Below are 92275 nucleotides of genomic sequence, written 5' to 3'. Positions count from 1 at the left end.
CGTTCGCCACTCTTCCCCTCCCGAAGGAGGTTCATCGTTCGACTTGCATGTGTTAAGCACGCCGCCAGCGTTCGTCCTGAGCCAGGATCAAACTCTCCGTGAATGCCTTTCCCCGTACTCGGGGTGTCACATCCGCGCAGAGCGGCACCGGCGGAAAGGAATGATTTCCGCGGTGCGCAGCGTCCTCGCTGTGTGATGTTTCAAAGGAACCTCATTCCCCGGCCGAGCGGCCCGGGAACGGGGTATCAACATATCTGGCGTTGACTTTTGGCACGCTGTTGAGTTCTCAAGGAACGGACGCTTCCTTCGGCACCCCTTCCGGGGCCCCTCCGGGCGCTTCCCTTCGGTGTCTCCGACACTATCAGCCTCTCCTCTGAATTCTGAAATCCGGTCTTCTCTGCGCGCGTGCAGAACCGAACCGGATTCTCGAGGGAGATGAAGGTCGGACGTCACTGGCGCCACTGGCGCCGGACGGAGGTACGAGAGTACAGGCGGGTGGGTACGGAGGCAAATCGCTTCGGCGGCTCCGGACAGGCCGCCACGCGCGCGCTCACCGGAACCGGCGGTTCCCATGTCATACGCTTCAGATCAGCTCGCCGATTCAGGACAACTCAGGACACACGACGACGGTGACCGCTCGGTCCCCGCGCCTGGGAGGCTTTCCATGACCACCGTGACGTCCCCGCTGGCCGGACGTGCCATCGGCCTCGCGGCCGTGCCGGATCCGGTGTTCTCCGGAGTGATGGTGGGACCCGGTACCGCCGTCGACCCGGCCCGTGGGCCGTCCGTCGCCGTGGCCCCGGTCGACGGCATCGTCGTCTCACTGCACGCGCACGCCTTCGTCGTCGTGGACGCTGAGGGACACGGGGTGCTGACGCATCTGGGCATCGACACCGTGCAGCTGAACGGCCAGGGCTTCGAACTGCTGGCCGCCAAGGGCGACACCGTGCGACGCGGTGACCCGATCGTCCGCTGGAACCCGGTCGAGGTGGAAGCCGCGGGGAAGTCTCCGGTGTGTCCGGTTGTCGCGCTGGAGGCCACCCCGGACGCACTCGCCGACGTGGCCGAGAGCATCGACGTACCCTCCGGCGGCACGCTGTTCACCTGGCGGTGACCCACCGCCCTCCCGCCGGCCGCGAGGTCTTCGCGGGCGGCGGGCAGGAGGCGGGCACGTCCCGCCACGAGACGGAACCGGCCGGAGATCCGGAGACGGGTGAGGGTGAGATGGAGACAACGCTTCGAGGGATCGGGGTCAGCCACGGGGTGGTGATCGGCGAGGTGCGGCACATGGGCACCGCCGAGCTGGAGCCGCCGACCCGGCAGACCACCCGGGACGAGGTGCCGCACGAGCGGAGGAGAGCGCGTCAGGCGGTGGAGGCCGTGGCCGCCGATCTGACCGCGCGGGGAAACCTGGCGGGCGGTGAGGCCCAGGCCGTGCTGGAGGCACAGGCCATGATGGCCCGGGATCCGGAGCTGATCGCCGATGTCGAACGGCGCATCGCCGTGGGCAGCACCGCCGAGCGTGCGGTGTACGACGCCCTTGCCGCCTACCGGGCGCTACTCGCGGGGGCCGGCGACTATCTCGCCGGGCGGGTCGCGGACCTGGACGACGTGCGGAATCGGATCGTCGCCCGGCTGCTCGGGGTCCCGATGCCGGGAGTGCCGAACAGCGACAGGCCCTATGTGCTGGTCGCACGTGATCTGGCGCCCGCGGACACCGCGTTGCTGGATCCGTCGCTCGTTCTCGGTTTCGTGACCGAGGAGGGCGGCCCCACCAGCCACAGCGCCATTCTGGCCCGGTCGCTGGGGGTGCCCGCGGTGGTGGCTCTGCGGGGCGCCGTCGAACTGGCCGAGGGGACGGTCGTCGCGGTGGACGGCAGTACGGGTGTGGTCACCGTGGACCCGGACCCGGAGCAGCGGGAGGAGATGCTCAGGATCGCCGAGGAGCGCAGGGCCGCGCTCGCCTCCGCCACCGGCCCGGGCGCGACCTCCGACGGGCACAAGGTGCCGCTGCTGGCGAACATCGGCGGCCCGGCGGATGTGGCGGCCGCGGTGGAGGCGGGCGCGGAGGGAGTCGGCCTGTTCCGTACCGAGTTCCTGTTCCTGGACTCCGGTGGGAAGGCACCGTCGGAGAAGAAGCAGGTCGAGGCGTATCGGCAGGTGCTGGAGGCGTTCCCGGAGGGGCGTGTCGTGGTACGGGTGCTGGACGCGGGCGCGGACAAGCCGCTGGAGTTCCTCACTCCCGCCGAGGAGCCCAACCCCGCGCTGGGCGTGCGCGGGCTGCGTACGCTGCTCGGTCATCCCGAGGTGCTGCGCACCCAGTTGCGGGCGCTTGCCAGGGCCGCCGAGGGGCTGCCGGTGTATCTGGAGGTCATGGCGCCGATGGTCTCCGACCGGGCCGATGCCAGGGCGTTCGCCGACGCCTGCCGGGACGCGGGGCTGCGGGCGAAGTTCGGCGTGATGGTGGAGGTCCCCTCGGCCGCGCTGAGGGCCCGGTCGGTGCTGCAGGAGGTGGAGTTCCTGTCTCTGGGCACCAATGATCTGGCGCAGTACACCTTCGCCGCCGACCGGCAGGTGGGCGCGCTGGCCCGCTACCAGGATCCGTGGCAGCCGGCGCTGCTGGATCTGGTGGCCATGGCCGCGGAGGCGGCCGGCGCCGAGGGCAAGAGCTGCGGTGTCTGCGGTGAGGCCGCCGCCGATCCGCTGCTGGCGTGTGTGCTGGTCGGGCTGGGTGTCACGAGCCTGTCCATGGGGGCGAAGGCCATCCCCTACGTACGTGCGGAGCTGTCCAGGCGGACCATGGCCCAGTGCGAGCGCGCGGCGTCCGCCGCGCGTGCTTCGGACGGCGGTGAGCAGGCGCGGGCGGCCGCGCAGTCGGTGCTCTCCGGAGAGTGAGCGTTGCTGCACGCCGGCGTGTGGGGTTCCGGCCGCCCCGCGGCGGGACGGCCGGAACCGGAGAGCGGGAGTCAGTGGTCGTCCTTCCGCCGCTTGTGCCGTCGGTCCTCCGTCGTGCGCTCCGGCAGCGGGAAACCGGCCCGGTGGACGAGACCGGGCTCCGGTGGGACCGGGTCTCCCGTACGGGCGTCGGTGCAGTAGGCGGAGAAGACCTCCGCCTCGGTGAGGGGGCGGAGGCGGCCGTCGTTCAGGCTCCAGCCGCGCACCTGCTCGTTCCCGTCGCGGATGGTGCGCATCACCACTCCCCCGGGCCGTCCGGTGGCCAGCCCCGTGGCGAGGACCGCGCGGAAGGTCGACTCCTCGGCGGTGGCCGGCTTCTTGCCGCCGCGTGGCGTGCCCCCGGTGTGGAGGACGGCGACCAGGGGCCCGGTGGCACCGGTGACGCTGCACACCAGGTGGTGGGTGCCCGGGCCGGCTCCGGTGGTGAGCCGGTCCAGGATGCCGGCCGCGGTGTCGAGGGCCTCCTGCCCGAGATCCTTTCCGCAGCCGGGGCAGGGGCCGAGACCGGCGAGGGTGTCGGTGGCGCGTTCCCCGGCCTCCCTGCGCTCCCAGCCGTCGAGCAGCAGGGGCAGCAGCCGGTCCAGGGGCTGGCCCCGGTAGCGGACGGTGGCACCGGTAGCGGCGATCTCGGCCACGTAGCGCGCACGGCTGTCGGAGGTGTCGGGGTCGATCCGCTCCTGGGCGCAGAAGTGCGCGTAGTCGTCCGGTTCGAAGAGACCGACACGGGTGTGGACGCCCTGGGCGGTGAGCGAGCGCAGCAGTCCTTCCGTCTGCCGCAGGTAGTGGTGGTGGTCGTCGAAGGTGAACGTGGTGTAGCGGCGCATGGCCGCGAAGCCGGCCGGGTCGGCCACGACGGCGACCGTGCTGGGCGCCTCTCGGCGCAGGGCCCGTCGCGCCGTCTCCGGCCCGCGGCGGTCGCGCCTCTTGTGGTGTGTCATGTCGTCAGCCCCCTCGATTGCGTGTTCGTATGGTGACTCACCGTAATCGAGGGGGCTGACAACAGGCCTCGGGGAGGCTCAGGAGGCGCTGCGTTCCCGGGCCAGGCGTTCGTAGAAGCGCAGGAGTTCGACGTCGTCGACCGAGCCGGGGTTGACCGCCTTGTCGAGTTCGGCGCCCTGGAGGAGGCGCTTGACCGGAACCTCCAGCCGCTTGCCGGTGAGGGTGTGGGGGACGCCCTCGACCTCGATGATCTCGTCGGGGACGTGCCGGGGTGAGAGCTGTTCGCGGATGGCCCGCCTGATCCGGTCTCGCAGGGTGTCGTCGAGGCGGGCGCCCTGGGCGAGGTGGACGAACAGGGGCATCCAGTAGCCGCCGTCGGGCTGTTCCGCGCCGATGACGAGGGACTCGCGGATCTCCGGGAGGCGTTCGACGACCTCGTAGATGTCGGCCGAGCCCATGCGGACGCCCTGCCGGTTGAGGGTGGAGTCGGAGCGGCCGTGGATGACGACGGTGCCGCGCGAGGTGAGGGTGGTCCAGTCTCCGTGCCGCCACACGCCGGGGAACATCTCGAAGTAGCTGTCGCGGTAGCGGGAGCCGTCCGGGTCGTTCCAGAAGCGGATCGGCATGGACGGCATGGGTCGGGTGACGACCAGTTCGCCGACCTCGTCGACCAGCGGCCTGCCGTGCGGGTCCCAGGACTGCAGGTCGGTGCCCAGGCCGGGGGCCTGGAGTTCACCGATGTGGACGGGGAGGGTGGGGACGGCGCCGGCGAAGCAGCTGCACACGTCGGTGCCGCCGCTGACGGAGGCGATCCACATGTCCTGGGCGACCTCGTCGTGGATCCAGCGGAACCCGTCGGGCGGGAGGGGGGAGCCGGTGGTGGCGACGCACCTGACGCGGGAGAGGTCGAGGTCGCGGCCGGGGTGGACGCCGGCCTTGCGGCAGGCCATGACGTAGGCGGCGGAGGTGCCGTAGAAGGTGGCGCCGGTGCGTTCGGCCACGCGCCACTGGGCGTCGGTGCCGGGGTGGCCGGGGCTGCCGTCGTAGAGGACGACGGTGGTGCCGGTGAGCAGGCCGGAGACGAGGAAGTTCCACATCATCCAGCCGGTGGAGGTGTACCAGAAGAAGCGGTCGCCGGGGCCGAGGTCGCAGTGGAGGCCGAGCTGCTTGAGGTGTTCGACCAGGATGCCGCCCTGGGACTGGACGATGGCCTTGGGCAGTCCGGTGGTGCCCGAGGAGTACAGCACCCACAGCGGGTGGTCGAAGGGGACCTGGTCGAAGACCGGTTCGGCCCGCGTGCCGTCGGCGGCGGTCAGGGCGTCCCACTCCAGGGCGCCTTCGGGGGCCGGGGTGCCGAGCAGGGGGATGTGGACGACGGCGCGCAGGGAGGGCAGTTCGCGGCGCAGTTCGGCGACGGTGTCGGTGCGGTCGTGCTGCTTGCCGCCGTAGCGGTAGCCGTCGACGGTGAACAGGACGACCGGTTCGACCTGCTGGAAGCGGTCCAGGACGCTGCGGGCGCCGAAGTCGGGGGCGCAGGAGGTCCACACGCCGCCGACGGCGGCGGTGGCCAGCAGGGCGACGGCGGCCTGGGGGATGTTGGGCAGGTAGCCGCTGACGCGGTCGCCGGGGCGTACCCCGAGGCGGCGCAGTTCGGCGGCGAGCGAGCCGACCTGGCGGCGCAGCTCCGCCCAGGTGACGGGGACCGGATCGTGGGTCTCGTCGACGTACAGCAGAGCGGGGGTGTCGGCGCGGTCCGGGTCCTCGCCGGCGCGCAGGGCGTGCTCGGCGTAGTTGAGGGTGGCTCCGGGGAACCAGCGGGCGCCGGGCATGGCGGGGTCGGCGAGGACGGTCTCGTACGGGGTGGCGAAGCGTACGTCGAACCACTCGGCGACCGCCTGCCAGAAAGCCGCGAGTTCCTCGACCGACCAGCGGTGCAGCGCGGTGTAGCTCGCGGCCGGGTCGCCGGGGGTGGCGGCCGGGGCTCCGAAGCGTTCGGCGGCCCATGCCTGGAAGCGGGTGATCCGGGCGCCCTCGATCCGGTCGGGGCCGGGGCTCCACAGGGGCTCCGGCTGGTCTGCGGTCGTCGGTGCGGCGCTGTGCGCGGCGGTCATGGCGGCTCCCGGGCTGTTTTCACGCTTCGTGTGCGTTCGCCTCCCCGCACCGCTCGGCCCCTGGGATGGTGGCCGGGGGCGTGCGGGTGCGCGGCGGCTGTGCAGGACTGTGCCATGTGATCGGTTTCCGCACCAGGGCCGCTCCCCCATACCGGGGGGCCGGACGGTGTGGTGCAACCACGGGGGGACGTCCGGTGAACGGCGGTTGAACGCGGCACCGGCCGTTCGCCGGTGATGGCACTCTGATCAGCATGGATGCACGTGACCTGGTGCGGTCGGTGAGGTTGGTCGGTGCGGCGCAGGGGTTGCGTGCGGCCCGGGCCGCGTGGCGGGTGCGGCGTACGGACGCCCGGGCACTGCCGCGCGGCGGCCGGGAGCGGGCGCGGGTGCCGGGTCCGGCGCGGGGGGCCGAGCCGCGGCCGGGCGGTGGCGTGGTGCACTTCGAGCGGTCGTCGCTGCGGGTCCGGGTGACGGCGGGCGGGATGGTGTTCTGCGGCTGGGACGGCGCGGCGCCCGAGCCGTCGTACGCGCTGGCGGGCGCGTATCCGCAGGCGGATCCGCGGGCGGTGCTGGAGCCGGACAAGGACGGCGGCTGGCGGGTGGTGTCCGAGCGGGTGCTGGTGACGGTGACCCGGCTGGGTGCGGTGGAGGTGCGCACCCCGGGCGGTGTGGTGCTGCGTCGTGATCTGCCGCCGCGCTGGTGGGAGCCGGTGGACGGCGTGGCGGGGGGTGCGGAGGGCACCGCGGGGAGCCGCTGGACGCAGCGCTCGGAGGTGCCGGCGGACGCGCGGTTCTTCGGACTGGGCGGGCGGACGCCGGGACCGAGGCTGCGCGGCGGCCCGTACCGGTTGTGGAACGCGGGGCCGGTTCCGTTCCGGGCGGGGCGCGGCACGCGGTCGCTGACGATGCCGGTGCTGTGGGTGGTGGCGGACGCGGGCGGCCATCTGGTCTTCCACGACAACTCCTGGGACGGCATGGTGACGCTGCGCGAGGGTCTGGAGGGCGCGGGTTCCGGTCACGACCGGCCGGGCCGGTGCGAGGTGCGGATGTCGGGCGGTCCGCTGCGCTACTGGGTGCTGACGGGCGCGCCCTCTCGGGTGCTGCACGGCTGGCGGGCGCTGACGGGGGCGCCCGTACTGCCGCCCCGGTGGGCGCTGGGCCACCAGGCGGGCCTGTGGGGGACGGGGGGCGAGCGCGAGGTGCGGCGGGTGGTGGCGGGGTACGCCGAGCGGGGGCTGCCGCTGAGCGCCGTACATCTGGGGGCGGGCCATCACCGGGGGCGGCGGGGGTTCACGGTGGACTCCGGGCGGTTTCCGGACCTGCCTGCCCTGGCGGACTCGCTGCGCGGGTCGGAGGGGGGCGGGGTGCGGCTGGTGTCGTGCGTCGACCCCGCGGTGCGGGCGGAGCCGGGGGAGGCGGTGTACGACGGCGGGCTCGGCGAGGACGCCTTCGTCCGGGGGCCGTTGGGCGGGCCGGTGCGCGGGCTGGGCCCGGCGGGTGAGGCGGTGTACCCGGACTTCACCGATCCGCGGGTGCGCAAGTGGTGGGGAGGTCTGTACTCCGAGCGGCTGGGGCGGGGGTTCGCCGGGTTCTGCCACGAGATGAACGATCCGGTCTCCCTGGCGGCCTTCGGTGACGCGACGCTGCCGCGGTCGGCCGGGCACTGCCTGGAATCGCGTGGCGGCGACCACCGGGAGGCGCACAACGTCTACGCCCTGGCGATGGCCCGTGCGGGCTTCGAGGGGGTGCGGGGTCTGCGGCCCCACGAGCGGCCGCTGCTGCTGTCGCGCTCGGGCTGGGCGGGTCTTCAGCGCTACGGCGGCACCTGGACGGATCAGACGTCGGCCGGCTGGGAGGGGCTGCGGGACGCGCTGGCCCAGGTGATCGGCCTGGGGCTGTGCGGGGTGCCGTACTGCGGTGCGGACGTCGGGGGCCCGGCGGGGTCGCCGCGACCGTCGCCGGAGCTGTATCTGCGCTGGTTCCAGCTGGCCGCGTACCTGCCGCTGTTCCGCACCCCGGCCGTGCCGGGTTCCGGGCGGCGGGAGCCGTGGGAGTTCGGTTCGGAGGTGCTGGAGCACGCGCGGGCGGCGCTGCGCGAGCGGGAGCGGCTGCTGCCGTACTTCGCGACGCTGGCCCGGCTGGCGCACCGCTCGGGGGCTCCGTACGTGCGCCCGCTGTGGTGGGCCGCGCCGAAGGACCGGGCGCTGCGGGAGTGCGAGGACGCGTTCCTGCTGGGGGACGCGCTGCTGGTGGCGCCGGTGCTGGAGCCGGGGGTGGTGCGCCGTACCGTGCGGCTGCCGCGCGGGTGGTGGTACGACACGGCGACGGGGCGTCTGCACAGGGGCCCGGGCCGGGTGGTCGTCGAGGCTCCGCGGGCGCGGATCCCGGTGCTGGCCCGGGCGGGCTCGGTGGTGCCGGTGGCCGGGCCGGAGGGCGGGGTCGAGCTGGAGGTGTGGGCTCCGCCGCCCGGGCGTACGGGCGGCGGGGTGGTGGCCTCGGACCCGGGGGACGGTTTCGGGCGGGTGGAGCTGGAGCGGTTCTCGGTGCGGGTGCTGGGCCGGGAGGTGGTGGTGGCGCGGGAGGGGACTTCGGAAGTGGGGTACCCGGTGCGGGTGCGTGGCTCGGGGGCGTGAGCGCACGGAGGGCGCGGGGCGTGCCCGCGGGGCGCGCGGGCGGTCTTCCGCGACGCACCGGGCACCTGGTAGACGGAGGGGTCATGCCGATCAGGGAACCGATCACTTCGCCGTCCGCGCGGCCGGACGGGAAATCCTTTGGGCGAAGGCCCGGGGCGCGCGTGCCGGTGGCCGCGGTCCTCCTCGCGCTCGCCGTGCTCCTCGCCCCCGCAGTCCTCGTCGCCGCGGCGCCGTCCGCGCGGGCCGAGCCGGAGCCGAAGGCGCCGCCGGAGTTCGTGGCGCTCTCCGAGGTGGATCCGACGATCCTCCAGGAGATCCGCTACACCACGGCGCACAACTTCGTCGGTGATCCCGTGGACGGGTACCGCAAGCCGATGTGCCTGCTGACCCGCGACGCCGCCGAGGCGCTGCGCCGGGCGCAGTGGAAGCTGCTGTGGCGGGGGTACTCGCTGAAGGTCTACGACTGCTACCGCCCGCAGCGGGCCGTGGACCACTTCGTGGCGTGGGCTCAGGACCTCGGCGACCAGCGGATGAAGGAGGAGTTCTACCCACGGGTGGACAAGACGCGGCTGTTCTCGGACGGGTACATCGCCGAACGCTCCGGGCACAGCCGGGGCAGCACCGTCGACCTGACCCTGGTGCGGCTGCCCGCCTGGCCGACCCGGCCGTACACACCGGGCGAGCCGCTGACGCCGTGCTTCGCGCCGCGGGAGGAGCGCTTCCCGGACAACTCGGTGGACATGGGAACGGGCTACGACTGCTTCGACACCCTCTCGCACACGCTGGACCCGCGGATCACCGGTGAGCAGCGGGCCAACCGGCTGCTGCTGAAGGAGTCGCTGGAGGAGGTGGGCTTCGTGAACTACGAGGCCGAGTGGTGGCACTACTCCTTCCTGCGGGAGCCGTTCCCCGACACCTACTTCGACTTCCCCGTGCATCCCAGGTCGCTCACCGGACACTGAGCGGCATCCACCGGCCTCGTGTGCCGCCCGGTGCCGGTGTGCCGGGCGGAGCGGAGCGGCGGTACGGCACCACCCCCGTGGGTCCCGTACCGCCGTCGCCCGGTGATGGGGACGCGGCCCGCCCCACGACGGTTCTGGATTCGGTGCGCTGTCACCCGTTCGCCACGTTTGCCGAGCCTTCCGCCGTCGTCCGGGGCGGCGGGCCCGGGGCGCGGAAATGCTCGTGAACTCTGCGCGAACACCCCCTCCCGGCGCCTTCGGCGGCAGCATGCTGGTGTCGTGCGTGCCTGGACGAGCCAACTCCGATTCGCCTACCAGCCGGTCGTGGACCTCGGGACCGGTTCCGTGACGGCCCTGGAGGTCCTGGCCCGCTGCGGGGGAGGCGATGTCGTGGCCGAGGCGTGCCGCGATCCGGAGCTGGACGCCGAGCTGGCCGCGCTGGCCCTGCGGTCCGCCGCGCGCCGGGAAGGTCTGCTGCCCCTCCACGTCAATGTCTTCGCCGCCACCCTGGCCGGCCTCGGTGACCTCGCCGCGCTGCGCCGGGCCGTGCGGGAGGCCGGCCGCCGGCCGTGGGAGGTGACGCTCGACATCACCCCGCGGCCGGTGTCGGCGTCTCGTGAGGTGTCGGCGCCCCACGAGGCGCTGGTGTCGGCGGTCGGCGCGCTGCGCGAGGACGGCTTCCGGATCTGCGTGGACGGGATCGGCGCCGGGGACCCTCCGCTGCTGCTGCTCGCCGATCTCTCCCCCGATCTGGTCAAGGTGGACGCCGCCGTCGTGGCCGGGCTGCCGCACCGGCCCTCCTACCGTGCGGCGGTCGCCGGGCTGCGGCGGTTCTGCGACGGCGTCGGGGCGCTGCTGGCCGTGGAGGGGGTGGAGACCGAGTTGCAGTACGCGTCCGCGCGGGCCGCCGGCGCGCACCTGGCACAGGGGCATCTGTTCGCCCCGCCCGCGCGCCGTCCGGTCACCGAGGTCCGTGTGCCGGTCTGCCCGCCCGCCGCTCCGCCGGAGGGGAGGGACTCGCAGGGGCCGCCGGTCTCGGAGTTCCTGCACTCTGCGGCCCTGCTGCCGCTGTCGGCCTCCGCCTCCCAGGTGCGGGCGCTGCTGACCGGCTCGCCGGAATTGACCGGGGTGATGCTGGTGGATCCCGACGGGGTGCCGGTGCGCGCGGTGGACCGGGACCGCTTCCTGCTGGCCATGTCGGGCCGGTACGGCCACGCCCTGTACGCCGACCGGCCCGCGGTCCGGCTGGCGGACCGGCCGCGCACGGTCCGGGTGGGCGCCACCGCCTGGGAGGTGCTCGACGTGGTGGCCGCCGGGGACAGCAGCCGTACGGCCGACGACGTGGCGGTCGTGGACGAGGCGGGACGCTGCGTGGGAGTGGTGCGACTGGCCGAGGTGGTCAGGGCGCTGGCCGACAGCCGTCTGGAGGACGCCCCGGAACTGGACCGGCTCACCCGGATGCCCCGTCCGGGCGCGGGCTGAGCCCCGTCCGGGCCGGACGCCGGGCCGTCGGGCCGCCCGGACGGGCCCTGCCGGAAAGGCCGGTGGCCCGCGCCGTCCGCCTCTGAGACGTGCTGCGGGGTGCGGGACGGGAACGGGCCGCCTCGCCCTGCGGGTTGCCTTGACGGTCCTTCTCACCGGGGGAACACTTCCGATTATCAGACGGTATCGCCGCACGTCGGTCTCCATGACCGGATGCTCCCCGGGGCGGTTCCGCTGGACACGCACGCTCGTCGCGGACGCCGGGCGGGGCGCGGCCGCGCCGTGCCGCCGGGTCCGCCCGCACCGCACAACGCACCCCGCAGGGACACCCGGGGCCGCTGCCCGGGGTGAGGGCACGGAGGAGCGGCAATGAACCTTCCCACCAGCGACATCCTCATCGGCGAGATCATCGGAACGGCGCTCCTGATCCTCTTCGGAGCGGGGGTCAACGCCGCCATCACACTCAACCGCTCCAAGGCGCAGAACGCGGGCTGGATCGTCATCGCCTTCGGATGGGGCTTCGGGGTGCTCACGGGCGCCTACACCGCGGCGCCCCTGTCCGGGGGGCACATCAATCCCGCCGTGACCATCGGCATCGCCACCCAGACGGGTGAGAACTGGGACAAGGTCCCGGTCTACATCGCGGGGCAGATCATCGGTGCGTTCCTCGGCGCCGTGCTGGCCTGGCTGGTCTACTACGCACAGTTCGCGCTGAACCGCGACAAGGAGACCGCGATGCCGACCCTCGGCGTCTTCTCGACGATTCCGGAGATCCGCAGCCCGGTGGCCAACCTGGTCACCGAGATCATCGCGACCGTCGCCCTGGTGCTGCCGATCCTGGCCTTCGGCCTGACCGAGGGGCTGGGCGAGTCCGGCACCGCGCTCCTCATCGTCGCGCTGCTGGTCGTCGGGATCGGCCTGTCCCTCGGCGGCCCCACCGGTTACGCCATCAACCCGGCCCGCGACCTGGGCCCCCGCATCGCCCACGCGCTGCTGCCCATCCCCAACAAGGGCACCTCCGACTGGGGGTACTCCTGGGTTCCGGTGGTGGGGCCGGTCATCGGCGGCGTCCTCGGGGCACTCGTCTACAACCTCGCCTTCTGACCCGGGCCACGAGGACCGGGAACAAGGGCGGGAACAAGACCGGAGAAGGACCGGGAAGAGCGGGAAGTACCGAGGACGACCAGCACAAGGGGACCGGAGGAACCGCCATGACGGACACCGCAGCCACCTACGTCGCCGCGATCGACCAGGGCACCACGTCGAGCCGCTGCATCATCTTCGACCACGACGGCGCGATCGTCGCCGTCGACCAGCGCGAGCACCGGCAGATCTTCCCCAAGCCCGGCTGGGTGGAGCACGACGCCACCGAGATCTGGTCCAAGGTCCAGGCCGTGGTCGCGGGAGCGCTCGCCAAGGCGGGACTGCGCGGCCGCGACCTGAGCGCGCTGGGCATCACCAACCAGCGCGAGACGACCGTGCTGTGGGACCGCGCCACCGGCAGGCCGGTCCACAACGCCATCGTCTGGCAGGACACCCGCACCTCCGCGCTCTGCCGGGAGCTGGGCGGCGACGTGGGGCAGGACCGCTTCCGCGACCGGACCGGGCTCCCGCTGGCCAGTTACTTCTCCGGGCCGAAGGCCGCCTGGCTGCTGGAGCACGTGCCCGGGCTGCGCGAGCGCGCCGCCGCGGGCGAGATCGCCTTCGGCACCATGGACTCCTGGCTGATCTGGAACCTCACCGGCGGTACCGAGGGCGGTGTGCACGTCACGGACGTCACCAACGCCAGCCGGACCATGCTGATGAATCTGGAGACCCTCCAGTGGGACTCCTCGATCCTGGAGGCCATGGGCATCCCCGAGGCGGTGCTGCCGGAGATCCGCTCCTCGGCCGAGGTGTACGGAACGACCTCGGTGGGGACGAGCACCGGAGTGCCGGTGGCCTCCGCGCTCGGCGACCAGCAGGCGGCCATCTTCGGCCAGACCTGCTACGAGGTCGGCGACGCCAAGAACACCTACGGCACCGGTTCGTTCCTGCTGCTGAACACCGGCCACCGCCCGGTGGCGTCCAAGAGCGGGCTGGTGACCACGGTGGGCTACCAGCTCGGCGGCGAGCGGCCCGTCTACTGTCTGGAGGGGTCGATCGCCATCACCGGTGCACTGGTGCAGTGGTTCCGCGACCAGCTGGGGATCATCCGGGAGGCCTCCGAGATCGAGCCCCTGGCCGCGAGCGTGGAGGACAACGGCGGCGCGTACATCGTCCCGGCCTTCTCCGGCCTGTTCGCCCCGTACTGGCGCTCGGACGCACGCGGCGTCATCACCGGTCTGACCCGCTACGTCACCAAGGCGCACCTGGCACGGGCCGTGCTGGAGGCGACGAGCTGGCAGACGCGTGAGGTCGTCGACGCGATGTACCAGGACTCCGGGGTGGAGATCACCAGCCTCAAGGTGGACGGCGGCATGACCGCCAACGGACTGCTGATGCAGCACCAGGCCGATGTGCTCGGGGTGCCGGTGATCCGGCCGGTGATCTCCGAGACCACCTGTCTGGGCGCGGCGTACGCGGCCGGTCTGGCCACCGGGGTCTGGTCGGATCTGGAGGAGCTCAAGGCGCACTGGAGGAAGGACGCCGAGTGGACCCCGCGGATGGACGCGGAGGTCCGTGAGCGGGAGCACCGCAACTGGCGCAAGGCCGTCGAGCGCAGCTTCGGCTGGGAGGAGGACGGCGACTGAGCGGCCCTCCGCGGCGGGGGCCCGGCTCCGGGCCGGGCCGGGCCCGCCGTACGCCGGGGCGCGTGAGGTCAGGGGCGCGTGAGGTCAGGGGCGCGTGAGGTCAGGGGCGCTCCCGCGGCGGCCGGGGGCGCCGGCGGCCATGGCGTGCTCGACGACCGAGGCCAGCACCTCGCGCACGGAGCCGCGGTCGCGCACGTCGCACCGCAGGACCGGCACCGCCGCGTCCAGCCCCAGCGCGGCGCGCACCGCCTCCTTCGGAGGCCGGCGGGGGCCGTCGGAGCGGTTCACGGCCACGGCGTACGGAACGGCGTGCCGCTGAAGGCGGTCGAGCGCGCCGAGGCAGTCCCGCGGGCGGCGGGGGTCGGCGAGGAGCACCGCGCCGAGCGCCCCCTGGGCCAGCTCGTCCCACAGTGGCCCGAACCGCTCCTGCCCCGGGGCCGCGAGGAGGCAGAGGGTCAGCCGTCCGCTCAGGGTGATGCGGCCGAAGTCCATGGCGACGGTGGCGGCTTTCCGCTCGTCGGCTTCCTCCGCTTCCGCCGCTCCCCGCCCCTGCCCGGGGCCGCCGGACGGGGGGCGGGCCCCTGCCAGGAACTCCTCGGTGCGCAGCGGCCCGACCTCGCTGGCGGAGCCGACCAGGGTGGTCTTGCCCGCTCCCGGACCGCCCGCCACCAGCACCTTCAGCGCCACCGGTGAGGCGGCGGGAGCGCTTTTCCGGTGCTTCCGGCAGGCGCCGGAGTCCGCGAAGACCATCGGTTCTTCCTCCGCATCTCGCAGTGCGGCCCGCACTGTGCGGTGCCGCCCGTCGGAGCAAGAGATCGTTCCGTACCCGCGCGGTGACGACAAGTCCCCGAAGCGGCCGGGACGTGATCAGGCCAAGTACCGCCCGAGGCCGCCCGGTACATCCCTGTGCCACCTCCGCGGGTCGTTTATGTCCGCCACTGCCAGGGAACTGGGCGGTATGCCTGTTTCTCAGAACGTCCGCACAGCTTTCTCGGCCGCCCGGTCCGCCGCCCGGTCCGCGCTTCCGGATCCCGAGCGTCCGGGGCGGATCCTGACCGCGGTGGAGAGGCTGGAGAGCACTCCGCGTCTCGACGCCGCGCTCGGGCCACTGCGGCGCGCCGTACACGCGCTTCCGCTGGGCGGGGCACGCGACGCCCTGCACGGCCGCTGGCTGGGCCACGCGGTGCACCCGCTGATGGTGCAGGTGCCCATCGGAACCTGGATGTCCGCCGCCGTGCTCGATCTGCTGCCCGGGCAGCGCCGCGGCGCCGACGTCCTGGTGGGAGTCGGCCTGGCGGCCGCCGGGCCGGCCGCCCTGACGGGCTGGGTGGACTGGGCCGAGCTGCGCAAACCGCAGATGCGGGTCGGCCTGGTGCACGCCGCGGCGAACGCCGCGGCCGTCGGCCTGTACTCGGCCTCGCTGGGTGCCCGGCTGCGCGGCAGGCGGGCCCGGGGCCGCCTGCTGGGGTTCGCTGGGCTGGCCGTGGTGAGCGCTGGTGGGGCCCTGGGCGGCCATCTGGCCTACCGGCAGGCCGCCGCCGTCAATCACGCCGAGCAGGTGCCCGCCGTGGTCGGGCCCGGCTGGCACCCCATCGGTGACATGGCGGACCTGCCGGTCGGCGAGCCGGTCCGGCGGTACGTGGGCGAGACGCCGGTGGTCGTCGTCCGCGAGACCGGCGGGCAGGTGCACGCCCTGGCCGACCGGTGCAGCCACATGGCCGGACCGCTGTCGCAGGGTACGGTCGCCGACGGGTGCGTACGGTGCCCCTGGCACGGCAGCGTCTTCCGCCTGGCGGACGGCTGGAACGTACGGGGTCCCGCGACCTCCCCCCAGCCGGTCTTCGAGACCCGGCTGGTGGACGGCCGGGTGGAGGCACGCCTGATCCTGGATCCGGACCGGGCGCACCGCGCCGTGGCCGGATCCGCCGGACCGGCCTGAACGAGCCTCCTGAGGATGATCCAAGATGCCCGAGGCGCCCCGGGACTCCTCCCGGAGCGCCCGAAAGGAGCTCAGAGCGCCCGCAGGCCGTTGATCACATCGCGCAGGATGCGCTCGTCCGGCAGCTCGGCCGGGGGCACGGGACGGGTGACGCGGACCAGCTCGGCCTCGACGAGATCTCCGACCAGGACGCGTACGACGCCCACCGGCAGATCCAGTACGGCCGCCAGTTCGGCGACCGGCTGAGGGGCCCGGCGGCACCGGGCGACGATGTCGAGATGCTCCGGGCCGAGTACGCCGGTGCCGCCCGGGGCACCGGCGGTGCCGGCCCCGCCCGGGGAGGCCGGGAGCCGGGCTTCGGCGCTCCCGGCCGGCCCGGTGGCCGGGAGCGCCTCCGGGGATGCTTCCGCGGGCTCGGCCGGCGTCTCGGCGACCACCAGAGCGACCGGGTCGATACGGCTTCCGGTCGCGCTGCGGGTGCGGCCGCGCGTCATGGCGTACGGCCGTACCACCGGCCCTGCGGCGTCGTCGAACCAACGGTCCGTCATGGCGGACTCACCCCGCACCGGTCGCGTCGTGCCGGAGCGGTCCGGCCGGGCCCACCGAACCGTCCGGGAGCCGGTCCGGCTCACCCGTCGCCTCTATGGCGCCCTCCCCCGTGCCGTGCACTGCGGTCATCGGCCGTCCCCCTCCAGTGTGTCGGTCGCGGGGCCGTGTCGTCCGAACCGGTCCCACCGTCCGAGCCGTTCCCGTCCTCCGGGGCGTCCACACCCGTGCCGCCTGGGGAGTTCACGCTCTGCTGCCGACCGCGCCGCACTCCGTGCTGGAACGAGGCCATCCGGGCGCGCGCCCGGTCGGCGTCCCCTGCCCACTCCCGGCTCTGGCCCCGGCCCCGGTCCTCCTGTTCCCGCTCCCGGCTCCCGTCCGGTGTCCGGTGGGTGCCGGGCCGGAGTTCCCGGACGAGTCCGGCGCCGCCGCTCTCACCGGACGGGCGGTCGGAAGGGGGCCGCGGTGCCGGTTCACCGCGGTGGCCGGCGGCGTGTCCGCGCAGCAGGGTTCCGACGTCCGCGCCGGTCCCCCCGGGCCCTTTGGCGGGTGGTTCCGGTCCGGCCGGACCGGAACCACCCGCTCCGATGGCGGGCCGGGCGCCCCGCAGCGGGAGCCCCGCGGTGGTCCGGGCGCGGTCGTCGGCGCGGTGCTCCGCGGTGTCCGCCTCCTCCCCCGCCGCCACGGCGTTCCGGGAGACCTGGGGGATCTCGGTGAGCAGCGCGCCGGGGACGAGCACGACGGCGGTGGTGCCGCCGTAGGGCGAGGGCTGCAGGGAGACGCGGACGTTCTGGCGCCGGCCGAGCCGGGAGACGACGAACAGGCCGAGCCGGTCGGTGTCGGAGAGCCGGAAGTCGGGCGTCTCGGAGAGCCGGAGGTTGGCCTCCAGCAGCGCGTCGGGGGACATGCCCAGGCCCCGGTCGTGGATCTCCAGGGCGAAACCGCTGGGAACCCGTTCGCCGAGCACCTGGACCGCGGTGTGCGGTGGCGAGAACACCGTCGCGTTCTCCAGGAGTTCGGCGACGAGGTGGGTCAGGTCGGCGATGGCGGCGCCGTCGACCGCGAGCGGGGGCAGCCGCCGCACCTCGATGCGCTCGTAGTCCTCCACCTCGGAGACGGCGGCGCGGACGACGTCCATCAGGGGGATGGGCTTGCGCCACTGGCGGGAGGGCGTGGCGCCGGAGAGGATGACCAGGCCCTCCGCGTGACGGCGCATACGGGTGGTGAGGTGGTCGAGCCGGAAGAGGTCGGCCAGTTCCCCGGGGTCCTCGGTACGCCGCTCCATCGCGTCCAGCAGGGTGAGCTGGCGGTGGAGCAGCACCTGGCTGCGGCGGGCGAGGTTGACGAAGACCTCGGAGACGCCGCGGCGCATGTCCGCCTGTCTGACGGCGGCCTCGACGGCGGCCCGCTGGAGGGTGTTGAGGGCCTGTCCGACCTGCCCGATCTCGTCGCGTCCGTACTCCAGGCGCGGCGCCTCGGTCTCCACGTCGACCTGCTCGCCCGCGGCGAGCCGCCGCATGACCCCGGGCAGCCGTACGCCCGCCGCCTCCCCCGCCTCCCTGCGCAGGGCGCCGAGGTCGCGGACCAGGCCGCGGCCGATGCGCAGGGAGACGGCCACCGAGACGAGGACGGCCGCGAAGCCCAGGATCCCGACGACGGCGGCGCGCAGCAGCACGGAGGCGGCCTCCGGTTCGACTCTCCGGTGGTAGCGCTCCCCGGTCTCCCGGTCCATGCGCCGCAGCTCCTCCAAGGCGGTGCCGGAGGTCTTCCGCCAGCGCTCCGCGTCGAAGGCCTTCACCGCCCCCGCGGCGCCGGCGCCGATGATCTCGTCCTCGGCCGCGCGCAGGGTCCGGCCGTCGGCGCCGGACCAGAACGCCTGGTATCTCTCCCGGTCCTCGGCGGGAAGCACCGACAGGTGCGTGCGGTAGGTGAGTTCGCGTTCGGCCACCCGGTCGGAGACGGCCCGCAACTGGTCCTCGGTCATCCGGCCGGCGGTGAACGCGGCGGCCAGCAGGGCGTCCTGGCGGGAGAGGTACTCGCGGGCGCGGGAGAGGCCGATGAGGGCGCGACCCTCCCTCTCCAGCCGGACGTCGTCGACACCGCGCATACCGGTGAGGAAGGCGTGGCACGGGTCGATGAGGGCGTTGTACGCGTCGTAGGCGTCCTGGCGTTCGGCGGCGTTGTCCGTGACCCGGGCACGCACCTTCTCCAGCCGGTCGAGCGCGGCGAGGAGTTCGTCCAGGCGCCTGCGGGGATCGTCGTCCAGCTCACCGCGGATCTCCTCGCCCCCGGCCCGGGTGCGCAGGGCCGCCACCGCCTCGTCGGTGGCCTGCCGGCCGTCGTGCAGGGCGGTCAGGGAGTCGGAGCGGCGCGGGTCGGCGAGGTGGACGAGGGTGTGGCGGCGCTCGGTCTGGAGGGCGCGGACGGTTTCCTGGACCGGTTCGCCGAGCTCGCCCATGACGGTCGCGGCGTCGAGCAGCCGGTCCGCCTCACGGCCGGTGATCACGGTGGCGAACGCCCAGATCGAGGTGAGCGCCACCAGAGGGACCAGCAGCAGCGCCACGATCTTCCGCCGGATCGACTTGCCGCGAAAGCGCATGGCCTCCCCTGTGTCCGTCCCGTCGAACGGGAGCATGGGTTCCCTCAGCAAACGGCGCGAGCCTACTACTGGTAACGGACCGGCCGTGGTCGCGTTCGGGACATCGGGCGTCCGTACGGGCGCCTGTCGTGCGCTGTTGTGACGCTGTGTTGTGATACGCCGGATGCCGCACGGTGCGCGGGGAAAGCGCGCACGGCAGGGCACGGGGAGACCGCATGGGGCTGAGCAGGGCCGACTGGGGACCGGGTGGATTCGATCAGTTCCGATCGGACCGGGATGAGGACGAGGTGTACGAGGAGAGTGGAGATCCTGTGGCCACCGGTTCGGGGCTGCCCGACCCGGTGCGGGCGGCGGCCGTGCGCGCGGTCGTCCTCGTGGCCGTGACCCTGGTGCTGGTGATGGTCGCCGTCCTGTGCTCCCTGGCACAGGTGTGGCTGGCCCTCCCCATGGTGCTCGCGGCGGTGGCGGGCACGGTGGTCACCACCTGGGGGGTGCTGGACGTGTGGGTCACCCGGCAGATGTGGAACCAGCGCAACGGGGTGGTCTCCACGCCGAGCAGCGTGGCCCGCGAGCGCGGCGCCTTCCGCCGAAGACACGGCTGAGGCCCCCGGCCCGGGGGCCTCAGCCGGAGGCGCCCGGGGCGCTCGCCGTGGTGGTCCCCTCACCGGGGGCGGTCGGCGCCGGGACGGAGGGGGGCACCTCCTGCGTCCGGCCTGCGGCGGCGTCGGGGCGGCGGAACATCCGGGTGGCGGTGATCTCGCCGTGGACCGGTTCGGACTCCGGATCCCGCCTGGGCAGCCCGGGCCGCAGGTGCTCCTCGACGCTGATGTACTTCAGCCCCGCCCTCAGGTCGGCGTCGTTGCGCAGCCGGATCACCAGGGGGAACTCCGCCAGCGCCGTGGTGTCGAACAGACCGGTGGTGTAGAGGAGCTGGACGCCCAGCGCGTCGGCCACCGCACGCTGGAGCTCCAGCAGATAGGTGGCGTTGGCCCGGCCGATGGGGTTGTCGAGGAAGAGCGTGCCCGCGTGCCGGTGCCGGTCGCGGCCCCGGTCGTTGCTGCGCAGCGCGGCCATCGTGCAGTACAGGGCGATGGCCGCGGTCAGCAGCTGGCCGCCGGAGAAGACGTCCCCCATCTGCCCGACCGGCACCCGCTCGGCGCGCAGCACCGCGTCGGGCTTGAGGATCTCCACCGACACCCCGCGGGGCCGGAGAGCGGCGTGGACGCCTCGCAGCAGCAGTGTCATGCCGTCCCGGCGCAGGTCGGAGTTGCGGCGGACGGCCGCCCGGGTGGCCTCGTCGATGACCTCCCCCAGCCACTCGGTGAGGGCGGCCTGGTCGGGGTCGTCGAAGCGGATGCGCAGGAACTCCTGGCCGGACCACTCCCCCAGACCGCCGGGGAGCCTGGACAGGCGCTGCGCGGAGCGGAGGGTGGCCAGTGAGGACTCCACCAGGCCGCGCAGCCGGTCCACGATGCTGTCCCGGTTGCGCTCCAGCTGCTCCAGCTCGTCGGTCAGGACGCGCAGCCGGGGCTCGAAGGCGGCGGCCCAGGAGGCGGCGTGGTCGGGCAGGGCGGCGGCCGGGAGTTCGCGGATCTGCTGGCGGGCGGGGGTGCGCACCTGCTCGTAGCGGGTGGAGTTGGCGTGCCGCACCAGGACGTCGCTCGCCTCGCGCACGGCCGACTCGGCGGCGGTGAGGTCGGCGGCGCAGCCGCGCAGGGAGCGGCGGGCCTCGGCGGCCGCCTGCCGGGCCTGGTCGAGGGCGCCGGCGTACGGCTCGGGCCGCTCCCCGCCCTCCTCCGGGCCCGTGCCGCCCGCGCCGTGCGGATCGCGCAGCAGGTCGCGGAGCATGGCGGCCAGCTCGTCGAAGGCCCCGGCGGCGTCCTCGGCGGCGCGCTGGGCGCGCAGCAGCTCGGCGTGGGCGGCGCGGGCTGCCTCCAGTTCGCCGGTGCGGGCGGCCAGTTCGGTGTTGGCGCCGCGCAGCAGGGTCTGGGCCTGCTCGGCGTCGGCGGGGGCCAGATCCTGCGGCAGGTCGGTGTAGGCGTCCCGCTCCTCGCCGGGGGCCAGTCGTTCGGCCTCGCCGCGCAGCCGGCCGAGCTGCTCGCTGGCGGTCGAGGCACGGGACTCCAGCATCTGGACCAGGGTCTCGGCGCGGGCCGCGGCGGCCTGCCGGGAGGGGCCGTCGGCGCCGTCGGGGCCTTCCAGGAGCTGGGCGGCTCGGGTGCGGACCTTGTTGGTGAGCCGGTCCAGGGCGGCGCGTGCGGCGCTCTCGTCGCCCTCGGCACGCGCCTGTTCGGCGCGCAGGTCGGCGCCGACCCCGACCTTCTCGTAGAGCTGGGAGGCCGCCCGGTACGCCTCGCGCAGGGCGGGCAGGGAGGCAGGAGGACCGGCGGGGGACGCGTCGGTGTCCGAGCCGTCGGCCGTGTCGAGTGTGTCGGGGGCGCCCGCGATCTCGGCGCGCTCGGCGCGCAGCGCGCGGGCGGTACGGCGCGCGTCGTCGGCGGCGCGCTGGGCCGCGCGCCGGTCCTCGTCGGCGGCGCGGGCCCGCTCCAGACAGGCGCCGGCCCGGGCCTCGGCCTCGGCCGCCTCGTCGGCCAACTCCCGCAGCCGGGCCTGCCACTTGGCGCGCTCGCGCAGCCGGAAGGCCAGTCCGGCCAGGGCGTCGGCGGAACGGCGGGCCTGCTGGGCGCGCTCCTGCCTCTCCTCGCGTACGCGGGCGGCCTCGGCGGCGCTCTCCTCGGCCTCGGCGGCGGCGGCGCGGGTCTCCTCCAGGTGCTGCCGGGCGGTCTCGGCGGCCTCGGCCGCGGCCCGGGCCCCGGCGGCCAGCTCGGCCAGGCGGCCGGGCGGGCAGCCGGTGCGCCAGGAGGCGATCCGCGCGGCCAGGGAGCGGTCGGCGGACAGCCGCGCGGCCAGGGAGCGGATCTCCTCGTCACGGGCGGTGGCGCGCTCGCGCAGCCGGCGGCGCTCGTCGTCGGCCGCGTACTCGTCGTGCATGGCCGGGTTGGGCGGCACGAGGAACACGCCGGAGCCGTCCAGGGCTCCGGCGCTCTCGCCGCCGGGTGCGGGGACGGGCGCCAGCAGCGCGGCGGCGGTGCCGACGGCGACGGCCGAGCGGGGCAGCAGGGCCGCGCCCGCCAGGACCTCACGGGCCCGGGCGTGGCTCTCGGGGTCGGTGATGACGACACCGTCGACCAGCTCGGGCCGGGCGGCCAGGACGGCGGCGTGGTCGGCCGGGTCCACGGACTGGGCGAGGTAGCGCCAGCCGGGCAGGGCGGGGATGCCGTGCTCGCCCAGGTACTCGACGGTGGCCAGGACGTCGGGGCCGGGCGGCAGCAGTCCGCCGTCGCCGAGGGCGCCGAGGATGCGGGAGTCGTCGGCGGCGGCCGTGCGCAGGTCGAACAGCTGGCGCTCGGCGGTGGCGACCGACTCCTCCAGCAGCTCGCGCAGGGTCTCGGCGTTGCGGTCCAGCCCCTCGGCGTCCAGCGCGCCGGAGGGGCCGGGGCCGGCGGGACCGTGCTCCGGGGAAGCCGCCGGTCGCTGTCCGCCGGGCAGCCCCAGCAGTTCGGCGAGCCGTTCCTCGGCGCCCAGCGCCTCGGCGGCGCGCCGCTCGGCGGCGTACGCGCTCCCGGCCGCCTCGGCGGCGTCCGCGGCGCGGGCCGCGGCCAGTTCGGCGCGGGAGCGGGCCGCGGCCGTCTCCCGGGCGCGGTCGGCGGCTCGGTGGGCGCTCTCGCGCGCGGTCTCCCAGGCGGCGACGGCTTCCTTCTCGGCGTCGCTGGCGGCCAGGGCGGCGCGGGCCGGGTCGGCGTCGGGCGAGGAGCCGTCCAGCCAGCCGGCGCGTACGGCCTGGGCCGTCTCCTGCTCGACCTCGGCCAGGCGCTGTCGCAGATGCTCGCCCTCGCTGCGGGCGCGCTGGGCCTCGGTGGCGGCGGCGGTGGCGTCGCGGTGGGCAGCCTCGCCCTCGCCCTGCAGGGCGGTGGAGCGCTCCTCCTCCTCGGCCGCGAGGTGCTCGGCCTTCTCCGCGGCGGCGTGCAGGGCGCGCACCAGGTCGGTGGCGGCCCGGGCGCGGGCGGCCAGCGCGGGGGCTGCGTCGCGCTCGGCCTCCCGGATGGCCGCGGCGACCCGGGCGGCGCGGTCGGCCGCGGCGCGGTGCGCCAGCACCGTCTCGGCCGCCTGCCAGGCCGCGTGCAGGGTACGGGCGTCGCTCAGCTCCCGGCGCTGGGCGGCGGCGCTCCTCTCGCCGGCGGCCAGTGCCAGACAGGCGTGGCGGTAGGCGAGTTCGGCCGCGACGAGCCCGGCGCGCTCGCGTTCGCCTTCGGCGGCGGCGGCGGACCGGGCGGCGTGGTCGGCCCGCTCGGCGAGTTCGGCGGCGCGGCCGCGCTCCTCGGTGCCGCGGGCGGACAGCCGCCGGGCCAGGGTGCGGGTGCGCTGCTCGGCTCCGGCGTGGACGGCGCGGGCCTGCTCCCGGTGCCGGGCGGCCTCGTCGATACGGCGCAGCAGGTCCAGCGACCCGGCGGTGAAGTCCTTCTCGGCGGTGAGTTCGGCGCGGCGGCCGAGCTTGTGGGCGAAGCCGTGCACCAGGTCGGCCAGCCCGTCGGTGTCGCGGGTGTCGGTGACGGCGCGCAGCAGCAGATCGGTGAAGTCGGAGTCGTTCTTGACGGCGAACAGGCCGGCGGCCTCTCCCTCGTCGGCGTTCATCTCCCGCTGGTAGCGGAAGAGTTCGGGGTCCAGGCCCAGGTGGCCCAGGTGCTCGTTCCAGCGCTCGTGGACCTCCTCCCAGACCACGTCGAGGTTCGGGTAGGCCTTGCCCGTCTCCACCAGGACGTCCCGGAAGCCCTTCATGGTGCGGCGCCGGCCGCGGGCGGCGGAGGTGCCCTCGGCGACGGGCCGCAGCGCGGTGGACTCGGCCACCGGCAGGGAGTCCAGGTTCATGCCCGGCCCGGGCCGGAAGCTGTACCAGGCCTCGGCGAACTTGCGCGGGTCGCTGGAGACCTGGCGGCCGCGCCACTCGCTGACCTTGCCGACGACGACGGTCTCCCCGGTGAGGGTGTGCTGCCACTCCAGGGCGACGTGCCCGCAGTCGTCGGCCAGCAGGAACTTGCGCAGCACGCCGGAGCTGGCGCCGCCGAGGGTGTTGCGGTGGCCGGGCAGCATCACCGAGAAGATCAGCTTGAGCAGGACGGACTTGCCGCCGCCGTTCTCCAGGAAGAGCACTCCGGCGGGCGCGGGGCGGCGCGGCGGGCCGATCGGCTCGTCCTCGAAGAAGTCCGCCTGGGCGGGGGCGGGGCTGGGCACCGGCTCGCCGACCCCGCGCAGGTCCAGCACGGTGTCGGCGTAGCGCGCACCGGCGGGCCCGATGGAGTAGAGGCGGATCCGGGACAGCTCGTACATGGCGGCGGGGCTCTCGTTGCTCTGGCGTCGCTGGGGACGGGGGTTCAGCTGTGGAAGGGCAGTCCGGCGTCGGCCGCCGGTTCGAGGGCGTCGGGGTCGGGGGGCGGCAGCAGGGTGGCGCTGCCGTCGCCGACGGGCACCACGCCCAGCTCCAGCAGCTCGGTCATGGCGGCGCTGCCCGCCATGTCGCGCACCTGGAGCTGGTAGCGGGCGGTGGTGCGGTAGGTGCCCCCGGCGTCGTCGCCGGTGCGCTGGAGGAAACCGGAGTCGGCGAGGAAGGCGGCGGCCTTGGCGACGATCCCGGTGGTGGAGCCGGCCAGCCGGCGGGAGTCCTTGGTGGCCCCGGTGGCGCTGCGCCGGGTGTACACCCGCCAGGCGGCCTCCAGACCGGGCGCGTCACTGGCCGGGTCGGTGTTCTCGCCCTCCTTCTCGGCGCGCTCCTCCAGTCTCCGGCAGGCCTGGCGGACGAAGGCGTCCACGCCGTTGACGGAGATCCTGCCGACGTAGCCGTCGTCGGCCAGGTCCTCGGGGCGGGGGAAGGACAGGGCGGCGACGGCCAGGTGGGCCAGGCCGTGCAGGAAGCGGTCGGTGGAGTCGGAGGTGGCGCGGCGGGCGTAGTCGCCCATGCGCACGGCGAAGACGGAGTCCTCGGCGGCGGTGACGGCCATCCCCGCGCGCGGGGAGACCTCCAGCACGACCAGACCGAGGCCGGTGGCGACGGCGTCGGCGAGCCGGGCGAAGGCGGGCTCCTCCCGGTAGCGGCGCAGCAGCTGCGCGTACTCGGCGTCGCGGGCGGGCAGCAGCTTGGGCTGGAGGCCGAAGGAGACCAGCCGGGCGGCGTCGGCGGCGTCCGGCGGGGCGAGGGCGGCGGGCCGCTGCGCGGACTCCGGTGCGGTTTCCGTTCCGGGCCCGCCGGGTCCGTCCGGCCTGTCCTGCTCGTCGTAACCGGCGTGACCGCTGTGACCGCTGTGACCGCCGTATGGGCCGTACTCGTTCAAGATGCCACCTCCGTACGGTCGGCCGCCATGCCCGCGGCGTCCAGCAGGGCCGTCCCCACCACGAGGTCGGCGCCGCCGAACTCCGGGTCGTCCAGTTCCGTGCCGTCGTCCACGGCGAACAGCAGGCGCCGCTCGCCCTGCCGGTAGGCGGTGCCGACCGGCGGGCTGGCGGCGTGCACCGCCAGCAGGGCCACCAGATAGGGCAGCTCCGGGTCGCGGCGGCGGGCCTCGGCCAGCAGGCCCGACAGCCGGCGCGGGGCGTCGGCGGGCAGCTCCAGCAGCTCCCGGGCGGCTTCCATCTGCTCCTCGCTGAACCGGCTGTCGTCGGGGGTGGCGACCAGATCCGGCTCGGGCATCTCGGCGCCCAGGTGCTCGCGGGGCGCGGGCGGGGTGAGCAGCATCTCGGTCAGGTCCCCCAACCGTACGGCCGCCGGGGTGCGCAGCCCGGTGCCGCGGGCGAAGAAGGCGTCGGTGACCTTGCCGGCCCGCTCCACCGGCAGCGGCAGCAGGGGCGCCAGCAGCTGCCCGTACAGGTCGAGGCCGATGGCGGCGGCGGGCGGGGCGAACGCCTGCCGGTCCTGCTCGGCGCGGAAGAGCGGTCCGGCCTCCAGCAGCCGTGACTGGAGCTGGGTGTGGCGCCGGATGCAGTCCTTGACGATGTCGACCAGTTCGGCGGCGCGCAGCTTGTGGTCGGGGTTCTTGTCGGCCGGGGCCTCGTCCCGTGCCCTGCGGATGTTGGTGAGGATGGCGTTCTCGTGGCGGTAGCGGTCGGCGACGTGGTCGAGCGCCTCGGCGATCATGTCGGGGACGGCGTTGAGCCAGTCGACCGCGCGGACGTTGCGCCGGGTGGCCTCCAGGGTGCGGCGCAGCGTCTCGGCGTACTGCACGGTGCGGTAGCGGGCCTGCTCGGCGGCGAGCTGGGCGTCGGCCAGGCGGCCCCGGCTGACCAGCACCTCAAGCTTGACCTCGGCGGCGATCTGCGCGCTGGTGACGTCGGTGTCCAGGGCTCCGACCAGGACGTTGACCGCCTCGTCGGTGGTGCGCAGGTACACGCCTCCGCCCGGCCCCGGCACCTCCTCGATCAGCTTGAAGTCGTAGTCGCGCCGTACGTACTCGCCGTCGGGGCCGAAGGTGCCGTAGACGGCGCGGAAGCCCCGGTCGACACTGCCGACGTTGATCAGGTTCTCCAGGACCCAGCGGGCGACGCGCTCGTGCTCGGCGGCGGGCCGCCGCGGGGCCTGGGCCGCGACCCGCGGCAGCAGCCGGGCCACTATCTCCTCGTGGTCGGCGCCGGTGTCGAAATCCATGTGCAGGGTGACCAGGTCGATGGCGGCCAGCGCCACCTCCGCCATCGAGTACGTGCCGTACTCCCCGGCCAGGTTGGCCTTGCGCGCGTCCAGGTCGTGCAGGGGCGCGGTGCAGGCCAGTGCCCGCAGGCGCCGGGCCAGGCCCTCGTCGGCGGCCGGGCCGGGTGCGGGCCGCCCGGCGCCGGGGGACGATGCGGATACTGCTGTGGTCACACGGCACAGATTAGGCGCTGGCACCGACAAAGATCGAAACGGCGGGTATGCGCCCGGCCCGCGCGGGCCTTGTCGGCCGGGGCGGTGCGCCGCGCCCCGGCCGACAAGGCCCGCGCCGCCGGATCAGCGGGCCGCGGCGCCGTCGGAGTCGAGCCGGCCGCGCACCGCGCTCTGCACGCCCTCCTCCTCCGCCGGGTCGGCGGCCAGCCGACGCAGCCGCTCGACGACCCGGGTGTCGCCGGTGGCGGCGTGGCGGGCGGCGATCTCGCGGGTGGACTCCTCGCAGTCCCACAGACACTCGATGGCGAAGCCCGCCGCGAAGGCGGGGTCGGTGGCGGCCAGGGCGCGGGCCGCCCGGCCGCGCAGCTGGGAGGAGGCGGTTTCGCGGTAGACGTGCCGAAGGAGGGGGGCGGCGCGGTGCACGGCCAGCCGGCCGGCGCCGTCGACCAGCGGCCGCAGACCGTCGCAGTCGGGCCCTTCGGCACACACGGCGCGGCGCAGCGCGGCCAGCACCAGGGGGGCGTCCCGCTCCGTGCCGTGGCAGGCCAGCAGCGCGGCGGCCGCCGTGCCCAGGGCGTCCTCGCGCCGCGCCCACCGGCGGGCGCGTTCCAGCGCGGCGGCCCCGCGCATCCGGGCGAGGGCCTCCAGCGCGGCCCGGGCGGCGGTGCCGAAGGGGACGCTCGCGGGGGTGGAGGGGGCCTGCTCCGCCACGGCGGCCTCGATCAGGTCGAGTGCCGCGGGGTCGCCGCGCTCGGCGAGGTGGCGCAGGGCGACGGCGCGCGCGATGTCGGGGCCTGACCGGGCGGCGTCGAGCAGTTCGGGGCGGTCATCGGGCCCGGCGACGGCGGCCAGACACCGGGCCGCGGCGGCCTCGCGGTGCAGCGGGTCGCGGCCCGGAGAGGCTCCGGGCACGGCGGAGAGCGGTCCGCCAACGGGGTCGGCGGAGAGGATCCGGTCGCCTTCCTGTGCCCAGTCGAGCACCGCGCGTACGCTCCAGCCGGGGCGCGGCCCGGCCGGCCTCATCTGGCGCTGCCAGCGGCCGAAGGAGCCCTGCTCACGGGCGCGCCCGAGGCGTTCGCCCTGTTCGGGGCGGGTCGGGTCCTCGGCCCACAGCCGCCAGGGCCTGGGCTCGAAGGCGTCGCGGACGGCCGCCGCGAGTTCGGCGTCGCCCTCGGGGGTGTGCGGGAAGCGCGCCAGGACGGCGGGGCCCAGCGGACGCAGGCCGGCGTCGTCGTCGCGGACGGCCAGTTCGTCCAGGGCCCAGCGCCAGTTGGCGCCGCGCGCGGCGTAGCGGCGCAGCAGCAGCAGCGCGCGGCTGTCGCCGTAGGAGGTCAGGTGCCCGAGGACGGAGAGGGCCAGTCCGGTGCGTTCCTCGCCGGTGTCGGTGAGGTCGTCGGGGCCGAACAGGTGCTCCTCGATGTCGTCGAGCCCGGCGTCCAGCTCCACGTGGAGCCGTGCGTAGTACAGGGAGCGGTGCTCGAGCCGCCAGTCGCGCCGGGGGTCACAGCGCAGGCAGTGACTCAGCGCGGCGAGCGCTTCGGCACGCGGGGCCGCGAGAGCGTGCAGCGTGCCGTCGCCGCGGCCCCTCTGGAGGAGGCCGAGCAGCGTACCGCTGGGCGCTATGTCGGAATCGACGGAATCGGCGAACATAAGGTCAGCATCCGGTGCGGGGCGAGGGACTGGCAACGGGATTTCCGCTCTCCGGCGTTCCGGCCGGTCACCGCGGGTTCGCCCCCCGTTCGTCCGGGGTCCTCCCGCGGGTTCCCGGCGGCGTGCGGAAAGCGGTCACTCCGGCCGCCGAAGGATACCGGGACCGCGGCGCCGCGCCGAGTCCGCGCGCACGGTCGGTGCGCGAAACGGCGGCCGCGGGACGCCCGGGCGTCCCGCGGCCGGAGGGCCGCCGGGCCCCGTCCGCCGCTACACCGCCGCGCCGCCCCCGGCCAGCCGGGGCGCGGGCACGGCGGCCTTCGCGCCGGGGGACCCGGGGGCCGTGGGCAGGGTGAGCGCGATCTCCTCGCGCAGGTCCTCAACCTTCGGATACCCGGCGTACCGTCCGGTGAGCCGGTACATCTCCCGCAGCCGGTCCCAGGTGCGGTGGGAGGAGGTGTTGCCGATGGTGACCAGGGCCAGCCGCGCGTAGCGGTCCGCCTGCTCGGGGTCGTCGGCGATGAAGCAGGCCGAGGCGAGGGAGATGTAGTCCAGGATCTTGGACCGCTCGCGGCCCTTCTCCCGCAGCCGCAGCGCCTCCTTGGCGTGCTTCTCGGCCGTCCTCGCGGCCGGGGGGTCGTGCTCGGCCAGGGTGCGGTACGCCAGCGCCTGCATCCCGTGCAGATCGGCCTCGTCGAACAGCTGCATCCAGCTGGGCGGCGGCACGTCCCCGCGGTCGGAGACGAACAGCTCCTCGGCCCGGCCGAGGGTGCGCCGCATCGCCTGGCCGCGCCCCATCGAGGCCTGGGCCCAGGCCTCGATGGTGTGCAGCATCGCGCGGGTGCGCGGCAGGGTCTCCTCGCCGCAGCCGGCCTTGGCCAGCTTCATCAGGTCCAGGGCCTCGTCGGGTTTGCCCAGGTGCACCATCTGGCGCGCGGCCCGGGAGACGGCCTCCCCGGCGCGGGGCCGGTCGCCGCCCTCACGGGCCGCGTGCGCGGCGATGACGAAGTACTTCTGGGCGGTGGGCTCCAGGCCGACGTCGTGGGACATCCAGCCGGCGAGCACCGCCAGGTTGGCCGCCACCCCCCACAGCCGCCGCTGGATGTGCTGCGGGTGGCGGTAGGTGAGCATGCCGCCCACCTCGTTGAGCTGGCCCACCACCGCCTTGCGCTGGAGGCCGCCGCCGCGGGCCGCGTCCCAGGCGCGGAAGACCTCCACGGAGTGCTCCAGGGACTTGACCTCCTCCGAGCCGACGGGCACGGCCTCGTAGCGGTCGGATGAGGCGGGGACGGCGGGCGGAGGGCCTCCGGGCCGGAGGGCTCCCGCCGGAGCCGGGTCGGTCCGGAGCCAGTCGTACAGAGCGCTGCTGAGCGCCGGTCCTGCGGTGAGCGCGGCGCCCGCGCCCACCAAGCCGCGTCGGTTGAGCATGAGGTCCATTCCCGTGAATTCGGTGAGGACCGCGGCGGTCTGTTCGGGGGCCCACGGCAGTCCGTGGACGGGTTGCCGTCCGCCTGCCTGCCCCGATCGGCCGAACCCGAGGTCCTCGATGGTCACGACACGGCCGAGTCGCTCGGTGAACAGGGTCGCCAGTACCTTCGGCACCGGGTCGCGCGGGGTCTCCCCCATGTCGATCCAGCGCCTCACCCGGGAGGTGTCGGTCGCCAGCTGCGGGTGGCCCATGGCCGCCGCCTGCCGGTTCACGCGCCGGGCGAGTTCGCCCTTGGACCAGCCGGTGAGGCCGAACAGGTCCGCGAGGCGGGTGTTGGGTCCCTTGGTCACGTCGAAGCCCCCAGGTTCTCGGCTGCCTCGACAGTAGCCCTCGCCGATCGCCCCCGAAGGGGCGCGCGGGCATTCGCCAGGGTTCGCCAGGGTCCGCCAGATGGTGTGCCACCCGTGTCCGGGTGTGCTGTAGGAACGCGCCACCCCGTCCGGTCTCACGGGCCTCCGCATTCCCCAGGGTGCGGCACGCCCCGGCCGGCCGGGTGGCGCGGCAATCCGTCGGCGCACGAAGGGATCCGGCTCGTCCATGAATCCAACACCGTCTCCCGTGCCGGCCCCGGTCCGGCAGCGTCCGCGACCGCAGTACGGCATGGTCCGCCCCGAGCCGGTGCGCACACCGCCCGCGGTCGCCGGTCTGCCCCGGCCGCGCCGGGCGCCCGGCGCGGGGGGACCGCCGGCCGCCGGGAGGCCGGCCCCGTCCGGCCCGCAGGACGGGCGGCTGCGCACCGCCATCGCCTCGGTGCACCGGGTCTGCCCGGAGTTCCAGCCGGTGCAGGTGCTGCGCCGCGGCGGGCGTTCGGTGCTGCTGGCGGGCACCGTCGGCCGCGGCACCGCGGTCGCCAAGTGCCTGCTGGACCACTCGCCCGCGCGGGTCGAGCGGTTCCGGCACGAGATAGCGGTCTACCGCACCTTCGTGCGCCACCGGCCGCCGGTACGGGTACCCCGGCTCATCGCCGCCGACCCCGACGGTTGCGTCCTGGTCGCCGAGCGGGCTCCGGGCCGTCCGATGGCGCTCCAGCGGCATCCGCTGGAGCCCCCGTCGCCGGCCGATCTGCGCGCGGTGCTGGGCGCGGTGTGCCGGGTGAACGCCTGGCAGCCGCCCGCGGGCCGTTTCGGGGCTCCGGTCGACTACGGTGTGCGGATCGCCCGCTACCACGGGCTGGGACTGCTGACGGACCGCGACCTGGGCGATCTGGGCAAGCTGCTCCACGGTCTGGCGCGCGGCGGCGGCCGCGCGCAGTTCTGCCACGGTGACGCCCTGCCGGCGAACATGCTGCTCTCCCCGGCCGGCCCGGTGCTGCTGGACTGGGAGCACGCGGGCTGGTACCTGCCGGGCTACGACCTGGCCACCCTGTGGTCGGTGCTGGGCGACAGCCCGATGGCCCGTCGCCGGATCAGCCGGCTCGCCCAGGCCGGGGGCCGCGACGCGCGGGACGCCTTCCTGGTGAATCTGCTGCTCGTCCTCACCCGGGAGGTCCGTGCCTGCGAGACGGCCGTGCAGCGCGCCATGCGGGATCCGGGGCCGGCCCCGGGCTGCGACCGTACCGGTCTGCTGAGTGCCGGCGAGGAGCAGCGGCTGCTGCTGCGCCGTCTGCACGACGACTGCGCGATGGCCCGGCGCGCGGTGCGGGCGGCGGTGGGCACCCGCTGACGGACCGGCCCGCGCGGTGCCGCGCGGGTCGGGGCCGGGGCCGGTCAGGGGAAGTCCGGGGCTGTGAGGTCGCTGTGAGGGGGCGGAGCGTCACCGGGCTGGACCTGTGACGCCGCGCAGGTCCGGGCCCGCCTCAGGGTGAAGACTCCCCCGTATGGCCTCTGACGTGGGGAAACCCGCCAGCGATCGCTTGCCTCGCGGTCGTTGACGGATCGTCGGCCGACCGATACCCCTGTGGGCAGTCCCGTGCCGCTCGGACGCGGCGTACCCCTCAGGAGGCCGTCTTGCCAGGACCCGTCCCCGCCCATCCGCAGGCGCCCTCGCGCGGTTTCGTCCGCCGGCGGCTGCGGGTGCTCACCGCGGCCTCGGTCGCCGCCCTGCTGCTGCCCCTCCTCCCGGCCACCGCCGACGCCGGCGGGCGGGAGCCGGATTCGCTGCAGGAGGCGTTCGCCCGCGCCGCCGACCGCTACCAGGTACCCGAGAGCGTGTTGCTGGGGGTGTCGTACCTGCAGTCCCGCTGGGACGGCCACCGCGGTGCCCCCAGCGTCTCGGGCGGTTACGGTCCCATGCACCTGACCGACGCGCGCACCGCCCTGGCCGAGGATCCCCACCACAGCCACGGCGCGGAGGACGCCCGCGGCGACACCGCCCGCGAAACCAGGCGAGTCGCCGACGCGCTGCCCGATCCCGCCGACCTGCCCGGCCGGCTGCGCACCCTGGAGCGGGCGGCCGAGCTGACCGGGTTGGACGAGGAGGAGCTACGGCGGGATCCGGCGGCCAACGTCGCCGGCGGTGCGGCGCTGCTGGCCGCCGCCCAGCGGGAGCTGGGGCTTCCGCCGAGCGACGACCCCGCCCAGTGGTACGGGGCCGTGGCGCGCTACCCGGGCTCCGGGAACGCGCGGGCGGCCGGGGTCTTCGCCGACGAGGTCTTCGACGTGATCCGTAAGGGCCAGCGGCGCACCACCGACTCCGGACAGCGCGTGGTGCTGGAGGGCGACCCGGACCTGGCCCCGAGGACCGCCCAGCTGGACGGCCCGGGGCTGCGCCCGGCGTCCCCGGCGCGCGACGGGCGTGTGGAGTGCCCGAAGTCCGTCTCGTGCGAGTGGATCCCGGCGCCGTACGAGGAGTACGCCAACCCCGACGGCTCGCCGAACTACGGCAACCACGACAAGGCCGACCGCCCCGCGTCGCAGAAGATCGACTACATCGTGGTGCACGACACCGAGGCGACCTGGGACACCACCCTGAGCCTGGTACAGAACCCGAAGTACGTCTCCTGGCACTACTCGCTGCGCGCCCTTGACGGCCACATCGCCCAGCACGTCCCCACCCAGGACGTGGGCTGGCACGCGGGCAACTGGTACGTCAACGCCAAGTCGGTCGGCCTGGAGCACGAGGGCTTCCTGACCGCCCCCGACGCCTGGTACACCGAGGCGATGTACCGCACCTCGGCGCGGCTGGTGCGGTACCTGGCCCACCGGTACGACATCCCGCTGGACCGGCAGCACATCATCGGGCACGACAACGTGCCGGGCGTGACGTCCGCCCACATCCCCGGGATGCACACCGATCCGGGGCCGTACTGGGACTGGCAGCACTACTTCACGCTGCTGGGCGCGCCCTTCCACCCCACGGCCGGGCCGGGCTCGGAGCTGGTGACCATCCGGCCCGACTACGACGAGCACAAGCCCCTCTACACCCGCTGCGACGCCTCCGGGCAGCCCTGCCCGCCGCACGGTTCGGGCGCGGTGCGGCTGCACACCGGGCCGAGCGCCGACGCGCCGCTGGTGAAGGACGCCGGGCTGCGGCCGGGCGGCGCTGACTCCACCACCGGTGTCAACGACACCGGCGCCCGCGCCTCGACCGGCCAGCGGTACGCGGTGGCCGAGCGCCGGGGCGAGTGGACGGCGATCTGGTACCTCGGGCAGAAGGCGTGGTTCCACAACCCCGCCGGCGCCCCGACCGCGGTACCCTCCCGCGGCCTGGTCGTCACCCCGAAGGAGGGCGCGGGGCCGGTGCCCGTCTACGGCCGCGCCTATCCGGAGGCCTCCGCCTACCCCGAGGGGATCCCGGCCCAGGCGATCTCGCCGCTGCCGTACACGGTGGAGGCGGGCCAGACGTACGCGCTGGGGCTGCGGACGAAGGGCGAGTACTACTACGCCAAGACCTTCGACCCCGCGAACCACGTGGTGGTCCGCGGCGAGGAGGAGTACTACCAGATCCAGCTCGGGCACCGGGTGGCCTTCGTCAAGGCCGCCGACGTCACGGTGCGGCCCGCCCGGCGGTGAGGTGACGCCGGCGAGCGCACGGAAAGGGGAGGGGCGCTTCGCAGCGCCCCTCCCCTTTCCGTGTCCCTCATGCCCCCGGCCGTCCGCGCCGCCGGTGCGTCAGCGCTGGAACAGCTCCGCGGGCAGCGGCTTCAGCAGCTGGTAGAGGTCCTCGGTGATCGGCCGGTCCCAGCTGGCGATGGTGACCAGCACACCGTCGCTGCGGTCGAACTGGACGCAGGAGATCCGGCTCTCCGAGCAGATGATCCGCCGCACGATCAGGAGGTTGTCGTCCAGCATCACCGGACTCTCCTCCGTCCCGGTGACGGTGACCTCCTCGTCGTTCTCCAGCGCCGCGAGCAACTGCGCGACCTCGAACGGGATCTGCCCCTCGGCCGTCTCGCGGGCCGGGGAGCCCTCCGGCAGGTTCCCGATGACCATGGCCGGCCCGCGTCCGCCGAACAGGTCGTAGCGCAGGAAGACGCCCTGGCAGCTTCCGTCCGGCGCGGGCAGCAGCCCGGCCCCGAGGTTGCCCGGCCAGTCCCCCGGGTCCATGGCCAGCACGTCGAAGTCGGGTCCGGCGGGTGTGGCGGCACTGCGGCGGCGGAGAAAGGACATGCGGCCATGGTACGGGCCCGGTACCACGGCAGGGCTTCGGCCCGCGCCCCTCCCGCACGGCGGTGAGGCGGGCCTTCCGCCCCCTCCTCGCCGCCGGCCGCCTCGCCGGAGCCGCCGGAGCCACCGGGGTCCGGCGGACGTCCTACCGCCGTCCGAGGGCCCGCACCGGGGCGGCCCACGGACGGCCGGCGGCAGTGGCGGCGGCGGACCGGGCGGGGAGGGCGGAGCGGCCCAGCTCGTGGAGGACGGCGGCCCTCTCCCTCGGCCCCGGCGGCTCGCGCAGGGCGCGTTCCAGGCATCGCCGGGCCGCCTCGGGCGCTCCGGCGCTCAGGTACTCGGCGGCGGCCTCGCGCAGGGTGGCGACGACGGCCGGGTCGCCCTCGGGGTGGACCTCCAGCAGATGGCGCGCGGCGGCCGTGGGGCCGTACCCCGCGCCCGCGACGACCGCGGCGGCCTGGCCGTGGAGGGCGACGCGCAGGGCGGGCGGGATGGACCGGTGGACGGCGGTGGCGGTCAGCGGGTGGGAGAAGCGCAGCGGCCGCCCCTCCCCACCGCCGGTGAGGACGCGGGCGGCGGCCAGCCGGGCACGGGCCTCGGCCGCCTCCCCCGGCCCCAGGGCGGCGACGTCCGCGGCGAGCGAGGGGGCAGCCTCGGTGTCGAGCACCGCGGCGGCCCAGGCCAGCCGTACGGCGGGGGCTCCCAGGTGTTCCAGGCGTTCCAGGTGTTCCAGGTGTTCGACGAGTCCGCCGTCCCGGCCGGGGCCGGGCCGCGGGACGGCGTGGAAGGGCGCACCCCTGCCCCGCTCGCCGCCGCGCGCCGACGGTACGGTGCGGCCGCGTGCGGCGGCGTCCGCGGCCGGGCCGGCCGGCGCGTCGTCCGGCGTCCCCGGTCCGGCCTCCCTCTCGAACATCGCCCGCTGCATGCGCCCCTGCTCTTCGTCCGCCGCCACGGCTGCCGCTTCACCACTCCCGCGGCAGGTGGTGGAGAGCGTACGCCGGTGTGAACCGGATGCGGTGCTCTTGACCGATTTCCCTTCCGGAGGAGCACCGTTTCGGGTAGTGACGCTCGACGCCACCCGCACGCACTCCCCGTGCCGGGGGAGCACGGAGTGTCCCCGGCGCTCTTGACCGGCAACTGCCTTTGTCCAAGGGCGGGTCGCCCGTTTCCGGGAGCTCGCCGCGCGCCTGCCCGGCCTGCTGGAGGCCGCGGGTGCGCCCGGGGAGACACGGGCTCGTGTGGAGGACTACGTCGACGGCGTGCGCAACGTGATGCGCGGCAACCTCGACTGGTCCCTGGAGAGCCGGCGCCACGACGACGCCGGGGTCGCCGCCGTCAGCGGCGGGCGCCTGCGCCCGTGGACCCGCCCGCCGGGGGCGGCTGCGCCGGAGTGCGGGGCCGGGACGGCGGATACGGTGCGGTCATGACGGATGCGACGGGGCTGACGGACGGCGGGACGACGGTCGGCCTCTGACGCGCGAGCCTGACCCGCGTTCCCGAACAGGTGTGGGAGCGCCGTGAGACACGGGTGCTGATCCTCGCGGACAACGCGCTCACCGACCTCCCGCCGCGAATCGGCCGACTGCGGCGCCTGCGCACCCTCGACCTCGGCCACAACGCGCTCACCTCCCCGCCCGAGGAGGTCGGGGAGCTGACAGGCCTGGACGGCTGCCTCCACCTCCACGACAACCGGCTGCGCACGGTGCCGCCCTGGCTGGGGCGGGAGCTGCCCGCGCTGGAGAAGCTGGATCTGCGCTGGAACGGGACGGTGGTCGATCCGGGGCTGGTGGGGGAGCTGGAGCGGCGCGGCTGCGTGGTGCTCCGTTAGGCGGGCGGCCCGCCCGGAAAGCCCGTCCGCCATGCCGCGGGGGTTGACGGACGGCACGCCCGGGAAGAAGGTTCCAGCGTTCTCCCGATCCGCTGAAAGATTCTTTCCCAAAGGGGCGCGGCATGACAGGTTCGGCACGGGATCGCACACCGGGCCCGGCGCCCGCTTCCGGCCCCGACGCGGGCGGGGGCGGGGCCGGGGGCATCGGCCGACGGCAACTCGGCCTGAGAGCGCTCGCGCTCGGCGGCGGCCTGGTCCTGGCCTCGGCTCCCGTGGCGGCGGCCCGTGCCCGGGGCGGGCGCGCCCTCGCCGCCGGCGGGCACGCGCCCGTCCTGCGCCGCGGCTCCGCGCGGCGTGCCGGACTGCTGGAGCCGCACCTGCGGCATCTGGTGGAGGACGCGCGGGCCTTCCTGGGCCCCTCCCCCGAGCACCCCTGGTACGCGGGCGCGGTCCTGCTGGCCGGACGCGGCGGCACCGTCGCCCTCCACGAGGCCATCGGCCACGCGGTGCGCTACTCGGCCTACGACGAGGCCACCGGCACCGGCGTGGAACTCCCCGCCGGCGAACAGGTCCCCGCCACCCCGGAGACCGTCTACGACCTGGCCTCCGTCTCCAAGCTGTTCACCGCGATCCTGGCCGTGCGGCAGATGGAGCGCGGCGCCCTGGAGCTGGAGGGCAGGGTCGCCTCCTACCTGCCGGAGTTCGGCGCGGCGGGCAAGGACAAGATCACCCTGCTGCATCTGCTCACCCACACCTCCGGGCTGGCCGCCTGGCTCCCGCTGTACGCCGAGCCCACCCGGGAGGACCGGCTGCGGCGGCTGTGGCGGGAGGAGCCCCTGGACCCGCCGGGCACGGTCTACCGCTACTCCGACCTCAATCTGATCACCCTTCAGCTCGTACTGGAGCGGGTCACCGGCAAGGGGCTGGACACGCTGCTGCGCGAGGACGTCACCGAACCGCTGGGCATGCGGTGGACCCGCTACAACCCGCCCGCCTCCTGGAAGCCGCGCATCGCCGCCACCGAGGACGCCCGCCGCCCCTGGTCGGGCCTGGACCGGGGCATGGTGCACGGTGAGGTCCACGACGAGAACGCGTACGCCTTCGGCGGTGTGGCCGGCCACGCCGGGGTCTTCTCCCGCGCCTGGGACCTGGCCGTGCTGTGCCGCGCGCTGCTGAACGGCGGCGCGTACGGCGGCGCCCGCGTCCTGGAGCCGGAGTCGGTGGATCTGCTCTTCCGCGACTTCAACACCGCCTTCCCCGGCGACGAGCACGGTCTGGGTTTCGAGCTGTACCAGCACTGGTTCATGGGCGCCATGGCGACCCCCCGCACCGCCGGGCACACCGGCTTCACGGGCACCTGCCTGGTGCTGGATCCGACCACCGACACCTTCCTGGTGCTGCTGGGCAACTCCGTCCACCCGGTGCGCACCTGGCGCTCCGGCAGCGCGCCGCGCGTGGCGGCGGCCACCTGCCTGGCCCGGGCCGTGCCGGTGCGCCCCGCCGAAGGACGCGCGGCCTGGTTCTCGGGGATGGCGAGCGGCGCCTCGGCCGTGCTCGCCCTGCCCGAGGTGACTCTCGGCGGGAGCGACGGGGGCGGTGGAGCGGAGGACGGCGCGGGCGGCGCGGGCGGCGCTACGGGTGCCCGGCTGAGCTTCTCGGTGTGGTGGGACACCGAGCGCGCCTTCGACGTCCTGCGTCTGGAGGCGTCCGGCGACGGCGGCGGCACATGGGAGCCGGTGCCGTTCACCACCTCCCGCCCCGGCCAGGCCCCGGTGCGGCGTCCGGAAGGGGCGCTGCACGGCTTCTCCGGGCGGGTCTGGCACCGGGCTCTGGCGGACCTGGGCGCCTGGAGCGGCCGGGCGGTGCGGCTGCGCTGGCGGTACACCACCGACGCCCGCTACGTGGGGCGCGGCGCGTACGTCGACGGCGTCCGGATCGAGGACGGCGGGCGCGCGGTGTTCGACGGCTCGCGGCGCCGGGACGCCGGCCGTGTCACGGCCGACGGCTGGTCGCTCTCGGCCGACTGACGCTCCGTCGCCGGCGTACCCGCCGGAACCCGCCCGGCGGGCCGGCGGGCGTCAGGTGATGTGCACGGTGGCCAGGTCGGCGAGCCCCGAGACGGTGAGGACGGGGTCCAGCAGCGGTGGGGCGATCAGTTCCAGGCGGTCGGCGTGGGCGAACAGTGCCGCCAGCCCGGCGCTGTCCAGGTAGTCCACGGCGGTGAGGTCCACCACCAGCCGTCCGCCTCCGGCGGCCCGGTCCACCGCGGCCCGGAACTCGCCGACGTTGCTCATGTCGATCTCGCCCTCGGCCACGAGGACCGGGGTGCCGTCGGGACGCCGCTGGTCGGTGAGTGTCAGGGGGGTGGTCAACGTGTGGTCCTCACATGCATGTCTACGGTGGTTCCGGCCTCGTCGGTGACGATGTCGACCTGGTCCATGAGCGCGTGGATCAGGATCAGGCCTCGGCCGCGGTGGGCGCCGGCCTCGGGTTGCCGGGGCTTCCAGCTCCCGGTGTCGGTGACGGTCAGGCGCAGTGCGTCCGCGCCGACGACGGCCCTCAGGCGCACGGTTCGGCCGGGATTGTGGCGGTGGCCGTGCTCGATGGCGTTGGCGCAGGCCTCCCCCGCCGCGACCAGGACCGCCTGTGTCAGACGTGGTCCGGCGTCCAGTCGCTCCAGCCAGTCGCGCAGGGCGCCGCGGACGCGGGCGAGCTGGGCGGACTCGGCGGGGAAGGCCACCTCCAGGGGCGCGGGGTGGCGGTAGAGCAGCAGCGCCATGTCGTCGTCGTAGCCGCCGGCCGGTTCCATGCCGGTCCGGATGTCGTCGGCCAGCTTCTCCAGATCCGCGTCGCGCCCGCGCCGGGCGGCGGCCGAGGCCTCGGCGATGCCCGCGTGCAGCGGGCGGCTGCGGCGCTCGATCAGGCCGTCGGTGTACAGCAGCAGGACGGAGGCCGGCGGCATGGTGCGCGTTCCCGTGGGCCGTGGAAGGCCCGGCCGCACCGCCAGGGGGATGGAGCGGCCCTGGTCGAGCAGTTCGGTGGTGCCGTCCGGATGGGTCAGGATGCCCGGCGGGTGACCGGCGCTGCTGTAGGCCAGCCGGCCGGTCGCGGGGTCGAGCACGCCGCAGAAGACGGTGGCGCACAGCGCGCCGGGGATCAGGGCCGCGAACCGATCGAGCGCGCTCAGCACCTGGGCGGGGTCGGCGAACTGCAGCAGCAGGGCCCGGCAGGCGCTGCGCAGCTGGCCCATGACGGTGGCGGCATCCAGGCCGCGGCCGACGCAGTCGCCGACGACGATGCCGATACGGCCGTCGGGCAGCTCGACGGTGTCGTACCAGTCCCCGCCGACCTCCAGGGGCCGGGCGGCGGGCTCGTAGCGGACGGCGAACCCCCGCGGGAGGCGGTCGGGTCCGAGAATGGCCCGCTGGAGGGCCAGGGCGGTCTCGCGCTGCTGCTCGAAGGCGTGGACGCGTTGCAGCATCTGCCCGAGGTAGCCGCCCAGCACGGCCAGCAGGGTGTGGTCCTCACCTATGAAGGGCCGCTCCTGGCTGGCCTCGACCCACAGCGCCAGCGGCCCGCCGGGATGCTCCAGGGTGATGCCGATTCCGGCCGGCCCGCAGGTGGCCGCCGGGTGCAGGGGGTTGCGTCCGCGCAGGGACTCGACGGCCTCGCGCACCGGGTCGCCCGGCCGGCCCCACGCGGTGCCGGGCACCGCGGCGACCGGTCGGGGGGCCCGGTCCGCGCCGTCCCAGGTGACGGCCAGCGCGCGGGGGGCCCGCCACACCCCGCGCAGTTCGTCCAGCGCGGCCCGCAGTGCCTCGGGGACGCTCCCGGCCTCGGACAGCCGTACGCTCAGCGCCGCCAGGGCGGTCTCGCGTTGGGCGGTGAGTCGTTCGGCGGTGACGTCCCGGAAGGTGCCGACCACCATGCGCCTGCCGGTGTCGGGGTCGCGGACCTCGTTGAAGGAGGCGTACACCCACAGCCGGTGCCCGTCGCGGTGTTTGACGGGGGTGACGTAACTGCCCTTCCGCTCGCCCACCACCTGGGCGAAGGCCCTCTCGATGGCCCGGTGGGCCTCGGGGTCGGTCTCCTCGTCCGGCCACCAGGGGTGCTTGGGCCGGTAGGGGAGGTCCTCCGGTCCGTAGCCGAGGACGTCGGTGAAGGCGGAGTTGATCTCGACGACGGCGCCCTCCTCGTCGCAGACGAAGAACGCCTCCTGGAGGGAGTCGACCAGTGCGGTGCGCCACTGCGCGTGGTGGTTGCGCAGCCTCGACAGCTTCACCGCCGCCCGCACCCGCGCCAGCAGCTCCGCGGCGGAGAACGGCTTGACCAGGTAGTCGTCGGCGCCCGCCTCCAGCCCCTCGATCGAGGCCTCCTGGCCGGCCCGGGCCGACAGCAGCAGCACCGGCACCCCGGCGGTGCGGGAGTCGGCGCGCAGCGCCGTCACCAGCTCCAGGCCGCTCATCCGGGGCATCATCACATCGCTGACGACCATGTCCGGGGCGTCGGCGCGGACCGACTCCAGGGCCGCCCGCCCGTCGGCGACCGTCGTCACCCGGTAGCCGGGGGTCAGGATCCGCCGCAGGTACTCGCGCATGTCGGCGTTGTCGTCGGCGATCAGCACCCGGGCCCGCGCCGCCCCGGTGGCCGGCGGCACGGGCTCCTCCCGCCCGGCGTCCCCGTCCTCGTCCTCGTCCGGCAGCCACCGCAGCGCCTCCTGCAGGTACGGGTCCGCGGCGGACACCGGGAACGGTTCGGCGCCCCGGTCCGCCGAACCGGCCGGCAGACGGGCCGTCCCGAAGGGCAGGCGGACGGTGAGGACTGTGCCCTCGCCCTCGGTGCTGTCGGCGGTGATGGTGCCGCCGTGCAGACCGACCAACTCCTTCACCAGCGCCAGTCCGATGCCGCTGCCCTCGTTCGAGCGCGCGCGGGCGTTCTCGATGCGGTGGAACCGCTCGAACAGCCGCGGCAGCTCGCCCGGGGGCACCCCGATGCCGGTGTCGGACACCCGCAGCACCGCCTGTCCGCCCTCGGCGCGCAGCGTCACGCCGATGGAGCCGTCGAAGGTGAACTTCAGCGCGTTGCTCAGCAGGTTGAGGACCACCTTCTCCCACATGTCGCGGTCGATGTGGACCGGTTCGGGCAGTGCGGGGCAGTCCACCTCGAAGTCCAGGCCGGCCCGCTCCACCGCGGAGCGGAAGACGCTGGCGAGTTCCGCGGTGACGGCCGCCAGGTCCACCGGCTCGAAGCGGGCCCGCATCCGCCCGGCCTCGATGCGGGAGAAGTCCAGCAGGGTGTTGACGAGCTTGCCCATGCGCAGCGCGTTGCGGCGGATGACCTCCAGTTCCTCGCCGACCCGCTCACCGGCTCCGGCCAGCTGCCCGCGCAGCTCCTCCAGCGGGCCCGTGATCAGGGTCAGCGGGGTGCGGAACTCGTGGCTGATGTTGGAGAAGAACGCGGTCTTGGCGCGGTCCAGCTCGGCGAGCTCCTCGGCCCTGCGCTGCTGGACCTCGTACGCCACGGCTCCGTTGACCAGCGCGGCGGTCTGCCGGGCCACCAGGTCCAGAAAGGCCCGGTAGCCGTCGTCCAGGACGCGCCCGGCACTGGCGGCGAGGACGATCGCCCCGACCGGCCCCGCCCCGGTCTCGCCCGGCAGCGGCAGGACCACCGCCTGGTTGGGCGGCCTCTCCCATCCTCCGGACGGCAGCCGCCCGAACCGGCGCACGACGTCCTCCACGACCACCGGCTCACCGGTGGTCAGCACCTGCTCCAGCGGCCAGTCGCCGTGGCCGTCCGGCAAAGGCCCCGGGGCGGTGCCGGGCGGGCTGACGGCGGCCGGGACCAGCCCGCCGCCAAGGTCCCGCAGATGGACCGCGGCGAACGGCACGTCCCGCTGCGCGCGGCCCAGCACCCGGGCGACCAGCCGGCACGCCTCCCCCACGCTGCGGGCCGTGCCCGCCTGGGCGCCCAGGTCCTGCAGCACGGCGAGCCGCCGCTCGCCCACGACGCGCTCGGTGGTCTCGTTGCACGCGGTGAACACCCCCCGCACCCGGCCCTCGTCGTCGTGCAGGGGACTGTAGGAGTACGTCCAGTACGTCTCCTCCAGGTAGCCGTGCCGCTCCATCCTCAACAGCAGGTCCTCCGACCAGGTGGCCTGTCCGGTCTCCGTCACCGACCGCAGCATCGGGCCGATGACGTCCCAGATCTCGCCCCACACCTGCCGGCCCGGCCGGGCCAGTGCGGGGTGCTTGTTGCCCAGCAGGTGCTGGTAGGCGTCGTTGTACAGCAACCGCAGGTCCTCGCCCCACCACAGGAACATGGGGTAGCGGGAGGTCAGGCAGATGCGGCAGGCCGTGCGCAGACTCGCCGGCCAGCCGGCCGGGTCGCCCATCGGGGTGCCCGCCCAGTCGAAGGCGCGCATCCTGCCGGCCATCTCGCCGTGCCCGGGGAAGAGCAGCTCCGGCGGCCCGGTCCCGTCAGCATCGCCCATCGCCTCTGCCCTCCTCGCCCGCCGCGCGCCCAGCGGTCCCGCCTCACCGGTGCGCATATCCACTGGCACGGCGACGATGCGCCGCGACCGGTCCCGTAGGATAAACGCGGTCGGCCACGGCCTGCGGTGCGGTCGGCCCGCAGGGTTCACCCGCCTCCGGAGCGGGCAGTCGATCAGCGTCCCCGCCGATCCACGCCCCGGGGAAGCCCGCCTCCGGCGCCGCCCCGCCCCTCAGGCCGTGCCGGGGTGAACGACCGGACCGACCAGCGCGTACAGGAGAACGGGTGCCCGACCGAGATCTGACCGTCACGCTGCGATCCCACCCCGCAGGCCCCTGTCTGCTGGAGGTGTCCGGCGAGCTGGACCACCACACGGCCGACCGGATGCGCCAGGCGCTCAACGAGCTGCCCCGCGACCGCGGAACTGCGGTCGTCATCGACCTGTCCGGCCTGGTCTACTGCGACTCCAGCGGCATCACCGTCCTGATCACGGCCTACCACCTCACCCAGGCCGTCGGCGGCAGCCTGGCGCTGGCCGGTCTGGACGAGGACATCATGCGCGTCTTCGGAATCGTCGGGCTGGACCAGATCTTCGACTTCTACGGCGGCGTCGAGGAGGCGGTGGCGGCCCTCACCGGCTGATCCCCGCCCTGCCCGGCGTCGGCTCCGGGGCCGGTCCACGGACCGCTGAGCGCTCCCCGGTGCCCGAAGAGCGGCGAAGGCCCGGAACGCGGCGGCCGGCCGGCGACGGCCATGGCGCCGGCGCCCATGCCGTGGGTCCACACCGGGAGCCGCCCTGGGGATCCCGGCTGCTCCCGGAGCGGGGCCCGCCGCCCGCCGGGGCTTCCCGCACGGCGTGCCTCGGCGGTACGGCGACCGAGCTCCGCCGCGTCCCCGGGCCGCTCGTCCGGGTCCTTGGCCAGCAGGTCGAGGATGATCCGCTCCAGGTCCCCGGGCAGGTCGGGACGGAGTTCGCGCGGCGGCCGGGGGTCGGTCTCGCGGTGGCCGAGCAGGACGCCCCAGGTGTCCCCCAGATCGAAGGGCGGGACGCCGGTGGCTATCTCGTACAGCATGCAGCCGAGGGAGTACAGGTCGCTGCGGTGGTCGAGATGGGCTCCGGCTATCTGCTCGGGCGACATGTAGTGCGGGGTGCCCATCGGGAAGCCGCCGGTGGTTCCGGCGGCCGGGCCCGTACCGCGGTCGGGCCGGGCGATGCCGAAGTCGCAGATCTTCACGGTGCCGTCGGCGGTGCGCATCACGTTGGCGGGTTTGAGGTCGCGGTGGACGATGCCCCGGTCGTGGGTGTAGGCGAGGGCGGCGGCTGTCTGCTCGGCGATGTCGAAGAGGTCGGGCACGGGCAGCGGCCGCCGTCCGCCCAGTTCCAGGAGCCGGCCGAGATCGTGCCCGCTGAGCAGCTCCATCACCAGATAGAGCACTCCGTCGTGCTCCCCGAAGTCGTGGACGACGGTCACGCCGCGGTGCTGGAGTGAGGCCGCGACGCGCGCCTCGCGGCGGAAGCGCTCGCGCAGCGCCCCGATCGCGTGCGGGTCGTCCTGGCCGCCCAGCGGCTTGAGGCACTTGACGGCGACCTCGCGGTCCAGTGACTCGTCGTGCGAGCGCCACACCTGCCCCATGCCGCCGCGCCCGACGAGGTCCAGCAGCCGGTACCGGCCCTGGATCAGTGTGTCCTGCCTCATCGCGCGCCGCCGCCCCCTCTCGCCCGTGCCGCCCCCGGCCCGTCCAGTATGGGCCCTTCCCCGGCCGGGCGGTAAGGCGGTGGCCCGGTGCCGGGGCGGTGGCCCGGTGCCGGGGCGGTGGTCCGGCGCCGGGGTACGCCTGGGCGCTGCCGCGGGGCGCGCCGGGGTTTCGGCACGGACGGTGCGGCAACTGCGGACCGGGACGGTTCGCCCGGAACGTTCCGGCGAGCCGGGCCGGTCCGTCCACCACCAGGAGGCGCCGATGTCCCGACCCGTGCCCCTGCGTGTACGCGGCACCCGGGCGGGTTTCCGGCAGCTCGCCCGGCTGCGTCACGCCCCCGCTTTCCACCCCGACGGCCTGACCTGCGCCGGTGAGCTGGTGATGCCCGGTCCCGCGGGGACCGCCTGGGGCGTCCCCTGGCTGGACGGGCTGGGCCGGTACGAGTGCGTGGTACGGCTCTCCCGGGGCGCCGGCCTGCCGCGGCCGCTGCCCGACTGGCTCGGGCTCGCCGTCCGGGCGCTGGACGCCGGCGGCCCCGGCCGGCCCGTGGACCTGCTGCTGACCAGCAGCGCCCGGCCTCCCGTACTACGCCGGCTGCCCCTGCCGCGCGGCGACGCACTGGGCGGCCCGTACAGCAGTCTGCTCACCTACCGGGTCGGCGGGCGCGGCATGGTGCTGGCCGCCTTCCCGCGCCGCCGGCTGCGCCCGGTCCACGGCAGTCCTCCCGCCCTGCGGCGGGCGCTCGCCGACGGTCCGCTGGTGTTCGATCTGCGGGCGGCCGAGCCGCTGGGCCGGTGGCGGACCTGCGCGGTGCTCACCGTCCGCTCGCCGCTGCGGGAGCCGCCCCGCTCCGCTTTGGGCTTCGACGTCCACCGCAACAGCCTGCCGGAGCTGGCGCCGGGCACGGCCTTCGCGGCGGTGCGGCCCGCCGCGTACGAGGGATCCCGGGAGGGCCGCGCCTGAGGAAGCGTCACCCGTGCCGTTTCCGCCCTGGAGGCGGGGGTACCCCATACCGGCCGTTAACCGACTCCGAGTGGAGATGATGACGATGGCCAGCACAGGTCCGAGGGCGGCGAGCACGGCGCGTCGTGCTCCGGTGAGCACCGCGGCCATGGCGGTGTCGTTGGTCTTCCTGCTGGTGGGGATCCTGGGGTTCATCCCGGGGATCACCACGGACTACGGCGAGATGCAGTTCGCGGGGCACGAGTCGCAGGCCCAGCTGCTCGGCCTCTTCCAGGTGTCGATCCTGCACAACCTGGTGCACCTCGCCTTCGGTGTCGTCGGCCTGGCCATGGCCCGAAGCGTCTCCGGGGCCAAGGCGTTCCTGATCGGCGGCGGTGTGATCTACCTGCTGCTGTGGATCTACGGGCTGATCGTGGACGAGGACAGCGGCGCGAACTTCGTGCCCCTGAACGCGGCCGACGACTGGCTCCACCTCGTGCTGGGCGCGGGCATGATCGTCCTCGGCGCGGTCCTGGGCGGCCGCCGCACCACGACCGGCTGATCCCGCCGCTCACCCGGGTCCCGGCCCACCGGAAACCCGGACACCCGGACACCCGGACACCCGGACACCCGGACACCCGGACACCCGGAAACGATGACGAAGGCGAGGAGGCTCCGTCATGCAGCCCGCGCCGCCCCCGGGAGCCGCCGAGCTCCTCTTCGTCGGCAACGCCACCCTCCTGATCCGTTACGGCGAGCTGACGCTGCTGACCGATCCCAACTTCCTCCACCGCGGCCAGTACGCCTACCTGGGCAAGGGGCTGCTGTCCCGGCGGCTGAGGGAGCCGGCCCTGCGGGCGGAGGACCTCCCGCCGGACCTGGACGCGGTGGTGCTGTCCCATCTGCACGGCGATCACTGGGACCGGGTCGCCCGCCGTACCCTGCCCCGCTCCCTGCCGATCGTCACCACCCCGCACGCCTCGCGGCGGCTGCAGGGGCTGCACGGGTTCAGCCGTGCCACGGGTCTGCCCACCTGGCACGATCACGTCCTGGTGCGCGGCGGCAGCCAGGCGCGGATCACGGCGCTTCCCGGCCGCCACGGCCCCGGCCCGGTGGACTTCCTGCTGCCGCCGGTGATGGGCAGCCTGCTGGAGTTCGGCGACCCGGGAGGGGCGGTACGGCTGCGGCTGTACGTCTCCGGCGACACCCTGATGTTCCCCGGCGTCCACGAGATCGCGCGTCTGTGCCCGGACATCCACCTGGCGGTGGTCCATCTGGGCGGCACCACGTTCCCCGGAGGGCTGCTGGTGACCATGGACGCCCTGCAGGGCGCCGATCTCGTCTCCGCGCTGCGTCCGCGCCGCGTGCTGCCGGTGCACTACGACGACTACACCGTCATGAAATCCCCCCTGTCGGACTTCCTCCGGGAGGCGGAGCGGCCCGGTTTCCCCTCCGGCGTACTGCACTGCCCGCGGGGGGAGCGGGTGACCGTCGACGCCGCCGGCCCGGTCGAGGCCGGCGCGGCGGGGCCGGGGCGGCCCTGAGGCGCCCCGGCCGTGCGGCAGCGGGCGCCGGGAGGACACGCCGGAAGGACCCGGAGGACCGGGAAGACCGGGAAGACCGAGAGGAAGGCCCACAAGGTGCCGAGCACGAACACGATCACAGCCCAGCATGTACGGGAGCTGCTCAGCTCCTCCGACCCCGATCCCCGGCTGCTCCTCCTGGAGGGCCGCCCGCGGGTGGTCCCCGCCGCCGAGGCGGACGCCGACCGCTACCGCGGAGCCGTGGAGGTCGTCTCGCGCGACGATCTCGCCGCCCGGATCGGTCCGGGGACGCCTTCGGAACAGGATCTGAAGGCACTGGCCTCCAGGCTGCAGACCGTGGTCTCCGAGCTGGGCGGCTGAGGAGCCCCGCCCGTGCGCGTCCCGCCCGCCGCTCAGGCGGGCGGGACGCGCACGGCCAGCGCCAGTGTGTCGTCGGGGTGCAGGATGACCGTGTGCATGTCCTCGGCGATGGCGCCGGGAACCTCCGCGATGGGCCTGTCCGCATGGCGGCGGGACGCCTCGACGAGACGCTTCTCACCCTCGCGCGGGTCCTTGCGGCTCTCGGTGAGGCCGTCGGTGTAGAGGATGAGCATGTCCCCGGGCCCCATCCTGGCGTGCAGCAGGCGCTCGCTGCCCGGCAGCGGGTAGCCGATACCCCGGCCGCGTACCTCCAGGTACTCGGGCTCGCCTCCGGCGGGCAGCAGCAGCGCGGGCGGGTGGCTGCCGTTGGCCAGGAACAGGTCGCCGGTGGCCGGGTTGATCCGGGCGAGCAGCACGGTGGACATCAGCTCGCTGTCGAAGGGCATCAGGATCTCGGCGGTCCGGGCGATGATCGACTCCAGCGGGTGCCCCTCCAGCGCCAGGGTCCGTACCGCGTGGGTGACGTTGAGCGCGCCGCGCGTGCTGGTCACACCGTGGCCGAGGGCGTCGACGACGGTGATGTGGACGGTGCCGTCGGGAAGCTGGAGCCAGTCGTACAGGTCTCCGCCTGTGGGCGCGTCGGTGCCGGCCGGTGCGTAGTGGACGTCCATCTCCAGGCCGTCGACCTCGATCGGGGCGGGCCGCAGCGCGTCCTCCAGCTCGCGCAGGGTCTGGCCGTGGGCCTTGCGCAGCTGCTCGTCGCGCTCTTCCAGCTGGACGTAGAGGGCGAGGGTGCCCCGGTTGGTCTCGGCGAGTTCGTGCTTGAGCCGCCGGTGTTCGGCGGTGAGGGCGTCCAGGCGGGCCAGTGTCGCGCGCAGCTCCTGCTCCACCGCGTGGATCTCCGAGGTGGGGCAGCCGCTCCCGGCCTCCGGCCCGCCGCCGTTGCGGGCGGGTGGGACCGTGCCCGCTTCGCCGCCGCTGCCGCCGTCACCGCGCGGCCCGGGCAGCAACATGCGCCAGGTGGCCGAGCCTCCGGAGGCGAACTGGGCGGGGAGGGGGAGGTCGGCGATGCCGTCGCGGTCGGCCGTCAGATCGCCGAGGGTGTCGAGCGTGACGACGAGCTGCCCCGCCGGTCCGCCGCCGGGCGGCTCGGCGTACGCCTTCAGCCGTACCGGCCGTCCCGCCGCGATCTCGGTACGCGCCAGTTCCACCACGGACATCACCAGCCGGGCCCGGGTCTCCACCGGCAGCCGGTGGACGCGCGCGACCCCGCGCACCGCGTGTCGCAGGCTCGGCAGTGTGTGGTGGTGGGAAGTGGTGTTGTCGGTCATGGAACCTCTAGGCCGCTTGGACGGTGAGCACGGTGGCGTCGTCGCGGACGCGCCGGTGCCCGTGGGCCAGGGCCGCCGCCAGCAGGGGCGGCGGAAGCCGCAGCAGAAAGGTGGGCGGGCTGTGCGACCAGCGGGACTCGATGCCGTCGCTGTGCAGGACGACCGCCGCTCCCCGGGCCAGGGGGACGGTGCGTGGCCGGGGGGTGGGGACGTTCCAGCCCACGATGCCGGGCTGGCCGGTCATCCGGTGGGCCACCTCGCCGCCCGAGAGCACCGTGGCGCGGATGTTGCCCGTGCCGCAGTACTCGGCGCGGCCGGGGTGCAGCCGCACCACGCCCGCCGCCGCGCCGCGGGTGTGGCGCAGTGAGCGGTGCAGCGAGGTCAGGATGTCTGCCAGGGGACGGTCGGGGGCGGTGTGGAAGGACCGCAGGGCGGAGCGGGCCGCCTCGGCGGCCGCGGCGCCGTGTCCCAGTCCGTCGACAACGAGGCCGGTGAGGGCGTCGCCGGTGTCGGCCACGGTGCAGGCGTCGCCGCAGTGCTTCTCGCCCTGGGCGGGCAGACACACCGATCCGACGCCGTACCGGGCCTTCGGTTGCTCGCCGGGAGCCGACAGCCGTGCGTTGACCAGGGTGCCCGAGCCCGGCTGGGTGCGGATGGTGAACCCGCTGGCGATCCGGCGGACCGCCCCCAGCCCCGCTCCGAGGGAGCCGGTGGTGGTGTAGCCGTCGGCCATCGAGCGGTCCAGGTCGCGGATGCCGGGGCCGCGGTCGACGGCGGTGATCTCCACTCCGTCGCCCTGGAGCGCCGGCTGTACGTACACCGTTCCGTCGGTGGCGTGCTTGACCTGGTTGCTGGCCAGTTCGCTGGCGAGGACGGCCGCCTGGTCGGGCAAGGCCCCGGGCAGCCCGCACCGCTGTGCGCAGCCGCGCGCGGCCGAGGCCGCCACGTGGATCGCGCTCTCGTGGTCGATGCGGATCTCTTCGGTCAGGCCCTCCGCGGCGGGGGACGGCCGGCTCACTGCGTGTTCCAGCGGGTCACGCTGATGGTGGTGCCCCGGCCCGCTTCGGTGTGCACCTCGAACTCGTGCATGAGGCGGCGCGCGCCTCCCAGGCCGTGCCCCAGGCCGGAGCCGGTGCTGAAGCCGTCGGCCAGCGCCGTCTCCAGATCGGGGATGCCGGGCCCCTCGTCCCTGACGGTCAGCCGCACGCCCCGGCGTCCGGCGTTCCTGGGGAACTCGATGGTCACCGTGCCGCCCCCGCCGTGGATGTAGGCGTTGCGCGCCAGCTCGCTGGCGGCGGTGACGACACGGGTCTGGTCGACGAGTCCGAAGCCGGTCTCGACGGTGGCGGCCCGCACCGCGTGCCGGACCGTGATGAGGTCCTCGTCGGTACGGACCGGATAGGTGGCCCGGGCGCTCGCGGCGCCACCGCTTCTTTCGGCGGGGGCCGTGGGGGCGCCCATCGTCCTTTCACCCGAGAGTTTCACGCCGGGTCACCCCTTCCGGGGGCCGCGGGGCGTGGTGCCAGCCCAGTGCGGTCATCCCCTGCTCCGCGTTGAGTGCGGTCTCCACTCCGGTGAGCTGCAGGCCCAGCTCGACGAGGGTGATCGCCACGGGCGGCCGCATACCGGCCACGATCACCCGGGCGCCCAGCAGCCGGGCCATGGTGCTCAGCTCGGTCAGAGTGCGCGCCACGAACGAGTCGATGATCTCCAGCCGGGAGATGTCGATGAGGACTCCCGTGGCCCGCTCGGCGGCGATGCGCTCGGTCAGCTCGTCGGCGAAGACGGTGGCCGTCTTGTCGTCGAGCTCGTTGATGAGCCCGGTGACCAGTACGTCACCGAGCCTGAGGATGGGGATGTCCATGGACTGGCGGCCGGTCATCGGTTCGTCGTCGTCCCGGTGGCCGGTGAGTCCTGTCCCGTCATGTCGACCGCCGCGGCCAGGGCGTCGGCGAGGGTGGCGCGGGTGAGGATGGTGGACAGGTCGATGCCCAGCTGGGCGATGGTCTGCGCGATGGAGGGCCGCACACCGCTGATGAAGCAGTCGGCGCCCATCAGGCGCACCGCGTTGACGGTCTGCATCAGGTGCTGGGCGACGGCGGTGTCGACCGTGGGCACACCGGTGATGTCGATGATCGCCACCCGGGCGTCGTGGGTCTGGATGGCCTGCAGGAGGTTCTCCATCACCACCTGGGTGCGCGCGGTGTCCAGGGTGCCGATCAGCGGCACGGCCAGGATCCGCTTCCACAGGTGGACCACGGGGGTGGACAGTTCCAGCAGCTGACGGCTCTGCCGCTGGATGATCTCCTCGCGGCGCTCCACGTAGGCGTTGAACGACAGAGCCGCGGCCTCGTCCAGCAGCCGGTTGATCGTCAGGGCCGCCGGGAACAGCTCCCGCGGATCGTGGTTGTCGCGCTCCACGGCCTCCAGCAGGGCGTCCTTGAGCGCCAGGATGGCCAGGGAGGTGGCGGTGGGGGTCGCGCCGCTGCGCTCCCTGCGCAGGGACAGCTCCATCACCGCGTCGCGCAGTTCGTGGTGGGCGTCGACCACGTTCTCCATGCCGTAGTCGCTGTTGAGGGCCCCTCCCAGCAGAACGAGGAGCGCGTCGGCCTCCTCCCGCAGTTCGCCCTCGTCCATCCCGATCGCCGCACGCTCCTGCTGCAACTGCACCCACCGGTCGGCGATCTCGTCGCCGCGCTCGCGGATTGCGGTTGTCAACCGGTCTCGTACGGCTGCGTCGCTGGCGTTCACTGACAAGCCCTCTCACAGTCGTTCGTCGCCGGCCCACGCCCGTGACGTCGGCATCCGGCTGGATGTGCGGGGTGAGAAGACAGCACCGTTCACCCCTTTTGTTGCCGTCCGGCAAATGTTAGCAGCGGCCGCGGAGCCTGTCGGCCCCAACTGACGGTTCATCAGGGCATGGTGGAACCCACCGACCCCCGACGGGACCTTCCCCGAAACCGGCCACTGATGCATCCCCGATCGATTGTTTCCATTTGACAACTGTGTCCGCGGCACAACAATCTTTCCCTGTCGCACCCGCCCCGACCGGCCATCACGCCAGGAGTCCCCCGCGGTGCGGCGCTCCGCGGCGGCCACGAGGTGTGTGATGTATCGGTGAGGCAGAATGGCGATGCACATGCCACCCAGGGCGGCGGCCTCACGCCGATCTCACGCCACCGCCCGCCCCGGCCTCCCGGCGGCTGGGCAACGCTTCGTCCACCGCCGCCCGGAACCCCCGCAGCCCCTCGGCGAGCGCCTTGCGCGCCGCGGGCGACATCGCCGCCATGGCCGTAGCCAGCGCCTCCTCCCGCAGGTCGCGCAGGTCTCGCAGATACGTCCTGCCCCGGCCGGTCAGCCTCAGCTCGAGTTCCCGCCGGCTCGCCGGACTGGGAGCGCGTTCCACGAACCCGACCGCCTGCAGCCGGTCGCACAGCCGGCTGACCGACGACGGGGCGGACCCCAGCGCCTCACTGAGCGTGCGCAGGTTGATGCCCTCATCACGGTCGAGGGTGTACAGGACCCTCAGCTGGGAGGCGGAGACGGGCGCGGGCGACGCGGCCTCCCGGCCCCGCTCCCACAGCACCTCCAGGAGCTCTATCACCTCGGACGCGGCATGGGCCGCCTCTGCGGAGTGGCGCTGGGAGGGTCCGGAATTCACGACCATAACTGTGACACTCCGCGTCTGCGTTGTCAGCCCGAGCTCCGAGCGGCACTTAACTTCCCATATCGGATTTTTCTGCGGAAACAGAAAGTAGTTGTGACACGGTGGACAGATTCACGGCCGTGGAGCGCGCCCTGCGCGATGCCGCTCCCCACGCACTGCTCGACGCGCTCCGCGCCTCACTGGCACGGCACTTCGGGGCGCTCACCGTGGACCTGCTGATGGCCGACTACGGGACGACCATACTCCAGCCGGTCGGTCCTCTTCCTTACCCGACGGAGCCCGTCCCGGTCCACTCCACCGAACCCGGAAGGGCGTTCGCCTCCCAGCAGCCCCGCCTCTTTCCCGACGAGCGCTCCGGCACCGTCACCGCGCACCTGCCGGTCACCGTCCGCGGCGACCGGCTGGGCGTGCTGTCGGTGACCCTCCCCGGCGAGGGGGCCTCACCCGAGGCGCTGGGGGAGCTGCGGCAGTTGTGCGAGGCGCTCGGCCGGGAGATCCTCGTCGCCGACCACAGCACCGACGTCTACCTGAAGGCACGGCGGGCCGAGCGCCTCACCCTCGCCGCCGAGATGCAGTGGCAGCTGCTGCCCGGCCGGTCCTGCTCCGGCCCCGAGTACGAGCTCGGCGCCCAGCTCGAACCCGCCTACGCCGTCTTCGGGGACAACTTCGACTGGTCCGTCTCGGCCGACCACCTCACCGTGACCCTGACCGACGGAATGGGCGAGGGCGTCGACGCCGCGCTCCTGACCAACCTCGCCCTCAGCGCGCTGCGCAACGCCCGCCGGGCCGGGCTGGACCTGGTCGGCCAGGCGGTCCTGGCCGACCAGGCGGTCTACGGGCAGCACCGCGGGTCCGCCCATGTCTCCGTCCTGCTGCTGCGCATCCACCTGGCCACCGGCCGGCTGGAGGCCGTCGACGCCGGGTCGCCGCGCATCTGGCGGCTGCGCGGCGGCGCCGTGGAGCCGGTCGGGCTGGAGGCGCAGCTCCCGCTGGGGATGTTCGAGGACACCCCCTACGCCGTCCAGCACTTCCGGATCGAGGCCGGGGACCGGCTGCTGTTCGCCAGCGACGGGGTCTACGAGGTCGCCTCGCACTCGGGCGAGCGGTTCGGCGAGCGAGCCCTGGCCCGTGCCATGACCAGCACCCGGCTCCTCCCCCCGTCCCAGGTGCCACGGGCGGTCCTCGCCGAGCTCGCCCGGCACCGCGGCGAGCCGCCCGCGGACGACGACGCCATGGTCCTGTGCCTGGACTGGCACGGCAGGAGGAGCTGACCGGCCGGACCTCCGCCACCCCGCCCGGACCGCGCCCGGGAGCCGCCGCACCCTCCCCCGTCCCCGTACGCCCCGTGCCACCGGGAGCCGTCCGCCTCCGCGCGGCGCGTCCGGCCGCGGCCCCGGCGCAGGTCACAAAAGGAGAACGCCGGTGTACGCCGGGCGCCACAGGGCAGACGGGCTCCTGGAGCAGGGCCGAGGACCGAGCGGAGGTGTTCGCCGACGTGCCGATACCGGCACCGGGCCGGTGTGTCCGGCACATCCCCTCCCGGGCTGTCGCCTCGGTGTCCGCCCGCCCGTGCGGGGCCGCGACCGGTTCCCGGCCGCCGGCGCGGGCGGTCGGCCTTCTCCCGCACGTTCCCGTCACGCCAGAGGTGGTCCTTCGGTGACCAGAAGCGAACACGCCCTCGTCGAGCAGAGGAGTTCGGACCCCTTCGTCCATCCCGCGCTGTTCTACCGGAATCCCGGGGAGTACCTCGCCGGGGTGGGCGGGTTCGTCGACGGCGCCCTGGATGCCGGCGATCCCGTACTCGTCGCCGTTCCCGGCCCCCGGCTGGAGATGCTGCGCGAGCACCTGGGGGACGCCGACGCGGAACGCCTCACCCTGGTGGACATGACCGAGTTCGGCCGCAACCCCGGCCGCGTCCTCCCGGGTCTGCGCGACTTCGCCGACCGGCACCCCGGCCGGACCGCCCGTATCGTCGGGGAGCCGGTCTGGGCGCGGCGCTCCCCCGGCGAGCTGGCGGAGGCCACCCGGCACGAGGCGCTGATCAACGCGGCCTTCACCGGCCGCGCCGCGACCGTCCTGTGCCCCTACGACGTCTCCGGGCTCCCCGCGCGGGTATGCGCCGACGCCCGCCGCACCCATCCGGTGCTGTGGGAGGACGGCCGGGAGCGGCCCAGCCCGCACTACACCGATCCCCGCGCCCTCAGCGCCGAGTGCGACGCCCTTCCGCTGACTCCCCCGCCCCCGCACACCCGCGCCCTGGCGTTCACCACCGGCGATCTCGGCGAGGTCCGCCACCACGCGGACACCTGGGCCGGCGCGACCGGGCTCGGCATGCCGCGGCGCGGTGATTTCGTCCTCGCCGTGGCGGAGGCCACGGCCAACTCCATCGCCCACGGCGGCGGGCACGGCACCCTGCGCCTGTGGTCCGACGGCCCCTCCCGCGTGGCCGAGATCCGCGACGGCGGGCACCTCACCGATCTGCTGGCCGGCCGCCGCCGCCCGACGCTGGACTCCGCCGACGGCGGACGCGGGCTGTGGATGATGCACCAGCTGTGCGACCTGGTCGAGACCCGCGCCGCGTCCGCCGGGCTGACCGTACGGCTGCACATGGACCACTCGTAGGGCTACGCGCGGGCGCCCTCCCCTCTCCCCTTCTCCCATCCCCCCCGGCCCCGTGCCGCGCGCGGAACGTGCGCGCCGGTGAGCGCGGACGGCCTCTTCAGGCCGCGACCCGACCCCCGACCCGACCCCCGGCCCGACCACGGCCCGACCCCCGCGCGCTCCCCGCGCCCGCCGCGGCGGACCCGTGCTCCGCCGTACAGGGCCCTCGAAGACCGCTCCGGCGGCTCCCACGGCCCTTCCGGCTGTGATCCACATCACCCCGTATACCCCCCGGGGCATAAGGCGACCCCTGTTACGGTTGACTCCAGACATACCCCCCTGGGTATTTTTCGAAGGCAAGCGAGCAGGAGTCCCCCGCATGGTTCCCGAGATCGACCAGCAGCGGTTCGCCGAGGCGCACGCGGCCGGCGCCCTCGTCCTCGACGTCCGCGACAGCGGCGAGTACCGCACCGGTCACGTCCCCGGCGCCCGACCGGCGCCGCTCAGCCTGCTCCCCCTGAAGCTGGCCGAGCTGCCCAAGGACCGCCCGGTCTACGTGATCTGTCAGAGCGGCGGCCGCAGCGCACAGGCGACCGCACTGCTGCGCGACGTGGGCTACGACGCCCACAGCGTCAGCGGCGGCACCGCGGCCTGGACCGACGCAGGCCGGCCCGTGACCACCGGCGACGAGCCCGGCACCCCCGACGTCACCGCGACCACCGAGGAGACCCGATGATCACCGTTCTGCCCATCGAGACCCCCGGCCTGGGCGACCGCACCTACCTCGCCCACGACGGCTCCACCGCGCTGGTGGTCGACCCGCAGCGCGACTACGACCGCGTCACGGCGCTGGCCGAGGCCGCGGGCGTGCGGATCACCCACGTCTTCGAGACCCACATTCACAACGACTACGTGACCGGCGGTCTGGCCCTGGCCCGGGAGACCGGCGCGCAGTACCTGGTCAACGCCGACGACGAGGTCTCCTACGAGCGCACCGGCGTCCGCGACGGCGACGTCGTCGAGGTCGGCGCCATGCGGGTGAGGGTGATCCACACACCGGGCCACACCCACACCCACCTCTCCTTCGCCCTGGAGGCCGACGGCGAGCAGATCGCGGTGTTCACCGGCGGATCACTGCTGTACGGCTCCACCGGACGCCCCGACCTGCTCGGCCCCGACCACACCGACACCCTGGTGCGGGCCCAGTGGCGCTCGGCGCACCGGCTGGCGAAGGAGCTGCCCGACTCCACCGCCGTCTACCCCACCCACGGTTTCGGCTCGTTCTGCTCCGCGACCCAGTCCGCCGGCCTGTCCAGCACCATCGGCGAGGAGAAGAGGACCAACACCGCCCTGACCGCCGACGAGGAGGCCTACGTCGAGCAGCTCCTGGCGGGCCTGGACGCCTACCCGGCCTACTACGCCCACATGGGTCCGGCCAATTCCGGCGGGCCCGGCAGGCCGGACCTGTCCGCACCCTCCGTCGCCGACCCGGCCGAGCTGCGCCGCCGCATCGAGGCCGGCGAGTGGGTGGTCGACCTGCGCGACCGCACCGCCTTCGCCGCGGGGCACCTGGCCGGCAGCCTCAACTTCGGCCTGGACGGCCAGTTCATCACCTACCTGGGCTGGCTGATCCCGTGGGGCACCCCGGTCACCCTGCTCGGCGAGAGTGCCCAGGACGTGGCCGAGGCCCAGCGCGAGATGGTCCGCATCGGCATCGACCGCCCGGCCGCCATGGCCACCGGCGGACCCGAGGACTGGGCCGGCGGCGAGCCCCTGGCCGCCTACGAGCGCGCCACGTTCGAGGACCTCAAGGCCGCCCTGGACAAGAACCGGGACTGCGGGGAGGAGTTCGTCGTCCTCGATGTGCGCCGCGACCAGGAGCGCGACGAGGCGCACATCCCCGGCTCGGTGCACATCCCCGTCCACGAGGTACCGGGCCGCGTCGGGGAGATCCCCGCGGGCCGGGTCTGGGTGCACTGCGCCGGCGGCTACCGCGCGGGAGTCGTCGCCGCCCTGCTCGACGCCCGCGGCCGCGATGTCGTCGCCATCGACGACAGCTTCGACAACGCCCGCGACCTGGGCCTGTGCTCCGTCCCCACCCGGACCCCCTGACCCCGGCAACACCCCGAACCCCGGAATCCCGGAATCCCGGAGTCCGCAGATCCCACAGGAGAGCAGTACATGACCACCTCCACCACTCCCCGCAGCCTGACCGCCGAGGAACTGCGCGCCAAGCTCGACTCGGAGCACCCGCCGCGACTGCTCGACGTCCGCTCCCCCGCGGAGTTCGAGGCCGCGCACATCCCCGGCTCCTACAACGTCCCGCTGGACACCCTGCGTGAACACCGCGAGGAGCTGACCCGGCACCTGGACACCGACGTGGTGCTGGTGTGCCGCTCCGGGCAGCGGGCCGGCCAGGCCGAGCGCGCCCTCGCCGAGGCCGGGCTGCCCGGGCTGAGCGTCCTGTCGGGCGGCATGACCTCCTGGGAGAAGTCCGGCGCCCTGACCAACTACGGCCAGGAGCGCTGGGACATGGAGCGCCAGGTCCGCCTGGTGGCCGGCTCCCTCGTCCTGGTCGGCGCCCTCGGCAGCTTCGTGGTGCCGGGTCTGCAGGCCCTGTCCGCGTTCGTCGGCGGCGGCCTGGCCTTCGCCGCCATCAGCAACACCTGCGCCATGGGCGTGCTGCTGTCGAGGATGCCGTGGAACCGCACGCCGTCCTTCGACCCGCGCAAGGCCGTCGCGCAGCTCGCCGGCAGCAGGTGACCACCATGACGCTGACGCTCGTCCTGACCCTCGCGCTGCTGGTCGGCGTCTCCCTCGGGCTCCTCGGGGGAGGCGGGTCGATCCTGACCGTGCCGCTGCTGGTCTACGTCGCGGGCATGGACGCCAAGGAGGCCATCGCCACCTCCCTGTTCGTCGTCGGCGTCACCTCCGCCGTGGGCATGATCAACCATGCCCGCGGCGGGCGGGTCCGCTGGCGCACCGGTGTGCTGTTCGGCGCGGCCGGCATGGTCGGCGCCTACGTCGGCGGGCTCATCGGCGGCAACATCCCCGACGTCGTCCTGCTGATCGCCTTCGCGGTCATGATGATCGTCACCGCCGCCGCCATGCTCCGCGGCCGCCGCGACGTCGACCCCGGCAAGACCCACAAGCAGCTCCCGGTGGGACGGGTACTGCTGGACGGAGCGGCCGTCGGTCTGGCCACCGGCCTGGTCGGCGCGGGCGGAGGCTTCCTGGTCGTGCCCGCCCTGGCCCTGCTGGGCGGACTGCCCATGCCGGTGGCCGTCGGCACCTCGCTGCTGGTCATCGCGATGAAGTCCGCCGCCGGGTTCGCCGGCTACCTCTCCACCGTCCAGATCGACTGGGCCCTGACCCTGGCCGTCACCGGCTTCGCGATCGTCGGCAGCCTCGCCGGGGCCAGGCTGGCCGGACGTGTCCCCGCGGCCGTCCTCTCCCGGCTGTTCGCCTGGTTCGTGCTGGCCATGGGCACCTTCGTCCTGGTCCAGCAGGCCCCCGCCGACATACGTCTGCCGGTCCTCGCCGTCGTCGTCTCGCTCGGCGCCGGAGCGGGTGCCTGCTACGGCTTCGTCGACCGCTGCCCGCTGCGGCGGGCCGTGCACGGCACCTGACCACCCCCGGACCCCGGACCCGGTACCCCGGCGCACCGCCCAGCGGTGCGCCGGGGTACCGGTGTACCGGGACACTGGCACAACGGTGTCTCCCGCCACACGGAAGGCACCGGGCACAGGCGGAATACTCCGCCCCATCCCGGCGTTGGCTACCCCAGGGGGTATCAACCGCCACCACCCCGGTGAAACGGAAGGAACCACCATATGAGCACCGTCGCACTCACCGCCGCCGACTTCGAGAAGACCGTCACCGACAACGACATCGTCCTGGTCGACTTCTGGGCCTCCTGGTGCGGTCCGTGCCGGATGTTCGCCCCTGTCTACGACAAGGCCTCCGAGGCCAACCCCGACATCGTCTTCGGCAAGGTCGACACCGAGGCCGAGCAGGCCCTGGCGGCCGCCGCCGACATCACCTCCATCCCCACCCTGATGGCCTTCCGCGAGGGCGTGCTCGTCTTCGCCCAGCCCGGCGCACTGCCGGCCCAGGCCCTGGATCAGGTGATCACCGCCGTCCGCGGGCTCGACATGGACGAGGTGCACGCCTCCGTCGCCGCCCAGAACCCCGGCTCCGGCCAGAGCGACTGAGCCTGTCCGGCGCAGAACGAACGAAAGGATCGACCACCGTGGTCCAGCTTCCTCCCGGGGACGTGCGATCGGCCGTCAACCGCCTCAAGCGCGCCCAGGGCCAGCTCGCCGGCGTCCTTCGCATGCTGGAGGAAGGACGCGACTGCGAGGATGTCGTCACCCAGCTCGCCGCGGTCAACCGCGCGCTGGACCGGGCGGGCTTCTCCATCGTGGCCAGCGGCCTCAAGCAGTGCATGGCACAGGAGGGCGGCGCGGACAGCCTCGACGCCCAGAAGATGGAGAAGCTCTTCCTCTCCCTGTCCTGAACCGTCCCGAGCCGTCCCCGACCGTTCCGAAAGCCCCCTGCCTCACTTTTCCGGGGCGTGTGCCCCGCACGGGGGTGCACGCCCCGGATCCGGTGGGGCAGGGGCCCCTCGGCCGTGAGCCGCTCGTCCGCGCCTACCACGCCCGGTCCCCGGCCGCCCGCGCCCCGGCCCCGTCGGCGCGCCCGCCGGTCACGAGGACCGGCACCGATCCGTCGCGCAGCAGCTCCTGGGCCACGTTGCCCAGCAGCCGCTTGGACAACCCGCGGCCGTGCCTGCCCACGACCACCACGTCGATGTCGTTCTCGCCGGCGAAGCGCGCCAGTGCGGCCGCCGGCGGGCCCGCCAGGACCTCGCACGCGGTCACGTGCCCGCCGGCCTCCTCCGCCACGGCACCGAGCCGGCGCTCGGCCTCCGCGACGCGCCCCTGCCGGTCGAGCTCCGCCGTGTCGTAGTCCACGACCTGGGCGGCCACCAGCGTCTTCGTGTACGGCCCGAGCAGGTCGACCGCGAGCCCGAGCGCCGCCCGGGACTCCGGCGACCCGTCCACCCCGACCAGCACTCGCAGGCCACCGGAGCCGCGGGGCTCCACCTCGGTCCCCGCGATCATCGCCGGGCGGCGCCGGACGCGCTCACCGGCCACCAGAGCCAGGATCGGGCCGAAGACGACCCCCATGAGCAGCCAGCCCGGACCGCCGTGTCCCCTGCGCGCCATCCACCAGACGGCCAGGAGCCCGGCGGTGATCCATACGGCGACGGTGATCAGTACGAGCCAGATGTCGTTCATGAAATCCCCTTGTCAGGCCCAAATCGGTTACCGGAAGGCCGTGCGAACCGGCGCCCTGTGCCCGGGGCTCCGGGAGTTCCGCCGAGGCGACGGCGTCCGCGCCGTCGGCACGACCGGATCGCGGCCGCGGCGGCCCCGCCACCGGATGAGGCCCCCGCTCATACCAGCTGTCGGCGGAGCCGCTTGTCGACGGCGACCGCGAGGGAAGCGAGCAGCGCGATACCGAGGATTCTCAGCCACGCCTCCCCGTCGATCGGAGCGGTGTGGAACAGCCCGTTCATGGCCGGCAGATAGGTGATGGCGAGCTGGCCGGCCATCTGGGCGAGCACTCCCCCGATGATCCACCGGTTGCCGAAGACCCCGGCGCTCCACATGGAGCGGGTCAGCGAACGGCAGCTGAACAGGTAGAACAGCTCGACGGCGACGACCAGGTTGACCGCGGCGGTACGCGCCTCGGCCAGGCTCGCGCCCTCCGCCCGTTCCCAGGTGAACAGCCACCAGGCCCCGCCGACGATCAGCGCGGAGACCAGCAGGACACGCAGGGCCAGCCCTGTCGTCAGCAGGGGCCTGCCGGGGTCACGGGGCCTCCGCCGCATGATCCCCTCCTCCTTCGGCTCGAAGGCGAGCATCAGCCCGAGCGCGACGGCGGTGGTCATGTTGATCCACAGGATCTGGGTGGGCAGGACCGGCAGCGTGGCACCGAACAGGATCGCCACCAGGACGAGCATCCCCTGCCCCAGACTCGTCGGCAGCACCCACACGATGAACTTGACGAGGTTGTCGAAGACGCCGCGGCCCTCCTCGACCGCGGCCTCGATGGTGGCGAAGTCGTCGTCGGTGAGCACCATGTCGGCGGCGTCCTTGGCCACCTCGGTACCGCCCCGTCCCATGGCCACGCCGATGTTCGCCTGCCGCAGCGCCGGGGCGTCGTTGACCCCGTCCCCGGTCATGGCCACCACCTGGCCCCGCGCCTGGAGCGCCTCGACCAGCCGGAGCTTCTGCTCCGGGGACACCCGGGCGAACACCCGGGCCCGCTCCACCGCGTCCGGGTACTCCCGCGCCGGCAGCGCGTCCAGATCGGCCCCGGTGAGCACCTCCCCCTCACGCCGCTCGGTCAGCAGGCCGATCCGGCCGGCGACGGCGGTGGCGGTGGCCGCGTGGTCGCCCGTGATCATCTTGACCCCGATGCCGGCCGTGCGGCACGCCCGCACCGCGTCGACCGCGGCGGCCCGGGGCGGATCGAGCATGGCCTGCAATCCGGTGAACACCATGGAGTCCGGCGGCGCTCCCTCCCCGAAACCCCCCGGTTCCGCTCCCGGCAGCTCGGCGGTCGCCAGGACCCGCAGCCCCCGGCCGGCCAGCTCGTCGGCGGCGCGCAGAACCGCCCCGCGGTCCAGCGGCCGGACGGCGCCGTCGGCTCCCATTCCGGCCGAGCACAGCTCCACGACCTGTTCGACGGCGCCCTTGACCAGCAGGAGGTGGCCGTCCGCCTCCCCGCCCCGGTGCACAGTGGCCATGTACCGCCGCTCGGAGCTGAAGGGGACGGTGCCGACGCGGGGGAACGCCGCGGGGACGTCCGGGCCCAGGCCCCCCTTGGCCGCCGCGGCCAACAGCGCGCCCTCGGTGGGATCGCCCGTCAGGCTCCAGCGTCCCTCCCCGCCGGACTCCGCGGCCCCGCCGGTGAGGACGGCGTCATTGCACAGGGCCCCGGCCAGCAGACACCGGTACAGCGCCCGGTCCGCCGCCACGGAGACGGTACCGCCGTCCCCGCGCCGGAACTCGCCGTCCGGGGCGTACCCCGAACCGGTCACGGAGAACTCGCCGTCCGGTGTCCGCACCGCCCGCACCGTCATCTGGTTCTCGGTCAGCGTCCCCGTCTTGTCCGAGCAGATGACGGTGGTACTGCCGAGCGTCTCCACCGCCGGCAGTCTGCGGATCACCGCCCGTCGGCGCGCCATCCGCGACACGCCGATGGCCAGGGTGATCGTGACCACCGCGGGCAGCCCCTCGGGAATGGCCCCGACCGCCAGGGCCACCGCCGCGGTGAACGTGTCCGACGCGCCCTGCCCACGGGCCAGACCGATCGCGAAGGTCAACGCCGCCAGCACCAGGATGACCACCGTCAGCACCCTGCTGAACCTGGCGAGTTTCTCCGTCAGCGGCGTGGTCAGCACCCGCGCGGCGCCCACCAGCCGGTGGATCTCCCCCAGCTCGGTGCCGGCCCCGGTGGCCACCGCGACACCCGCCCCGCGCCCGGCCGTCACCAGCGTGCCGGAGTGGAGTGTGTTGCGCCGGTCGGCGACCGGCGTCAGCGGGTCCAGCAGCACCTCGTCCTTGGCGACGGGGACGGACTCGCCGGTCAGCGCCGACTCGTCCACCCGCAGCTCCACCGCCCGCACCAGGCGCACGTCGGCCGGCGCCTTGTCCCCGGCCTCCACCAGCACCAGATCACCGGGGACGAGATCCTCCGAGGGCACCGCGTGCTCGCGCCCGTCCCGCATCACCCTGGCCGTGGTGCGCACCATCGACCGCAGGCTGTCCAGCGCGGCCTCGGCCTTCGACTCCTGAACGAAGCCGACGAGCGCGTTGACCAGCACGACCGCGAAGATCACCGCGGAGTCCACGGACTCGCCCAGTGCGGCGGTGACCGCGCCCGCGGCGATCAGGATGTAGATCAGCGGATGGTGGAACTGGCGCAGGGCCCGCAGCAGCGGCCCGCCGCGCGCCGCGGCGGGAAGCGTGTTGGGCCCGAAGCGATCCAGCCGCCGCGCCGCCTCGTCCCCCGCCAGACCGCGGTCGGGGTCGGTCCCCAGCAGCAGCACGACCTCGTGGACGGGCAGCCCGTGGTGGGCTTCACCGGCGCGGAGGACGGAACTCGCGGAAGAGTCCGGACGGCGCGGCACTGCCTCACTCCTTCCGGTCCGCTCCGAAGGCGCGTACCACGGCGACGGGGCAGTGCGCGTGGTGCAGGGCGGCCTGACTGACCGAGCCCAGCAGCAGACCGGAGAAACCGCCCCGGCCGCGCGCCCCGACCACCAGCAGCTGGGCACTGCCGCTGGCCTCGATCAGCGCCTGGCGGGCGCCCCCCTGGACCAGCTGCCGGTGCACGGTGACGTCGGGGTACTTCGCCTGCCAGCCCGACAGCGCCTCGGCCATCGCCCGCTCCTCCTCGTCCCGGAGCATGTCCACGTCGTAGACCAGGGGCAGCGGCTCGGCGGGGCCGCCGGAGACCGGGCCGGTCCAGTTGTTCCAGGTGTGCATCGCGACCAGGGCCGCGCCCCGCGCCGACGCCTCGGCGAACGCGAATCCGACGGCGGCCTCGCCGGACGCCGAGCCGTCCACGCCCAGCAGCACGTGTCCCGTCGGGTCCGGCCTGCCGCGCACCACCAGGACCGGACAGCGGCTGTGCGCGGACAGGTGCACGGCGGTGGAGCCCAGCAGCAGTCCGGTGAAACCACCCAGGCCGCGGCTGCCGACCACGACCAGGGACGCGGTCTGCGACCGGGCCTCCAGCACCGTCAGCGGCTCACCGACGACGACCTCGCCCTCGACCTCGATCCCGGCCTCCGCGCCGCGCGCGTGCTCGACCGCCTGCGCCACCAGCTGGTCGGCCATGTTGCGCAGCCCGCCCTCGGGCGGGCCCATCGGGGACGGCCCCAGCGGCACGTGCAGGACCGGCCACAGGAACGCGTGCACCACCCGCAGTCCCACACCGCGCAGCCGTGCCTCGTGTGCCGCGGCGGCCACCGCGTCCAGGCTCGACGGCGAGCCGTCCACTCCCACCACGACCGGTCCGTTCATCTTCCCTCTCCCAACTCCGTGCGGAAGCGGCGGCCATGTCCATGCTGTCCGCTCAGCTTCTCCGCACCGTGTTCCCTTGTTCACTGATCACACTGATCTTCTCCCATGCTCCTCCATAGGGCCGTACGGCCGGGGGCCGGGGGCCACACGTCCTTCGTTCCGTCCGGAAGCCGCCCGGTGCTCGCCCGGTTACCGTCAGGCAATCGCTTGGCACACTTTTCCGGAGTGAGCGGGCTCCCGGCCATCCGTCCGCACGACGTGGGGGTGACCTGGAGCACATTCACCGCGATACTGATCTTCTCGCCCCTTTCCGCCCCCGCTCCTGTCCCCGTTCGGCGTCCGCCGTCCCCTTCCGGAGGTAGTCATGAAGATGCTGATCAACGTGCCGGAGACGGTGGTGACCGATGCCCTGCGCGGTATGGCCGCCGCCCATCCGGAGCTGACGGTCGACGTGGAGAACCGGGTGGTGGTGCGCCGGGACGCGCCGGTCGCGGACAAGGTGGGACTGGTCTCCGGCGGCGGCTCGGGGCACGAGCCGCTGCACGGCGGCTTCGTCGGTCCCGGGATGCTGGACGCGGCCTGTCCCGGCGAGGTGTTCACCTCGCCCGTCCCGGACCAGATGGCACGGGCGGCGGCCGCCGTGGACAGCGGCCGGGGGGTGCTGTTCGTGGTGAAGAACTACACCGGCGACGTGCTGAACTTCGACATGGCCGCCGAACTGGCCGAGGACGAGGGTGTGCAGGTCGCCAGGGTGCTGGTCGACGACGACGTGGCGGTGGTCGACAGCACCTACACCGCCGGACGGCGCGGTACCGGTGCCACGCTGTTCGTGGAGAAGCTGGCGGGCGCGGCGGCCGAGGCGGGAGCGCCGCTGGAGCGTGTGGAGGCGGTGGCCCGGCAGGTGGTGGAGTCCTCCCGCAGCTTCGGCGTCGCACTGAGCGCCTGCACGACTCCGGCCCGGGGTGTGCCCACCTTCGACCTGCCGCCCGGCGAGCTGGAGCTGGGCATCGGCATCCACGGGGAACCGGGCCGCGAGCGGCGGGGGATGATGACCTCCGGCGAGATCGCGGACACGGTGGTGGACGCGGTCCTGGACGACCTGCGCCCGGACCTCCCCGTACTGGCGCTGGTCAACGGCATGGGCGGCACCCCGCTGCTGGAGCTGTACGGCTTCGCCGCCGAGGTCCACCGCGTGCTCGGCGAACGCCGCGTGGCCGTGGCCGGCACCCTCGTCGGCAGCTACGTCACCTCGCTCGACATGGCGGGCTGCTCCGTCACCCTGTGCCAGGCGGACGAGGAGCTGCTGCGGCTGTGGGAAGCGCCGGTGCGCACCCCCGCGCTGCGCTGGGGGATTTGATCCCGGGCGGCCGGGCAGGGAACCGGACGCAGCCACCGCAGCCACCGCAGCCACCGCCCGCAGACAAGGAGACCGTGGTGACCGTCGCACTGGACGCCGACTTCTTCCGCCGCTGGATGTCCGCGGTCTCGGCCGCCGTGGACCGGGAGGCGGACCAGCTGACCGAGCTGGACTCCGCCATCGGCGACGCCGACCACGGCGCCAACATGCGGCGCGGTCTGACGGCCGCGGTCGCCTCCCTGGAGGAGGAGGCCCCCTCCTCCCCCGGCGCCGTGCTCGCCCTCGCCGGGCGCCGGCTGATCTCCACCGTCGGCGGCGCCTCGGGCCCGCTGTACGGGACACTGCTGCGCCGCACGGGCAAGGCGCTGGGCGCGGAGGACAGCGTGGATCCCGGGCGGTTGCGGGAGGCGCTGCGCGCCGGGGTGGAGGCGGTGGCGCAGCTGGGTTCCGCGGCGCGGGGCGACAAGACGATGCTGGACGCGCTGTACCCGGCCGTCGAGGCGCTGGGCGATTCGGGTGACGACTTCGGGGCGGCGCGCAGGGCCGCCGAGGAGGGGGCGGCGGCCACCGTGCCGATGCGGGCGCGCAGGGGCCGGGCCAGCTATCTGGGCGAGCGCAGCGTCGGGCACCAGGATCCCGGCGCCACCTCCTCGGCACTGCTCTTCGCCGCGCTCGCCGACACCGCGGGCACCGTCGCGACCGGGGAGTCCGCATGAGCGGGGTGAGCGGCCGGGTCGGCGTCGTGCTGGTCTCGCACAGCAGGCAGGTGGCCGAGTCCGTCGCCCAGCTCGCGCTCGGTCTGGCCGGCGGCGCCGACGTCCCCGTAGCGCCCGCCGGCGGCACCGGGGACGGCGGGCTGGGCACCAGTTCGGAGCTGATCACCGAGGCCGCCCGCAGGGTCGACCGGGGCGCGGGCGTGGCGGTGCTGGTGGACCTGGGCAGCGCGGTGCTGACGGTGCGCACGCTCCTCGCCGAGGAGGACGAACTGCCCCCGGGCGCCCGCCTGGTGGACGCGCCCTTCGTCGAGGGTGCGGTCGCGGCCGTGGTCACCGCCTCCACCGGCGCGGACCTGGACGCGGTCGCGGCGGCCGCGACGGAGGCGTACGGCTACCGCAAGGCCTGACCGGCGCCCGGGACGCGCGTCAGCGTTTCGCGGCGAAGGGCGGCAGCCGGGCCCACACCGACCAGCCGCAGCCGTGCACCTCCCGGATCCCCCAGGCGTCGCTGACGGCCCCGACCAGCAGCAGCCCCCGGCCGTGCTCCTCCCCCGGCGGGCGTGTCCGGGAGGTGGGGCCGGCGGACGGGCCCGGGCGGCGGCCGCGCACCTCCAGACGCAGCGGCGTCCCCTCCTCGGCCGCGGCGCCCTTCTCCTGTCGCAGTTCGCACACCACCGATCCGCTGCCGGTGTGCACCACCGCGTTGGTGAACAGCTCCGAGACCACCAGGACCGCCGTGTCGCGGCTCTCCTCGTCCGCACCCCATCCGGCCAGCAGGCCCCGGACGAGGCGGCGCGCCCTCGCCACCGACTCGGCGCGCGCAGGCAGGGCGAACTCCGTTCCGCGCGGCGGAGGCCGGTCTCCGGCTGCTGCGGCCGGGCGGCCGGTCCCGCCCGACGGGACGGCCGGTTCCAGCGGTGGGGGGAGGAGGCGGTCGTGGGGGGCGCAGCACGCCCTGGACCGCATCGAGGTGAACCGTGTCACACCGTCACTATGCTCACCGCACGGGACAGTTGGCAAGGGCCACTCTGAATCGTGCAGAGTTGCCGGTGCAGGGTGTTCGCTCCGTCAACTCCGTGGCACACTGCGGGACATGGCCAGGACACGCAGGAGGAACACGCGATGAGCGAGCCCCGGTCCGCCCCGACCGTGGGCCAGCTCGTGCTGGGCAGACGGCTCCAGGACCTGCGCGAGAAGGCGGGGATGAGGCGCGAGGAGGCCGCGAAGGTCCTCCACGTCGCCTCCGCCACCATCCGCAGGATGGAGACGGCCGAGGTCGCGCTGAAGATCCCGTACGTCCGTTTACTGCTGGAGGCCTACGGGGTCACCGGCCACGACGCCGGGACCTTCGTCGCACTGGCCGAGGAGGCCAACAGGCCCGGCTGGTGGCAGCGGTTCCGCGACGTGCTGCCGGACTGGTTCAGCGTCCACGTCAGCCTGGAGAGTTCTGCCAGGGTGATCCGGGCCTACGAGCCGCATGTCGTCCCGGGTCTGCTGCAGACCGAGGAGTACGCCCGGCGCATACTGCGCAAGGGCGCGGTCGGCCGGGCCGTCAAGGGCGAGGTCGAGCGGCATGTGGCGCTGCGCATGGAGCGCCAGCGCCTGCTCACCCGCGCGGACGCCCCGCGCCTGTGGGTCCTGGTCGAGGAGACGGCCCTGCGCCGCCCCGTCGGCCCGCCGCAGGTCATGCGGGCCCAGGTCGACCGGCTGCTGGAGGATGCGGAGCGGCCGAACGTCACCCTGCAGATCACCGAGTTCTCCTCCGGTTTCCACCCGGGCACCTACGGGCCGTTCGTCCTGTTCCGCTTCGGGCTCCCCGAACTCCCGGACATGGTCTACGTGGAGTACCTCACCGGCGCCGTCTACCTGGACGAGCGCACCGAGGTCGCCTCCCACCTCGAACTCCTGGACCGCATGTCGGCCCAGGCGGCAACGGCACGACGCACGAAGGAGATCCTCCGGGATTTCCGCAAGGAGCTCTGAGATGGACCGCATATACAACGGCATGCGCGCCAGCGACCTCGGTGCCGAGGGCTGGCACCGGCCGTGGAGCGGCGGCAACGGCGGCAACTGCCTGGAGGCGAGAAGGCTGCCCGACGGCCGGGTCGCCATCCGCCAGTCCACCGATCCGGACGGTCCCGCGCTGATCTACACCCCCGGTGAGATCAGCGCTTTCGTCCAGGGCGCCAAGGCGGGAGAGGCGGACTTCCTCCTCTCCTGAACCCGCGGGCCCCCGGCCGGCCGGCTCCAGGCCCGCCTGCCGTCCGGGGGCCCGTGCACGCACCGCCCCGCCCGGTCCGCCCGGTCCGCCCGGTCCGACGACCACTCATACAGACGTAAGGACACACCACATGGCCGACGACATGAGCTGGACACGGAGCCGTTCGGCCCGGGAGCCGGTCGAGATCGACACCTCCGTCCCCAGCATCGCCCGCGTCTACGACGCCATCCTCGGCGGCAAGGACAACTACCCGGTGGACCAGGAGATCGCCGAGCAGGTGGCCAGGGCCTTCCCCGACGGAGGCGAGGGCGCCCGCACCAACCGCAGGCTGCTGGTGCGGGCGGTGCGCCACATGGCCCGCCGGGGCATCGACCAGTTTTTGGACATCGGTTCCGGCCTGCCCACCGCACAGAACACCCACCAGGTGGCCCAGGAGGTCAACCCCGGGGCGAAGGTCGTCTACGTCGACAACGACCCCATCGTCCTCGCCCACGGCCGCGCGTTACTGGAGGACGACGACCGCACCGTCGTCGTCACCGCCGACATACGCGAGCCCGACGTCCTGCTGGGCCACCCCGACGTGACCGGCATGCTGGACCCCGGCCGCCCGGTGGGGCTGATCCTCAACGCCGTGGTCCATCACCTCCTCGACGAGGAGGATCCCGACGGGCTGGTGGAGACCTACAAGAAGTGGCTGGGGCCGGGCGGCTACCTGCTGCTCACCCACTTCTGCTCCTCGACCCCCGAGGCCCGCGGCCTGGAGTCGGTGCTGCGGCAGGCCCTCGGCCGGGGTCAGTTGCGGAGCATGGCGCGCATCGCCGCCTTCTTCGAGGGCCTGGAGATGGTCGAGCCCGGCGTGGTCTACCTGCCGTACTGGCAGCCCGACGAGCCGGTGAAGACTCCGCTGGACATCGCCGGCCTGCTGGTGGCCGGCGGTCTGGGCCGCAAGCCGGGCCGGTAGCCGCCGGCCTCACCGCCGTTCCGGTCCCGCGTCCGTACGGTGCGCCGAGACGTACGGCCGCGCACGGCGGGCCCCGCCGCTTCCCCCACGAGCGGCGGGGCCCGCGCATATCCGCTCCCGTGGAGGGCTGAGCGGCCCATCCGGCGATCTCACCGCTTGGCACACTTTTCCGCCGCTCTCCGAAAGCACCGCCCCCACCCCCGGCGCGCTCTGCCGCCCCGGGCCGTGCGGGAACGCCCGGAGGCGGATGAGTACGGCTACTCAGGCGCCGCCGGGCGCGCCCGGCGAGGATGGGGTGCGCCGCCCCTCCCGGCGTCCGGCATCGAGCGCCCGGCGTCCGGCGGAAGCACCGGAACCGCGCAGGAGTACCCAGAGGAGCCCGCCGTGCTCAGCACCGTCGCCCGTACCGTCGTCCCCGCTCTCGGCCGCCTGCGGGTCACCTCCGACCCCGGCGCCGACATCGCGCCCGGCAGCATCGTCGCCGCCAACCACACCTCCCTGGTCGACCCCGGCGTGGTCCTGGCCGCCCTGCACCGCCTGGATGCCCGGCCCGTGGTGCTGGCGACCGCCGGACTGTGGCGGATACCCGGTCTGCGCCAGGCCCTCGTCCGCGACGGGCACGTGCCGGTGCACCGGGGCACCGAGCGGGCCGCCGCCTCGCTGGAGGGCGCCGCCGCCGCGCTCGCGGCGGGCCGGATCGTGCTCATCTACGGCGAGGGCGGTCTGCCGCGCCGCGCGGACTCCGGCGAGGCCGAACCCGGGCCGTTCCGCAGCGGGCTGGCCCGGCTGGCACTGGCCACCGGCGCCCCGGTGGTGCCTCTCGGGCAGGCCGGCTCCCGCCGGATCAGCTCCGGGTCCACCGCCAAGCAGGTCGCCGGGTTCGTCACCGCCCCGCTGCGCCGTCCCGGTGTGCACGTCCACATCGGCGAGCCGGTCCTGCTGTCGGGCGACGTGGTCACGGCCACCGCCCGCGCCCGCCGGGCGGTCGTCGCCGCCTGGCGGGTCGCGGCGGAGCGGGCCGGCCACCCCGTCCACTCGCGCGGGGACTTCTCGGCGACCGCCTGAACCGCCTCCGTTCCGAAGGGGGCGGAGGCGGCGCTCTCCCGTCGTTTCCCCTTCGTTCCCCCGTCGGGATGGCCGGGTGCCGTCGCGGGTGGGTCAGGGCTGCCGGGGCCGCGCCTGCGCCAGGCGGTCGCGGGCCTCCTCCCAGGAGACGGGCAGACGCCCGGCGGGGACGGTCCAGAAGACGAAGTGGGAGTCCTTGGTGGCGGGCCGCAGCCGCTTCATGATCGACCTGTGCGGCTCGGCCCCGGCGTAGGCGTACAGCGCCTCCTCGCTCTCCCAGGCCGAGAGGGTCCAGAAGACGCCGCGGCCGAACTGGGCCATGAGCGACACCCCGAGGGCTCCCCGGGACCGGCGGGCCTGGCGCCACGACGCCAGGGAGAGCCGGAAGAAGCGGGGAACGTGCCGCAGGGAGGCGACCTCCAGCCGGGAGGCCATGACGACGGCCTCGGTGGCGGGAGCGGCCGGGTTGACCGTGGTCCAGGAAAGTTCGGGCATGGCGCGGGGTCCTTGACTCGCGGGCAGGCGCACGGCGTCACCTGCGATGAATAGTGACACTATCTACTATCGATAGCGGCACGTTACACTCTCCAGTCAGCTCGCGGTACACACCGCACCCGCCGCAGAATCGAGGAACCCCGTGAGGATGTCCGAGCTGAGCCGCCGCAGCGGTGTCCCCGTCCCGACGATCAAGTTCTATCTGCGGGAGGGACTGCTGCGGCCCGGCCTGGCGACGGCCAGCAACCAGGCCGAGTACGACGAGGACCATCTGCGCCGGCTGCGCCTGGTCAGAGCGCTGATCACCCTCGGCGGCCTCTCGGTGGCCGCCGCCAGGGAGGTTCTGGAGGCGGTCGCCGAGCCGCTCGACCGGTACGAGACCCTCGGCGTCACCCACTACGCCCTGAGCGCCCCGGTGTCCGCGCGGGCGGACGGAAAGAGCGCAAGGAACGCGGAAGGCGGGGAACGCGGGAACGGCAGCGCGGCCGAGGTGGAGCGGCTCATCGAGCGGATGGGCTGGAACATCACCGAGCGGTCGCCGCTGCGCGAGGCGCTGGCCGCCGGGCTGCGGGCGCTGCACGAGGTCGGCGCCGGCTACGGCGCCGACGAACTGGTGCCGTACGCCGAGCTGGCCGCCGCCACCGCCCGGCTGGACCTGGACCAGCTCGCCGGGATCGAGGACCGCATCGACATCGCCGAACGGGCCCTGGTGCTGACCGTCCTGATGGAGCCGGTCCTGGCCGCCCTGCGCCGGATGGCACAGGAGAACGAGGCCGCGCTGCGGTACGCCGGCGAGGACGGGAGCAACACCGGCGAGTGAGCCCCCCCGCCCGCGCCACCCGGCGTCCGCACCCGCCTCAGTGGGGGCGGGGCCCGGCCAGTTCGTCCGGCAGGCCCGGCTCGGGCCGGGGGATCTCGCCGTAGTCCTCGTCGTCTCCCTCGACGCGCAGCCGGTTGACCACCGCCTCCACCGCGGGCGGCAGCCGGGGATGCCGCCCGCGGTGGCACTGGCTGAGCAGGTCCCGGCGAATGGCGTCCGGCAGCAGGAAGCCGTGCGGGCCGGGCACCGCGGCGGTGCCGCGGGGGGCGCGGGCGGCGGTGCCGGCACTGCCCAGCAGGGCGGCCTGCCCGCGCCAGTAGTCGGCGTCCCGGAACTCCCCCAGGCGCCGGTGGTGGAGGCAGAGGCAGAAGGCCGCGGTGCGGCTGCCGCCCCCGGCCGCGAACTGCCACCAGAACTGGGCCGCGTCCCGGTGGCCGACCAGATGGAGCAGGCAGGCGAAGACCAGGGCGCCCTCGGGCTCGGTGCGCCGGTGGTCGACCAGCCTCGCCAGGCTCCGGGCCGCCCCGGGCGAACCCACCACCAGGGAGATGGCCAGGTCCAGGTCGTGGGCGGCCTGTTCGTGGACGGTGCGGTACCGCCATCCGGTGTCCGTGCGCGAGGGCGGCCGCGCGGAGGGCGGGCCGGCGTCCGGGGCACGGGCGATGCGCTCCCGGGCTGCGGCCGGGTCGTAGTCGTCGTACTCGCCGCCGAGGACCTCGGCCCGCTCCAGCAGCGCGTCGATCCTCCGGTGCTCCCCGATGCCGCGCACGTTACCGCTCCCCCTTCCTGTGGTTCCTTCCCGGGCCCAGCCTGGCCGCCAGTTTCCTCTTGGCGTGCCGCACCTGCGCGCGCACGGCGACCGTGCCGCAGCCCAGGTACTCGGCCACATCCTCCTCGGGACACCCCAGTACATAGCGCAGGACGACGATGTCGTGCTGCCGTTCGGGCAGTTCGGCGATGGCCGCGTACAGGCGCAGCCCGTTCTCCAGGGAGGTGAAACCGTCCGCTCCGTCCGTCCCGTTCACTCCGTCCGTCTCGTCCAGCAGTTCGTCCAGCAGCCGGCCGCGGCAGGCGGCCTCGAAGGCCGCGGTCTCCGCCAGCGCCGGGGCACGGCCGTGGTGGTCCAGCCACTCCCGGATCCGCTCCTTGAGCACCGCCCAGGCGTAGGCCGGGACGGACTCCTGTTCCAGCACGTGGTTCCAGTGGCTCAGCAACTGGGCGCAGGCGGCCTCCACGACCGCCTCCGCCCCGGTGCGGCTGCCCACCTGGGTGCGGGCGTACCTCAGCCACGCCCGATGGTGGTACTCGTGGAAGGCGTCGAAGGCCAGGGTTGTCCGCCTGTGGCGGGCAGAGGGTTGTGGGGGGTCGGCGTCCACGTCGACGGGGACGTTGTCAGGGGTGTTCACCGCGGGTCTTCCCGGCTCCGTGTGGGTGCTCGTCGGGTCGTCGGTCGCGGGCGACCCGCCCCGCGGGCGCCGCGGCGCTCCCGGGTGGAGGCCGCCGCCGGCGCGAGGGGACGGGACCTCGCCCGCCAAGCCAATCGGATCGTGGGCATCGTCGGACAGTGGTTTTCCCAAAAAATGAGCCCAGCGTAATAGTGTGATTACCGCCGTGATGGGTGGAGGGGACGGTACAGCACACCCCCCTTCCCCAACCACCCTCTCCCGCAGTCATGTCGGGAATCCGGTGGCGAACCGACGAGTACTCACGAAGGGCGGGGTCAAGGTGTCCCAGACGGTCGACGGCACCACCGGCGGCGCGGACGACAGCGCGGTCGACCTGGAACTGGACCGGGCGCACTCCGCCCGCATGTACGACTACTACCTCGGCGGCCACACCAACTTCCCCGCCGACCGCGAGGCCGCCGGGCGGGCCATGGCCCTCTTCCCCTCCGTCCTGGTCGCCGCCCGCACCAACCGGGAGTTCACGCACCGGGCCACCCGCTTCCTGGCCACCGCCGGCCTGCGTCAGTTCCTCGACGTGGGCACCGGCATCCCCACCTCGCCCAACCTCCACGAGGTGGCCCAGGGGGTGGCCCCCGAGTCGCGGGTCGTCTACGCCGACAACGACCCCATCGTCCTCGCCCACGCCCAGGCCCTGCTGCGCAGCCACCCCGCGGGACGTACCGCCTACGTCCAGGCCGACGCCACCGACCCGGCCGCCCTCCTGGCCTCTCCCGAGGTGGAGGAGACCCTCGACCTGGGGGAGCCGGTGGCGCTCAGCCTCAACGCGCTTTTGCACTTCGTGCCCGGCGAGCACCGGGCACACGAGATCGTCGAGCACTTCAAGGACGCGCTGCCGTCCGGCAGCACCCTGGCCATCAGCCATGTCACCCCCGACTTCGACCCGGAGGGCATCGCCCGCCTCACCGAGGCCTACCGCGCCTCGGGAACCCCCGGACAGGCCCGCACCCGGGAGGAGTTCACCCGGTTCTTCAGCGGCTGGGAGCTGTTCGAGCCGGGGATCACCACCTCCCACCGCTGGCGTCCCGACCCCGGCCAGACCTTCGGCGACGTCAGCGACGCCGAGGCGGCCTGCTACGCCGCGGTCGCCCGCAAGCCCTGACTCCGGGCCGCCCGGACACCGGGGCCGTCTCCCGCCGGGCGGGGCGACGGATTTCCGGTGCGGAATTCCCGGGAGGGTAATTCCGCACCGGACAATTCTCCGGTCGGCGCGGGTGGACCGAAGAAGGAAAAACGCTCCACGATCCGGGCCGTCCGGCCGGACTCCCCTTTCCCGCCTTTCCTCCCGGCGGGTCTCGGCCGGAGTCAAGTGCGCGGAGCGCACGGCGCACCCCCGGCGGTCCGCTGTGATGAGCGGACCGCCGGGGGTGCGCGAATCACCCGCGAGCCGGTCGGCGGTTCCGGTCCGAAGGGCTCGCGGCACCACGCCGGCCGGCCGGTGCTGCGACGGGTCGGTCACCGGCCACCACATGTCCGGAGGACCCGTACCGGGTCAGGCGTGGACGTGGCGGCGGTTGCCGCGGCCGGTCACGGCCCGGTAGACGGCCAGAACGATGACCGAGCCGATGATGGCGGCGATCCAGGTGGAGAGATCGAAGAATCCGTCGATCGAATCGACGCCGAATATCACCTTGCCGAGGAAACCGCCGAGAAGGCCGCCCACGATACCGATCAGCATCGTGACGAGGATGCCGCCCGGGTCCTTGCCCGGCATGAGGGCTTTGGCGATCGCTCCGGCGAGCAGACCGATGAGAATCCACGCGATGATGCCCATGTCTGGGTACCTCCTTGTCGTCTTCAAAGAAGCGCATTGCCATGAACTCGCCACCCAAACAAGGGAGTTTTCCGGAACGCCGCAAAAGGCGTGCGGAGCAGGGGATTTCCTTCCCGCGCCGGCCGCTCCCCCTCCGCGCGGCACCCTGCCGACCGGGGCCCTCCACGAGTGGGGCGGGCCGCTGCCGCCGACCGCGGGCCGACCCGGCGCCTCGCCCTGGCCCCGTGTCAGGCCGAGTCGTACGGAGTCGAGTTGGAGCTCCCGTCCCACGGTGCCGCGGCCTCACCCGTGAGCACGGAACGCCGGTCGAGTGGCACACCGGCGCTCCCGGCACGCCGGGCGGCCCAACGGGCTGTTCCGGCCGGGAGCCGCGGCGCCCCCGGTATCCGGCTCCTTCCGGGAACGTCGAGGGATGGCAGACACCCGCCCGGACATCGGCGCCGTCATCATCGGTTCCGAGAGCCGCGCGGGCTGTCCCGACGAACACCGTGTTCCTCCCCCGCCCGTCTGATCCACCGCTCCTCCCGCCCGGGTCCATCGGCGGGATGTACCGCTCCGTCCCGCCCGGGGCTACGGTGGAAGGTGAGGTCCGACCGGTGCCCCGACGAAAAAAGGGGGGCGACATGGTGTCCCGCAGCGTGGGCGGAACAGCCCTCACCGACCTCCGCGCCGGCTTCGCCGGCGATGTCATCACTCCCGGCGACGCGCCCTACGACCAGGCCCGCACTGTCTTCAACGCGATGATCGACCGGCGTCCCGCCGTCATCGCCCAGTGCGAGACCGAACGCGATGTCGCCGAGGCGATCCGGTTCGGGCGGGCCGGCGGTCTGGAGATCGCGGTCCGCGGCGGCGGGCACAGCGTCGCGGGCATGGCCCTGACCGAGGGCGGCGTCGTCGTCGACCTGCGGCGCATGCACACGGTCGTGGTCGACCCCGGCAGGCGCACCGCGCGGGTCGGCGGCGGCGCCGTCATGAGCCACCTGGACCGGGCCACCGAGCCGTACGGTCTGGCGACGACCGGCGGCCGGGTCTCCACCACCGGGGTGGGCGGGTTCGTGCTGGGCGGCGGCTCGGGCTGGCTGGACCGCAGGTTCGGGCTGGCGAGCGACAACCTGCTGTCCGCCGAGCTGGTCACCGCGGACGGCCGCACCGTGCGCGCGAGCGAGGAGGAGAATCCGGAGCTGTTCTGGGCGCTGCACGGGGGTGGCGGCAACTTCGGCGTGGCCACCTCGCTCACCCTGCGGCTGCACCCGCTTCCGGAGGTGACCGCGGCCCTGCTGATGTGGCGGCCCGAGGCGGGACCGGATGTGGCGCGGGTCTACCGCGACTTCCTGGAGTCCGCCCCGGACGAGGTCGGCGGGGGGCTCATCTACCTGACCGCGCCGCCCGAGGAGTTCGTCCCCGCGGACATGGCCGGGAAGCTCGCCTGCGCTGTGCTGATCACGTACGCGGGCGGCATGCAGGAGATGCGCGATGTCGCCGAGCCCATGCTCGACATGGACCACGACGCCGAGATGATCACCGAACTGTCCTACGCCGACCTGCAGTGCATGCTCGACGACCCGCCCGGTTACCGGAACTACTGGTCGGCCGAGTACCTGGCCTCCTTCCCGGACCCGGCCGTGGACGCCTTCTGCGCCCGCGCCGCCGATCTGCTCGTGCCCTCGCCCTCCCAGCACGTGCTCTTCCCCCAGGGCGGCTCGGTCACGCGGGGCTCCGGAGACCACCCGATCCCCTGGCGGCGGGCGCCGTGGGTGGTCCATCCCTTCGGGCTGTGGGAGGACCCGGCCGACGACGAGCGCGTCAGGCGGTGGGCCCACGACGTACGCGCGGACGTCGGGCCCTGGTCGACCGGCGCGGTCTACCTCAACTTCATCGGGCACGAGGGCGAGGACCGCGTGGTCGCCGGGTTCGGGCCGGACAACCACCGGCGGCTGGCCGCGGTCAAGGCCGAGTACGACCCCGGCAACGTCTTCCGGCTCAACCACAACATCAGGCCCGGCTGACGCCGCTCCCGCGCGGCGTGCCGGGTGTGGCGGGCGAGCCGTGAACCGGACGACAGGTCCGAGACCACCCCGCTCGCCGCCCGCCTCACCCCGCTCCAGGCCTCCGTGACGGCGCGTCCGTAGAATGTCCGCGTGAACCGGCGACCGCACCCACCGACCCGCCCCCACCGGGCCCGGGTCCGCACGGTGCTGCTGGTTCTGGCGGTGCTGACCGGAGTGGTGGCCATGCACGGCCTGGCTCCGGCCGGAGCGACCGCCCCGTCGAACGCTCCTCACGGCGCGCCCGCGGCCGGCCACGCGATGCCCGCGGACGCGGACGCCGCCGCGTACGGCTCCCCCGGCAGTGTCGCGAGCAGCGCCTGTGCGCATCCGGACCACGGGACGAACGGGCACCCGGACCACGCCGACGCCACCTGCGCGGCCGTGGGCACCTCCGGCCTGCCCGTCCTGCCGGTGCCCCCAGCCTCCGCCGTCGCCCCGGCGGCGGAGTCGCCCTTTGCGGGGCGGGCCCCCTCGGCGGCCTTCTCCGGCCGCGCTCCCCCATCGCTGAGCGAACTGCAACTCCTGCGCATATAGGCGCGCCTCCGCGCGGCAGCCGCCCCGTCCGGGAGCCGGCGCCGCGCGCGACGCGCCCGTATCCCGCCCCCCTTCGGGGCTTCCCTCCCCAGCAGGAGTTCGCATCACCATGACCGCACACCGTTTCGCCGCACACCGTTTCGCCGTGCGCCGCGCCGCCCTCGCGGCGGCCACCGCGACCGCCGCCGCCGTCCTGGCCGCCTGCGGTTCCCAGGAGCCCTCCCCCACCGGCCCCGGCGCTCACGACGACAAGCCCGCCGCGGGCTCCTCCGCCCCGGCCTCGGCCGGCTCCCACAACGCCGCCGACGTCTCCTTCGCCCAGGGGATGATCCCCCACCACCGGCAGGCGGTGGTGATGGCCGAGATGGCCGAGACCCGGGCGGCCTCGCGGGAGGTCAGGGACCTGGCGGCCGAGATCAGGAAGGCCCAGGACCCGGAGATCGAGACCATGTCCGCATGGCTGGAGTCCTGGGGCGAGCCGGTGCCCCCGGAGACGGAGGGCATGGACGAGATGGACCACTCCGGTCACGGCTCCCACGGGATGAGCGGGATGATGACCCCCGAGGAGATGGCGGAGCTGGAGAAGTCCTCCGGCAAGGCGTTCGACACCGCCTTCCTGGAGATGATGATCGAGCACCACGAGGGTGCGGTGGCCATGGCCGAGGACCAGAGGGAGAACGGCTCCTACGGCCCGGCGAAGGCCATGGCGGACGACATCATCACCGCCCAGAACGCCGAGATCGACACGATGGACGAGCTGCTCGGCCGGAAGTAGAACCGGTGCGGGGAGTCGGGGTCCGCACGACGCGGACCCCGATTGCCCCGATTCCCGGTTTACGCACCGCTTTCGGGTGTTACCCGTTCGCACGGCACCGCGGAGCCTGCGCCACATCCGGACAGGCCCGCGGGATCGAACGGAACCATGTGAAAGGGGACAACCGTGACGACGATGGTCAGCGAGATGCTGCGCACCTACCCGGCCGACCTCGGCGGTGTGAACCGCGAGGCCATGGAACGCTGCATCGCCGAGTGCTTCGACTGCTCGCAGGCCTGTACGGCGTGCGCGGACGCCTGCCTGTCGGAGGACATGGTCGCCGAGCTGCGCAAGTGCATCCGCACCAACCTGGACTGCTCGGACATCTGCGAGGCCACCGGCAAGATCCTGTCCCGGCACACCGGCTACGACGCCAACATCACCCGCACCCAGCTCCAGGCCTGCGCCATGGTCTGCAAGTCCTGCGCGGAGGAGTGCGAGCGCCACGCCGACATGCACGAGCACTGCCGCATCTGCGCCGAGGCCTGCCGTCGCTGCGAGCAGGCCTGCAACGAGCTGCTGGCGACCCTCTGAGGTCCTCTCCGAGTCAGGGGACCGCCGCCCCCTCCGCCGCCCCGGCCCCCGGCCGGGGCGGCGCCGCGTACGGGCGGGGTCTGCCGCGCCCTCCACGCCGGGCCCGGTGGCGGTCGTCGTAGATTGGCCGACGGCGCCGCACCGCACCGCACCGCACCGCACCGCACCGCACCGCACCGACGACAGGATCCCCGATGCCGCTCCGTTCCCGCCCCCGCCCGCGTCCCCGTTCCCTGGCCGCCGCGACGGCCCTGCTGGCCGCCGTTCTGGCCGGTTGCTCGGGCGGCCAGGACGACCACCAGGACTCCTCCGCCGGACATTCCCACGACGGCGGAGCCGGCATCGGCCACATCCACGGCCTGGGCATCAACCCCGGGGACGGGAAGCTCTACGTCGCCACCCACCGCGGCGTTCTCGCCGTCGACGGCGAGGGCTCCGCGAAGCGCGTGGGCGACACCGCCGACTACATGGGCTTCGCCGTCGCCGGACCGGACACCTTCCTCGGCAGCGGCCACCCGGCCGAGGGCAGCGACGAGCCCGCCAACCGGGGCCTGATCGAAAGCACCGACGCGGGGAAGACCTGGAAGGCCCTCTCCCTGGCCGGCGAGGTCGACTTCCACGCCCTGGAACAGACCGGCGGCACCGTCTACGGCTACGACAGCACGAACGGGATGCTGCGCGTCAGCGAGGACGGCGAGAACTGGGACGAGCGGGCGAAGCTGGCCGCCCTGGACATCGCCGTCAGCCCCGCCGACCCCGATACCGTCCTGGCCACCACCGCCGACGGCGTCGCCCGCAGCACCGACGGCGGCAAGACCTTCACGGGCGGCGCCGAACCGGTGCTGGCGTATCTGTCCTGGGCCGGTGAGGACGGGCTGTACGGGATCGCCTCCGACGGCACGGTGCACCGCAGCGGCGACGGCGGCGGAAGCTGGACGGAGACCGGCACGGTGCCCGGCGGGCAGGCACAGGCGCTCACCGCGGTCACTCCCGACCGCGTTCTGGCCGCCACCACCGGCGGTGTCCACGAGTCCACCGACGGCGGCAAGACCTTCGCCGAGCGCCTGGAGATCTCGGCGAGCGACCACTAGGGACCCGGGGACCGGGAACGCCCCCCGCTGCCCGGCACCGGGCAGCGGGAGGCGTCAGGCACCGTCCCCGTCCCAGCCGTCGCTGCGCAGGAACCCCTGGAGGGCTCGCCGCCGCCCGGTGTGCTCCCGGACGCGGGCCGCGTACTCCTCCTCGTCGACCACGGGGACGCCCGCCTCCCGCAGCACCGACAGCGCGGGCGCGGGACGTTCCTGCTCGGCCCGGGTGAAGAACTGGCCGTGCAGGGTGTCCAGCACCTGGTCCAGAGCGGACCACAGGGGCTCGGTGGCCGCCGGGTCGGGCCGGCTTCCGGGGGCGACGCCGGCACGGAGCAGCAGCAGGGCGTCGTCGAGGGCGGCCAGCGCGCGGGCGGGTGCCTTGCTCCGCCGGGGCGAGTGGAAGTAGTGGACGACCGGGTAGGCCAGGTGCTGCTCGCCCAGGCGCAGCAGCGGCTCGGTCAGGGAGACCAGTTGCTGGTTGAACATGGAACTGAAGCCGCTTCCGGTCCACCCGGCGGCGATGATGCCAAAGGCGTCCCGGCCCAGGGAGTGGATCTGCTGGGCGAGCACACGCTTGTGGACCACCGCCTGGACCACCTGCACCAGGTAGGTGAGGGAGAGCATCACCAGGAAGAGTCCCGACAGGGAGGCGACGGCGGTGGCCACCTGGGCCCAGGCGGTGTCCGGCACGTAGTCGCCGATGCCCAGGGTGAAGACCGTGTAGCCGGTGAAGTACACCCGGTCCCATCCGTCGGCGGGCACGGCGGTACGGGAGGCGACGACGGAGGCCACATCGGCGCTGAAGACCAGCCACCACCCGGTCCACAGCAGCACCGCCCACGTCGTGAAGGTGGCCAGCAGGGTGCACGTCCCGCTCCATTTCAGGAAGGCCGAGCCGCGTCCGGTCCGGGCGTTGAGCGCCAGGGACGTCCGCCACACGGCCCTGGCCACCCGGCCGCTGACCGGGCCGGTGACCGTGACCATCGACAGTGCGGTGACCACCGCGTCGGCCAGCGCCAGAATCACCAGGGCGCAGCCGGCCGGCGCCGTCAGCACGTTCATCGCGCCGCCTCCCGGCCCTTCTCGCCCGCCCTGGAGTAGAGGGACAGGCCGGAGGTGGTGGTGACGCCGTGCGCGACGGTGCTGGCGGCGACGACCAGCGTTCCGGCGGCCAGTACCACCGGGTCGGCGCCGAGCCGGTGGGCCTCCATCGTCAGGTAGAACAGGGCCGAGACGCCGATGGGGCCGAACCAGCCCATGAAGAGGGTGTCGCGCCAGGTCAGGGAGAGCGGCCGCCTCAGCGCCAGCAGGACCGGCAGGCGGCGCAGCAGCAGAACGCCCAGGACCAGCAGGATGCCGCGCCACCAGCCCAACTCGCCCCATTCGCGCCAGGGGATCATGGCGCCGAGCACGACGAACAGCGGCAGGACGAGGAAGCGGTTGACCGCCTCGTCGTTCTTGTCCTCGTCGGCGCGATCGCTGACCGAGCTCGTCGCGTTGAAGGCCAGCCCGCTGACGAAGACGGCCAGGACGCCGTCCAGGCGCATCAGCCCGGCCGCACCGAGGACGAGCAGGGCCAGCAGCAGGGTGTAGACGAGCAGGGGGCCGGACTGGACGCTCCGGTGCTCCTCCGCCTTGCGCAGCACCCTGCCGCCCAGCGCGCCCGCCGCCGCTCCGAAGACGACCGCGCCCAGCACCTGCCACAGCGATTCCAGCAGCGCGTCGGTGCCGCCGAGGGTTCCGGCGATCGCCACCGCGGCCAGTACCAGGGGCAGGGCGAGACCGTCGTTGGCGCCCGACTCCAGGGAGAGCAGTTGCCGGGTGCGGGCGGTGATCGTCTTCTCGGCCGGCTCGCCGGTGACCACGCTGGAGGCGAGCACCGGGTCGGTGGGGCACAGGGCCGCGCCCAGCAGCGCCGCCGCGCCGAGGCCGACCCCGAGGACGGCGGCCGACAGCGCCGTGGTGATCAGCGCCATCCCCAGCATGGCCGCCACCAGCAGGACGGCCACCGGTTTCGCCCTCGAGCGCACGTCGTGGAACGGGTAGCGCAGGGCGACGGCCATCACCGACACCGCCAGGAGCAGCCGGGAGGCCTCGTGCAGTTCCTTGTGCCCCTCCACCACGGTGGGCAGGTCGAGGACGCCCAGCACCTGCGGGCCGAAGACGATCCCGGTCAGCAGCGCCAGCAGCGGCCCGCTCAGCGGGGCGCGCTGGATGCGTACGGAGAGGGCCGCGACGACCAGGGCGAGGGCCGCGGTGACGGTCAGGATTTCGTCCAGCATGTCCGTGCGGCTGCCCTGCTCCGTTCTTGTCATGCACCGACAACCGCCCCGGCCACCCGACGGGCGGGGGCGTCCGGGTGATACGACCGGACGGGGCGCCGGACCGGGCGCCCGGCGGGTGTCGCCAGCCCGGCCCCGCATACGTGTTCGCCTCCGGTACGGAGGAGCAGCACCATCTCATCCGAAGGGGTGGTGTCGGGCGGTCTTCTTCGCGACCCGGAGTTCTGACGGGTCGTCAGCGGAAATCCGGCCCGGCAGGAAGCCGCGACGGCGGGTCGTACTGAGGAGAGGAGAAACCCTTGAGGGCAGCCGACTCGAGTGATCGCGCCGCTCATCGGGGCCGCCGCATCCCACGGCAGCGCCGGAGTCCCGGCGAGCCTCGCACGGCCGCCTGCCCGCTCCGGCGGGAGCGGGCACGCCACCGGGAAGGCCGGTTCCTGCCCCGGCGGGCCGAGATGTAGGAGGTGCCCGGCACACCGGAACACAGGCGCGAGCGACACGCCTCCTCCAAGGACGAGGGCGGGGTCCGGTCACCGGGCCCCGCCCTCGTACGCGTACGCGGTGGTGTACGGGGAAGGAGCCGCCCGCTCGCGAAGACGGTGTGAGTGCCCGGCCGTACAGGGGGAAGGGCTGCGGTGTGCCTGCTCTGCCCGTCCGTCCTTCCCGCCGCCCCCGTTCCGAACGCGAGCGGCTCGCCCAGGAGCTGCTGGACCGCGCGACTCCGGTGATGAGCGCGCTGGGCGTGCTGTTCCTGCTGCTCGTGCTCGGTGAGCGACTGGCCCGGCCCGGCAGCGCGCTGAGCTCGGTCATGGCCGTGGCCGGCTGGCTGCTGTGGGCGGTGTTCGCCGCGGAGTTCCTCGCCCGTCTGCTCATCGCCCCCGACACCGGGGCCTTCTGGCGCCGCAACTGGTGGCAGCTCCTCTTCCTGGTGCTGCCCTTCCTGAGGGTGCTGCGGCTGGCGCACTCGGTGCGGATGCTGCGCACCGGCCGGGTGCTCTCCTCGGTGGTGCGCTCCTCCCGTTCGGCGCGCCGGGTGCTCGGCGGCCGGATCGGCTGGCTGGCGTCCGTCTCGGCGATCACCGTCCTGGGCAGCGGGGAGCTGTTGTACGAGTTCGGCTCCTACCGCTCCCTGGGCGAGGCGCTGCACGCCGCCGCGCTGGCCACTGTCACCGGGGAGCCGCTGGACCGGCCCGGCGCCTTCCCCAAGGTCCTGGAGATCGCGCTGGCGGTCTACTCGGTCGCCGTCTTCGCCACCCTCGCGGGCAGTCTGGGGGCCTACTTCCTGGAATCCCGCACCGCCGGAGATCACCGGGTCGAGGTCGGCAGCGGAGGGGGCGAGGACTCCTGGTCGTAGGTGGGGGTCTGGGCGGGGACCTGCATGGACAGTGAACCGGCGTCCTCGAAGTGGAAGGTCACCCACACGAAGTCGCCGCCCCGGATCCGCTGCCGCACATCGCGCAGCACCAGGTAGGTACCGCCCTCCTCCAGCCCGGTCAGCTTGTCCGGGGTCAGCTCCACCCCGCCTTCGACCACCTCACCGCCCTGGCCGACGATCTCCACCGACTCCGCCGCCGGCGACTCGGCCGACACCAGCCGGTCGGCGGGCGGTTCCTGGTCGTACAGCTGCGCGTACAGGGGGACGTCGCCGCCGACCTGCCACGGCCCGTCCGTCGGTTCGGCCAGATGGGCGTAGCGCACCAGGACCGAGCCGATCCCCGCGTTCGCCCCCGGCGAGTCCACCTCGCCCGCGCCCGGGATCTCACCCTGGTCGTCGGTGCCCCCGCATCCCGCGGCCGTGAGCGCCAGGACGGCCGCCAGCAGCGGGGCGAGCAGCCGGCGCAGAACACGCGGGGGGCCGAATTGTGTTTCCCTCACCTTGCCTCCTGTGGGTTCATGCGCCGGGCCCGGAACAGCAGCAGCATGCTCACCAGGGCCAGCACCACGAGCACGATGCCCGTGACGACCTCGTTGGCCTGGGCCTCCCGGGGGGTGTTCGCGGGGCCGCCGTAGTCGATCACAGCGGGGGCGACCAGCAGCCACACCCCCAGGAGCAGGACGATCAGGTCCGAAAGCCACCCGCGCGGACGTACGATCCGGGCGAAGGCGACGAGCAGCAGCACGATGCCGACACCGGTCTCGTTGCGCTGGGCGTCGACGGCGGCGTCGTCGAAGGGGTACCTGAGGAGCCACGAGGCCAGGACCAGCCAGATGCCGGCCAGCAGCATCAGGCCGGTCACGAGCTGGTCCCGCATCCCCAAGGGGCCGGGCGTGGACGCGGCGCCCCGGGCGGCCGCCCGTCCGTGCGGGGAGGAATGACGAGCCATGGGAACTCCTTACGGGGTCTTCCCGACCATCTTGGTGCCGTTCGCGGCGGTTCGCCCGGTGCGCGCCACCGTCCCGGCTCCGTTCGGCGGCTTCCGTTCCCGGATCACCCTTCCGCCCGTGTCCCGGCCACCCGCCCGACGTCCGACAGGGAGCTACCCGAGCCGGCCTGCGAGCGGGTGATCACGCTGAACTTGCCGTCGGTCTCCAGCACCACCGCGGCCACCTCCTCGACCGAGCCGACCCCCTGGGAGCGGATCGCCTGGAGCACCTCGCTCTCGGTGACCCGCTGCCGGGCCATCGCGTCGGCGAGCATGTGTCCGCCGCTCAGCAGCAGGGTCGGTTCGGCCTTGACCAGCCGCCGGAAGCGGCGGGAGCGCACCGCCGCCCAGGCGCTGACGAACTGGAGGGCCACCAGCAGGACCAGGGCGATCGCCCCCTCGGCGAGGGAGACGGTCGCGTTGAGCAGGATGGTGGCCAGCGTCGACCCCAGGGCCACGGTGACCACCAGGTCGAACGCGTTCATCTTCGCCAGCGTGCGTTTGCCCGAGATCCGCACCGCCGTGATCAGGGCCGCGTAGGAACACGCGGTCATGACGGCCACCCGCAGCAGGTCGTATCCGGTGTCGAAGAACATCGGTCACGACTACCCGGTGATTCCGTTCCGCAACATGCCGCGCCTCCCCGTGACCGGGCCGGTGTCCGCGCGCTCCTCGGGCGCCGCCCGGACGCCGCGGCCCGTACGCCCGGCTGGATCAGCCGGGCCGCGGAGCACGCAGACCGGCGACGGCCAGCCTGCGGACGGCGATGACGGCGGCGGCGGCCGCGATGGTGCTCCAGCTCGGGTCGCCGGCCAGCCGCAGCAGCCCCGCCGCGGTCAGGAAGTCCAGGAGGACGGCTACGGCCGGCAGGAGCCGTCCGGCCGCCGCGAGCACCACCGCGGCGGCCACCAACCCGAAGGCGGTGGTGGCCAGCGCCGCCAGGTCCAGGGCGGTGGTCATACCGGTTCCGCCCGGGCCCGGGAGCCGTCCGCATCCTTGCGGCGGTCGCGTTCGATCTCGGCGCGCTCGGCCGCGATCTCCCGGCCGAGGAAGAAGTTCAGGGCGGTGCGGATCGCCGCGATCGCGGCGAGCTGCCCGATCTCGGTGAAGCTGGGCGCGACCGCCGTGCGCAGTACGTCTCCGGCGAGCTGGAACTCCAGGCCGAGCGCCAGGAAACGCCCCAGGGTGAGCCGGATCCTGTTGAACCTGCGGTCCGGGCCGGCCCCGCGCGCCATGGTCAGCAGGAAGCGTCCGAACGCCCAGACGGCGCCCACGAAGATGATCAGGGCACCCGCCGCCTCCACCAGCCTCACCAGAAGGTCGACCGCGTCCCTCAGCGCGGACTCGGGCAGCACTTCGGCGGTTGTGTCCATGATCCGCGAGTACCCGCGCAGCTCCGCCCATTCCACGGGCGGCCGATGTGACGCACCTCATCGGGTTTCGCCCCGGTTCATTCGGTCCGGTGCGGAATGTTCGCTCCGGTCGGGCGGTTGTACTCGTCGCGGGTGCCGGAGGGCGGGACACGGTCCCCGGGCCTCACCCACCGCCTGCGAGGACGATCGTCCGGCTGAAGCCTCGCAGTGCCACTCGCCGCGAAGGCGACCGCCGCCCCTGGGCGCCCGCGCCTCGAAACCGGCGTCGGCCAGGTCCCCCCCGTCCTGGCCGGCGCCTTCCACATCCCGTGTGCCCAATGCCCCGGGCCGGCGTTTGCCGGGCCTGCGGCGGCGGGTTACCGTCACCCGCATGACCGCCGATCCCGCCCGCCCCCGGGTGCGCCTGAGCGCCGAGGACCGGCGCGGGCAGCTGATCGGAATCGGACTGAGGCTGCTGGTCAGCCGCCCCATCCACGAGCTGTCGATCCACGAGGTGGCCGCCGAGGCGGGCATCTCGCGCGGTCTGCTCTTCCACTACTTCCCGACCAAGCGCGACTACTACGTCGCGGTGGTCCGGGCCGCCGGACAGCGGCTGCTGCGGCACACGCGCCTGCCCGACGAGGGCGGGCCCGAGGAACGGGTGCGCGCCGTGGTCGGGGGGTTCACCGGCTTCGTGCGGCGCCGCCGCGCCAACTACGTGGCCCTGGTGCGCGCCGGAGCCGGCGGGGACGAACTGGTGGTGGAGGTGTTCGAGGGCATCCGCGCCACACTGGCCGAGCGGATCCTGGCGGCGCTGGGCGAGCCCTCCCCCGACCCGCTGATGCGCCTCGCGGTGCGCGGCTGGCTGGCGATGGCGGAGGAGATGGCGATCGAGGCCGGGGAGGAAGTGGCGGCCGAGGAGCTGGTGGGCTTCCTCGTGGACGGTCTCGGCCGGCTGCTCGCGCCTCTGGGCACGCCGCTCGCCCCGTCGCGCTGACCGCCCGTCGCGCTGACCCTCCCGCGCCCGCCGGTGCGCGGGGGTGATCCGGGCCACCCCGTATCCACGCTATTGAGCACTGGTCAGTATGTTGGCTACCCTCGCCGTCGCGGCGCCGCCGCCGTGGGCGGGCGCTCCGGAGGTCCGTCGGCAGGGAGCCGACCGCGGACTTCGCCCCGTCGCCGCGGGGGCCGCGGCGACGGGGCGGGGAACACGACGGAAGACACAGGAGTACCCGGCATGAGCATCCGCCAGAACATCCTCATCACCGGGGCCAGCGCCGGGCTGGGCGAGCAGATGGCGCGCGAGTTCGCCGCCAGGGGGCGCGACCTCGCCCTGTGCGCCCGCCGCACCGACCGCCTGGAGCGGCTGCGCGAGGAGCTGCTGGCCGCCCACCCCGGCATCACCGTCTCGGTACGCGCGCTGGACGTCAACGACCACGGCGCCGTCTTCGAGGTCTTCCGTGCCTTCCGCGCCGATCTGGGCTCCCTGGACCGGGTCGTGGTCAACGCCGGGCTGGGCAAGGGCCAACCGATCGGCACCGGGCGCTTCGACGTCAACCTCCAGACCGCGCGGACCAACTTCACCGCCGCGCTCGCCCAGTGCGAGGCCGCCGTGGAGATCTTCCGCGACCAGGGGGCCGGCCATCTGGTCGTCGTCTCCTCGATGAGCGCCATGCGCGGTCTGCCCCGCAACCTCACCACGTACGCGGCCGGCAAGGCCGGCGTGGCGGCCCTCGCCGAGGGCATCCGCGCCGAGCTGCTGCGCACCCCGATCAAGGTCACCACCCTCTTCCCCGGCTACATCGCCTCCGAGATGAGCGGATCGGCGGGCCGGACGCCGCTGATGGTCTCCACCGAGAAGGGGGTGCGCGCCATGGTGAAGGCCATCGAGGCCGAACGCGCCCAGGCGAAGGTACCCGCCTGGCCCTGGGTGCCCATGGGCTTCGCCATGCGCCGGCTGCCTCTGGGCATCGTGGCGAGGATGAGCTGAGACGAGCCGCTCCCCGCCTCCCCGAGCCTGCGGTCTCGCCCGCCCTCCCGGGCGGCGCGGCGGCAGCACCGGCCCGCCGGCCCCGGAAGCACCGACGGCCCCGACAGTACTTCGACGACAGGAGGGCAGCGATGCCGGTCATCCATCTGGTCCGCCACGGCCAGGCCACGTTCGGCGCCGACACGGCCGAGGGGTACGACGTGCTGTCGGACCTCGGGCGCAGACAGGCGGAGGTCGCCGGGGCCGAGCTGGCCCGGCGCGCGCCGCGCGACCCGGTCGTGGTCTGCGGCACCCTGGCCCGGCAGCGCGACACCGCGGAGATCATCACGAAGACCGCCGGGCTGCCCGGGACGCCGCACACCGATGCGCGGTGGAACGAGTACGACCACATCGATCTCGTCGAGCGCTACGGCGGCGCCGCGCCGCAGGGCGCCCCCGCCGGCGCCTCCCCCGGTTCACGCGGTGTCCAGGCGGTCCTCGACCGGGCTCTTGAGGCGTGGATGGCGGACACGGGCGAGGGCGGCTGGCGGCGGTTCGCCTCCGGCGCCGCCGACGCGCTGCGGGGGCTGGCCGACGGACTGCGGCCCGGGCGCGACGCGGTGGTGGTCACCTCCGGCGGGGTGCTGGCGGCCCTGTGCGGGGGGCTGCTGTCCGCTCCGCCGGCCGGGATCGTGGCGCTGAACCGGGTCACCGTCAACGCCGCGATCACCACCCTCGTCGCGGGCTCCTCCGGCATCAGCCTGCTGGCCTTCAACGACCACGCGCACTTCGCCGGGGAACGGCGCGCGCTGCTCACCTACCGCTGACCCGGCCGCTCCCCCGCCGTCCGCTCCTTCCGGAGCGGTCCCCGTACCCGTGCGCGCGGTACCGGCGGTCACCCGAAAGCCGCCCCGGCCGGACGAGGGGTCCGGCCGGGGCGGCGGCGTCACGGGACGGGCGCGGAAGGCATGGTGGGTGCGGAGGGACGCCCCCGCGCCCGCCGTGTCAGGACAGGCTCGCCAGCGCCCGGTTGAGGGTCTGCGACGGGCGCATGACGGCCGAGGCCTTGGCGTCGTCGGGCCGGTAGTAGCCGCCGATGTCGGCCGGGGAGCCCTGGACCGCGGCCAGCTCGCCGACGATCGTCCGCTCCTGCTCGGACAGCTCCTGCGCCAGCGGGCCGAAGGCCTGCGCGAGCTCGGTGTCGTCGGTCTGCTTCGCCAGCTCCTGCGCCCAGTACAGCGCCAGGTAGAAGTGGCTGCCGCGGTTGTCGATGCCGCCGATGCGGCGGGTGGGCGACTTGTCCTCGTTGAGGAAGGTGGCCGTGGCCCGGTCGAGGGTGTCGGCCAGCACCTGGGCCTTGGCGTTGTCCGTGGTCTGCGCCAGGTGCTCGAAGCTGACCGCCAGGGCCAGGAACTCGCCCAGGCTGTCCCAGCGCAGGTAGTTCTCCTTGACCAGCTGCTGGACGTGCTTGGGCGCGGAGCCGCCGGCGCCGGTCTCGAACAGGCCTCCACCGTTCATCAGCGGGACGACGGAGAGCATCTTGGCGCTCGTGCCCAGCTCGAGGATCGGGAACAGGTCGGTGAGGTAGTCGCGCAGCACGTTGCCGGTGACCGAGATGGTGTCCTCGCCGCGGCGGATGCGCTCCAGGGAGAACTTCGTGGCCTCCTCCGGTGCCATGATCTCGATCCGCAGGCCCTCGGTGTCGTGCTCGGCCAGGTAGGTGCGGACCTTCTCGATCAGCCTGGCGTCGTGGGCGCGGGTCTCGTCCAGCCAGAACACCGCCGGGGCGCCGGTGGCGCGGGCGCGGGTGACGGCCAGCTTGACCCAGTCCCTGATCGGGGCGTCCTTGGTCTGGCACATGCGGAAGATGTCGCCGGCTCCGACCGTCTGCTCCAGCACGACGTCGCCGTCGCCGTCGGTGACCCGGACGGTGCCGGTGGCGGGGATCTCGAAGGTCTTGTCGTGGCTGCCGTACTCCTCGGCCTTCTGCGCCATCAGGCCGACGTTGGGCACCGAGCCCATGGTGGCCGGGTCGAAGGCGCCGTTCGCGCGGCAGTCGTCGATGACGGCCTGGTAGACGCCGGAGTAGGAGCTGTCGGGCAGGACCGCGAGGGTGTCGTGCTCCTGGCCGTCGGGGCCCCACATGTGGCCGGAGGTGCGGATCATGGCCGGCATGGAGGCGTCGACGATGACGTCGCTGGGGACGTGCAGGTTGGTGATGCCGCGGTCGGAGTCGACCATGGCCAGCTCGGGGCCCTCGGCCAGCTCGGCCTCGAAGGACTCCTTGATCTTCGCGCCCTCGGGCAGCGACTCCAGGCCCTTGAGGATGCCGCCGAGCCCGTCGTTGGGGGTGAGGCCGGCGGCGGCGAGGGTCTGGCCGTACTCGGCGAAGGTCTTCGGGAAGAAGGCGCGCACCACGTGGCCGAAGATGATCGGGTCGGAGACCTTCATCATGGTGGCCTTCAGGTGGACCGAGAACAGCACGCCCTCGGACTTGGCGCGGGCGACCTGCTCCTTCAGGAACTCGCGCAGCGCGGCCACCCGCATGACGGCCGCGTCCACGACCTCACCGGCGAGCACGGGCACGGACTCGCGCAGCACGGTGGTGGAGCCGTCGTCGCCCACCAGCTCGATGCGGAGCGCGTCGTCCTTGGCGAGGACCGCGGACTTCTCGGTGGAGCGGAAGTCGTCCACGCCCATGGTCGCCACGTTGGTCCTGGACTCGGAGGTCCAGGCGCCCATGCGGTGCGGGTGGTTCTTGGCGTAGTTCTTCACCGAGGCGGGCGCGCGGCGGTCGGAGTTGCCCTCGCGCAGCACCGGGTTGACGGCGCTGCCCTTGACCTTGTCGTAGCGGGCGCGGATCTCCCGCTCCTCGTCGGTCTTGGGGTCGTCGGGGTAGTCCGGGAGCGCGTAGCCCTTCTCCTGGAGCTCGGCGACGGCGGCCTTGAGCTGCGGGATGGAGGCCGAGATGTTCGGCAGCTTGATGATGTTGGCCTGGGGGGTCTTGGCCAGCTCACCGAGCTCGGCGAGCGCGTCGCCGATGCGCTGCTCCTCCTTGAGGTACTCGGGGAAGACCGCGATGATCCGCCCCGCCAGGGAGATGTCACGGCTCTCCACGGCGACGCCCGCCTTGGCGGCGTAGGCCCTGACCACCGGCAGGAAAGAGTACGTCGCCAGGGCCGGGGCCTCGTCGGTCTGTGTGTAGATGATGGTCGAGTCAGTCACCGGGTGCTCCGCTCCACGTCTGCAACATTGCTCGACATCAAGATATCCCGTGGGGGGCCTCTCCCCGAAAGTGCCCCGCCCCCCGGCGGCGCGTTCACGCCGTCGCCGGGGGGCGGGGTTGCGGGGGCCGCGGGCCCGGCCGCCTCAGTAGGGCCCGTTGACGTTGTCGATCGAGCCGTAGCGGTCGGCCGCGTAGTTGCAGGCGGCGACGATGTTGGCGACCGGGTCGTACTGGCTGTTCGCCGTGCCCGGGACGTGGTAGGCGTCGAAGGTCGGCTTGATGACCTGGAGCAGGCCGATCGAGGGGGTGCCGCGCTGGGCGTTGATGTCCCAGTTGTTGATCGCGTTCGGGTTGCCGCTGGACTCGCGCATGATGTTGCGGTGGATGCCCTCGTAGCTGCCGGGGATGCCGTTGGCCCGCATGATGTCCAGGGCCTCGCGGATCCAGCCGTCGAGGTTGTCCGCGTAGGCCTTCGGCGAGGCCTGGGGGGCGGTCTTCTCGGCGGTCGGACGAACCTGCGTCCGGTCGGCGCGCTCCGGGGTACGGTCCTGCCCGCCGTCGGAGGACCGGGCGGCCAGGGTCAGTTCCTGACCGGGGAAGATCAGGTGCGGGTTGTCGCCGACGGTCTCACGGTTGGCGTCGTAGACCGTCTGCCAGCCGCCCTCGACATCATGGGCGGTGGCGATCTTGTGGAGGGTGTCGCCGGGTGCGACGGTGTGGGAGCCGGCCGCGGGCTTGCGCTCGGCCTCGGCTCTCACCTCGGACTCGCCGCCCGTCTGGGGGGCGGGTGCGCTGTCGGGGGCGCCGGAGCCCCGGGCGAGCCCGGCCGCCGGTCCGCAGGTGGGCCAGGCTCCGGGCCCCTGCAGTTCGAGCAGCTTCTCACCGGCGGCGATCTGCTCCTGCTTGGTGGCCAGATCGGCGCGCGGCGCGTACTGGGTGCCGCCGGCCGCCTCCCAGCTGGACTGCGAGAACTGCAGTCCGCCGTAGTAGCCGTTGCCGGTGTTGATGGACCAGTTGCCGCTGCTCTCGCACTCGGCGACCTTCTCCCACACCGCGGTGGAGGCCGCGTTCGCGCTGCCGGCCGCGACCACCGGCGCCGCGATTCCCGCACCGCCGGCCGCGGCGACCAGGGAAATCCGGGAGAACTG

The 92275-nt window shown here is 74.1% G+C and carries 82 protein-coding genes, 1 rRNA gene and 1 pseudogene (1 of these 84 cut by a window edge); 45 read left to right on the top strand and 39 right to left on the bottom strand.

From position 1 onward, the window contains the following. Positions 1-103 (bottom strand): 16S ribosomal RNA (locus BM237_RS15510); the annotation flags it as partial. A gap of 561 nt (positions 104-664) precedes the next feature. Between BM237_RS15510 and BM237_RS15505 the strand changes: the two genes are divergently transcribed. Together BM237_RS15505 and ptsP are read left to right on the top strand one after the other, a co-directional pair. Continuing rightward, on the top strand, positions 665-1114 hold the full coding sequence (locus BM237_RS15505; RefSeq protein ID WP_093850224.1) for a PTS sugar transporter subunit IIA: 450 nt from the start codon (positions 665-667) through the stop codon (positions 1112-1114). A gap of 110 nt (positions 1115-1224) precedes the next feature. Continuing rightward, positions 1225-2895 carry a phosphoenolpyruvate--protein phosphotransferase gene (ptsP, locus tag BM237_RS15500; RefSeq protein ID WP_093850256.1) on the top strand — a complete coding sequence of 557 codons (1671 nt, stop codon included), beginning with the start codon at positions 1225-1227 and terminating at the stop codon, positions 2893-2895. Positions 2896-2966: 71 nt separating this feature from the next. On the opposite strand, the gene BM237_RS15495 is transcribed toward ptsP, so the two are convergent. After that, a complete protein-coding gene (locus BM237_RS15495) occupies positions 2967-3893 on the bottom strand; it encodes a DUF8829 domain-containing protein (protein WP_093850223.1) in 927 nt (308 codons plus the stop codon). A gap of 78 nt (positions 3894-3971) precedes the next feature. After that, the gene (locus BM237_RS15490) at positions 3972-6005 is read right to left on the bottom strand and encodes an acetoacetate--CoA ligase (protein ID WP_093850222.1); all 2034 of its coding nucleotides are present in this window, start codon (positions 6003-6005) and stop codon (positions 3972-3974) included. Positions 6006-6256: 251 nt separating this feature from the next. Between BM237_RS15490 and BM237_RS15485 the strand changes: the two genes are divergently transcribed. The 5 genes and pseudogenes from BM237_RS15485 (at position 6257) to glpK (ending at position 13814) form a co-directional block, all read left to right on the top strand. Further along, positions 6257-8638, top strand: coding sequence for a glycoside hydrolase family 31 protein (locus tag BM237_RS15485; protein WP_093850221.1), 2382 nt, complete (start codon positions 6257-6259; stop codon positions 8636-8638). Positions 8639-8805: 167 nt separating this feature from the next. Continuing rightward, a complete protein-coding gene (locus BM237_RS15480; protein WP_245793641.1) occupies positions 8806-9600 on the top strand; it encodes a M15 family metallopeptidase in 795 nt (264 codons plus the stop codon). A gap of 279 nt (positions 9601-9879) precedes the next feature. Continuing rightward, positions 9880-11064 (top strand): annotated as a pseudogene (locus BM237_RS15475) (EAL domain-containing protein); the annotation flags it as partial. A gap of 387 nt (positions 11065-11451) precedes the next feature. Next, on the top strand, positions 11452-12186 hold the full coding sequence (locus BM237_RS15470; protein ID WP_093850218.1) for an MIP/aquaporin family protein: 735 nt from the start codon (positions 11452-11454) through the stop codon (positions 12184-12186). Between the two features lie 107 nt (positions 12187-12293). Beyond that, positions 12294-13814, top strand: coding sequence for a glycerol kinase GlpK (gene glpK, locus BM237_RS15465; protein ID WP_093850217.1), 1521 nt, complete (start codon positions 12294-12296; stop codon positions 13812-13814). An 84-nt stretch (positions 13815-13898) separates the two neighbouring features. On the opposite strand, the gene BM237_RS15460 is transcribed toward glpK, so the two are convergent. Next, complete coding sequence (locus BM237_RS15460) at positions 13899-14564, bottom strand: GTP-binding protein (RefSeq protein WP_093850216.1); 666 nt, start codon at positions 14562-14564, stop codon at positions 13899-13901. A gap of 208 nt (positions 14565-14772) precedes the next feature. On the opposite strand from BM237_RS15460, the gene BM237_RS15455 reads away from it, so the two are divergent. Continuing rightward, positions 14773-15753 (top strand): Rieske (2Fe-2S) protein, encoded by a 981-nt coding sequence (locus BM237_RS15455; RefSeq protein WP_093850215.1) that lies wholly within the window; start codon positions 14773-14775, stop codon positions 15751-15753. 71 nt (positions 15754-15824) lie between these two features. Here the strand turns inward: BM237_RS15455 and BM237_RS15450 are convergent, their stop codons facing one another. Beyond that, positions 15825-16301, bottom strand: coding sequence for a DUF742 domain-containing protein (locus tag BM237_RS15450; protein ID WP_093850214.1), 477 nt, complete (start codon positions 16299-16301; stop codon positions 15825-15827). Between the two features lie 80 nt (positions 16302-16381). Then, positions 16382-18934, bottom strand: a complete 2553-nt coding sequence (locus BM237_RS15445; protein WP_342746238.1) for a sensor histidine kinase — start codon at positions 18932-18934, stop codon at positions 16382-16384. Positions 18935-19113: 179 nt separating this feature from the next. Here BM237_RS15445 and BM237_RS30435 point away from each other — a divergent pair, with 179 nt between their 5' ends. Further along, entirely contained in the window at positions 19114-19500 is a 387-nt protein-coding gene (locus BM237_RS30435; protein WP_342746237.1) for a hypothetical protein, read from the top strand. Positions 19501-19519: 19 nt separating this feature from the next. Here the strand turns inward: BM237_RS30435 and BM237_RS15435 are convergent, their stop codons facing one another. The 5 genes from BM237_RS15435 to BM237_RS15415 form a co-directional block, all read right to left on the bottom strand. After that, the gene (locus BM237_RS15435; protein ID WP_093850213.1) at positions 19520-24283 is read right to left on the bottom strand and encodes a hypothetical protein; all 4764 of its coding nucleotides are present in this window, start codon (positions 24281-24283) and stop codon (positions 19520-19522) included. A 44-nt stretch (positions 24284-24327) separates the two neighbouring features. Next, positions 24328-25281: a hypothetical protein gene (locus BM237_RS15430; RefSeq protein WP_093850212.1), complete on the bottom strand. Its 954-nt coding sequence runs from the start codon at positions 25279-25281 to the stop codon at positions 24328-24330. After that, complete coding sequence (locus tag BM237_RS15425; protein ID WP_245793640.1) at positions 25278-26801, bottom strand: hypothetical protein; 1524 nt, start codon at positions 26799-26801, stop codon at positions 25278-25280. Before BM237_RS15425 ends, BM237_RS15430 begins: the two co-directional genes overlap by 4 nt. A gap of 123 nt (positions 26802-26924) precedes the next feature. Continuing rightward, entirely contained in the window at positions 26925-28451 is a 1527-nt protein-coding gene (locus BM237_RS15420; protein WP_093850211.1) for a hypothetical protein, read from the bottom strand. A 267-nt stretch (positions 28452-28718) separates the two neighbouring features. Further along, a complete protein-coding gene (locus BM237_RS15415) occupies positions 28719-30227 on the bottom strand; it encodes a DNA-binding protein NsdB (RefSeq protein ID WP_093850210.1) in 1509 nt (502 codons plus the stop codon). A 247-nt stretch (positions 30228-30474) separates the two neighbouring features. Here BM237_RS15415 and BM237_RS15410 point away from each other — a divergent pair, with 247 nt between their 5' ends. After that, a complete protein-coding gene (locus tag BM237_RS15410) occupies positions 30475-31599 on the top strand; it encodes an aminoglycoside phosphotransferase family protein (RefSeq protein WP_093850209.1) in 1125 nt (374 codons plus the stop codon). Positions 31600-31943: 344 nt separating this feature from the next. Beyond that, a complete protein-coding gene (locus BM237_RS15405) occupies positions 31944-33887 on the top strand; it encodes an N-acetylmuramoyl-L-alanine amidase (protein WP_425443700.1) in 1944 nt (647 codons plus the stop codon). A gap of 99 nt (positions 33888-33986) precedes the next feature. Here BM237_RS15405 and BM237_RS15400 read toward each other — a convergent pair whose 3' ends face one another. Together BM237_RS15400 and BM237_RS30535 are read right to left on the bottom strand one after the other, a co-directional pair. Beyond that, positions 33987-34484, bottom strand: a complete 498-nt coding sequence (locus tag BM237_RS15400; RefSeq protein ID WP_093850208.1) for a glycosyltransferase family protein — start codon at positions 34482-34484, stop codon at positions 33987-33989. Between the two features lie 142 nt (positions 34485-34626). Further along, the gene (locus BM237_RS30535) at positions 34627-35433 is read right to left on the bottom strand and encodes a hypothetical protein (protein ID WP_093850207.1); all 807 of its coding nucleotides are present in this window, start codon (positions 35431-35433) and stop codon (positions 34627-34629) included. 286 nt (positions 35434-35719) lie between these two features. Here BM237_RS30535 and BM237_RS15390 point away from each other — a divergent pair, with 286 nt between their 5' ends. The 3 genes from BM237_RS15390 to BM237_RS15380 all read left to right on the top strand — a co-directional run bounded on the left by BM237_RS15390 (position 35720) and on the right by BM237_RS15380 (position 38336). Next, positions 35720-35908, top strand: a complete 189-nt coding sequence (locus BM237_RS15390) for a hypothetical protein (protein WP_093850206.1) — start codon at positions 35720-35722, stop codon at positions 35906-35908. 101 nt (positions 35909-36009) lie between these two features. Continuing rightward, complete coding sequence (locus BM237_RS15385) at positions 36010-36309, top strand: hypothetical protein (RefSeq protein WP_245793639.1); 300 nt, start codon at positions 36010-36012, stop codon at positions 36307-36309. Positions 36310-36431: 122 nt separating this feature from the next. Beyond that, the gene (locus BM237_RS15380; RefSeq protein ID WP_093850204.1) at positions 36432-38336 is read left to right on the top strand and encodes a serine hydrolase domain-containing protein; all 1905 of its coding nucleotides are present in this window, start codon (positions 36432-36434) and stop codon (positions 38334-38336) included. A gap of 51 nt (positions 38337-38387) precedes the next feature. Here the strand turns inward: BM237_RS15380 and BM237_RS15375 are convergent, their stop codons facing one another. Further along, positions 38388-38681 (bottom strand): STAS domain-containing protein, encoded by a 294-nt coding sequence (locus BM237_RS15375; RefSeq protein WP_093850203.1) that lies wholly within the window; start codon positions 38679-38681, stop codon positions 38388-38390. After that, positions 38678-42799, bottom strand: coding sequence for a SpoIIE family protein phosphatase (locus BM237_RS15370; protein ID WP_093850202.1), 4122 nt, complete (start codon positions 42797-42799; stop codon positions 38678-38680). The genes BM237_RS15375 and BM237_RS15370 overlap by 4 nt, the downstream gene beginning before the upstream one ends. A 284-nt stretch (positions 42800-43083) precedes the next feature. Between BM237_RS15370 and BM237_RS15365 the strand changes: the two genes are divergently transcribed. Beyond that, positions 43084-43440 carry an STAS domain-containing protein gene (locus tag BM237_RS15365; protein ID WP_093850201.1) on the top strand — a complete coding sequence of 119 codons (357 nt, stop codon included), beginning with the start codon at positions 43084-43086 and terminating at the stop codon, positions 43438-43440. On the opposite strand, the gene BM237_RS15360 is transcribed toward BM237_RS15365, so the two are convergent. Next, positions 43398-44495: a serine/threonine-protein kinase gene (locus BM237_RS15360; protein WP_093850200.1), complete on the bottom strand. Its 1098-nt coding sequence runs from the start codon at positions 44493-44495 to the stop codon at positions 43398-43400. The genes BM237_RS15365 and BM237_RS15360 overlap by 43 nt on opposite strands. A 262-nt stretch (positions 44496-44757) precedes the next feature. Between BM237_RS15360 and BM237_RS15355 the strand changes: the two genes are divergently transcribed. The 4 genes from BM237_RS15355 (at position 44758) to BM237_RS15340 (ending at position 47342) form a co-directional block, all read left to right on the top strand. Then, entirely contained in the window at positions 44758-45459 is a 702-nt protein-coding gene (locus BM237_RS15355; protein ID WP_093850199.1) for a hypothetical protein, read from the top strand. An 85-nt stretch (positions 45460-45544) separates the two neighbouring features. Then, positions 45545-46000 (top strand): DUF4383 domain-containing protein, encoded by a 456-nt coding sequence (locus BM237_RS15350; protein WP_093850198.1) that lies wholly within the window; start codon positions 45545-45547, stop codon positions 45998-46000. 118 nt (positions 46001-46118) lie between these two features. Next, complete coding sequence (locus BM237_RS15345; protein ID WP_093850197.1) at positions 46119-46982, top strand: MBL fold metallo-hydrolase; 864 nt, start codon at positions 46119-46121, stop codon at positions 46980-46982. A gap of 96 nt (positions 46983-47078) precedes the next feature. Then, positions 47079-47342 carry a hypothetical protein gene (locus BM237_RS15340; protein WP_139238115.1) on the top strand — a complete coding sequence of 88 codons (264 nt, stop codon included), beginning with the start codon at positions 47079-47081 and terminating at the stop codon, positions 47340-47342. Between the two features lie 32 nt (positions 47343-47374). On the opposite strand, the gene BM237_RS15335 is transcribed toward BM237_RS15340, so the two are convergent. The 6 genes from BM237_RS15335 to BM237_RS15310 all read right to left on the bottom strand — a co-directional run bounded on the left by BM237_RS15335 (position 47375) and on the right by BM237_RS15310 (position 52340). Beyond that, positions 47375-48673, bottom strand: a complete 1299-nt coding sequence (locus BM237_RS15335; RefSeq protein WP_093850195.1) for a PP2C family protein-serine/threonine phosphatase — start codon at positions 48671-48673, stop codon at positions 47375-47377. 7 nt (positions 48674-48680) lie between these two features. Next, positions 48681-49691 carry a SpoIIE family protein phosphatase gene (locus BM237_RS15330; RefSeq protein WP_093850194.1) on the bottom strand — a complete coding sequence of 337 codons (1011 nt, stop codon included), beginning with the start codon at positions 49689-49691 and terminating at the stop codon, positions 48681-48683. Then, positions 49688-50134 carry an anti-sigma regulatory factor gene (locus BM237_RS15325; protein WP_093850193.1) on the bottom strand — a complete coding sequence of 149 codons (447 nt, stop codon included), beginning with the start codon at positions 50132-50134 and terminating at the stop codon, positions 49688-49690. The genes BM237_RS15330 and BM237_RS15325 overlap by 4 nt, the downstream gene beginning before the upstream one ends. 7 nt (positions 50135-50141) lie before the next feature. Continuing rightward, the gene (locus tag BM237_RS15320) at positions 50142-50555 is read right to left on the bottom strand and encodes an STAS domain-containing protein (protein WP_175541020.1); all 414 of its coding nucleotides are present in this window, start codon (positions 50553-50555) and stop codon (positions 50142-50144) included. After that, positions 50552-51424 carry an STAS domain-containing protein gene (locus BM237_RS15315; RefSeq protein ID WP_093850192.1) on the bottom strand — a complete coding sequence of 291 codons (873 nt, stop codon included), beginning with the start codon at positions 51422-51424 and terminating at the stop codon, positions 50552-50554. The genes BM237_RS15320 and BM237_RS15315 overlap by 4 nt, the downstream gene beginning before the upstream one ends. 409 nt (positions 51425-51833) lie before the next feature. Then, on the bottom strand, positions 51834-52340 hold the full coding sequence (locus tag BM237_RS15310) for a MarR family winged helix-turn-helix transcriptional regulator (RefSeq protein ID WP_093850191.1): 507 nt from the start codon (positions 52338-52340) through the stop codon (positions 51834-51836). Positions 52341-52441: 101 nt separating this feature from the next. On the opposite strand from BM237_RS15310, the gene BM237_RS15305 reads away from it, so the two are divergent. The 8 genes from BM237_RS15305 to BM237_RS15270 all read left to right on the top strand — a co-directional run bounded on the left by BM237_RS15305 (position 52442) and on the right by BM237_RS15270 (position 59460). After that, positions 52442-53611, top strand: coding sequence for a PP2C family protein-serine/threonine phosphatase (locus tag BM237_RS15305; RefSeq protein WP_093850190.1), 1170 nt, complete (start codon positions 52442-52444; stop codon positions 53609-53611). Positions 53612-53996: 385 nt separating this feature from the next. After that, positions 53997-54962 (top strand): sensor histidine kinase, encoded by a 966-nt coding sequence (locus BM237_RS15300; protein WP_093850189.1) that lies wholly within the window; start codon positions 53997-53999, stop codon positions 54960-54962. A gap of 358 nt (positions 54963-55320) precedes the next feature. Beyond that, positions 55321-55677, top strand: a complete 357-nt coding sequence (locus BM237_RS15295) for a rhodanese-like domain-containing protein (RefSeq protein ID WP_093850188.1) — start codon at positions 55321-55323, stop codon at positions 55675-55677. Then, positions 55674-57053: an MBL fold metallo-hydrolase gene (locus BM237_RS15290; RefSeq protein ID WP_093850187.1), complete on the top strand. Its 1380-nt coding sequence runs from the start codon at positions 55674-55676 to the stop codon at positions 57051-57053. The genes BM237_RS15295 and BM237_RS15290 overlap by 4 nt, the downstream gene beginning before the upstream one ends. 69 nt (positions 57054-57122) lie before the next feature. Then, on the top strand, positions 57123-57704 hold the full coding sequence (locus BM237_RS15285) for a rhodanese-like domain-containing protein (protein ID WP_093850186.1): 582 nt from the start codon (positions 57123-57125) through the stop codon (positions 57702-57704). 5 nt (positions 57705-57709) lie between these two features. Next, on the top strand, positions 57710-58570 hold the full coding sequence (locus BM237_RS15280; protein ID WP_093850185.1) for a sulfite exporter TauE/SafE family protein: 861 nt from the start codon (positions 57710-57712) through the stop codon (positions 58568-58570). 204 nt (positions 58571-58774) lie between these two features. Further along, positions 58775-59155 (top strand): thioredoxin, encoded by a 381-nt coding sequence (gene trxA / locus BM237_RS15275; protein ID WP_093850184.1) that lies wholly within the window; start codon positions 58775-58777, stop codon positions 59153-59155. A gap of 38 nt (positions 59156-59193) precedes the next feature. Further along, positions 59194-59460 carry a metal-sensitive transcriptional regulator gene (locus tag BM237_RS15270; protein WP_093850183.1) on the top strand — a complete coding sequence of 89 codons (267 nt, stop codon included), beginning with the start codon at positions 59194-59196 and terminating at the stop codon, positions 59458-59460. A 133-nt stretch (positions 59461-59593) separates the two neighbouring features. On the opposite strand, the gene BM237_RS15265 is transcribed toward BM237_RS15270, so the two are convergent. From BM237_RS15265 to BM237_RS15255, 3 genes are all read right to left on the bottom strand, one after another. Continuing rightward, positions 59594-60244: a universal stress protein gene (locus tag BM237_RS15265; protein WP_093850182.1), complete on the bottom strand. Its 651-nt coding sequence runs from the start codon at positions 60242-60244 to the stop codon at positions 59594-59596. A 158-nt stretch (positions 60245-60402) separates the two neighbouring features. Next, entirely contained in the window at positions 60403-63147 is a 2745-nt protein-coding gene (locus tag BM237_RS15260) for an HAD-IC family P-type ATPase (protein WP_093850181.1), read from the bottom strand. Between the two features lie 4 nt (positions 63148-63151). Continuing rightward, positions 63152-64045 (bottom strand): universal stress protein, encoded by an 894-nt coding sequence (locus tag BM237_RS15255; RefSeq protein WP_093850180.1) that lies wholly within the window; start codon positions 64043-64045, stop codon positions 63152-63154. Between the two features lie 364 nt (positions 64046-64409). On the opposite strand from BM237_RS15255, the gene dhaK reads away from it, so the two are divergent. From dhaK to dhaM, 3 genes are all read left to right on the top strand, one after another. Then, positions 64410-65402, top strand: coding sequence for a dihydroxyacetone kinase subunit DhaK (gene dhaK / locus BM237_RS15250; RefSeq protein ID WP_093850179.1), 993 nt, complete (start codon positions 64410-64412; stop codon positions 65400-65402). A 116-nt stretch (positions 65403-65518) separates the two neighbouring features. Next, positions 65519-66118 (top strand): dihydroxyacetone kinase subunit DhaL, encoded by a 600-nt coding sequence (gene dhaL / locus BM237_RS15245; protein ID WP_093850250.1) that lies wholly within the window; start codon positions 65519-65521, stop codon positions 66116-66118. Continuing rightward, entirely contained in the window at positions 66115-66525 is a 411-nt protein-coding gene (dhaM, locus tag BM237_RS15240; protein ID WP_093850178.1) for a dihydroxyacetone kinase phosphoryl donor subunit DhaM, read from the top strand. Before dhaL ends, dhaM begins: the two co-directional genes overlap by 4 nt. Before the next feature lie 19 nt (positions 66526-66544). Here dhaM and BM237_RS15235 read toward each other — a convergent pair whose 3' ends face one another. Then, a complete protein-coding gene (locus BM237_RS15235) occupies positions 66545-67102 on the bottom strand; it encodes an ATP-binding protein (RefSeq protein ID WP_245793638.1) in 558 nt (185 codons plus the stop codon). A 138-nt stretch (positions 67103-67240) separates the two neighbouring features. Here BM237_RS15235 and BM237_RS15230 point away from each other — a divergent pair, with 138 nt between their 5' ends. The 4 genes from BM237_RS15230 (at position 67241) to BM237_RS15215 (ending at position 70365) form a co-directional block, all read left to right on the top strand. Beyond that, positions 67241-68101 (top strand): Sco1979 family transcriptional regulator, encoded by an 861-nt coding sequence (locus tag BM237_RS15230; RefSeq protein WP_093850177.1) that lies wholly within the window; start codon positions 67241-67243, stop codon positions 68099-68101. A 1-nt stretch (position 68102) separates the two neighbouring features. Beyond that, complete coding sequence (locus tag BM237_RS15225) at positions 68103-68339, top strand: DUF397 domain-containing protein (RefSeq protein WP_093850176.1); 237 nt, start codon at positions 68103-68105, stop codon at positions 68337-68339. 130 nt (positions 68340-68469) lie between these two features. Beyond that, on the top strand, positions 68470-69300 hold the full coding sequence (locus tag BM237_RS15220) for an SAM-dependent methyltransferase (protein ID WP_245793637.1): 831 nt from the start codon (positions 68470-68472) through the stop codon (positions 69298-69300). 384 nt (positions 69301-69684) lie between these two features. Then, positions 69685-70365, top strand: a complete 681-nt coding sequence (locus tag BM237_RS15215; protein WP_093850175.1) for a lysophospholipid acyltransferase family protein — start codon at positions 69685-69687, stop codon at positions 70363-70365. 93 nt (positions 70366-70458) lie between these two features. On the opposite strand, the gene BM237_RS15210 is transcribed toward BM237_RS15215, so the two are convergent. After that, positions 70459-70860: a DUF3291 domain-containing protein gene (locus tag BM237_RS15210; RefSeq protein ID WP_093850174.1), complete on the bottom strand. Its 402-nt coding sequence runs from the start codon at positions 70858-70860 to the stop codon at positions 70459-70461. Positions 70861-71008: 148 nt separating this feature from the next. Between BM237_RS15210 and BM237_RS15205 the strand changes: the two genes are divergently transcribed. Continuing rightward, positions 71009-71680: a MerR family transcriptional regulator gene (locus tag BM237_RS15205; RefSeq protein ID WP_342746236.1), complete on the top strand. Its 672-nt coding sequence runs from the start codon at positions 71009-71011 to the stop codon at positions 71678-71680. Positions 71681-71717: 37 nt separating this feature from the next. On the opposite strand, the gene BM237_RS15200 is transcribed toward BM237_RS15205, so the two are convergent. After that, positions 71718-72449, bottom strand: a complete 732-nt coding sequence (locus BM237_RS15200) for a hypothetical protein (protein ID WP_093850172.1) — start codon at positions 72447-72449, stop codon at positions 71718-71720. Between the two features lies 1 nt (position 72450). Beyond that, positions 72451-73086, bottom strand: a complete 636-nt coding sequence (locus tag BM237_RS15195) for an RNA polymerase sigma factor (RefSeq protein ID WP_175541019.1) — start codon at positions 73084-73086, stop codon at positions 72451-72453. Positions 73087-73489: 403 nt separating this feature from the next. Between BM237_RS15195 and BM237_RS15190 the strand changes: the two genes are divergently transcribed. Next, a complete protein-coding gene (locus BM237_RS15190) occupies positions 73490-74245 on the top strand; it encodes an SAM-dependent methyltransferase (RefSeq protein ID WP_245793644.1) in 756 nt (251 codons plus the stop codon). A 390-nt stretch (positions 74246-74635) separates the two neighbouring features. On the opposite strand, the gene BM237_RS15185 is transcribed toward BM237_RS15190, so the two are convergent. Further along, complete coding sequence (locus BM237_RS15185) at positions 74636-74917, bottom strand: GlsB/YeaQ/YmgE family stress response membrane protein (protein ID WP_093850170.1); 282 nt, start codon at positions 74915-74917, stop codon at positions 74636-74638. A 623-nt stretch (positions 74918-75540) separates the two neighbouring features. Between BM237_RS15185 and BM237_RS15180 the strand changes: the two genes are divergently transcribed. From BM237_RS15180 to BM237_RS15160, 5 genes are all read left to right on the top strand, one after another. Then, positions 75541-76923 carry an FAD-binding oxidoreductase gene (locus tag BM237_RS15180; RefSeq protein WP_093850169.1) on the top strand — a complete coding sequence of 461 codons (1383 nt, stop codon included), beginning with the start codon at positions 75541-75543 and terminating at the stop codon, positions 76921-76923. A gap of 132 nt (positions 76924-77055) precedes the next feature. Beyond that, positions 77056-77499 (top strand): DUF6153 family protein, encoded by a 444-nt coding sequence (locus tag BM237_RS15175; protein ID WP_093850168.1) that lies wholly within the window; start codon positions 77056-77058, stop codon positions 77497-77499. Between the two features lie 109 nt (positions 77500-77608). Then, positions 77609-78274: a DUF305 domain-containing protein gene (locus tag BM237_RS15170; RefSeq protein ID WP_093850167.1), complete on the top strand. Its 666-nt coding sequence runs from the start codon at positions 77609-77611 to the stop codon at positions 78272-78274. 174 nt (positions 78275-78448) lie between these two features. Continuing rightward, positions 78449-78847: a four-helix bundle copper-binding protein gene (locus BM237_RS15165; protein WP_175541023.1), complete on the top strand. Its 399-nt coding sequence runs from the start codon at positions 78449-78451 to the stop codon at positions 78845-78847. A gap of 194 nt (positions 78848-79041) precedes the next feature. Beyond that, positions 79042-79938, top strand: coding sequence for a F510_1955 family glycosylhydrolase (locus BM237_RS15160; RefSeq protein ID WP_093850165.1), 897 nt, complete (start codon positions 79042-79044; stop codon positions 79936-79938). A gap of 54 nt (positions 79939-79992) precedes the next feature. Here the strand turns inward: BM237_RS15160 and BM237_RS15155 are convergent, their stop codons facing one another. Further along, complete coding sequence (locus tag BM237_RS15155) at positions 79993-80997, bottom strand: potassium channel family protein (RefSeq protein WP_093850164.1); 1005 nt, start codon at positions 80995-80997, stop codon at positions 79993-79995. Further along, a complete protein-coding gene (locus tag BM237_RS15150; protein ID WP_093850163.1) occupies positions 80994-82217 on the bottom strand; it encodes a cation:proton antiporter domain-containing protein in 1224 nt (407 codons plus the stop codon). Before BM237_RS15150 ends, BM237_RS15155 begins: the two co-directional genes overlap by 4 nt. Positions 82218-82854: 637 nt before the next feature. Here BM237_RS15150 and BM237_RS15145 point away from each other — a divergent pair. Continuing rightward, entirely contained in the window at positions 82855-83571 is a 717-nt protein-coding gene (locus tag BM237_RS15145; protein ID WP_093850162.1) for a hypothetical protein, read from the top strand. Here the strand turns inward: BM237_RS15145 and BM237_RS15140 are convergent. The 5 genes from BM237_RS15140 to BM237_RS15120 all read right to left on the bottom strand — a co-directional run bounded on the left by BM237_RS15140 (position 83523) and on the right by BM237_RS15120 (position 85953). Beyond that, positions 83523-84092, bottom strand: a complete 570-nt coding sequence (locus BM237_RS15140) for a copper chaperone PCu(A)C domain-containing protein (protein WP_245793636.1) — start codon at positions 84090-84092, stop codon at positions 83523-83525. The two genes, BM237_RS15145 and BM237_RS15140, sit on opposite strands and share 49 nt — an antisense overlap. Then, complete coding sequence (locus tag BM237_RS15135; protein WP_139238114.1) at positions 84089-84541, bottom strand: SPW repeat domain-containing protein; 453 nt, start codon at positions 84539-84541, stop codon at positions 84089-84091. Before BM237_RS15135 ends, BM237_RS15140 begins: the two co-directional genes overlap by 4 nt. A 104-nt stretch (positions 84542-84645) precedes the next feature. Continuing rightward, the gene (locus BM237_RS15130; RefSeq protein ID WP_093850160.1) at positions 84646-85176 is read right to left on the bottom strand and encodes a DUF421 domain-containing protein; all 531 of its coding nucleotides are present in this window, start codon (positions 85174-85176) and stop codon (positions 84646-84648) included. Between the two features lie 118 nt (positions 85177-85294). Further along, positions 85295-85540: a hypothetical protein gene (locus BM237_RS15125; RefSeq protein ID WP_093850159.1), complete on the bottom strand. Its 246-nt coding sequence runs from the start codon at positions 85538-85540 to the stop codon at positions 85295-85297. Next, positions 85537-85953, bottom strand: coding sequence for a DUF1622 domain-containing protein (locus BM237_RS15120; RefSeq protein ID WP_093850245.1), 417 nt, complete (start codon positions 85951-85953; stop codon positions 85537-85539). The genes BM237_RS15125 and BM237_RS15120 overlap by 4 nt, the downstream gene beginning before the upstream one ends. Before the next feature lie 370 nt (positions 85954-86323). Here BM237_RS15120 and BM237_RS15115 point away from each other — a divergent pair, with 370 nt between their 5' ends. From BM237_RS15115 to BM237_RS15105, 3 genes are all read left to right on the top strand, one after another. Further along, positions 86324-86929, top strand: a complete 606-nt coding sequence (locus BM237_RS15115; protein ID WP_093850158.1) for a TetR/AcrR family transcriptional regulator — start codon at positions 86324-86326, stop codon at positions 86927-86929. A 240-nt stretch (positions 86930-87169) separates the two neighbouring features. After that, a complete protein-coding gene (locus tag BM237_RS15110; protein ID WP_093850157.1) occupies positions 87170-87922 on the top strand; it encodes an SDR family oxidoreductase in 753 nt (250 codons plus the stop codon). 131 nt (positions 87923-88053) lie between these two features. Next, a complete protein-coding gene (locus BM237_RS15105; protein WP_093850156.1) occupies positions 88054-88728 on the top strand; it encodes a histidine phosphatase family protein in 675 nt (224 codons plus the stop codon). Positions 88729-88906: 178 nt separating this feature from the next. On the opposite strand, the gene BM237_RS15100 is transcribed toward BM237_RS15105, so the two are convergent. Then, positions 88907-91126 carry an NADP-dependent isocitrate dehydrogenase gene (locus tag BM237_RS15100; protein WP_093850155.1) on the bottom strand — a complete coding sequence of 740 codons (2220 nt, stop codon included), beginning with the start codon at positions 91124-91126 and terminating at the stop codon, positions 88907-88909. Positions 91127-91270: 144 nt separating this feature from the next. After that, a protein-coding gene (locus BM237_RS15095; protein ID WP_093850154.1) for a transglycosylase family protein crosses the window boundary here: on the bottom strand, positions 91271-92275 show its 3' portion. 48 nt of this gene lie beyond the right edge of the window; 1005 of the gene's 1053 nt are visible here — the last part of the coding sequence; its start codon lies beyond the right edge, outside the window; it ends in the stop codon at positions 91271-91273.

The sequence above is a fragment of the Streptomyces mangrovi genome (genome assembly GCF_900114215.1).
Classification (GTDB): domain Bacteria; phylum Actinomycetota; class Actinomycetes; order Streptomycetales; family Streptomycetaceae; genus Streptomyces; species Streptomyces barkulensis.
This window is presented reverse-complemented; position numbering and strand designations above follow the sequence as displayed.

What these genes read in the sequence shown, in the direction of transcription:
- BM237_RS15185 (WP_093850170.1), bottom strand. Translation starts at nt 74,917, where the DNA reads ATGGGCATCATCGCGTGGATTCTCATCGGTCTGCTCGCCGGAGCGATC.
- dhaK (WP_093850179.1), top strand. Translation starts at nt 64,410, where the DNA reads ATGAAGATGCTGATCAACGTGCCGGAGACGGTGGTGACCGATGCCCTG.
- BM237_RS15280 (WP_093850185.1), top strand. Translation starts at nt 57,710, where the DNA reads ATGACGCTGACGCTCGTCCTGACCCTCGCGCTGCTGGTCGGCGTCTCC.
- BM237_RS15380 (WP_093850204.1), top strand. Translation starts at nt 36,432, where the DNA reads ATGACAGGTTCGGCACGGGATCGCACACCGGGCCCGGCGCCCGCTTCC.
- trxA (WP_093850184.1), top strand. Translation starts at nt 58,775, where the DNA reads ATGAGCACCGTCGCACTCACCGCCGCCGACTTCGAGAAGACCGTCACC.
- BM237_RS15445 (WP_342746238.1), bottom strand. Translation starts at nt 18,934, where the DNA reads ATGCTCCCGTTCGACGGGACGGACACAGGGGAGGCCATGCGCTTTCGC.
- BM237_RS15210 (WP_093850174.1), bottom strand. Translation starts at nt 70,860, where the DNA reads ATGCCCGAACTTTCCTGGACCACGGTCAACCCGGCCGCTCCCGCCACC.
- BM237_RS15400 (WP_093850208.1), bottom strand. Translation starts at nt 34,484, where the DNA reads ATGTCCTTTCTCCGCCGCCGCAGTGCCGCCACACCCGCCGGACCCGAC.
- BM237_RS15360 (WP_093850200.1), bottom strand. Translation starts at nt 44,495, where the DNA reads ATGAGGCAGGACACACTGATCCAGGGCCGGTACCGGCTGCTGGACCTC.
- glpK (WP_093850217.1), top strand. Translation starts at nt 12,294, where the DNA reads ATGACGGACACCGCAGCCACCTACGTCGCCGCGATCGACCAGGGCACC.
- BM237_RS15455 (WP_093850215.1), top strand. Translation starts at nt 14,773, where the DNA reads ATGCCTGTTTCTCAGAACGTCCGCACAGCTTTCTCGGCCGCCCGGTCC.
- BM237_RS15505 (WP_093850224.1), top strand. Translation starts at nt 665, where the DNA reads ATGACCACCGTGACGTCCCCGCTGGCCGGACGTGCCATCGGCCTCGCG.
- BM237_RS15115 (WP_093850158.1), top strand. Translation starts at nt 86,324, where the DNA reads ATGACCGCCGATCCCGCCCGCCCCCGGGTGCGCCTGAGCGCCGAGGAC.
- BM237_RS15180 (WP_093850169.1), top strand. Translation starts at nt 75,541, where the DNA reads ATGGTGTCCCGCAGCGTGGGCGGAACAGCCCTCACCGACCTCCGCGCC.
- BM237_RS15105 (WP_093850156.1), top strand. Translation starts at nt 88,054, where the DNA reads ATGCCGGTCATCCATCTGGTCCGCCACGGCCAGGCCACGTTCGGCGCC.
- BM237_RS15155 (WP_093850164.1), bottom strand. Translation starts at nt 80,997, where the DNA reads ATGAACGTGCTGACGGCGCCGGCCGGCTGCGCCCTGGTGATTCTGGCG.
- BM237_RS15350 (WP_093850198.1), top strand. Translation starts at nt 45,545, where the DNA reads ATGGCCAGCACAGGTCCGAGGGCGGCGAGCACGGCGCGTCGTGCTCCG.
- BM237_RS15355 (WP_093850199.1), top strand. Translation starts at nt 44,758, where the DNA reads ATGTCCCGACCCGTGCCCCTGCGTGTACGCGGCACCCGGGCGGGTTTC.
- BM237_RS15325 (WP_093850193.1), bottom strand. Translation starts at nt 50,134, where the DNA reads ATGGGCGCCCCCACGGCCCCCGCCGAAAGAAGCGGTGGCGCCGCGAGC.
- BM237_RS15165 (WP_175541023.1), top strand. Translation starts at nt 78,449, where the DNA reads ATGGTCAGCGAGATGCTGCGCACCTACCCGGCCGACCTCGGCGGTGTG.
- BM237_RS15335 (WP_093850195.1), bottom strand. Translation starts at nt 48,673, where the DNA reads ATGACCGACAACACCACTTCCCACCACCACACACTGCCGAGCCTGCGA.
- BM237_RS15285 (WP_093850186.1), top strand. Translation starts at nt 57,123, where the DNA reads ATGACCACCTCCACCACTCCCCGCAGCCTGACCGCCGAGGAACTGCGC.
- BM237_RS15265 (WP_093850182.1), bottom strand. Translation starts at nt 60,244, where the DNA reads ATGAACGACATCTGGCTCGTACTGATCACCGTCGCCGTATGGATCACC.
- BM237_RS15460 (WP_093850216.1), bottom strand. Translation starts at nt 14,564, where the DNA reads ATGGTCTTCGCGGACTCCGGCGCCTGCCGGAAGCACCGGAAAAGCGCT.
- BM237_RS15410 (WP_093850209.1), top strand. Translation starts at nt 30,475, where the DNA reads ATGAATCCAACACCGTCTCCCGTGCCGGCCCCGGTCCGGCAGCGTCCG.
- BM237_RS15170 (WP_093850167.1), top strand. Translation starts at nt 77,609, where the DNA reads ATGACCGCACACCGTTTCGCCGCACACCGTTTCGCCGTGCGCCGCGCC.
- BM237_RS15310 (WP_093850191.1), bottom strand. Translation starts at nt 52,340, where the DNA reads ATGGTCGTGAATTCCGGACCCTCCCAGCGCCACTCCGCAGAGGCGGCC.
- BM237_RS15190 (WP_245793644.1), top strand. Translation starts at nt 73,490, where the DNA reads ATGTACGACTACTACCTCGGCGGCCACACCAACTTCCCCGCCGACCGC.
- BM237_RS15420 (WP_093850211.1), bottom strand. Translation starts at nt 28,451, where the DNA reads ATGTTCGCCGATTCCGTCGATTCCGACATAGCGCCCAGCGGTACGCTG.
- BM237_RS15370 (WP_093850202.1), bottom strand. Translation starts at nt 42,799, where the DNA reads ATGGGCGATGCTGACGGGACCGGGCCGCCGGAGCTGCTCTTCCCCGGG.
- BM237_RS15490 (WP_093850222.1), bottom strand. Translation starts at nt 6,005, where the DNA reads ATGACCGCCGCGCACAGCGCCGCACCGACGACCGCAGACCAGCCGGAG.
- BM237_RS15220 (WP_245793637.1), top strand. Translation starts at nt 68,470, where the DNA reads ATGGCCGACGACATGAGCTGGACACGGAGCCGTTCGGCCCGGGAGCCG.
- BM237_RS15295 (WP_093850188.1), top strand. Translation starts at nt 55,321, where the DNA reads ATGGTTCCCGAGATCGACCAGCAGCGGTTCGCCGAGGCGCACGCGGCC.
- BM237_RS15485 (WP_093850221.1), top strand. Translation starts at nt 6,257, where the DNA reads ATGGATGCACGTGACCTGGTGCGGTCGGTGAGGTTGGTCGGTGCGGCG.
- BM237_RS15495 (WP_093850223.1), bottom strand. Translation starts at nt 3,893, where the DNA reads ATGACACACCACAAGAGGCGCGACCGCCGCGGGCCGGAGACGGCGCGA.
- BM237_RS15135 (WP_139238114.1), bottom strand. Translation starts at nt 84,541, where the DNA reads ATGGCTCGTCATTCCTCCCCGCACGGACGGGCGGCCGCCCGGGGCGCC.
- BM237_RS15320 (WP_175541020.1), bottom strand. Translation starts at nt 50,555, where the DNA reads ATGACCGGCCGCCAGTCCATGGACATCCCCATCCTCAGGCTCGGTGAC.
- dhaL (WP_093850250.1), top strand. Translation starts at nt 65,519, where the DNA reads ATGTCCGCGGTCTCGGCCGCCGTGGACCGGGAGGCGGACCAGCTGACC.
- BM237_RS30435 (WP_342746237.1), top strand. Translation starts at nt 19,114, where the DNA reads ATGGGGCTGAGCAGGGCCGACTGGGGACCGGGTGGATTCGATCAGTTC.
- BM237_RS15125 (WP_093850159.1), bottom strand. Translation starts at nt 85,540, where the DNA reads ATGACCACCGCCCTGGACCTGGCGGCGCTGGCCACCACCGCCTTCGGG.
- BM237_RS15290 (WP_093850187.1), top strand. Translation starts at nt 55,674, where the DNA reads ATGATCACCGTTCTGCCCATCGAGACCCCCGGCCTGGGCGACCGCACC.
- BM237_RS15230 (WP_093850177.1), top strand. Translation starts at nt 67,241, where the DNA reads ATGAGCGAGCCCCGGTCCGCCCCGACCGTGGGCCAGCTCGTGCTGGGC.
- BM237_RS15255 (WP_093850180.1), bottom strand. Translation starts at nt 64,045, where the DNA reads ATGAACGGACCGGTCGTGGTGGGAGTGGACGGCTCGCCGTCGAGCCTG.
- BM237_RS15160 (WP_093850165.1), top strand. Translation starts at nt 79,042, where the DNA reads ATGCCGCTCCGTTCCCGCCCCCGCCCGCGTCCCCGTTCCCTGGCCGCC.
- ptsP (WP_093850256.1), top strand. Translation starts at nt 1,225, where the DNA reads ATGGAGACAACGCTTCGAGGGATCGGGGTCAGCCACGGGGTGGTGATC.
- BM237_RS15450 (WP_093850214.1), bottom strand. Translation starts at nt 16,301, where the DNA reads ATGACGGACCGTTGGTTCGACGACGCCGCAGGGCCGGTGGTACGGCCG.
- BM237_RS15435 (WP_093850213.1), bottom strand. Translation starts at nt 24,283, where the DNA reads ATGTACGAGCTGTCCCGGATCCGCCTCTACTCCATCGGGCCCGCCGGT.
- dhaM (WP_093850178.1), top strand. Translation starts at nt 66,115, where the DNA reads ATGAGCGGGGTGAGCGGCCGGGTCGGCGTCGTGCTGGTCTCGCACAGC.
- BM237_RS15150 (WP_093850163.1), bottom strand. Translation starts at nt 82,217, where the DNA reads ATGCTGGACGAAATCCTGACCGTCACCGCGGCCCTCGCCCTGGTCGTC.
- BM237_RS15130 (WP_093850160.1), bottom strand. Translation starts at nt 85,176, where the DNA reads ATGTTCTTCGACACCGGATACGACCTGCTGCGGGTGGCCGTCATGACC.
- BM237_RS15225 (WP_093850176.1), top strand. Translation starts at nt 68,103, where the DNA reads ATGGACCGCATATACAACGGCATGCGCGCCAGCGACCTCGGTGCCGAG.
- BM237_RS15120 (WP_093850245.1), bottom strand. Translation starts at nt 85,953, where the DNA reads ATGGACACAACCGCCGAAGTGCTGCCCGAGTCCGCGCTGAGGGACGCG.
- BM237_RS15470 (WP_093850218.1), top strand. Translation starts at nt 11,452, where the DNA reads ATGAACCTTCCCACCAGCGACATCCTCATCGGCGAGATCATCGGAACG.
- BM237_RS15110 (WP_093850157.1), top strand. Translation starts at nt 87,170, where the DNA reads ATGAGCATCCGCCAGAACATCCTCATCACCGGGGCCAGCGCCGGGCTG.
- BM237_RS15205 (WP_342746236.1), top strand. Translation starts at nt 71,009, where the DNA reads ATGTCCGAGCTGAGCCGCCGCAGCGGTGTCCCCGTCCCGACGATCAAG.
- BM237_RS15345 (WP_093850197.1), top strand. Translation starts at nt 46,119, where the DNA reads ATGCAGCCCGCGCCGCCCCCGGGAGCCGCCGAGCTCCTCTTCGTCGGC.